The 113,970-nt window shown below is 68.9% G+C and carries 96 protein-coding genes, 1 tRNA gene and 5 pseudogenes; 62 read left to right on the forward strand and 40 right to left on the reverse strand.

All coding sequences use genetic code 11. The features are described 5' to 3' along the window. The first annotated feature begins 292 nt into the window (after positions 1-292). The 3 genes from BLTE_RS13050 (at position 293) to BLTE_RS13060 (ending at position 8,563) form a co-directional block, all read left to right on the forward strand. Complete coding sequence (locus BLTE_RS13050; protein ID WP_126401110.1) at positions 293-2,323, forward strand: AAA family ATPase; 2,031 nt, start codon at positions 293-295, stop codon at positions 2,321-2,323. 184 nt (positions 2,324-2,507) lie between these two features. Next, positions 2,508-5,165, forward strand: coding sequence for a PD-(D/E)XK nuclease family protein (locus tag BLTE_RS13055; RefSeq protein ID WP_126401111.1), 2,658 nt, complete (start codon positions 2,508-2,510; stop codon positions 5,163-5,165). After that, entirely contained in the window at positions 5,165-8,563 is a 3,399-nt protein-coding gene (locus BLTE_RS13060; RefSeq protein WP_126402202.1) for a UvrD-helicase domain-containing protein, read from the forward strand. Before BLTE_RS13055 ends, BLTE_RS13060 begins: the two co-directional genes overlap by 1 nt. Positions 8,564-9,123: 560 nt before the next feature. Here BLTE_RS13060 and BLTE_RS13065 read toward each other — a convergent pair. Then, a complete protein-coding gene (locus BLTE_RS13065; protein ID WP_126401112.1) occupies positions 9,124-10,317 on the reverse strand; it encodes a hypothetical protein in 1,194 nt (397 codons plus the stop codon). Between BLTE_RS13065 and BLTE_RS13070 the strand changes: the two genes are divergently transcribed. From BLTE_RS13070 to BLTE_RS13090, 5 genes are read left to right on the forward strand one after another with little or no spacing between them, the layout of a single operon-like run. After that, a complete protein-coding gene (locus BLTE_RS13070; RefSeq protein WP_126401113.1) occupies positions 10,270-11,925 on the forward strand; it encodes a hypothetical protein in 1,656 nt (551 codons plus the stop codon). The genes BLTE_RS13065 and BLTE_RS13070 overlap by 48 nt on opposite strands. Continuing rightward, positions 11,823-12,614, forward strand: coding sequence for a hypothetical protein (locus BLTE_RS13075; protein WP_126401114.1), 792 nt, complete (start codon positions 11,823-11,825; stop codon positions 12,612-12,614). Before BLTE_RS13070 ends, BLTE_RS13075 begins: the two co-directional genes overlap by 103 nt. After that, complete coding sequence (locus BLTE_RS13080) at positions 12,614-13,615, forward strand: OmpA/MotB family protein (protein ID WP_126401115.1); 1,002 nt, start codon at positions 12,614-12,616, stop codon at positions 13,613-13,615. Before BLTE_RS13075 ends, BLTE_RS13080 begins: the two co-directional genes overlap by 1 nt. Further along, positions 13,615-15,069 carry an EH signature domain-containing protein gene (locus BLTE_RS13085; protein WP_126401116.1) on the forward strand — a complete coding sequence of 485 codons (1,455 nt, stop codon included), beginning with the start codon at positions 13,615-13,617 and terminating at the stop codon, positions 15,067-15,069. Before BLTE_RS13080 ends, BLTE_RS13085 begins: the two co-directional genes overlap by 1 nt. Beyond that, the gene (locus tag BLTE_RS13090) at positions 15,066-17,954 is read left to right on the forward strand and encodes a DEAD/DEAH box helicase (RefSeq protein WP_126401117.1); all 2,889 of its coding nucleotides are present in this window, start codon (positions 15,066-15,068) and stop codon (positions 17,952-17,954) included. Before BLTE_RS13085 ends, BLTE_RS13090 begins: the two co-directional genes overlap by 4 nt. A 70-nt stretch (positions 17,955-18,024) precedes the next feature. Here BLTE_RS13090 and BLTE_RS13095 read toward each other — a convergent pair. Further along, positions 18,025-18,462: pseudogene (locus BLTE_RS13095) on the reverse strand (IS21 family transposase); the annotation flags it as partial. Between the two features lie 27 nt (positions 18,463-18,489). Here BLTE_RS13095 and BLTE_RS13100 point away from each other — a divergent pair. Continuing rightward, a pseudogene (locus tag BLTE_RS13100) lies at positions 18,490-19,611 on the forward strand (ISL3 family transposase); the annotation flags it as partial. A gap of 122 nt (positions 19,612-19,733) precedes the next feature. Here BLTE_RS13100 and BLTE_RS13105 read toward each other — a convergent pair. Next, positions 19,734-19,809 (reverse strand) — tRNA-Ile (locus BLTE_RS13105). 786 nt (positions 19,810-20,595) lie between these two features. On the opposite strand from BLTE_RS13105, the gene BLTE_RS13110 reads away from it, so the two are divergent. Further along, positions 20,596-20,952, forward strand: a complete 357-nt coding sequence (locus BLTE_RS13110; RefSeq protein WP_244599992.1) for a septal ring lytic transglycosylase RlpA family protein — start codon at positions 20,596-20,598, stop codon at positions 20,950-20,952. A 553-nt stretch (positions 20,953-21,505) separates the two neighbouring features. Here BLTE_RS13110 and mltG read toward each other — a convergent pair. The 6 genes from mltG to BLTE_RS13140 form a co-directional block, all read right to left on the reverse strand. Continuing rightward, entirely contained in the window at positions 21,506-23,089 is a 1,584-nt protein-coding gene (mltG, locus tag BLTE_RS18745; RefSeq protein WP_342211494.1) for an endolytic transglycosylase MltG, read from the reverse strand. A gap of 336 nt (positions 23,090-23,425) precedes the next feature. Then, the gene (gene fabF / locus BLTE_RS13120; RefSeq protein WP_126401119.1) at positions 23,426-24,688 is read right to left on the reverse strand and encodes a beta-ketoacyl-ACP synthase II; all 1,263 of its coding nucleotides are present in this window, start codon (positions 24,686-24,688) and stop codon (positions 23,426-23,428) included. A 64-nt stretch (positions 24,689-24,752) separates the two neighbouring features. After that, positions 24,753-24,989 (reverse strand): acyl carrier protein, encoded by a 237-nt coding sequence (locus BLTE_RS13125; RefSeq protein WP_126401120.1) that lies wholly within the window; start codon positions 24,987-24,989, stop codon positions 24,753-24,755. Positions 24,990-25,213: 224 nt separating this feature from the next. Continuing rightward, on the reverse strand, positions 25,214-25,951 hold the full coding sequence (gene fabG, locus BLTE_RS13130) for a 3-oxoacyl-[acyl-carrier-protein] reductase (RefSeq protein ID WP_126401121.1): 738 nt from the start codon (positions 25,949-25,951) through the stop codon (positions 25,214-25,216). Positions 25,952-25,959: 8 nt separating this feature from the next. After that, on the reverse strand, positions 25,960-26,907 hold the full coding sequence (gene fabD, locus BLTE_RS13135; RefSeq protein ID WP_126401122.1) for an ACP S-malonyltransferase: 948 nt from the start codon (positions 26,905-26,907) through the stop codon (positions 25,960-25,962). Positions 26,908-26,959: 52 nt separating this feature from the next. Next, positions 26,960-27,388 carry a hypothetical protein gene (locus BLTE_RS13140; protein WP_145988194.1) on the reverse strand — a complete coding sequence of 143 codons (429 nt, stop codon included), beginning with the start codon at positions 27,386-27,388 and terminating at the stop codon, positions 26,960-26,962. Between the two features lie 376 nt (positions 27,389-27,764). Here BLTE_RS13140 and rpsF point away from each other — a divergent pair, with 376 nt between their 5' ends. From rpsF to BLTE_RS13175, 7 genes are all read left to right on the forward strand, one after another. Then, positions 27,765-28,172 carry a 30S ribosomal protein S6 gene (gene rpsF, locus BLTE_RS13145; RefSeq protein ID WP_126401124.1) on the forward strand — a complete coding sequence of 136 codons (408 nt, stop codon included), beginning with the start codon at positions 27,765-27,767 and terminating at the stop codon, positions 28,170-28,172. Beyond that, complete coding sequence (gene rpsR, locus BLTE_RS13150; protein ID WP_126401125.1) at positions 28,169-28,408, forward strand: 30S ribosomal protein S18; 240 nt, start codon at positions 28,169-28,171, stop codon at positions 28,406-28,408. Before rpsF ends, rpsR begins: the two co-directional genes overlap by 4 nt. 158 nt (positions 28,409-28,566) lie before the next feature. Further along, a complete protein-coding gene (locus BLTE_RS13155) occupies positions 28,567-29,583 on the forward strand; it encodes a DUF2232 domain-containing protein (RefSeq protein WP_126401126.1) in 1,017 nt (338 codons plus the stop codon). 19 nt (positions 29,584-29,602) lie between these two features. Next, on the forward strand, positions 29,603-30,175 hold the full coding sequence (gene rplI, locus BLTE_RS13160; RefSeq protein ID WP_126401127.1) for a 50S ribosomal protein L9: 573 nt from the start codon (positions 29,603-29,605) through the stop codon (positions 30,173-30,175). Between the two features lie 979 nt (positions 30,176-31,154). Beyond that, positions 31,155-31,925, forward strand: coding sequence for a DUF2092 domain-containing protein (locus BLTE_RS13165; RefSeq protein WP_160140611.1), 771 nt, complete (start codon positions 31,155-31,157; stop codon positions 31,923-31,925). Position 31,926: 1 nt separating this feature from the next. Continuing rightward, complete coding sequence (locus BLTE_RS18240) at positions 31,927-32,658, forward strand: hypothetical protein (protein ID WP_126401129.1); 732 nt, start codon at positions 31,927-31,929, stop codon at positions 32,656-32,658. 529 nt (positions 32,659-33,187) lie between these two features. Next, the gene (locus tag BLTE_RS13175) at positions 33,188-35,890 is read left to right on the forward strand and encodes a bifunctional diguanylate cyclase/phosphodiesterase (protein ID WP_160140612.1); all 2,703 of its coding nucleotides are present in this window, start codon (positions 33,188-33,190) and stop codon (positions 35,888-35,890) included. 133 nt (positions 35,891-36,023) lie between these two features. Here BLTE_RS13175 and guaB read toward each other — a convergent pair whose 3' ends face one another. Together guaB and BLTE_RS13185 are read right to left on the reverse strand one after the other, a co-directional pair. Continuing rightward, positions 36,024-37,520, reverse strand: coding sequence for an IMP dehydrogenase (guaB, locus tag BLTE_RS13180; RefSeq protein WP_126401131.1), 1,497 nt, complete (start codon positions 37,518-37,520; stop codon positions 36,024-36,026). Between the two features lie 234 nt (positions 37,521-37,754). Next, positions 37,755-38,003 carry a hypothetical protein gene (locus BLTE_RS13185; RefSeq protein WP_126401132.1) on the reverse strand — a complete coding sequence of 83 codons (249 nt, stop codon included), beginning with the start codon at positions 38,001-38,003 and terminating at the stop codon, positions 37,755-37,757. 383 nt (positions 38,004-38,386) lie between these two features. On the opposite strand from BLTE_RS13185, the gene BLTE_RS13190 reads away from it, so the two are divergent. Further along, on the forward strand, positions 38,387-39,490 hold the full coding sequence (locus BLTE_RS13190) for a hypothetical protein (protein ID WP_126401133.1): 1,104 nt from the start codon (positions 38,387-38,389) through the stop codon (positions 39,488-39,490). 69 nt (positions 39,491-39,559) lie between these two features. Here the strand turns inward: BLTE_RS13190 and BLTE_RS13195 are convergent, their stop codons facing one another. Further along, a complete protein-coding gene (locus BLTE_RS13195) occupies positions 39,560-41,182 on the reverse strand; it encodes an ABC-F family ATP-binding cassette domain-containing protein (RefSeq protein ID WP_126401134.1) in 1,623 nt (540 codons plus the stop codon). Positions 41,183-41,409: 227 nt separating this feature from the next. Here BLTE_RS13195 and BLTE_RS13200 point away from each other — a divergent pair, with 227 nt between their 5' ends. Together BLTE_RS13200 and BLTE_RS13205 are read left to right on the forward strand one after the other, a co-directional pair. Then, a complete protein-coding gene (locus BLTE_RS13200; RefSeq protein WP_126401135.1) occupies positions 41,410-41,634 on the forward strand; it encodes a hypothetical protein in 225 nt (74 codons plus the stop codon). Then, positions 41,631-41,924 (forward strand): type II toxin-antitoxin system RelE/ParE family toxin, encoded by a 294-nt coding sequence (locus BLTE_RS13205; RefSeq protein WP_126401136.1) that lies wholly within the window; start codon positions 41,631-41,633, stop codon positions 41,922-41,924. Before BLTE_RS13200 ends, BLTE_RS13205 begins: the two co-directional genes overlap by 4 nt. Before the next feature lie 71 nt (positions 41,925-41,995). On the opposite strand, the gene BLTE_RS13210 is transcribed toward BLTE_RS13205, so the two are convergent. After that, positions 41,996-42,286, reverse strand: a complete 291-nt coding sequence (locus tag BLTE_RS13210; protein WP_126401137.1) for a ribbon-helix-helix domain-containing protein — start codon at positions 42,284-42,286, stop codon at positions 41,996-41,998. Between the two features lie 385 nt (positions 42,287-42,671). Continuing rightward, positions 42,672-43,175, reverse strand: coding sequence for a methyltransferase family protein (locus BLTE_RS13215; RefSeq protein WP_160140613.1), 504 nt, complete (start codon positions 43,173-43,175; stop codon positions 42,672-42,674). A gap of 651 nt (positions 43,176-43,826) precedes the next feature. On the opposite strand from BLTE_RS13215, the gene BLTE_RS13220 reads away from it, so the two are divergent. The 6 genes from BLTE_RS13220 to BLTE_RS13245 all read left to right on the forward strand — a co-directional run bounded on the left by BLTE_RS13220 (position 43,827) and on the right by BLTE_RS13245 (position 50,939). Beyond that, complete coding sequence (locus BLTE_RS13220) at positions 43,827-44,492, forward strand: L,D-transpeptidase (protein ID WP_165439199.1); 666 nt, start codon at positions 43,827-43,829, stop codon at positions 44,490-44,492. Between the two features lie 251 nt (positions 44,493-44,743). Continuing rightward, the gene (locus BLTE_RS13225; RefSeq protein WP_126401139.1) at positions 44,744-46,087 is read left to right on the forward strand and encodes an RsmB/NOP family class I SAM-dependent RNA methyltransferase; all 1,344 of its coding nucleotides are present in this window, start codon (positions 44,744-44,746) and stop codon (positions 46,085-46,087) included. Positions 46,088-46,244: 157 nt separating this feature from the next. Beyond that, a complete protein-coding gene (locus tag BLTE_RS13230; RefSeq protein ID WP_126401140.1) occupies positions 46,245-47,090 on the forward strand; it encodes a hypothetical protein in 846 nt (281 codons plus the stop codon). A gap of 384 nt (positions 47,091-47,474) precedes the next feature. Further along, positions 47,475-48,287 (forward strand): GNAT family N-acetyltransferase, encoded by an 813-nt coding sequence (locus BLTE_RS13235; protein ID WP_126401141.1) that lies wholly within the window; start codon positions 47,475-47,477, stop codon positions 48,285-48,287. A gap of 354 nt (positions 48,288-48,641) precedes the next feature. Next, positions 48,642-50,219: a glutamine-hydrolyzing GMP synthase gene (guaA, locus tag BLTE_RS13240; protein WP_197723236.1), complete on the forward strand. Its 1,578-nt coding sequence runs from the start codon at positions 48,642-48,644 to the stop codon at positions 50,217-50,219. A 15-nt stretch (positions 50,220-50,234) separates the two neighbouring features. Further along, complete coding sequence (locus BLTE_RS13245) at positions 50,235-50,939, forward strand: hypothetical protein (RefSeq protein ID WP_244599993.1); 705 nt, start codon at positions 50,235-50,237, stop codon at positions 50,937-50,939. Between the two features lie 13 nt (positions 50,940-50,952). On the opposite strand, the gene BLTE_RS13250 is transcribed toward BLTE_RS13245, so the two are convergent. Together BLTE_RS13250 and BLTE_RS13255 are read right to left on the reverse strand one after the other, a co-directional pair. Then, a complete protein-coding gene (locus tag BLTE_RS13250) occupies positions 50,953-51,378 on the reverse strand; it encodes a type II toxin-antitoxin system VapC family toxin (RefSeq protein WP_126401143.1) in 426 nt (141 codons plus the stop codon). Continuing rightward, positions 51,378-51,620 (reverse strand): type II toxin-antitoxin system Phd/YefM family antitoxin, encoded by a 243-nt coding sequence (locus BLTE_RS13255; protein WP_126401144.1) that lies wholly within the window; start codon positions 51,618-51,620, stop codon positions 51,378-51,380. Before BLTE_RS13255 ends, BLTE_RS13250 begins: the two co-directional genes overlap by 1 nt. A gap of 164 nt (positions 51,621-51,784) precedes the next feature. On the opposite strand from BLTE_RS13255, the gene BLTE_RS13260 reads away from it, so the two are divergent. The 18 genes and pseudogenes from BLTE_RS13260 to BLTE_RS13345 all read left to right on the forward strand — a co-directional run. Continuing rightward, entirely contained in the window at positions 51,785-53,050 is a 1,266-nt protein-coding gene (locus BLTE_RS13260; RefSeq protein ID WP_126401145.1) for a metallophosphoesterase family protein, read from the forward strand. Beyond that, a pseudogene (locus BLTE_RS18795) lies at positions 53,047-53,604 on the forward strand (AAA family ATPase); the annotation flags it as partial. The gene BLTE_RS13260 and the pseudogene BLTE_RS18795, both read left to right, overlap by 4 nt. A 3,269-nt stretch (positions 53,605-56,873) precedes the next feature. Then, positions 56,874-58,010: a hydrogenase small subunit gene (locus BLTE_RS13270; RefSeq protein WP_126401147.1), complete on the forward strand. Its 1,137-nt coding sequence runs from the start codon at positions 56,874-56,876 to the stop codon at positions 58,008-58,010. A 17-nt stretch (positions 58,011-58,027) separates the two neighbouring features. After that, positions 58,028-59,818, forward strand: coding sequence for a nickel-dependent hydrogenase large subunit (locus BLTE_RS13275; RefSeq protein WP_126401148.1), 1,791 nt, complete (start codon positions 58,028-58,030; stop codon positions 59,816-59,818). Positions 59,819-59,872: 54 nt separating this feature from the next. Next, entirely contained in the window at positions 59,873-60,658 is a 786-nt protein-coding gene (cybH, locus tag BLTE_RS13280) for a Ni/Fe-hydrogenase, b-type cytochrome subunit (RefSeq protein WP_126401149.1), read from the forward strand. Between the two features lie 3 nt (positions 60,659-60,661). After that, positions 60,662-61,237 (forward strand): HyaD/HybD family hydrogenase maturation endopeptidase, encoded by a 576-nt coding sequence (locus BLTE_RS13285; RefSeq protein ID WP_126401150.1) that lies wholly within the window; start codon positions 60,662-60,664, stop codon positions 61,235-61,237. A gap of 6 nt (positions 61,238-61,243) precedes the next feature. Then, positions 61,244-61,564, forward strand: coding sequence for a HypC/HybG/HupF family hydrogenase formation chaperone (gene hypC, locus BLTE_RS13290; RefSeq protein ID WP_126401151.1), 321 nt, complete (start codon positions 61,244-61,246; stop codon positions 61,562-61,564). Between the two features lie 102 nt (positions 61,565-61,666). Further along, positions 61,667-62,110, forward strand: coding sequence for a thioredoxin domain-containing protein (locus BLTE_RS13295; RefSeq protein WP_126401152.1), 444 nt, complete (start codon positions 61,667-61,669; stop codon positions 62,108-62,110). Beyond that, positions 62,107-62,961 (forward strand): hydrogenase expression/formation protein, encoded by an 855-nt coding sequence (locus BLTE_RS13300; protein ID WP_126401153.1) that lies wholly within the window; start codon positions 62,107-62,109, stop codon positions 62,959-62,961. Before BLTE_RS13295 ends, BLTE_RS13300 begins: the two co-directional genes overlap by 4 nt. Next, positions 62,958-63,428, forward strand: a complete 471-nt coding sequence (hybE, locus tag BLTE_RS13305) for a [NiFe]-hydrogenase assembly chaperone HybE (protein ID WP_126401154.1) — start codon at positions 62,958-62,960, stop codon at positions 63,426-63,428. The genes BLTE_RS13300 and hybE overlap by 4 nt, the downstream gene beginning before the upstream one ends. Further along, positions 63,425-64,492, forward strand: coding sequence for a nickel-dependent hydrogenase large subunit (locus BLTE_RS13310; protein WP_126401155.1), 1,068 nt, complete (start codon positions 63,425-63,427; stop codon positions 64,490-64,492). The genes hybE and BLTE_RS13310 overlap by 4 nt, the downstream gene beginning before the upstream one ends. Further along, on the forward strand, positions 64,485-64,826 hold the full coding sequence (gene hypA, locus BLTE_RS13315; protein WP_126401156.1) for a hydrogenase maturation nickel metallochaperone HypA: 342 nt from the start codon (positions 64,485-64,487) through the stop codon (positions 64,824-64,826). Before BLTE_RS13310 ends, hypA begins: the two co-directional genes overlap by 8 nt. Then, the gene (gene hypB, locus BLTE_RS13320) at positions 64,826-65,827 is read left to right on the forward strand and encodes a hydrogenase nickel incorporation protein HypB (protein WP_126401157.1); all 1,002 of its coding nucleotides are present in this window, start codon (positions 64,826-64,828) and stop codon (positions 65,825-65,827) included. Before hypA ends, hypB begins: the two co-directional genes overlap by 1 nt. Before the next feature lie 2 nt (positions 65,828-65,829). Beyond that, the gene (hypF, locus tag BLTE_RS13325; RefSeq protein ID WP_126401158.1) at positions 65,830-68,082 is read left to right on the forward strand and encodes a carbamoyltransferase HypF; all 2,253 of its coding nucleotides are present in this window, start codon (positions 65,830-65,832) and stop codon (positions 68,080-68,082) included. 10 nt (positions 68,083-68,092) lie between these two features. Further along, entirely contained in the window at positions 68,093-68,308 is a 216-nt protein-coding gene (locus tag BLTE_RS13330) for a HypC/HybG/HupF family hydrogenase formation chaperone (RefSeq protein ID WP_126401159.1), read from the forward strand. Beyond that, positions 68,305-69,447, forward strand: coding sequence for a hydrogenase formation protein HypD (hypD, locus tag BLTE_RS13335; RefSeq protein ID WP_126401160.1), 1,143 nt, complete (start codon positions 68,305-68,307; stop codon positions 69,445-69,447). Before BLTE_RS13330 ends, hypD begins: the two co-directional genes overlap by 4 nt. 14 nt (positions 69,448-69,461) lie before the next feature. Further along, entirely contained in the window at positions 69,462-70,508 is a 1,047-nt protein-coding gene (hypE, locus tag BLTE_RS13340) for a hydrogenase expression/formation protein HypE (protein WP_126402206.1), read from the forward strand. Positions 70,509-70,542: 34 nt separating this feature from the next. Next, positions 70,543-71,655: pseudogene (locus tag BLTE_RS13345) on the forward strand (sigma-54 interaction domain-containing protein); the annotation flags it as partial. A gap of 102 nt (positions 71,656-71,757) precedes the next feature. On the opposite strand, the gene BLTE_RS13350 reads toward BLTE_RS13345, so the two are convergent. The 5 genes and pseudogenes from BLTE_RS13350 to BLTE_RS13370 all read right to left on the reverse strand — a co-directional run. Next, entirely contained in the window at positions 71,758-72,465 is a 708-nt protein-coding gene (locus BLTE_RS13350) for an energy-coupling factor ABC transporter ATP-binding protein (RefSeq protein ID WP_126401161.1), read from the reverse strand. Continuing rightward, entirely contained in the window at positions 72,462-73,223 is a 762-nt protein-coding gene (gene cbiQ / locus BLTE_RS13355) for a cobalt ECF transporter T component CbiQ (RefSeq protein WP_160140614.1), read from the reverse strand. The genes BLTE_RS13350 and cbiQ overlap by 4 nt, the downstream gene beginning before the upstream one ends. Next, complete coding sequence (locus tag BLTE_RS13360) at positions 73,220-73,861, reverse strand: carboxypeptidase-like regulatory domain-containing protein (protein WP_126401163.1); 642 nt, start codon at positions 73,859-73,861, stop codon at positions 73,220-73,222. The genes cbiQ and BLTE_RS13360 overlap by 4 nt, the downstream gene beginning before the upstream one ends. After that, on the reverse strand, positions 73,858-74,484 hold the full coding sequence (gene cbiM, locus BLTE_RS13365) for a cobalt transporter CbiM (RefSeq protein WP_126401164.1): 627 nt from the start codon (positions 74,482-74,484) through the stop codon (positions 73,858-73,860). The genes BLTE_RS13360 and cbiM overlap by 4 nt, the downstream gene beginning before the upstream one ends. 123 nt (positions 74,485-74,607) lie before the next feature. Beyond that, positions 74,608-75,366: pseudogene (locus BLTE_RS13370) on the reverse strand (DUF4198 domain-containing protein); the annotation flags it as partial. A gap of 373 nt (positions 75,367-75,739) precedes the next feature. Here BLTE_RS13370 and nikR point away from each other — a divergent pair. Beyond that, positions 75,740-76,180 carry a nickel-responsive transcriptional regulator NikR gene (nikR, locus tag BLTE_RS13375; RefSeq protein WP_126401166.1) on the forward strand — a complete coding sequence of 147 codons (441 nt, stop codon included), beginning with the start codon at positions 75,740-75,742 and terminating at the stop codon, positions 76,178-76,180. Positions 76,181-76,255: 75 nt separating this feature from the next. Here the strand turns inward: nikR and BLTE_RS13380 are convergent, their stop codons facing one another. The 4 genes from BLTE_RS13380 to BLTE_RS13395 all read right to left on the reverse strand — a co-directional run bounded on the left by BLTE_RS13380 (position 76,256) and on the right by BLTE_RS13395 (position 81,171). Beyond that, on the reverse strand, positions 76,256-77,383 hold the full coding sequence (locus BLTE_RS13380; RefSeq protein ID WP_126401167.1) for an acyl-CoA dehydrogenase family protein: 1,128 nt from the start codon (positions 77,381-77,383) through the stop codon (positions 76,256-76,258). 15 nt (positions 77,384-77,398) lie between these two features. Beyond that, positions 77,399-78,589, reverse strand: coding sequence for an acetyl-CoA C-acyltransferase (locus BLTE_RS13385; RefSeq protein WP_126401168.1), 1,191 nt, complete (start codon positions 78,587-78,589; stop codon positions 77,399-77,401). A gap of 63 nt (positions 78,590-78,652) precedes the next feature. Then, entirely contained in the window at positions 78,653-79,420 is a 768-nt protein-coding gene (locus BLTE_RS13390) for an SDR family NAD(P)-dependent oxidoreductase (protein WP_126401169.1), read from the reverse strand. Positions 79,421-79,491: 71 nt separating this feature from the next. Then, the gene (locus BLTE_RS13395) at positions 79,492-81,171 is read right to left on the reverse strand and encodes an acyl-CoA synthetase (protein WP_126401170.1); all 1,680 of its coding nucleotides are present in this window, start codon (positions 81,169-81,171) and stop codon (positions 79,492-79,494) included. A 164-nt stretch (positions 81,172-81,335) separates the two neighbouring features. On the opposite strand from BLTE_RS13395, the gene BLTE_RS13400 reads away from it, so the two are divergent. From BLTE_RS13400 to BLTE_RS13420, 5 genes are all read left to right on the forward strand, one after another. After that, on the forward strand, positions 81,336-82,328 hold the full coding sequence (locus BLTE_RS13400; RefSeq protein WP_126401171.1) for an AraC family transcriptional regulator: 993 nt from the start codon (positions 81,336-81,338) through the stop codon (positions 82,326-82,328). Between the two features lie 136 nt (positions 82,329-82,464). Beyond that, positions 82,465-83,535 carry a sulfate ABC transporter substrate-binding protein gene (locus BLTE_RS13405; protein WP_126402208.1) on the forward strand — a complete coding sequence of 357 codons (1,071 nt, stop codon included), beginning with the start codon at positions 82,465-82,467 and terminating at the stop codon, positions 83,533-83,535. Further along, positions 83,532-84,389, forward strand: coding sequence for a sulfate ABC transporter permease subunit CysT (cysT, locus tag BLTE_RS13410; protein ID WP_126401172.1), 858 nt, complete (start codon positions 83,532-83,534; stop codon positions 84,387-84,389). Before BLTE_RS13405 ends, cysT begins: the two co-directional genes overlap by 4 nt. Next, positions 84,382-85,269 (forward strand): sulfate ABC transporter permease subunit CysW, encoded by an 888-nt coding sequence (cysW, locus tag BLTE_RS13415; protein ID WP_126401173.1) that lies wholly within the window; start codon positions 84,382-84,384, stop codon positions 85,267-85,269. The genes cysT and cysW overlap by 8 nt, the downstream gene beginning before the upstream one ends. A 10-nt stretch (positions 85,270-85,279) precedes the next feature. After that, on the forward strand, positions 85,280-86,317 hold the full coding sequence (locus BLTE_RS13420) for a sulfate/molybdate ABC transporter ATP-binding protein (protein ID WP_126401174.1): 1,038 nt from the start codon (positions 85,280-85,282) through the stop codon (positions 86,315-86,317). A gap of 8 nt (positions 86,318-86,325) precedes the next feature. Here BLTE_RS13420 and BLTE_RS13425 read toward each other — a convergent pair whose 3' ends face one another. The 3 genes from BLTE_RS13425 to fldA form a co-directional block, all read right to left on the reverse strand. After that, positions 86,326-86,886 carry a DUF2478 domain-containing protein gene (locus BLTE_RS13425; RefSeq protein WP_244599995.1) on the reverse strand — a complete coding sequence of 187 codons (561 nt, stop codon included), beginning with the start codon at positions 86,884-86,886 and terminating at the stop codon, positions 86,326-86,328. Positions 86,887-87,459: 573 nt separating this feature from the next. Further along, complete coding sequence (locus BLTE_RS13430) at positions 87,460-87,894, reverse strand: DUF2023 family protein (protein ID WP_126401175.1); 435 nt, start codon at positions 87,892-87,894, stop codon at positions 87,460-87,462. Next, positions 87,873-88,355 carry a flavodoxin FldA gene (gene fldA, locus BLTE_RS13435; protein WP_126401176.1) on the reverse strand — a complete coding sequence of 161 codons (483 nt, stop codon included), beginning with the start codon at positions 88,353-88,355 and terminating at the stop codon, positions 87,873-87,875. Before fldA ends, BLTE_RS13430 begins: the two co-directional genes overlap by 22 nt. A 466-nt stretch (positions 88,356-88,821) precedes the next feature. On the opposite strand from fldA, the gene BLTE_RS13440 reads away from it, so the two are divergent. The 3 genes from BLTE_RS13440 to BLTE_RS13450 all read left to right on the forward strand — a co-directional run bounded on the left by BLTE_RS13440 (position 88,822) and on the right by BLTE_RS13450 (position 90,293). Beyond that, positions 88,822-89,406 carry a Tll0287-like domain-containing protein gene (locus BLTE_RS13440; RefSeq protein WP_126401177.1) on the forward strand — a complete coding sequence of 195 codons (585 nt, stop codon included), beginning with the start codon at positions 88,822-88,824 and terminating at the stop codon, positions 89,404-89,406. Positions 89,407-89,547: 141 nt separating this feature from the next. Beyond that, the gene (locus BLTE_RS13445) at positions 89,548-89,739 is read left to right on the forward strand and encodes a YgaP family membrane protein (protein WP_126401178.1); all 192 of its coding nucleotides are present in this window, start codon (positions 89,548-89,550) and stop codon (positions 89,737-89,739) included. Between the two features lie 194 nt (positions 89,740-89,933). Beyond that, positions 89,934-90,293, forward strand: coding sequence for a carboxymuconolactone decarboxylase family protein (locus BLTE_RS13450; protein WP_126401179.1), 360 nt, complete (start codon positions 89,934-89,936; stop codon positions 90,291-90,293). A gap of 573 nt (positions 90,294-90,866) precedes the next feature. On the opposite strand, the gene BLTE_RS13455 is transcribed toward BLTE_RS13450, so the two are convergent. Then, positions 90,867-91,067, reverse strand: coding sequence for a YgaP family membrane protein (locus BLTE_RS13455; RefSeq protein WP_126401180.1), 201 nt, complete (start codon positions 91,065-91,067; stop codon positions 90,867-90,869). 368 nt (positions 91,068-91,435) lie between these two features. Here BLTE_RS13455 and BLTE_RS13460 point away from each other — a divergent pair, with 368 nt between their 5' ends. The 5 genes from BLTE_RS13460 to BLTE_RS13480 all read left to right on the forward strand — a co-directional run bounded on the left by BLTE_RS13460 (position 91,436) and on the right by BLTE_RS13480 (position 94,645). Then, entirely contained in the window at positions 91,436-91,951 is a 516-nt protein-coding gene (locus BLTE_RS13460; RefSeq protein ID WP_126401181.1) for a DUF134 domain-containing protein, read from the forward strand. Then, positions 91,948-92,481 carry a ubiquinol-cytochrome c reductase iron-sulfur subunit gene (gene petA, locus BLTE_RS13465; RefSeq protein ID WP_126401182.1) on the forward strand — a complete coding sequence of 178 codons (534 nt, stop codon included), beginning with the start codon at positions 91,948-91,950 and terminating at the stop codon, positions 92,479-92,481. Before BLTE_RS13460 ends, petA begins: the two co-directional genes overlap by 4 nt. A gap of 70 nt (positions 92,482-92,551) precedes the next feature. Continuing rightward, positions 92,552-92,914, forward strand: coding sequence for a NifB/NifX family molybdenum-iron cluster-binding protein (locus BLTE_RS13470; protein ID WP_126401183.1), 363 nt, complete (start codon positions 92,552-92,554; stop codon positions 92,912-92,914). Between the two features lie 240 nt (positions 92,915-93,154). Continuing rightward, positions 93,155-93,949: a TOBE domain-containing protein gene (locus tag BLTE_RS13475; RefSeq protein WP_126402210.1), complete on the forward strand. Its 795-nt coding sequence runs from the start codon at positions 93,155-93,157 to the stop codon at positions 93,947-93,949. 342 nt (positions 93,950-94,291) lie between these two features. After that, positions 94,292-94,645 carry a hypothetical protein gene (locus tag BLTE_RS13480; protein ID WP_126401184.1) on the forward strand — a complete coding sequence of 118 codons (354 nt, stop codon included), beginning with the start codon at positions 94,292-94,294 and terminating at the stop codon, positions 94,643-94,645. Between the two features lie 439 nt (positions 94,646-95,084). Here the strand turns inward: BLTE_RS13480 and BLTE_RS13485 are convergent, their stop codons facing one another. From BLTE_RS13485 to BLTE_RS13530, 10 genes are all read right to left on the reverse strand, one after another. After that, positions 95,085-97,262 carry a transglycosylase domain-containing protein gene (locus BLTE_RS13485; protein WP_126401185.1) on the reverse strand — a complete coding sequence of 726 codons (2,178 nt, stop codon included), beginning with the start codon at positions 97,260-97,262 and terminating at the stop codon, positions 95,085-95,087. 264 nt (positions 97,263-97,526) lie between these two features. Next, positions 97,527-97,895, reverse strand: a complete 369-nt coding sequence (locus BLTE_RS13490) for a GtrA family protein (RefSeq protein ID WP_126401186.1) — start codon at positions 97,893-97,895, stop codon at positions 97,527-97,529. Beyond that, positions 97,895-98,587, reverse strand: coding sequence for an HAD family hydrolase (locus BLTE_RS13495; RefSeq protein WP_126401187.1), 693 nt, complete (start codon positions 98,585-98,587; stop codon positions 97,895-97,897). Before BLTE_RS13495 ends, BLTE_RS13490 begins: the two co-directional genes overlap by 1 nt. Beyond that, a complete protein-coding gene (locus tag BLTE_RS13500; protein WP_126401188.1) occupies positions 98,584-99,570 on the reverse strand; it encodes a UbiA family prenyltransferase in 987 nt (328 codons plus the stop codon). The genes BLTE_RS13495 and BLTE_RS13500 overlap by 4 nt, the downstream gene beginning before the upstream one ends. 47 nt (positions 99,571-99,617) lie before the next feature. Further along, positions 99,618-101,240, reverse strand: coding sequence for a hypothetical protein (locus BLTE_RS13505; protein WP_126401189.1), 1,623 nt, complete (start codon positions 101,238-101,240; stop codon positions 99,618-99,620). Between the two features lie 436 nt (positions 101,241-101,676). Next, a complete protein-coding gene (locus BLTE_RS13510) occupies positions 101,677-102,432 on the reverse strand; it encodes an ABC transporter ATP-binding protein (RefSeq protein ID WP_126401190.1) in 756 nt (251 codons plus the stop codon). Then, positions 102,432-103,670: an ABC transporter permease gene (locus tag BLTE_RS13515; protein ID WP_126401191.1), complete on the reverse strand. Its 1,239-nt coding sequence runs from the start codon at positions 103,668-103,670 to the stop codon at positions 102,432-102,434. The genes BLTE_RS13510 and BLTE_RS13515 overlap by 1 nt, the downstream gene beginning before the upstream one ends. After that, on the reverse strand, positions 103,667-104,686 hold the full coding sequence (locus tag BLTE_RS13520) for an efflux RND transporter periplasmic adaptor subunit (RefSeq protein WP_126401192.1): 1,020 nt from the start codon (positions 104,684-104,686) through the stop codon (positions 103,667-103,669). The genes BLTE_RS13515 and BLTE_RS13520 overlap by 4 nt, the downstream gene beginning before the upstream one ends. Positions 104,687-104,815: 129 nt before the next feature. Continuing rightward, positions 104,816-105,694: a ChaN family lipoprotein gene (locus BLTE_RS13525; protein ID WP_126401193.1), complete on the reverse strand. Its 879-nt coding sequence runs from the start codon at positions 105,692-105,694 to the stop codon at positions 104,816-104,818. 440 nt (positions 105,695-106,134) lie between these two features. Next, a complete protein-coding gene (locus BLTE_RS13530; protein ID WP_126396738.1) occupies positions 106,135-107,103 on the reverse strand; it encodes an IS110 family RNA-guided transposase in 969 nt (322 codons plus the stop codon). A gap of 323 nt (positions 107,104-107,426) precedes the next feature. On the opposite strand from BLTE_RS13530, the gene BLTE_RS13535 reads away from it, so the two are divergent. After that, positions 107,427-108,101, forward strand: coding sequence for an NAD(P)-dependent oxidoreductase (locus BLTE_RS13535; protein ID WP_126401194.1), 675 nt, complete (start codon positions 107,427-107,429; stop codon positions 108,099-108,101). 203 nt (positions 108,102-108,304) lie between these two features. Next, positions 108,305-110,614 carry a TonB-dependent receptor family protein gene (locus BLTE_RS13540; RefSeq protein ID WP_126401195.1) on the forward strand — a complete coding sequence of 770 codons (2,310 nt, stop codon included), beginning with the start codon at positions 108,305-108,307 and terminating at the stop codon, positions 110,612-110,614. Positions 110,615-110,626: 12 nt separating this feature from the next. Here the strand turns inward: BLTE_RS13540 and BLTE_RS13545 are convergent, their stop codons facing one another. Then, entirely contained in the window at positions 110,627-111,643 is a 1,017-nt protein-coding gene (locus BLTE_RS13545) for an NAD-dependent epimerase (protein WP_126401196.1), read from the reverse strand. A 184-nt stretch (positions 111,644-111,827) separates the two neighbouring features. Here BLTE_RS13545 and BLTE_RS13550 point away from each other — a divergent pair, with 184 nt between their 5' ends. Beyond that, complete coding sequence (locus BLTE_RS13550) at positions 111,828-112,859, forward strand: MraY family glycosyltransferase (protein ID WP_126401197.1); 1,032 nt, start codon at positions 111,828-111,830, stop codon at positions 112,857-112,859. Then, entirely contained in the window at positions 112,856-113,797 is a 942-nt protein-coding gene (locus tag BLTE_RS13555) for an NAD-dependent epimerase/dehydratase family protein (protein WP_126401198.1), read from the forward strand. The genes BLTE_RS13550 and BLTE_RS13555 overlap by 4 nt, the downstream gene beginning before the upstream one ends. Positions 113,798-113,970 lie beyond the last annotated feature (173 nt).

The following is a 113,970-nucleotide window of genomic DNA, read 5'->3' on the forward strand; positions in this document are numbered from 1 at the left end:
GTTCAGCGATCAGCAGCATGCTGGCCAAAATTCCTTGGTTTCCGTCGTTTGACGGCTGGACCCGTCATCCCCAGTGCGATCCCACGGCTGTGCGGCACAGACAGCCGGGGAGCCACCCAAGCGATCGAGGTCGGTTGTCCCCGGTCCATCGCCGGCCCGGTCGTTTGGCGACGCAGAGGTCGCATCGCCTTTAGGGCGGCGATCGGGGCCGAGCGCCTTTCGCAGCGATTGAAGGTGCGTCCGCTTCTGACGCACTCGATTGCTATCACTCATTCAATCCTGGGAGACCAAGATGGACAATTTCGAACGCGACTTTATCCGGCGCCTGGCGGCCAGGGTGCTCAGCGACAAGACGGTTCCGTATGAGCCTCGCAAGGTCATCGCTTGGTTTCAGGAACACGAAAAGCTTCTCGGGAGAGACAGTCCGCGCATTGACCCCAAGATGGTGAAGGAGGCAGGCGCAAATGAAACAATGATGAGCTACTTGTCGCAGGATCTCATCGCGGCTTTGGGACAAAACACGACATATCGCTGTTCTGCCCCATCCCGCCTGGAGCGGCGGCTGAACTGGCTTGGCGAGAGACTCCGGTTGAGAACCATTGAGCGCGCTGTGCTGGGCGTGTTCGCCCGGTTCTACCTGCATGAGGCCGTTCATGCTCTCGTTCATGGGCTTGCGCCGTATTCTCCCGGTACAGCATCCGATGAAATTCCGCTCCCATTTCTCGCGAGGAGCGTCGATTACGATCCGAAGAAATTGAAACTTTGCCTCAACGACGGAGCTCCCCTTCTGCAACTCGGGCTCGTCGAGGATCGCGGAGGGCGTGACTACGCGCTGTCAAAGTCCGTCCAGGCTTTCCTGAGACAGCGAACCGAGGATCCTGAGCGGCTTGTCGCCTGTCTGGTTGGGCCGAAGCGGTGTTCATCGCTAACTCTCGAAGACTTCGCGCACATGCAAGAGGACTGCGGAATGGCAATCCGCATCTTGCGCGAGGCGATCGTGCGCCGCAGGCGTGGAGTGAACATCCTGTTCGTCGGTTCACCGGGGACAGGCAAGACGGAATTCGCCCACCTCGCGGCGGAAGCCGCCGGAGCCGTCGCGCAGTTCGTGGGGGAGCGGGACAAGGACGGCGATCCTGAACCGACGCGCGGCTCGCGGATTGCCGCCTTGGCGCTGATGGATGCCCTCGGTGGACGCACAGGCGGAATCGTCAGCGTCGTTGACGAGGCGGATGACATATTCTGTGGTGTCGACACCGGCGAAGGCTCATACCGCCGGGGTTCGAAGGTCTTCATGAATCGCCTCGTCGAATGCATATCGACGCCGACGATCTGGATCACCAACAATCCCGAACGGATTGGCGAACCCATCATCCGCCGGATGGCCTTCGTATTGAACTTCCCGAAGGCTGGCACGGCCATCCGGGCACGCATCGTCGCCAGGGCCGCCGCCCGCCATCGCGTGACGCTGACACCTGCGGAGATCCAGGGGCTGGCCCGCGCCGAGGTGGTTCCCTCGATTCTGGATAGCGCGTTGCGAACCGCCAAGCGGATCGGCGGCGGGGCTGCGACCGTCCATGTCGTCACCGAGGCTGCGCAGCGAGCGATTTCCGGTCCCCGGGCACCGGCGTTCGCGGCACCGATGGCGTTCGATCCCACACTGTCGGAGGCCGACCAGAACCTTGCGACGCTTGCCGACGCGGTGGCGAACAGCCCGACGCGCGCGATGTCGTTCTGCTTCTCGGGGCCGCCTGGCACCGGCAAGAGCGCCTACGCCCGCCATCTTGCCGAGCGGCTCGGGCTCGACGTGCTGGAAAAGCGATCGTCCGATCTGTTGTCGATGTATGTCGGCGGTTCGGAGAAGGCGATCGCGGCGGCGTTCGAGGAAGCTGCGGATACCGGGGCGTTCCTGATCCTCGATGAGGCGGACTCGCTGTTGCGGGATCGCGGCTTCGCTACGCGGTCGTGGGAGATCACCCAGGTCAACGAGATGCTGACCTGGATGGAGCGTCATCCGCAGCCCTTCGCCTGTACGACGAACGCGATTGACGCGTTCGATCCTGCGACCCTGCGGCGGTTTCTGTTCAAGGTGCGATTTCTGCCGATGACGTCGGCGCAGATTGCGGCTGCGTTTCGTCAGGCATTCGGTGTCGCACCGCCGCACTGGCTGCTGCGCATCGAGAACCTGACGCCCGGCGACTTCGCGGTCGTCATCCGCAAGGCTTCCGTTATGGGGCTCTCGGATCCGACACGGGCCGCCGATTGGTTGAAACAGGAATCGGATGCCAAGCCGGGCGCCCGCAGGCCGATCGGGTTTGCGGCGTGAACAAGGGGTTACAACCGGTCACAGTTCCAATGCGGGTCCGAAGTTCAAGTCAGCACCTGAATCGGAGGGTCGAGATTGTAACCGTCGGCGACAGTCGATCAGAACCGATTGTGCATGTTACAGGAAGAGCCACATTTCGGTCGATTCAGTTATTTCTAGACGAACCCTGAGCGGAACAGCAGCCATGTCCGTCGCAAGTCGATCCACCCTGGTCGTCCACGGCCGCCTCGCCATGCGGGAGCGTCGCTTGGCGGCGGCCCGCGCCGGGCAGCACGGTCTGCAGGTCATGTCCTTCGAGCAGGCCGCGGTACGGCTCGCGGGAGGCTTCGCCAGACCAATCGATCCCGAAAGCCTGCGCGTGGCGATCCAGACGGTCCTGCCGGAGACGCCGATGGGGGAACTGGAGGGCATCAAGTCGCTCCCCGGCATGATCGACGCGGCCGCCGACACGCTGCACAAGGCTTGGCGCGCCGGCATCGACCTTGCGGCGCGCGCGGCCGACCATCCGAGGCTTGACGCTATCGCTCGGTTGGAAACGGCGGTCCTCGGCCAGCTTCCACCTGGCATGCTGCGACCTGTCGACATCGTCGACGCCGCCATTCGCCGCATTGGCCACGCACCTGCCGTCTTGGGACCGATGGAGATCGTCGGCCTGACGGAACTCTCGCCCTGCTGGCGCCCACTCCTGAAGGCGCTCACGGCGCACATCCCCGTGCAGTGGACGGCCGGGCCGAGGACGGTGCCGGACTGGCTGCGAGATACGGGCGTCACTGTGGCGCGCGCGCCGGCGGAAACCCCGACGATCGTCGCCGTCAGCGCGGCGACGGCCTATCACGAAGCCATCGAGGCCATGCGATGGGTGCGATCGCTTCTGGCCTCCGGCCGGGCAGTCCCTTCGGACATCGCGATCGCAACCGCTTCGCCGGCCGACTATGACGATCATTTCCTGGCCCTGCGGGCGGACGCCAATATCGACCTGCACTTCGTCCACGGCGTCAAGGTCGTCAGCACCCGCGAGGGACAGGCGGCGGCCGCGCTGGCGGACATCCTGGTTCGTGGCCTGTCGCAGACCCGTCTCCGGCGCCTCGCCGCGCTATGTCGTGAAACGGCACCGTTCGAATCCCTGCCCGAAGGCTGGCTGCGCGTCCTGCCGACCGATGCCCCCTTGTCGACGCCGACTGCCTGGAACCGCCTGCTGGCGCGATTGGAGCCCGAGGACTGGCCGGACAGCACCGATCACACCCCCGCCTTGCGCGCGGCCGTCGACTTGCTTGCCAAGGGACCGGACGCCGCATCGGAAATCGGCGAAGCCTTTCTCAATGGCCGCGCGCTCGCCATCTGGCGCAAGGCACTTCTCGCCGGGCCAGCCACGTCGCTCGACGCCACCCTCGAATCCCTGAGGCAGGATGACGGACTTGAGGCCTGCGTGTCCGTCGCCTGGATGCCAGCCAGCGCGCTCGCGGCGTCTCCCCGCCGCTTCGTGCGCCTTGTTGGGATGAACTCCTCGCGCTGGCCGCGCGGGATTGTCGAAGACCGTCTCATCCCGGACCATATCATCCCGACCGCCGAGCTCGATCCGCTTCCGGTGAACCTCGCCGATCGCCGGGACTTCGAGACGATCCTGGCCACCACGTCCGGCGAAGTCGTTCTTTCGCGCGCGCGGCGCGGCAGCGACGGACGCCTGTTGGGGCGCAGCCCCCTCCTCGCCGATCGTCGCGAAGAAACCTATCTTCGCCGCCATGCGGTCCCCTTGCATGCCTTCAGCGAGACCGACCGCCTCATGGCCCGGCCGCAGGAGTTCAGCGCCGCTCCACAGGCGGTCAGCGCGCTCGGTTGCTGGCACAACTGGCAGCGCTCCGAGATCACGGCGCATGACGGACTCGTCCGGACCAATCATCCGCTCATTCTCGCAATCCTGACCCGCACCCAGTCCGCCAGCTCGCTCAAGCGCCTCCTGCGCAACCCATTGAGCTACGTCTGGGTCTATGCGTTCGGCTGGCGCGCGCCGCAAAGCAGCGCCGAGCGGTTGGTCCTCGAGGCACTGGACATGGGTGAACTGGTCCACTCGGTGCTTGAGCGCGCCTTGCGCGACCTGGAGGGTGCGGGCGGACTGGCGGCAGCCGACTCCGCCGCGATTGCCACTGCCGTGGATCGCGCCGCCGGGCTCGTCGCCGCCGAATGGGAAAGCGAGCGGGCGCCTCCGCCGACCGTCATCTGGCGGCGCACTCTGGACGAGGTCCGAGTGGCGGCGGAGCAGGCCCTGTCCTACGACGACGACCCGCTTCCGGACGCCCGCTCCTATGGCGAGGTGCCGTTCGGCGGGATCGATCCCAAGTCGGACGCGAGGGCGCCTTGGGATCCCGACGTGCCGGTCACAATCCCAGACACGGGTTTCAACATTGCCGGCTACATTGATCGGCTCGATGTCTCCGGCGACGGCAAGCGTGCGCTGGTTCGCGACTACAAGACCGGCCGCCCGCCTCGGACCGCAATCCGGCTGAACGGTGGACAGGAACTTCAGCGCTGCCTCTATGCGTTCGCGGTGAAGGCGTTGCTGGGCGATGACGTCGCGATCAGCGCTTCGCTGCTGTATCCTCGTGAACGGGTCGACCTCCAGCTCGAAGACCCCGAAGCGGCGCTCGCGGAGATTGCCGCTTTTCTCCGCGCGGCGAGGACCAGCCTCGCTGGCGGCGCGGCATTGCCAGGTCCCGACACCGGCGGTGGCTTTGACGATCTTGCCTTCGCCCTGCCGGCGAACGCCAGCGCCACTTACTGCAGACGCAAACTGCCGGCTGCCACCGAAATGCTCGGTGACGTCGCTCTGGTCTGGGAGGCCGAATGATGAGCTCCGGGGCCCGAGCCCTCAGGGATGATGACGCACGCCGAGAGGCGATCAGCGTCCATGATCGTTCGTTCCTGGTCGAAGCCGGTGCAGGCTCGGGAAAGACCGCCGTCATGGCCGGGCGCATTGCCCTCATGCTCGCCGAAGGCATCCCACCGCGCGCCATCGCCGCCGTCACCTTCACGGAGTTGGCGGCCAGCGAGCTTCTCTCGCGGGTTCGGGAATTTGTTGCCGACCTCTCGGCCGGCAAGATCGCGGCCGAACTGCGTATTGCGCTGCCCCATGGCCTGTCACAGGCGCAGCAGGACAATCTCAAGGTGGGCAGCGCGGCAATCGACGAAATCACCTGCTCGACCATCCACGGCTTCTGCCAACGCCTGATCAAACCCTATCCGGCGGAGGCCGACATCGATCCCGGCGCCGACGTCATGGACCGCGATCAGGCCGATCTCATCTTCAGGGAGATCGTCGATGGCTGGCTGAAGGAGCGCCTGTCGGGCGAAAGTGGCGGCATTCTCGCCGAAATGGTCTTGCAAGATCGCGACCGTGCCTTGACGCTCATCCGCACGATCGCCGAGAATCTCCGTCGCCATCGCGCCCTCGTTGCGCCCCCGGCATCTCCGATCGACGGCCATCTCACCGCCTTCCGCAAAGCGGTGGCGGATTTCGAGGCCTTCATCCGCAGAGCGGCGGCCAGCGAACCGGAAACAGCAGCGGTCGTCGAGCGGTTCACAGAGATGGCGATCGCGCTTGCCGGGTTGCCGGCCGCGACGACGCCCTCGGGGCTGATTGGGATTCTGATCTCACGTCCAAATCCGGAGCTTTGCATCGGTTCCGGCGCATTCGCCGCGTATCGCAAAAAGGGGAAGTGGCTCGAGGCGGCGAAGCATGCGGGCCTTTCCAAGGCCGATGGGGAGCGGCTGAACATCGCCGCCGAGAGCCACTACACTGCCTGCTGCAATGCCTGGACCTCGCTCCTTGAGGCGGCGGCCGGTCATGTTCTGGCGGCGCTGATCGAGGAAGCGCGTCCGATCCTGCGGCACTACCGAGAGTACAAGCGCGCGAGCGCACAGCTCGACTTCGACGATCTGATCTTCGCCGCGCGCGACCTTCTGCGCGACCATGACGATGTCCGGCGCGCGCTGGGGCGGCGCTTTGCGCATGTTCTCGTCGACGAGTTCCAGGACACCGATCCCCTCCAGACCGAGATCTTCTGGCGGCTGTGTGGCGATCCCGCCGCAGACGACGGCGACTGGACCACGTTCCGGATTCGACCGGGCGCGCTCTTCCTGGTTGGAGATCCCAAGCAGGCGATCTATCGCTTCCGCGGTGCCGACGTTGGCGCCTATGTGCAGGCCCGCGACGCCTTCCGCGCGCAGGATCCGGACAGTCTCCTATCGATTTCGACAAATTTCCGCTCCTGCGCCTCGATCCTCACATTCGTCAACGAGCGCTTCGAGACCGTGCTGTCGGCCAACGGGCAGCCCGGTTTCACCGCCCTTGATCCGTTCCACAATGACCCTCACGAGGGTCTCTGCGTTGCGGCCCTCGACGTCGCCGGCGCCGACGAGAATGGCAAGGCCAGCGCCGAGCAACAACGTGATGCCGAAGCCGATGCGGTGGCCGAACTGTGCGCGCGGCTGATCGGCAGCCATCGCATCCTCGACCGGCGCAGCGGCGCGCAGCGTCTGTGCCAAGCCGGTGACATCGCTTTGCTGGCGCCAACCGGCACCGAGCTGTGGCGCTATGAAGAAGCGTTGGAGTGCCGAGGCATCCCGGTGGCGACGCAGGCCGGGAAAGGCCTCTTCCAGCGCCAGGAAGTCCAGGACCTGATCGCGTTGACCAGGGTTCTCGCCGACCGACGGGATACGCTGGCGCTCGGCGCACTGCTGCGGGGCCCCCTGGTCGGCCTTAGCGAAGAGGAGCTCCTGGATATCGTCTGGGCGCTTCCGCGTTCCGAAGATGAGCCCGACCGCATCCCTCGTCTCGATCTCGGCGTCGATCCCGCCGCCATCGCTCACCCGCTCGCGCGCGAGACCTTCGAGAAGCTGCAGGCCCTCTACAGATGTGGCAACTCCACGACGCCATATGAGCTTCTCACACAGGCGGTCGACGTCATGCGAGTTCGGCCAATTCTGCTCGGTCGTCATCGCGGCCAGGCAGAACGCGCACTCGCCAATGTCGATCTCTACCTGAACTTTTCGACTGGCTACGCCGTGCGCGGTCTTCGCGCCTTCGCCGAGGCGATGACTGCGGCCTGGACCGACGAGGCGCGCGCCATCGAAGGTCGGCCCGATGCACAGGAGGAGGCCGTCGCGCTGTTCACGATGCACGCCGCCAAGGGCCTTGAATGGCCGATCGTCATACCCGTCAACACCATGACCAGCGTCATGCGCTCCGACAGCGCGGTGATCGACCGCCAGACCGGGACCTTCTATTGCCCGGTCCTGGGTGTCGCACCGGGGGGGTGTGACATCGTGCGTCAAGCGGAAAAAGAGGAACTGGATCGCGAGCGCGTCCGGCTGTGGTATGTCGCAGCGACGCGTGCCCGCGAACTTCTCGTCCTGCCCCGACTCGATGCGAAGCCGACCAAGTCAGCCTGGATCGGCCTCGTCGATCTTTCCCTCGCTGATCTTCCCAGCATTGACGTTTCCCATTTGCCGCTTGTCCAAGCGGCCGCTAGCGCCGATCCGGGCAACGTCCAGACACGCGACGTCTTTGCGGCCGAGGCCGCGGCAATTGCTGCCCGGCAGACGCACCTCACTTGGCTGGCGCCGAGTCGCGATGAGAGCGCCTCCGGCGCTGTGCTCCAGGAAGACGAGGTCACCATCTGGGCCGGCAGCGCCGATGATCAACCGCGAAATCCGGAGACGACGGTCGCCATTAAGGGTAGCCGCGAGCGTGGGTTGATCCTGCACAAGCTCATGGAAGAGGTCCTGAGCGGGGAAACCGATGAGGCCGCAACAGTCCTCACCGAACGCGCTCACGACCTCATCCGTGCGCTCGGCCGTTCCCCCGTTGCCGATCCGGCAACGGGGCTGGCGGCCGAAGAATTGGCCGGCTGCGTCGTCCGAACCTTGGCGCTGCCGGAGATCGCGGCGTTGCGCCCGGCGCTGCACGCCGAGTTTCCCGTTTACGCCGCCCACGCAGATGATGGCGAGGAAACGGCGACCGCCGGAATCGCGGACGCGCTGACCCTCACCGCCGATGGTCGTCCCGCCATTGTCGTCGATTGGAAGAGCGACGTGAATCCCGATCCTCAGACCCTCGATCACTATCGCGCGCAGATCCGTGCCTACCTCGACATGACCGGCGCCGAACGCGGACTGATCGTGCTGATGACGAGTGGAACTGTCATCCCTGTCCAGCGCATGAACGCGGCCTTCCGGCTACCCTGAGAACGAGGGAACTCACGCTCATGCTGTCACTTCCAAGGATTGATTTCGATAAGGACGAGCAGCGAACTTCACAACCCATCTGAAATCATACCAACGGCCCCAGTCGCTGACGCGTGGGGCCGTTGACACTCGCGGATTTTCTTTTGGAAAATCAGAGATTTCACGAAAATCCGCGACCGGGACCAACGGTCCGCGTTCGCGGCCGTTGGTATCACATGTCTTCAGCCGGATCGATTCCGGGTTCGTAGGAACGACATGACGGGTTGGCGTACGCGGGCCGCGTCGGTCACTGTCGGGCGCGCAAGGAGCGCCTCGTCGCTCCGCTCCTGAGACGCGAGAGTTGTGGCGTCATGCGCCACCCCATGGATGGTTCCAGAAAACCTGACAGGCCTCTGCAGTTCTTGATTCGATGCGCTCCATCTGAGACGGAGCACGGGGGTCGGCGGTGTGGAGGCGGAGTTGCTTCAAGCGCCCACCGGGAGCCATGCGGGCGTGATCGACGGTGAAGCCACGGGCTCGGCGGCAGCGTGCGTGAGGCGGCACCGGTGCCGGGTTCAGCCTCACTGCCGCTTCAGCCAGTCAATATCTCGGTCCTGCGACGACTTGTGGGAAACCAGGACGTCCCAGCATCGATCGCTGCGATCAAGACGGGCGTAGACCCGTCCCTGGCTGTCAACGCCGTTTCCCACCTTGCTCTGCTCGATCCAGCCGTCGACCCCCTGCACGGTTTTCCAGCGCTGGGGCATGGCTGTCTGGCAAGCCTGCAACTCGGCCAGGACGCGGTAGAGTGCCTGCCGATCCGCAAACTCGATCGCAATGGTGTCGAGACAGCCGCGGACGAGGCGTATGCGCGGCATAAGGACTTTGATGACGTCGGCGATCTCATCGAGGACGCGCCTGGACACACGGAACGCCGCCGGTGAAGCGTCAACACCAGCGGCGGATGTGGCTGACTCGAGTTGAGCCAATGCCGCACTGGCATTCGACTCCGCGATCTCGCGTTGGCGCCGCTCCGTCTCGATGCGTTCCCGCAAGGCGGCGACCTCTATTGAGCTGGCGCTGCGCTCGGCGAGCAGCAACCGCAAGCGGTCGGCCTCCTCCTCACTGCGGCGCGCCCGCTCGCGCGCGCTTGCCAGTTCTCCCGTCAGCAGACGCAACCTGAGATCCGTCGCGCTCTCGCGCGAGGCGAGCGTATTCCCGAACAGCGCGGCAAGACGTGCCTCCAGCGCGTCAGAACCTGACGGCGTGCCGATTCGTACGAACCAGTCGGCCACGAAGCCGTCCACCGGTTCGCCAAGATACCGCCCTGTCCGGATCACCTCGAATCCGGCCCTGTTCAACTGCGCGGCGGCTTTGTCCGCCTGGAAACTATGGCCCGCGAGCAGGATGTAGGCGGCGTCGGTTCCGGCGATCACGACATAGGATCGGACCGACTCCGAGCGGGCCGCCGGGATGGGCGACACGAGAGCGGCCTCGGGCGGGTGCGCTTCGCCGCTGATGTCGATGGCGGCTCCCGACGGCAGGAGCGGGAAAGCCAAGCCACGGTAGATTGCGGCTTGCCGTCCATCGATCAGTTGCGCTAGCCGACACTCTCGCGCTTCCAGCAGTTGCGAGCCATCGTAGACTGAAACCAGAGCCATGGTTGACCGATAAAATTGCAGTTCCAGGCACGCCGTGTCCGGAGGTGCGCTCAGGATATAGGAGAGGTGGAAAAATTGTTCGGAGACCTTGATCTTGCGGCCCTCGTCGCCCATCCCGTGACGATCGCGCTCGTCGTGCTGGGGCTCATCGGGTGGGCCGCGCTCTCGGGGCTCTCGCTGTGGCGAGGCACAGGGCGGCTGGTCCGCTCCCTTGAGCTGGCAACAGACGCAATCGAACGATCCCCAGATCGGCGCGACTTTGGGAGCGACTACGAATCAGTCGCGGAACAGCTGGAGGGCGATCCAGTCCTCAGCAGCCGCTGGAGCGAGTTCAGTCATTCTCTGATCGCGCGATACGAGCCTTTTCCGCACTATCGCTCGACCACCCGGGCAGCGGCATGGTTCGATATTGATTTGCTTCGTTCGTCTGCCATCGGGCTCGACCTTCGCTATCATGCGGCTTTGCCGAATCTGTTGGTCGGCGCCGGTCTGCTGTTCACCTTCGTTGGTCTTGCCTTCGCACTCAGCAGCGCGAGCGGTGTGGTGAATGGCGAGGCGGCGGAACGAACGAAAGCGCTGACCACCTTGCTTGGTACGGCATCTTTCAAGTTCATCACGTCGTTGGCCGGCCTTACTCTGTCGATAGCATATGCACTATTTAGAAAGCACTGCCTGAAGCAGGCTGAGCGAGCCCTGGATCGTTTCAATCGGGCCCTGGAATTGCGGGCTCCGCTAATTACACTCGCGGAGCTGCAGCAGGAGGCCAACAATATTCTACGCCAGCAGGCCGATCGCCTGGAGACCTTCTCGACGGACCTTGCGGTGAGCATCGGCCAAGCGTTCGACCAAACCTTCGATGCGCGTCTCGGCGAGCACATCCTGCCCCTCAGAGAAGCCATGGAACGGCTGGCCGAAGGCATGTCCACCCGGACCGAGGATGCGATGGGGCAGATGCTCGACGGCTTCCTGCAACGCCTTCAGGGCGGCGCGGGCGATCGGATGCAGGACGTGGCGGCGAGTCTCGAACGTCTGAGCGGCCGGCTCGACGGCCTGCAATCGGGCCTTGGCGAGGCGGCGGCTCGCATGGCCCAATCCGCCGACACCATGGCAGCCCGCATGGGTGAAGGGGCGGAGGCCGCGCTCTCGCGCATCACGGACCAGATGAGCGGGCTTGCCGAGACCTTGCGCTCGGTCGCGGACGAAACCCGTGGGGCGGGAGCCCAGGCCGGCCGCGAATTGGCGGAACGTTTGACGACGGCGGCAGGCGGATTCGAGGAGGCCGCGCGCGCCATGACAGGGGCGCTTGCGCAGGCTGCCGAAGACTCGCGTATTCGTATGGGACAGCAGACAGAGGAGAGTGCGGCGCGCCTTGCCCAGCAGGTGGAGGCAATGATGGGTGAGCTGAGAGGGCTCGCCGAGCAGAGCCGGACAGCCGGCACGGACGCCATTCAGGCGGTCGCGGAGCGCATCGGCCACGCAGCAGCGGGCTTTGAGGCAACGGCCGCAAAGGCGCCGAAGTCCTCGAACGCGCGGCGTCCGACACCGGCGGCGCGTTGGGCCGCGGCGCCGAGCAGGCCGTCGAGCGCATCGCTGAAGCGACCGAAGGCATGCGAGATGAGATGCGCGGTCTCATCCAGGAGTTCAAAGGTGCGGCGGTCAGCGCCGGCGAGGTGTTGGAGAAGAGCGGTACGGCAGGAGCCGCAGCCGTCGGCGCGAGCCTGAACGGAGCGGGCCAGGCGGTCGCGGCAGCGCTTACCAGCGCCTCCGAAGCCCTTACCGGCGCCGGGCAGGCGGCAGGCGCCGCCTTGCAGCGCGGGGGCGAGGCGGCAGGCGCCCGGCTCGACCAGGCTGGTTCGGGTTTCGGTGGCCGGGCCGAGACCCTGGCGCAACAGGTCGCAGCTCTGACGACGGCGACCAACGGCATCGTGCTGCGGCTGACCGAGTTCGAGCAGGCCGCGGACAAGGCGGCGCAACCCTTGACGGCCTCCGCGACCGACCTGCGTGCCGCTGGCCAAGCCGCCCGCGCGGCTGTCGAGCCTCTCGGCCAAGCCGCGCAGGCGGTGGGGCGCGCGGCGGATCAGATTGCAGGTGCCGGGCAGCGGCTTGAAAGCACGCAGGCCGCGGCCGGTCGTCTTGCCGAGAACCTTACGCAGGCAGTCGGCCGATTCGAGGGGGTGGATCGCGACCTCGCCCGTGTCCTTGGCGAATTGCAGGTCGGCCTCCAGGGCTTCACAGAGCAGGTCGCCAAGACTGTCAAGCAGACCGACGACAACCTCGGCAAAGCCGCAGGCCAGCTCGGAAACGCGGTGAAGGATCTCGAAGCGGTTCTCGAACCCTTGGCAGACGTTCTGCCCTCGCGGCCCCACGGCGGAGCGCCCGCCGGCAACGGTCCTGGCCTGGGGAGGCCCTGATGACGGCGGCCAACGACAACGCGGAGGAAGGCGGAGAGGGCTATTTCGCCTCGGTCAGCGATCTCATGGTTGGCATCCTCTTCGTCTTTCTCCTCATGCTCACCGTGTTCGCGCTCAATTTCCGGGATGACGAGGACAAGCAAAAGGTCGCACTTGCCGAGCTTGTGGCGGCGCGGGCCGAAGCCGAGGAGGCACGCCGTGCCGCCGACGCAGAGCGCCGCAAGGCGACAGCCGCTCAGCAGGAGGCCGCGCGGGAGAAGGAAGCCGCCGACGCGCAGCGCCTGAAGAACGAGGAGCTGCGCCGGCTCTTGCAGCGGGCCGTTGCGCGCATGACCGAGGAACTGGAAGGTCGACAAGCCGCCAGAAAGCGCCTGCTTTCGACCCTGGAGCGACGCCTGCGCGACGATGGCCTCACCGTCATCATCGATCCCGACTCCGGCATTCTGCGGCTGCCGGAGCAACTGTTGTTCGAGAAGGGGCAGTCGGAGCTCGGCGTCATCTCCGGCCGAGGTGTCGTTCCCGCAAAGCTCGCCGAAGCGCAAGGCAACCTTGCCAAGCTTGCCCGTGCGCTGGGAGACGTGTTGCCCTGCTTCAGCCGGAGCGATCGCACGGCCAGCTGCGGCGAGCAGGATCGTTCGACGCTGGAAGGCGTCCTGATCGAGGGGCATTCCGACCGGCAGGGCTACCGCATCGGCGGCCGTGTTCTTTCGGTTGAGGAATCGCGCGACCTCAACGACCGCCTCTCGGTCGAGCGGGCCCTGACCGTCTTCAAGGAATTGCGCCAGCGGAACGGTCTGGACGGGCTTCGCAATTCCAGCGGCTTCCCGTTGCTGGCCGTGTCGTCCTACGGCGATCGGCGTCCGATCGCGAGCGGCGACACGGAAGAGGAGTTTCGGCTCAATCGTCGCATCGATCTGCGCTTCCTCCTCTCCTCGCGCACGTCGGATGAGCTGCAGCGCCTCGTCGACGAGATCCGTCCAGCGCTCGGAGACGGATCGTGATGGCGGAATCTTCCACTCTCACGCCGACGCGAGAAGTGCTCGGGCGGCTGGCTGCTGCGGTGAAAGTGCTGCGCGCGACCAAACTTCCGGAGGCTGAGGCGAGCGCGCAGGCGCTGGTTGATCTGGGTGCAGCCGGGCGTGCGCCCAAGCCGCCGGAAAAGTCCATGCTCGACCAAGCTCGAAGCAGCATCCTCGCCGCCGCGCAATCGCGCGCGTACACCCAGGTGCCAGCCAAGTATCTGCGCGAAGCGCCGTGGCTGCTGTGGGCGGTCAAGCAGCCGCTGGCGGGCCTACCCGGTCTTCTCGACGCGGTCGTCGCGCTCGCGATGCGCCATGGCAGCGTGCGTCGCAAGCTCATCCAGGCTTGGCTCCTTGGCTTCGACGCAAATGCCCCGATGATCGAGGCGGCCGGCCATGCAATCCGCCGCCTCCTGGCGGAGACCCCAGACGCGCGCCTGGACGCGTGGCGCAATGTTGATCGCGCTCTCAACCTCTTTGACGCGCGTTTCGGCCCTCGCCGCGTAGCCGACGCTATCCTGACGGCTCAGCGGTCCGTTGCGGCCATCCTCCAAGAGGTCGGGCTCGACGACCCTGTCCAAGCCGGCGGCGGCTATGCCCGTGCCGTGCAGGGCGAGGTGTTGATGCAGTTCGCGACAACCCTGCCGAAGGCCCACCCGGATGAGATTGTCGCCCGCTGCCTCGCGTTCCTGGCGCCCGGAGGTAGGTTGCGGTTCGAAGAGCCGGGAGCACAGGGCGCCGTTGCGCGAGGTCTGTTGGCGCCGTGGCTGCGCGGAGGATCGCCACCTTCGGACGCGACGCGCGCCGAGATTCAAGCCTTCCTGCTCCGCGCCCTCGGCGATCCACGGCTGCGGCCGCAGCACTGGAGGGAGGCCGGAGACGAGGCAACCGCGTTGATGCGCCGCTGGCTCGCGCGTGCCTCGCTCAAGCTCTTCTTCGACCTGATCGACGATTACGCACTCGACGATCATTGGCGTTACCGTGAGGCGTTCTGGGCAGCATGCTTGAACAAGGGGCTGATCGAGGATGCATGGTTGGCCCTCGGCAAGCGCGTCTTTGCCTCTGCCCGCGCTCTCAAAGACCTGAACGGCGCTTATGCACGCCTTGAGGGTGCGAGCGGCGATCAATCCGTTCTGCTGATGCGCATCGGCAGCTACGTCTTCTGCGACTGGAGTCACAACGGAAAGCTGCGTGCTTGGCAGGCGGATTGGAAGAATGCGCCTCACCTCGGTGCCAGGAGCTACAGCCGTGATGACCTGACGGGCAAGGGTTTGCCATTTCCACCCAACGCACAGTTCGGCTCCCGGGGCGCACCCGATGGCGACGGACTGAGCCATATCGGCTCGAAGCGAAGCTACTGGCAGGGCAGCGCCGCGGAACTCATCGCCCGCCGCACCGGCGTTCGCCTCTCTCCCACGGATTGGATGCCGCGTTGACCTACCGCTTCAACTTCACACCCGAGGCGTCCGGCACCGTGCTTCGCATGCTCGACCCGGACAGCCGTCCCGTCGCTGTCGATCGCTGGGCCCTGGAGGCACCCGATGCGCTGCTGCCCGGCGTCGACCTTGTCGGGCAGCTCGAAGCTGCCGACAAGGCGTTGAAAGGTGATGACCTCGTCATCCTCGACCACCGCGCCGTCGCTGCGCTGTCACCCGCCGAAGCCGCGAGCCTTGGCTTGCCGAAGCTCGCGGATGTGTTGGCGCGCTTGGCCGGCCGGGGGCTCATGACGCAGCCCACCTTCCAGGTCGCGCTGGAATGGGCGACGCCGCTGGGCAAGCCGATCCTCGGATTGGAGCGCGTCGGGGCCTTTCTTCGCGGGAAGAACGCGGCGAGCCGCCTGCCCGAGGTACTGTTCGATATCGCGCAAGCTGTCGACGCAGTGAACGCCGCCGAGCGGGACGGGAAATTCCCGGCGATCGCCGCCTTACGGGACCTGCTGCCGGCCGGTGCGGACGCCGGACTCGCGCAGGCGTCCGGCCTCCTCGGCGAAATGACCATTGCGGTCGCCGATGCCTTCTCGCTCGACCTCAAGGGCCAGGGCAATGCGGCCGTGCTCGTGCCGATTCTCCACCGGGCGCGGGACGAGGAGGACACATTGCTCCTCCCGCCCGAGCAACAGGCGCTGTTCGGCGAAAAGCACTTCAACGGCTTCAGCGACGCACGCGCGGTCTATACGCTCGGGCGCAATTGGTACGTGGTGCTGCAGCCGCCGCTGCGGCGGGCACTCTCGGAAGTGCGCCAGGTGAACAGCGGTCCCCCCGCGTTGCGGCGCGCCTTTCTCGCCAATCCGCGAGCCTTCCTGCGGGAGGCCCTGGGCGACGACACCGACGAGGTCGTGCTCAATAGCGTGTTTCGCGAGACGCAGGCCTATGCAGATCGCGTCGTCGGCCTCGGGCTCTGGACGCCGCGGGTCGTGCCCTGGATAAAACTCGCGCCGACGGACTGGTTTGGGGAAGGAGATGCGCCGTCTCGCACTTCGCGAGCTGGGCAGAGCGAGCCGGTCGCCGGCATCGAACTCGGCGGCCGCCGCATCGCGCTCGACGCCGAGCAGACCGCGGCTCTTCGCTCTGACATCGAGGGCGCGATCACAGCTGGGCGCGGCACTGTTGCATGTTCGGTTGGCGAGGAGACGCTGACGGTCCCTGCGACGATTGCGACGCTCGCCGCCCTCGACGCGCTCGATCATGCACGCGCCTCCATCGCGACCGAGCCCCTGCCGAACGCCGAGGGAGAAGCGCCACGGGTGCTCCTCATCAAACCGAACGAAGATGCGCTCGACATCGAGTCCCTCGTCCAGTCCGCACGCCCGGCGCCGGCCTACGGCGCGCCGAAGAGCCTCGCCACGCCGCTGAAGGCCCACCAGGCAGAAGGTCTCCGCTGGCTCCAGCGGGCCTGGGCGGAGGGGCTGCCAGGGGTTCTGCTCGCCGACGACATGGGGCTCGGCAAGACGCTGCAGGGCTTGGCGTTTTTGGCTTGGCTGCGTGACGGTATGCGAGCGGGAATGATCGCGCCCGCGCCGCTCCTGATCGTCGCTCCGACAGGCCTTCTCCAGAACTGGCGCAAAGAGCATGATCTTCACCTCGTCGCCCCGGGTCTTGGCGCTTGCACGGAAGCCTTTGGCCGTGGGCTGAAGGCTCTCAAGACCACATCCGCCGACGGCGCTCCAGCGCTTGATGTCAACCGCCTCGCGGCCGCGGACTGGGTGCTCACCACGTACGAGACCTTGCGTGACCACCATCTGGACTTCGGTCGCGTGCGTTTCGCGGCGCTACTGTTCGACGAGGCGCAGAAGATCAAGACGCCGGGAATCCGCCTCACCGACGCCGCCAAGGCGATGAAGGCCGAGATCCAGGTCGCGCTGACCGGGACCCCCGTCGAGAACCGCTTGGCGGATCTCTGGTGCATCGTCGACACCGTCCAGCCTGGCTGGCTCGGCGACCTCAAGAGCTTCAGCGCGGAATACGAGCGCGACTTCGACGAGACCCGCCTGCGGACGTTGAAAGGCCAGCTCGAGCGCTCGTTGGGCGGCAGGCCGCCCTTGATGCTGCGCCGCATGAAGCAGGACCATCTGCCGGATCTACCACTGGCGGAGGAACGACTCCTGCCCCGGCCCATGCCCCCCGTTCAGCAGGAAGCCTACGATGCCGCGATCGAGGCCGCCCGCGCCGCGGACGAACCCGGCGCCGTGCTCAAAGCGCTGCAGGCCTTGCGCGCCGTCTCGCTTCACCCTTGCCCCTCCGAGCCGGCCGGCGACGGCGCCTTCATCGCCGCGTCCGCGCGCCTGCAGGCGGCAATCGAGACGCTCGATGCTGTGGCGAGCGCCGGCGAGCGTGCACTCGTCTTCCTCGGCGACCTCGATCTGCAGGCTCGCCTCGCCGGCATTCTCCAGCGCCGCTATGGCTTGGCCACCCCGCCACTCATCATCAACGGCAGTGTCGCGGGCCCCAAACGCCAAGCCTATGTCGATCGCTTTCAGGCGGCATCCGGCGGCTTCGATGTGATGATCCTCTCGCCCCAGGCCGGTGGCGTCGGCCTGACGTTGACGCGGGCCAACCACGTCATCCATCTCTCCCGCTGGTGGAACCCGGCCGTTGAGGACCAATGTACCGGTCGCGTTCACCGCATTGGCCAGGTGCGGCCGGTTTTGGTGCATATCCCGCTCGCCGTTCGCGCGGACGGCCGCCCCTCCTTCGACCAGAACCTCGCTGCGCTCCTGGAGCGCAAGCGCAAGCTGATGCATGACACGCTGATGCCGCCTGACGCGACGAAGGATACGGATCGCGAGATCCTGTTCCGAGACACCGTCGGCGCAGGGGCATGATGCGGCAACTTAGTTCTACAGTTGCGTCTGGCGACAACAATAGTGTGCGGGGGCAGCTTCGGCCTCGCGCCCGATATCGTCGATGCGATCCTAGACGGGAAGCAGGGGCCGGAGGTGACGCTCGCGCAGGTGTCGTAATGGTGATCGGACTGACCGGCGTGCGGCGCCGGGCCAGGATGTTGAGGATGACGTCGGCGCACGGCACGCCCTCGCGCAAGGCCTCGGCACAGGCCGCCTCCACCGCCGTCAGGCCGTCGCTCAGCACCGCGGTGAGGATGTCCACCAATCTGCCGGTCGCCGTCGGTGACGCCGGCCAGGCGGCGGCGGACCCGCTCCAGGGCGGCTGGCAGCACCCAGTCCTTGAACGGCGCCCCGTTGCGCAGCGCGCCGGGCTTCCTGGCCAGCACCGGCACGTAATGCCAGGATCGAACACCGTCCGCCCGCGGCCGAACACCCGGGCGTGCTCGGCGACGATGCGGCCGTCCTGGCGGATCTCGATGCGGTCGGCCCTCGGGTCGCCGCGGGGATCCTTGAAGCGTTCGCGCGCCGGACGGGCCGGCTCGAGACCCTGGTCCATCATCTCGGCCTCGCACTCGGCGGCAGGCCGGCCTCAGTCTTCGCGCGGCGGCTCCAGGTGCCGCTCAGCAACGACACCGTCCTACGGACCGTCCGACGACGGCGCGCCTGTCGTCGTGATCCGCCGCCGGTGCAGGTCGTCGGGATCGACGACTGGGCGTTCCGGAAGCGGCACCGCTACGGGACCATCGTCTGTGATCTCGCCCGGCACCAGGTGGTCGCTCTTCTGCCCGATCGGGAGATCGCCACCGTCGCGGCTTGGCTGAACGCCCATCCCGGCATTCAGATCGTCGGCCGTGATCGCGGCGGCGGCGGTTACGGCGAAGCAGTCGCGCGGGCACTGCCCGGCGCGGTCCAGGTGGCGGATCGGTGGCACCTGATGGAAAATGCCAGCGCGGCCTTCCTCGACGCCGTTCGGCGGTCGATGACCGCGATCCGCGGTGCGCTGGGCGTCACGACGATCGATCCGGGTCTCCTGACCGCGGCCGAGCGGCTGCAGTATGAAGGCTACCTGCGACGGGAGGATGCCGCGGCGGCGATCCGCGCTCTCGCGGCGGACGGCGTGCCGATCAAGGAGATCGTCCGGCGCACCGGCTGCAGCCGGCAGATCGTCCGGCGGGTGGTCCGGGGTGCTTCCACTGACGTCTTCCGTGTCCGGGAGAACTCGCTGGAGGCGTTCCTGCCGGCACTCGACGCGCAGTGGGCGGCCGGGTGCCGGAACGGTGCCGAGCTGTGGCGTCGGGTTCGAAGCCTCGGCTTCCAAGGCGCCCTGCGCGTCGTCACCGAGTGGGCCACACGCCGGCGCCGTGCCGATCAGCTGACGGAGACCGCGCTCCGGAAAGTCCCGTCGGCCCGCACGATCGCCCGGCTGATGACCGTTGCTCGCGACCATCTGACGAAGGCGGAAACGCTCATCGTGGCCACGATCGAAGCCGGCGTTCCGGCACTGGTCGAGGTCCACGCACGGCTCGCCGAGTTCCACCGGATGATCCGCCAACGAAGCTCGCGCGACCTCGACCGGTGGATCGCGACCGCTGCGTCGGGCCTGTTTGCCGCGTTCGCCCGCGGCATCCAAGCCGATATCAGCTGCGACGAGGCTCGATCAGACGAAGGCGACCTCCGTCAGGCTGCACGTACCAAGCCGCGGGGAGGCGTATCGGCGGCTCCACCGTTACTGATGCCGACGCCGAGAAGAGGGGTGCGTGGTGGGCCCGGCAGGACTCGAACCTGCAACCAAGCGGTTATGAGCCGCCGGCTCTGACCATTGAGCTACGGGCCCGGCAGGGCGGCGGGAATCTAGAGCATTTTCCGCGAAAGAGGGAACCGGTTTGATCCCGTCGCAGATCGTGTCCCCAGATCGTGGTCCTCAGGTGCGGTGGGGTGGGCGCTGTGGGGCCGGCGTGGTGCGGCCGGCATGGCATGGCCATGGCTCGCGTGACGCGGCCGGCGTGATGCGGCCGGCGCGGCGAGGCCGGTCCAAGGGGACTCCGGCGAGGCGAAGCCGCCAGAACCATCCCGCCAAAACGATCTCGCCAAAACGATCTCGCCAAGTCGCCCCCCAAGTCGCTCCCGCCAAGACGACCCCCCCAAGTCTTTTCAGCCAAGAAGAGACGACCGCGTAGATTCGGCGAAGATGATCCGGCGCGGCGTCGAGTCGTTCAAGCAACGCGGCGGCCGATCATCGGCCCCGGCCGGCGCGCCGAGCCGTTAACGGTTCGTTAACCGAAACCTGAGTCCCGACAGGCACTTCGGCCGCAATTGCGGGCCCGGAGCCGGGCGCGGCATTCCGGACTTGACTTCAAATAATCTCTTAAAAATCAGTTACTTCATAATTCAACCGAGAGACCGGAAAGCCGTTCTTCCGGCTTGTTCGGCATCAGTCGCGGTCGAGCCACGATTTCGCCCAATAGTCCGGGCAGAAGCCTTTCCCGATCGTCCGGGGGCTCTACTGAAGCGGATGGATCAACGGAGGTGCGCGCATAAACTCCATCGTTAACAGGGGGACGAAACATTGAATAACGTGTGGAAAGGCCGCAGCGGGCTTTATGCTGCAGCAATGGGCTGCATGCTTCTTGCAATGACGCCGAACTCCTCGCACGCGGACTCGCTGAAGTCGACGAAGTCCTATTCCGGCGTCGGCGTGGCCTCGTTCTACGGCCACAAGGACGGCTATCATGGCGCCCGGACCGCCAGTGGCGAGCGCTACGACCGCAATTCGCTGACCGCCGCCCACCGCACCCTGCCGTTCGGCACCCAGGTGCGGGTCACCAATCTCCGCAACGGCCGCAGCGTCGTCGTCCGCATCAACAATCGCGGCCCCTTCGTGCGCGGCCGCATCATCGATGTCTCCTACGCTGCCGCCCGCGAGCTGGGCTTCGTCGATCGCGGCGTCACCCAGGTGCGGGTCGAGCGGGACAGCTGAAGGCCTCGATGAGGGCCACTCTGGGGAGCGGTTCGAGGCCGCCGCTCCCGCCGCCGGGGCGCTCGCCGCGCCCGCCATTGCGCGCGCAGCGCGACAGAGGCGCAAGGTGCGCCGCCGGCCCGGAATCCGCTTTTGCGGAGACGGCTGCAAGGCCGCTTCAACGACATTTCGAACAGGGTCGCACGACGGGCCGGTCGCGGCGTGATCGCGACGGCTTGAGGGCGTGCTGCCGAGGGCCGCAAGACACGGCGCGGCGGGATGCAGACGACGCGCGCCGGGGCGTTCTGCCCCCCACCCCCGACCCCTCCCCACCATTCACTGCGTTCATGGGGGGAGGGGAGAAGAGGCGCCCCTTTTCTCCCCTCCCCCCGCGAGCTTTGCGAGCGGTGGGGAGGGGTCGGGGGTGGGGGGACTTCGAGGGGCGAAGCTCGAAACCGGAAACTGGCCGGACGCCGTCTCGGTCGGCCACCGGAAACCCGACCCGCCGGCGATGACAGCGCCTCGCCGCCGGGAGCCGTCGGGGCGGGGTTGCCCCGGCCCGGACACGTTCTGTTCAGTTCCGCGAGCGCGGCGGCAGCGTCGGGCGCTGGGTGGGGGCGGCAGGCGCCGCGGCCGGCGGCGGGGCCGTCTGGCCGCTCTGCTGGCGCTCGATCTCGCGCCAGCGGGCGACGTTGCGATTGTGCTCGTCCAGCGTCTCGGCGAACACGTGGCCGCCGGTGCCGTCGGCGACGAAGAACAGATCCCTTGTCTCGGCCGGATTGGCGGTGGCTTCCAGCGCGGCGCGGCCGGGATTGGCGATCGGCCCGGGCGGCAGCCCGTCGATGACATAGGTGTTGTAGGCGGTCGGCCGGTCGATGTCGGAGCGCAGGATCGGCCGGCCGAGCGAACCCTTGCCGCCGACCAGCCCGTAGATGATGGTCGGGTCCGACTGCAGCTTCATGCGCCGGCCGAGCCGGTTGAGGAACACCGAGGCGACGCGCGCCCGCTCGGTCGGCTTGCCGGTCTCCTTCTCGACGATGGACGCCAGCGTCACCAGATCCTCGGGCGAGCGCAGCGGCAGATTGGGGGCGCGTTTCGCCCAGATCTCGGCCACCACCCGGCGCTGGTCGGCGGCCATGCGCTGGAGGATCTGCTCGCGGGTGATGCCGCGATTGAAGCGGTAGGTCTCCGGCAGCAGGCTGCCCTCGCGCGGGATCTCGCGGATCGGCCCGACCAGCACGTCGTTCTCCAGCAGCCGCGCCACCGTCTGCTCCGAGGTCAGCCCCTCGGGAATGGTGATCTGGTGCAGCACCGACTTGCCGGTGACGATGATGCCGATGACGTCGTTGAGGCTGGCGCCGCGCGGAAACAGGTATTCGCCGGCCTTCAGGTCCTCGCGGGCCTGACGCAGCATCACCCCGGCCACGAACGCCCAGGCATTGCCCACCACGCCCTCGCGCTCGAGCTGCTCGCCGATGTCGCGGAAGCCGGAATTGCGCGACAGGTTGACGACCTTTTCGGCGGCGAGCGGCCCGGGCTTGCGCAGCAGCGTCTCGCTGTAGGACAGCGCGGCCATCAATGTGAAGCCGACCAGCACGGTCAGCGTCAGCAGCACATTGCCGGCCACCACCAGCGGGTTGCGGGCCCGGCGCGAGGGACGCGAGCGCGCCTTGGCCGGCTTGTCCTGCCGCTTGGCCTGTTTCCTGTCGGGCTGATCCTTGCTCGGCTGGTCCTTGGCAACCTTGGCGCCCTGGTCCACAGGCTTGGCGTCGGCTGCTGCCGGCGGCGTCCCGGCGGATTGGGCGGCGGCAGGCTGGGCGGTCGACGGCTGAGGCGCCGCCCACGGCGCGGCCTCGTAAAGGCTCGGCTCGAAGGGACCGGGCGCGGCCTGGGCCGCTTCGGCCTGCCCCTGTTCCGCCTGCGTCGCTTGGGCGTATGTCTCTTGGGCCGGCGCCTGTTCCGCGTGGGTCGCTTGGCCCGACTCTTGGGCCGGCGCAGGTTCGGGCGCCGGATGGTCGTGGCCGGCCGGGGTCGCCAGCGGGACGGCGCCGGGCGCGGCCTCGGCCGCATTGTCGGGCGGCGCGGCGCCGGTCACCGTCGTGAAGGGCTGGTCTGCCGCCGAGGCGTCCGCCGCCGGCCTGTCCTTGTCGTCCGCCATATCTGGTCCTTCGACGTCTGGTCCTTCGACGCGCGATCCACCCGAATCGTCCCGCGTCCCGAACCGTCCCTGTTCCGAATCCCGCGAAGCCCGGCCGGGCCGGAGCGCCAAGCTTCCGGAAGGGATCGGCGATCGGCGTCATCCGGCTTTCGGCCCATCCCAATGGGATGCCGGAAACGGTCTGCGAGCGGACGGGCCGAAGCCGGGTGCCGTCCCGGCTCCGGCCGCGCAGACACGCTGCGCGCCGGCCGGAGCCAGCGGCAGACTAGCGGCAAATATGGCGAAAGCGAGCGTGCCGCGCGCCCGCCGGTGCGGGCGCGGGACCCAGCGACGGCGTCAGGACGCCTTGCGGAACACCAGCGAGGCGTTGGTGCCGCCGAAGCCGAACGAATTGGACAGCACCACCTCGATCGGCCGCTGGCGGGCGGTGTGGGCTACCAGATCGATGGGGGTGTCCACCGACGGATTGTCGAGGTTGAGGGTGGGCGGCGCCACCTGGTCGCGCAGCGCCAGGATGGAGAAGATCGCCTCGACCGCGCCGGCCGCGCCGAGCAGGTGCCCGGTCGCCGACTTGGTGGAGGACATCGACACCCGCGCGGCGGCGTTGCCGAGCAGCCGCTGCACCGCGCCGAGCTCGATCTCGTCGCCCATCGGCGTCGAGGTGCCGTGGGCGTTGATGTAGTCGAGCTCGTCCGGCGAGATGCCGGCGCGCCGCAGCGCCGCCTGCATGCAGCGGAAGGCGCCGTCGCCGCTCTCGGAGGGGGCGGTGATGTGATAGGCGTCGCCCGACAGGCCGTAGCCAATCACCTCGGCGTAGATTTTGGCGCCGCGCGCCTTGGCGTGCTCATAGGCTTCGAGCACCACCACGCCGGCGCCCTCGCCCATCACGAAGCCGTCGCGGTCCCTGTCCCAGGGGCGCGAGGCGCGGGTGGGCTCGTCATTGAAGCTGGTCGACAGCGCCCGGCAGGCCGAGAAGCCGGCGATCGCCAGCCGGCTGAGCGGCGATTCGCTGCCGCCGGCCACCATCACCTCGGCATCGCCCAGCGCGACGAGGCGCGCCGCGTCGCCGATGGCGTGGGCGCCGGTCGAGCAGGCGGTGACCACCGCGTGATTCGGCCCCTTCAGCCCGTGCTCGATCGAGACGTAGCCGGAGGCGAGGTTGATCAGCCGGCCGGGGATGAAGAAGGGCGAGATGCGGCGGGGACCGCGTTCCTTGAGGATGATGCCGGCTTCGGCAATGCCCTCGATGCCGCCGATGCCGGAGCCGATCAGGACGCCGGTGGCGTTCTGATCGTCGGCAGTCTTCGGCGCCCAGCCGGCGTCATCGAGCGCCTGCCGGGCCGCGGCCATCGCGTAGACGATGAAGTCGTCGACCTTGCGGGCCTCCTTCGGCTCCATCCACTGGTCGGGATTGAAGGTGCCGTTCGACCCGTCGCCGCGGCGAATCGGGGTCGCGACCTTGCAGGGCAGATCGGAAACGTCGAACGTTTCGATTCGCGCTGCTCCGCTTTCGCCCTTCAGAACCCGGGACCACGTTTCCTCAACCCCGCAGGCCAGCGGGGAAACCATGCCGAGGCCGGTCACTACGACACGCCGCATCATACGTCTCCACCGGCCGGGGGATCACCCCGGCGCGGGCCCGCTCAGTGGGGCCGGGTTGCGGTCAGGCCGCGGTCTTGGACAGGAACTTGATGGCATCGCCGACGGTCAGGATGGTCTCGGCGGCATCATCGGGGATTTCCACGCCGAACTCTTCCTCGAACGCCATCACCAGCTCGACGGTGTCCAGGCTGTCGGCGCCGAGATCGTCCATAAAGCTGGCGTTCTCGGTCACCTTGTCGGGCTCGACGCCGAGATGTTCGACGACGATCTTTTTGACCCGTTCGGCAATGTCGCTCATGGATTCATCCTTGTAAGGTGTTGCGGAGGTCTCTGGTGTCAGCGCCGCACGTTAGGATCTCGATCGGTCTCGTCCAGCGGCTGTAACGGAGAGAAAAACCAGGACAAACTGCTCACGCCAGCGCGGCCGAAGCCCCCCATTGCTCGCGCGTCCCAGCCCAGCGGCGCCGCCGTTAGCATACTTCATCCGGCTTGGCCAGCAGCGGCAAATCCGAATTAACCTGTTCACACCATGGCCATGCCGCCATTGATGTGAAGCGTCTGCCCGGTGATGTAGCTGCCGGCGGCGGAGGCCAGATACACCGCTCCGGCGGCGATGTCGTCGGGGGTGCCGAGGCGGCCGGCCGGCACCCGCGCCAGCACCGCCTCGCGCTGCTTGTCGTTCAGCGCGTCGGTCATCGCCGTCTCGATGAAGCCCGGCGCGATGCAGTTGACGGTGATGCCGCGGCTCGCCACCTCGGCCGCCAGCGCCTTCGACATGCCGATCATGCCGGCCTTGGCGGCGGCATAATTGCCCTGGCCGGGATTGCCGGTGACGCCCACCACCGAGGTGATGCCGATGATGCGGCCGTAGCGGCGCTTCATCATGCCCTTCACCGCGGCGCGGCAGAGGCGGAAGCCGGCGGTCAGATTGACCGCAATCACCTGATCCCACTCCTCATCCTTCATGCGCATGAAGAGGTTGTCGCGGGTGATGCCGGCATTGTTGACGAGAATGTCGAGCTGGCCGAGCGCGGCCTCGGCGGCCGGCACCAGCGCCTCCACAGCGGCGGTGTCGGCGAGGTTGCAGGGCAGCACGTGGACGCGCCCGCCAAGCTCGGCCGCAAGCTCGCCCAGCACCTCGGCGCGCGTGCCGGAGACCGCCACGGTGGCGCCCTGCCGGTGCAGGGCGCGGGCGATGGCGGCGCCGATGCCGCCGGTTGCGCCGGTCACCAGCGCCGTCTTGCCCGTCAAATCGAACATCGGTCCTCTCACGCGCTGAAGCTGGCCTTGAACGCCGCGATATCCTCGGGCGTGCCGACCGAACTGGCGGACATCTCCTTGACGATCCGCTTGGCGAGGCCGGACAGTACCTTGCCGGCGCCCACCTCGACCAGCCGTGTCACCCCTTGGCCGGCCATGAATCCAACGGATTCGCGCCAGCGCACCGTGCCGGTCACCTGCTCGACCAGCCGGCGGCGGATCTCGGCCGGGTCGGTCACCGGCTGCGCCAGCACATTGGCCACCACCGGCACCACCGGCACCCGCACCTCGACCGAGGCCAGCGCCGCCGCCATGGCGTCGGCGGCCGGCGCCATCAGCGGGCAATGGAAGGGGGCGGACACCGGCAGCAGGATGGCGCGCGACGCCCCCTTGGCCTTGGCGATCTCGCAGGCGCGCTCCACCGCCGCCTTGTGGCCGGACACCACCACCTGGCCCGGCGCGTTGTCATTGGCGGCGGCGCACACCTCGCCCTGCGCCGCCTCGGCGGCGACCGCGGCGGCGGCCTCGAAATCCAGCCCCATCAGCGCCGCCATGGCGCCGGTGCCGACCGGGGTTGCCGCCTGCATCGAGCGGCCGCGCAGGCGCAGGAGCCGCGCGGTGTCGGCGACCGACAGCGCGCCGGCGGCGGCGAGCGCCGAATATTCGCCCAGCGAATGGCCGGCGACGAAGGCGGCGTGGCGGGCGAGGTCGAGCCCGGCCTCCTGCTGCAGCACCCGCATCGCCGCGAGCGAGACCGCCATCAGCGCCGGCTGGGCGTTCTCGGTCAGCGTCAGGGTGTCGGCGGGGCCGTCCCACATCACGGCGGTGAGCTTCTCGCCCAGCGCCGCGTCGACCTCGTCGAACACCGCGCGGGCGGCCGGAAACGCCTCGGCCAGCGCCTTGCCCATGCCGACAGCCTGGCTGCCCTGGCCCGGAAACACGAAAGCTGTGGTCATCTTGAACCGCCCCCCGCAAAGCGGCGCCATTGATACGCCGAAGCGGCGGGTGTCAAGGCGGGGAGCGCCGGATGGGGGGATGATCGAACTGCCGCAGCACCTCGGCGGGCAAGTTCACCTTGGTGCCGGGCTGTGGCGGCAGCATCCCCGTCGGCATGCCCGGCATGGTCCCGCACGGGTCGCACAGACGATATCCCCTGATGAGGTCCTCCCGGCACCGGTTGTCGACGATGAACACAGTCTGCGCCGAGAACCGGTCGCCCGGCGAAAGGAAGCCCTCGATGCGAAGGGTCTTGCCGTCCAGGATCCTGCCTTCGAGGGTCTTGACCGGCGGCAGGACGGCGCCGTCGTTGGTCTGGCCGGGGGCGTGGAACGCGCCGCGCGAGGCGCAGCCGACGATCGCGTAGGGGATGGGTTGCGACGCCGCGGCTGGGCCGACGGCGCCGATCACGGCCGGCGCGGCGAGGAACCATCCAAGCATCCAGGGACTGCGCATCGCCCGCCACCGCCGTTGCCACCGCCGCCATCGAGGTTCGCCGACCATGCTACGGCACGCTGCACGCGGCCTGGAACCGCAAAACCACAGGGGGTTCTGAAAGGGAGGATCCGAAAGGGGGATTTGGAGGAGGCTCGCCCGCCCCGCCGTTGCGCTCGGGCGGTTTCCGTGTATAAGCGCCAGCTTCCACCGGCATGGCCGGGGGCTGAACGGACAGCCGCGCACGGCGCTCGCGCCCCGCGGCAGGGTGGTCCCACCCGCCGTCCCGTGTCCCCGCTCTCCCGAGACACCGCAGCCTTTCCGGGCCGCGAGGGGCTTGGCGCCGTACCGGCGGACCATCGCAACGAAAGGCGTGACACATATGCCGTTGTACGAGCATATCTTCATGGCCCGCCAGGACTTGACGTCCCAGCAGGTCGACGACCTCACCACCCAGTTCAAGGGTGTGATCGAGGCCGGTGGCGGCACGGTTCCCAAGGTCGAGTATTGGGGCGTCAAGTCGCTGGCCTACCGCATCCGCAAGAACCGCAAGGCCCACTTCACCCTGTTCAACATCGACGCCCCGGCCAAGGCCGTCGCCGAGATGGAACGCCAGATGGGCCTGTCGGAAGACGTGGTGCGCTCGCTCACCATCCGCGTCGACGCGCTCGAAGAGACGCCGTCGGTGATGATGCTGAAGCGCGACCGCGACGAGCGCCGTGGCGACCGCCGCCGCGACCGTGACGGCTTCGGCGGCGACGACACCGAGGCTTCGGAGGACAACGCATGAGCACCTCGCCCGCCCGCCGTCCGTTCTTCCGCCGCCGCAAGACCTGCCCGTTCTCCGGCGCCAACGCCCCGAAGATCGACTACAAGGACGTGAAGCTGCTGCAGCGCTACGTCTCCGAGCGCGGCAAGATCGTGCCGAGCCGCATCACCGCGGTCTCCGCCAAGAAGCAGCGCGAACTCGCCCGCGCCATCAAGCGCGCGCGCTTCCTGGGGCTTCTGCCCTACGTGATCCGCTGAAGCGGGGGCCGGCGCCGCGGCGCCGGCCGTCCGACCGGACGCCGCCCCCTGCGGGCGGTTCTGCAGAGCGCACGCATCGGGGTCGCCGGAATGGGCCGGCGGCCTGTGGTTGGGGCGGTGCCCGCCTCTAACCGCTCCATCAAGAGCGGGACAGCTCGATGACCAACACCCTGTCCATCGGCCTTTCGGCCGGTCTCGCCTCGGCGCTGCTGTTCGCCTCGGTCTCCACCGGGTCGGCGTTCGCCATGGCGTTGTTCTACGCCGCGCCGCTGCCGATTCTCATCACCGGCCTCGGCTGGCGGCATTACGGCGCGCTGCTCGCCGCGGTCACCGCGGCGGCCGTGCTGGCCCTGGCGCTCAACCCCATCTTCCTGGTGGCGTTCCTCGCCGGCATCGGCGTGCCGGCGTGGCTGCTCGCCTATCTGGCGCTGCTGGCGCGGCCCAATGCCCGCGGCGAGCTGGAATGGTATCCGGTCGGCCGCCTGCTGTTCTGGGCGGCGATGATCGCGGCGGCCGGCGTCTCGGTCGGCGTGATCGGGCTCGGCACCAGCGAGACGGCCTACACCGCCGCGCTGCGCGGCATCGTCGAGCAGGTGCTGCGCCTGCAGACCGACACGCCCGCCGACAAGCCGCTGGCCCTGCCCGGCGTCGAGGATGTCGACGCCGCGGTGAAGCTGATGGTCGTCGTGCTGCCGCTGACCGCCGCCGTGCTGTCGATGCTCACCGTGCTGCTCAATCTGTGGGGCGCGGGGCGCGTGGTGCGGGCGTCGGGCCGGCTGGTGCGGCCGTGGCCGGACCTCACCGAGGTGCGCATGCCGGCCTTCGCCGCGACGGTGTTCGCGGCAGTGGCGCTGCTGAGCCTGCTCGGCGGCCTCGTCGGCATCCTGGCCGGGCTGTTCGCCGCCACGCTGGCGGTGGCCTATTCGCTCACCGGCCTGTCGCTGCTGCACGCCATCACCCGCGGCTATTCCGGGCGCGGCTTCATGCTCGCCACCTCCTATGTGGCGATCATGCTGTTCGGCTGGCCGCTGCTGTTCTTCGTGTTCGCCGGCCTTGCCGACGCCTTCCTCGACATTCGCCGGCGCCAGCCGGGCTCCAGGGGGCCGTCCGGTCCCAAGGGCCCGCTCGGACCGGGCAATCCGCCGCCCGCCCCGCCGGCCGCCAACGATCAATGAATCTCAAAGGAGCAACCCCATGGACGTGATCCTGCTCGAACGCGTCGCCAAACTCGGCCAGATGGGCGAGGTTGTGCACGTGAAGGACGGCTTTGCCCGCAACTACCTGCTGCCCAAGGGCAAGGCGCTGCGCGCCACCCAGGCCAACAAGGAGCGCTTCGCCCGCGAGCGCGTGCAGCTCGAAGCGCGCAACCTCGAGCTCAAGCGCGAGGCCGAGGCGGTCGGCGCCAAGGTCGACGGCCAGTCCTTCGTGGTGCTGCGGCAGGCCGGCGAGACCGGCCAGCTCTACGGCTCGGTGTCGACCCGCGACATCGCCGAGCTGATGACCAAGGGCGGCTTCAGCGTGGAGCGCCAGCAGATCGTGCTCAACGCGCCGATCAAGACGCTGGGCCTGCACAAGGTGCCGGTGGCGCTGCACCCCGAGGTCGAGGTGAGCGTCGTCGTCAATGTCGCCCGCAGCAATGAAGAGGCCGAGCGTCAGGCCCGCGGCGAGGATCTCAGCCGCCGCCGCGACGAGGACGAGGAAGAGGAGGCCGAGGAGGCCGCCGCCGCGGCCGAGGCGCCGTTCGAGGAGCCCGCCGAGGAGGCGTGATCCGGTTTCCGGTTGATCCCTTCGGGACACCGGGAGCACTCCGGCCAGACTCCGTGCCAAACACCAATCCGGCCCTCGCGGGCCGGATTTTTCTTTTCGGCGATCGGACCGCGGCTCGAAGGCCTGATCAGCCGGAAACCGCATGATCCGGTTTCCGGTCGCCCCCTTCGGGAGCTACGGTATTCATGGATTTGATTCTGTGCTGAGCCATCAATGGCTTAATGGACAGGCTGCGGATGTCTCATCGAGAACGCGGTGGATCGGCAGTCACCGGGGGCCGCAGGATTGAACTCGTCATGCCCGCGCTTGTCGCGGGCATCCACGTCTTGAAAACCTATTTGAAAACAAAGACGTGGATGGCCGGGACAAGCCCGGCCATGACGACGGCGGGCTTGTGCCAGACGCCGCAGGCGCAAGTCACGCCGAAAGAGATCGCGTTTCGGCTCGATCTCTCTCGGCCCAGGCGATTCAGATCCGTGAATCCCGTAGCCTTCGGGAGACCGGGAGCACTCCGGCCAGACTCCTTGCCAAACACCAATCCGGCCCTCGCGGGCCGGATTTTTCTTTTCGGCGAGACCGTTTCCGGTATGCGAAGAAGATCAACCGGAAACCGTATGACGCCACCCTGAGCCTGACCCCGCGCGAGTGCGGTTGAACCGGCCGAAGCGCCGGCTCCCGGCACCGTTTCCGCCCGCGCGGCGGGCTCAAGGAAACACCTTTCCCTGCGCCCGCGGGCACGAACATCCCTGCATTGCGGCCGTGCCGCCGCACGGCGGGTCGTACCGGCCGGCCGCGCCGGCTTGCTGGAACCTTGGCGGATCCTTGGCGGATCCCCGCGTCCGCTCTGCGATCGGCGCCGGTCGGACAACAGCGGGCGGCGTAACGAACTTCTTGACAATTTCGGCTATGACTATCCTCCGGCATCGACTCGACCGCCGCAAATCGAGAGACAGTCATGATTGTGCAATCGAGACCCCGAATGCTGGGGCTCCTGTTCGGGGCGATCGGATTGCTGGTCGCCGGGGCGCCGACGCCGGCCGCGGCCCAGCCGCCCGCCGGGGCGCGCGCCGACATCGTCGATCCCGCCGCGGTGGCGGCGTTCGAACGCATGAGCAGCTACGTCGCCGGCCTGAAGACGTTCGAGATCAAGGCCACCTATTCCTTCGACATCCTCGCGCGGAACCATCAGACGATCACCATCGACGGCGCCGGCCGCTACCTCGCCAAACGCCCCGACAGGCTGTTCGCCGATGTCGAGAACGATCTGTTCGGCCGCCAATACATCTATGACGGCAAGACGCTCACCGTCGTCTCCAAGGGCGAAAAGTACTTCGCCCAGGTCGCCGTGCCGGCGACGATCCGCGAGACCCTCGCCGAGGCCGCGGCGAAATTCGCCATCGAGATCCCGATGGCCGATCTGTTCGATCTCGGCACGCCGCACAGCCCGATCCACCGTCTGCAGAGCGCCTTCTCCGCGGGCCGGTCGGAGGTCGACGGCGTCGAGGCCGACCACTGGGCGTTCCGCACCGCCGACCGCGACTGGCAGGTCTGGATCCGCACCGGCGACCGGCCCGTGCCGCTCAAATTCACCCTGGTCGACCGCGCCCAGCCGACGCATCCCCGCTACAGCGTGACGCTGAGCTGGATCGAGCGAGCCGACATTCCGGATTCCGATTTCACCTTCGTCCCGTCCGCCGAGCAGCGGCGGATCGAGATCATGCGGATCGGCGCGGCCGAGAAGGGCAAATGAGATGACCGCATCGTTGTTCGAGAAGGGGCGCCGGTCACGGCGGCTCGCGCTGCTCGGTGCATCGGCGCTGGGCCTCGTGCTGGCGTGCGACGTCGCGGCGGCGCGCGGCTTCGGCGGCTTCCACGGCGGCGGCTTCGGCGGTTTCCATGGCGGCGGGTTCGGCGGCTTCCACGGCGAGGACTTCGGCGGCTTCCACGGCGCGCCGATGAACATCGCGCCGCACTACAACGCGCCGCGCGTTCCGCCCGATGGCTTCGACCGTCCGCCCCGGCCGTACGATCCCGGCGGACATGCCGGACCGCCGCCCGGGCCGCGTCCCGGACCTGAACCCGGACCCGGCCCCCGTCCGCCGGGACCGGGCCCCTATCCGCCCGGCCCCGGACCTCATCCGCCGGGACCCGGCCCTTATCCGCCCGGCCCTGGGCCTCATCCGCCGGGACCCGGCCCTTATCCGCCGGGGCCGCCGCCCCCGCCCCCGCCGCCCTATCCGGGGCCGGGATTCTGGCCGGCGCCCTATTATCCGGACTACAACCCCGGCGCCTGGGCGGCCGGCGCGGCCGGCCTCGCCGTGGGCGCGGCGCTGGCGGTCGGCACCATGTCGGCGACGCTGCCCGGCGGCTGCGAAACCGTCGTGGTCGGCGGCACCACCTACGAGCAGTGCGGCAGCACGTGGTTCCAGCCGCAATATCAGAGCAACCGCACCGTCTATGTGGTGGTGCCGCCGCCGCGCTGAGGCGCGCGGCGCCATCCATCGAGCGCCGGCATTGCCGTAGAGCAAGTCCGGGGAGCGCGCCTCCCCGGACCCGCGTCGGCGCGGCCGATTTGAGGTGCGGCCGGCTCGCCGCCCCTCTCTTCCAGCCGGGCCGATCCGCCGCGCGCCGCCGCGGACGGCGGCCGCCATCGGGCCTCATCGGCGCCTCTTGGTCATCCGCAGCGGACCTCTCGGGCGACATGTCGCGCCGGAATGCCCAACAGATGCGATGAAGAGTGCTGGACGTAACTGTAAACCGCCCCACAATTTAAAGGAATCCATCGCCGATTAAGCATTGATGTAGGCTGCACGGATTAGCGTATTCGCCGCAGGAACGGACACCGCTCTTGCGAATGAGAATACGATGACGCGAGACTTCGAGCGGCCGTCCGATCCCATCGGATCGTCGGACGCGGCAGCACAGCTTCCGTAACAGGCAGGGCCTTCGATGCGCTCGACATGTTCAACGGATGTCAAGGATTGCGGCGATGCCCGCGGTCCGGCGAGCGCTTTGCCGGACGATCTCGGGCTGCGGTCGGGCGTCTTCCGCACCCGCCGCTTCGCCTATGCCGGCGCCGCGATCCTGCTGCTGTCGATCATCGCCATCGGGGTTTCCGTCTGGCGCATGCGTGCCGACGAGCTGAGCAGCCAGATCGACAGCGCCAACAGGCTGGCGATCGTGCTCGGCGGGCACGTCGAGAAGTCGATCCAGGCAGTCGACCTGGCCCTGCGCAGCCTGCAGGAGCAGATCGGTCAACAGGGTCTCACCGGCACGCAGGACCTGCGTCAACTGGTCGAAACGCGCTGGTCGCCTCAGGCCCTGCGCGACTTTCGCGAGCGGCTGCCGCAGGCGACGACGATCTCAATCGCCGATGCCAATGGCAATGTCCTCGGATCGACCGATCCGAGGTCGAAAGGCATCAGCATCGCCGACCGGAGCTATTTCCAGGAGATCATGGCGCGCGCCGACGACGCCCTGGTCACGTCGCTGCCGCTTGCCGGCAAGGTGACCGGCGTGCCGGCGATGGCCTTCGCACGGCGGCTCACGGCGCCGGACGGCGCCTTCCTCGGGATCGTTCTGGCCGCTGTCGAGGTCGACTATTTCCGGAGGGTGTTTTCGGCTCTCGAGTCGATCGAGGACATTCGCGTCCTGTTCCTCAAACGTGATGGAACGATGCTGCTGCACTATCCGGATCCGATCGACCGGGCCGGCATGAAGGTTCCCGCAACATCGCCATGGTACGGAATCGTCGAAGCCGGCAGCGGCTCGTTCAGGGCGCAGGGCATCTTCGAGCCCGGCCGGCGCTGGGTCGTGGTGCATGTGCTGCGGGACTATCCGTTCGTCCTGAACGTCGCGATCACGGAAGACGTCGCGCTGGCCCGCTGGCATGACAGCGCCGTCATCACCTGCGCCGGCGGCGGAATTCTTCTGCTCTGCGCGTCGTTCTTCCTGTTCGCATGCCTGATGCAGATCCGCCGCCTCGAACGGTCGGATGCCCGCCTGCGCGAGAACGGCCTGAAGCTCCAGCAAAGCGCCGCCGAGCTTGCCGTCTCCAATGCGCGCTTCGATGCCGCCCTCGGCAACATCGTGCAAGGGCTGTGCATGATCGGCCAGGACTATCGCATCACCGTCGCCAATGACCGGTTCGCCGAACTCTACGGCCTGACGCCGGACGAGGTGACGGCCGGAACGCCGCTGAAGAGGCTCGAGGACGCCTGCGCGGCGCGCGGCACCCTGGTGAACGCATGGTCGCAGCACCAGCTGCGGCTGACGGCCGCCACCGTCACCGGCGTCCACCAGCTCGAGGACGGGCGGGTGATCTCGGTGCGCCTGCAGCCGATGGACGGCGGCGGCTGGATGACGACCCACGAGGACATCACCGCCCGCCACCGCAGCGAGCTGCAGGTGGCGCACATGGCGCGGCACGATCTGCTCACCGACCTCTGCAACCGCGCGACCTTCGCCGAAAAGATCGAGGAGGCCGGCGCGCGCCTGCGGCGGTGGGGCACGACGTTCGCCGTGCTGCTGCTCGATCTCGACCATTTCAAGCAGGTCAACGACACGCTCGGCCACCCGGCCGGCGACGCGCTGCTGTGCGAGGTGGCGCGCCGGCTGAACGCATGCCTGCGCGAAACCGACGCCCTGGCGCGCCTCGGCGGCGACGAGTTCGCCATCCTGCTGTCGGACACCTCCGACCAGCGCGGCGCGGCCATCGGCTTCTCCAACCGCATCCTCGAACAGCTCGGCGCGCCCTGCCGGATCGAGGGGCAGGAATTGGTCATCAGCGCCAGCATCGGCATCGCGCTCGCGCCCGAGCACGGCCTCGATCCGAACGAGCTGATCAAGAATGCCGACCTCGCGCTCGATCGCGCCAAGGCGGACGGCCGCAACGGCTTCGCGATCTTCGATGCCGGCATGCTGGTTCAGGCCACCGCCCGCCAGCAGATCGACGCCGAGCTGCGCCGGGCCATCGCCGAGGACGAGCTCGTCCTCTATTTCCAGCCGCAGATCGCGGCGCAGACCCGGCGGATGTCCGGGGCCGAGGCGCTGCTGCGCTGGCACCACCCCGGGCGCGGCATCATTCCCCCGAGCGAATTCATCCCGATCGCCGAAGAGACCGGGCTGATCATCCCGATCGGCGAGCGGGTGCTGCGCTGTGCCTGCGCGGCGGCGACCGGATGGCCGGCGGACACCAAGGTGGCGGTGAACCTGTCGCCGGTCCAGTTCCGCTCCGGCGCGCTGTTCGACACGATCGTGCGGGCGTTGTCCGAATCCGGCCTGCCGCCGCACCGGCTGGAAGTCGAGATCACCGAGAGCGTGCTGCTCGAAAGCGCGGCGAGCAATCTCGATCTGATCAAGCGGCTGCGCGAGCTCGGCATCTCGGTGGCGCTCGACGACTTCGGCACCGGCTACGCGTCGCTGAGCTACCTGATGAAGTTCCCGTTCGACACCCTCAAGATCGACAAGTACTTCACGATGAACCTGATGAAGCGCAAGGACTGCGAGGCCATCGTCGCATCGGTGATCGCGCTGGCCGGCGGCATCGGCATCACCACCGTCGCCGAAGGGGTCGAGACCGAGGAGCATTTCGCGTTCCTCAAGTCCGCCGGCATCGACTACTGCCAGGGCTATCTGTTCGGGCGGCCGATGCCGCCCTCCGAGCTCCGGTTCGATCCGGCAGCCCGCGCGAGCGCCAAGCGCGCGGCGGCGTGAGGCGGGCTGGGGCCGCTCCCTTTGCGATAACGTAACCGGCCTCGCCGAAAACCCCAGGTCTGCAAGAGACCGTCGAGAACGGGATTTTCGGCGGCGGACGATGGAACTCCGGCCTGACCGGCCGGAGTTCGGATCACACCTGCGTCGGGTAGTTCGGGCTTTCGCGGGTGATCGAGACGTTGTGGACGTGGCTTTCGCGCAGGCCCGCGCCGGTGATGCGCACGAACTCCGCTCTGTCCTGGAACTCGGGGATGGTCTTGGCGCCGACATAGCCCATGGCGGCGCGCAGGCCGCCTGCGAGCTGGTGCAGCACATTGGCCACCGGGCCCTTGTAGGCGACCTGCCCCTCAATGCCTTCCGGCACCAGCTTCAGCGTGTCGCCGACATCCTGCTGGAAGTAGCGGTCGGCCGAGCCGCGCGACATCGCCCCCACCGAGCCCATGCCGCGATAGCTCTTGTAGGAGCGGCCCTGATAGAGGAACACCTCGCCCGGCGTCTCGTCGGTGCCGGCGAGCAGCGAGCCGATCATCGCGCATTCGGCGCCGGCCGCGAGCGCCTTGGCGAGGTCGCCGGAATACTTGATGCCGCCATCGGCGATCACCGGCACGCCCTGGGCCGAGGCCGCCGACACCGCGTCCATGATGGCGGTGAGCTGCGGCACGCCGACGCCGGCGACGATGCGGGTGGTGCAGATCGAGCCCGGGCCGATGCCGACCTTGATGCCGTCCGCCCCGGCATCGATCAGCGCCTTGGCGCCGTCGGCGGTGGCGACGTTGCCGGCCACCACCTGTACCTTGTTCGACAGCCGCTTGATGCGGTCCACCGCCTCCAGCACCCGCACCGAATGGCCATGGGCGGTGTCGACCACCACGAGGTCGACGCCGGCCTCGATCAGCCGCTCCGAGCGCGAGAAGCCGGCTTCGCCCACGGTGGAGGCGGCGCCGACCCGCAGCCGGCCCTGCTCGTCCTTGCAGGCGTTGGGATTGGCGACCTGCTTCTCGATGTCCTTCACCGTGATCAGGCCGATGCAGCGATAGTCCTCGTCGACCACCAGCAGCTTCTCGATGCGGTGGGCGTGCAGCAGGCGCTTGGCCTCGGCCTGGCTCACGCCCTCGCGCACGGTGACCAGCTTCTCCCTGGTCATCAGCTCGGAGACCGGCTGCTCGGGATTGGTGGCGAAGCGCACGTCGCGGTTGGTGAGGATGCCGACCAGCCGGCCGGGCTGGCCGTTGGCGCCGCCCTGCACCACCGGAATGCCGGAAATGCCGTGGCGCTTCATGAGCTGCAGCGCCTCGGCCAGCGGCGCGTCGGGGTGGATGGTGATCGGGTTGACCACCATGCCGCTCTCGAAGCGCTTGACTTGGCGCACCTGCTCGGCCTGCACCTCGATGTCGAGATTGCGGTGGATGCAGCCGATGCCGCCGGCCTGGGCCATGGCGATGGCCATCTTCGACTCGGTCACGGTGTCCATGGCCGAGGCGATCAGCGGCAGATTGAGGGTGATCGAGCGGGTGATTCGCGAGCGGACGTCGGTCTCGCCCGGCATCACCTCGGAGCGGCCGGGCTTGAGCAGGACATCGTCGAAGGTGAGAGCCTCGGCGATCGATGCCGTGGACGAAAGGCGAGCCATGCCAACCCCCTGGAAAATGAAAACCATTCGGTTTCCGGCCGATCCCTTCGGGATGCCGGAACCGGTCTCGCCGAACCCCGCTTGTTCGAAAACGGGGTTTGCGGCGTTCGGAATTTGAGTTGGCGTCGGCTGGTAGCACGCCCGCGCTGCGATTCAAAGACGCGAAGCCCGGAGAGCGACGCGAAGCCCGGTCTGAAGACGCGAAGCCCGGCGAACCCGGTCTGCGGGCGCCCCCTATCGCCGCCAGTCCGGCGGCGGGCCGTGGCGTTCGATGGCGTCGACCAGCTCGCGGTGGCGGCGGTCCTCGCGCGTCATGTAGATCGACACGGCGGCGTGGATGGAGGGCACCAGCCACAGGCCGGGAAACAGCAGGCCGAGTACGCCGCACACCACCAGCAGCACCACATTGCCGAGCGCGGCGAAGGGCTGGCCGTTGAACAGCAGACCGAGCGGCGGCAGCAGGATGGCGAGAACATAGATCATGGTCGTCCCCTCCACGGGACGGCTGATGCGGTTTCCAGCCTGCAGGCCGGATTTCCACATTGCGGCCGCTGAAACTCCCTGCTTCGGACACGGAGTTCCGGCGAAGTCGGCACAGCCTGTCCGGCAGGGTCCGTCCCCGCCGGGCAACAGGTGCCGACGAACAGATGGGAAGTTGGCCGCCCCCGGTCAATCGCCCTGAAGCAATCGCCCCGGTGAAACGCCCCGGCGCCCCGCCGGCTGCGACCGTGAGTCGTCCACAGGACAGTCACGCCGCGGGCTGGAGGTATCCGCTTCGAGGCGTTAACGTTTCGGCAGTGATTTGCCGAGCGTGGGGAATGTCCGGGGGCATTATGATCGGGTCGTCGAACCGAGGCTTCGAAAGAATGCCCGAGCCGCCTGTGGCCGGCTCCGGGCCGAAGACGGAAGAGGACACGCCCCTCAAGCGCTCCTTCGGCCGTCGCCCCGCGCGCGGCAAGGCCACCTTCCTGGCCTCGCCGTCGTCGATCCGCCAACCGGTCGGAGGCGTGTTCGAGGATATGGTGGCTCCGGTGCACGAGCCGACGATCTCACCGCTCAAGGCTGCGCTGATCGTGGTCACCGCCTGCTGGGTGGGCGGCCTCGCCGGCTATCTCGGCTGGCGGCTGTCGCAGATGGAGCAGACGGCGCACCCGCCGCAGAGCCCGGCGGCAATCGTCCCGGCGAGCGCTCCGGCTGCGCGCCAGCCGGCGCCCCAGCTCGCGCCTGCCTCCCAGCCTGCCCCGGTCGCGCCGCCGCCCGCCGAGGCGACAGCGCCCGCCGCGCCCGTGCCGGCTACGCCAGCACCGGTTGTGGGCGCCCCGGTTTTGGAAGCCCCGGCGGCGAAGGTCCCCGCGCCGGCCCCCGCGGCCGAAGAACCGGCCGCGAGCCAGCCGGCGGCACCTGAGGTTGTTGAGCCCAAGGTTTCCGAGCCTGAAGCCGTCGCGCCGGCGGCTGCGGCGCCCACGGTCGTCGAGCCCAAGCTCGTCGAGCCTGCCGCCACCGAGCCAACTGCCACCGAGCCGACGGCATCCGAGCCGCAGGCTGCCGAGCCGACCGTGATCGTGCCGCAGGCTGCGGTGCCTCAGGCTGCCGAGCCCAAGGCTGATATCGAGCCCAAGGCCAGCGTTGAACCGAGGGCCGCGGAACCGCAGGCCGCCGAGCCTCAGGCGGTCACTCCCGTGACGGCCAAGCCTGTGACGGCCGAACCGCAGGCCGCCGAGCCCGCCGCCGCTCAGCCGCCGCAGGCGCCGGCCGCAGGCCAAAGCCCCGCGCTGATCCCGGTGATGCCGGCGCCGCCGCCCGGCGCGCCGACGCTGGAGCAGGCCCAGCCGGCCCCGGCGAAGGTGCGCCGCCGCCCGGCACAGCGGCGGACCGCGCCGCCGCCGGCCCAGGCCGAGCCCGCCACCCCGCAGGCGCCGCAGGGCCTGCTGCCCGGCGTCCGGCCCAAGACCGAGACCTTCTGGCGCTGAAACGGTTTTTCTGGCGCTGAGACGTGTCTCCGGCCTGATCAGCCGGAAACGATCTCGCCGGGAACCGCGTCAATGCCGCAGGCCCGGCGCCTCGTGGCCGGTGCGGGCGACATATTCGGTGTAGCCGCCGCCATATTGGTGCACGCCGTCGGGCGTCAGCTCCAGCACCCGGTTCGACAGCGCCGCCAGGAAGTGGCGGTCGTGCGAGACGAACAGCATGGTGCCCTCATAGTTGGCGAGTGCTGAGATCAGCATCTGCTTGGTCGCCATGTCGAGATGGTTGGTCGGCTCGTCGAGCACCAGGAAGTTCGGCGGATCGTAGAGCATCAGCGCCATCACGAGGCGCGCCTTCTCGCCGCCCGACAGCACCCGGCAGCGCTTCTCGACATCGTCGCCCGAGAAGCCGAAGCAGCCGGCGAGCGTGCGCAGCGAGCCCTGGCCGGCGTGCGGAAACGCGTCTTCCAGCGTCTCGAACACCGTGCGCTCGCCGCTCAGCAGATCCATCGCGTGCTGGGCGAAATAGCCCATCTTCACGCTGCCGCCGAGCGTCACCGTGCCCTGGTCCGGCTCGGTGGTGCCGGCCACCAGCTTCAGCAGCGTCGATTTTCCGGCGCCGTTGACGCCCATCACGCACCAGCGCTCGCGGCGGCGGACCATGAAGTCGAGACCCTCATAGATGCGCTTTGAGCCATAGCCCTTGTGGACGCCCTTGAGCGCCACCACGTCCTCGCCCGAGCGCGGCGCGGGCGGAAACTCGAACATCACGCTCTGACGGCGGCGCGGCGGCTCGACGCGTTCGATCTTCTCCAGCTTCTTCACCCGGCTCTGCACCTGGGCGGCGTGCGAGGCGCGCGCCTTGAAGCGCTCGATGAACTTGATCTCCTTGGCCAGCATCGCCTGCTGGCGCTCGAACTGCGCCTGCTGCTGCTTCTCGGCCAGCGCCCGCTGCTCCTCGTAGAACTCGTAGTTTCCGGAGTAGGTGGTGAGCGATCCGCCATCGATCTCGACGATCTTCGAGACGATGCGGTTCATGAAGGCGCGGTCGTGCGAGGTCATCATCAGCGCGCCCTCGAAGCCGCCCAGGAACTCCTCGAGCCAGATCAGGCTTTCGATGTCGAGGTGGTTCGAGGGCTCGTCGAGCAGCATCACGTCGGGCCGCATCAGCAGGATGCGCCCCAGCGCCACGCGCATCTTCCAGCCGCCGGAGAGCTTGCCGACATCGCCGTCCATCATCTCGTCGGAGAAGCCGAGCCCGGCCAGCACCTCGCGGGCGCGGCCCTCCAGCGCGTAGCCGTCGAGCTCCTCGAAGCGGTGCTGCACCTCGCCGTAGCGGGCGATGATGTCGTCCATGTCGTCGGCCTGGTCGGGGTCGGCCATGGCGTGCTCGAGCTCCTTGAGCTCCGCCGCCACCTCGCTCACCGGCCCCGCGCCGTTCATCACCTCGGCCACCGCGCTGTGGCCGCTCATCTCGCCGACGTCCTGGTTGAAGTAGCCGATGGTGAGGCCGCGATCGACCGACACATTGCCTTCGTCGGGGGCTTCCTCGCCGGTGATCATGCGGAACAGCGTGGTCTTGCCGGCGCCATTGGGGCCGACGAGGCCGATCTTCTCGCCCTTGAGCAGGACGGCCGAGGCCTCGATGAACAGGATCTGGTGGCCGTTCTGCTTGGAGATGTTTTCGAGACGGATCATGAACCTTCGGGGCTTCTTCGATGCCGGGCAAGAACTTCGGCAGGCACCGCCGGCGTATCGGCGGGCGCGAAGGTCCTTTCGCGGACGGGAAGGGGCGCGGCGTCACTGGCGCCGCGCGTGGATGGTGGCGCCGGCTTAAGCCATGCCGGGCGCCAGCGAAAGGGGCAGGGCGCAAGCCGGGTGGGACGTCCTTCACGCGGGCCGTCTTGTTCCCTATTCTTGATGGCATGACCAAGCTGCTCGAACAGGCCGTCGAGATCGCCCGCACGCTGCCACCTGACGTGCAGGATGAGATTGCGCGGCTGATGATGTCCCTTGCGCAATCGGCGGAGCCGGAAGAGATCGACCCCGAGCACCTGCCGGATGTGCTGAAGAGCCTTGCTCAAGCCAAGCGGCGTGAGTTTGCGACCGATGAAGAGGTTGAGGCCGCGTTCCGCGCTTTTGAGGAATGAAACTTCGCTACACCCCTGAGGCTGTTGCGGACCTTGTCCGCATCGCCGCTGATATTCGCATCCACAATCCCGCCGCAGCATTGCGAGTACGGGCTGCTATCCTTGACAGCATTCAGAATCTGATAGTGTTCCCTTGCGCCGGGCGGCGCCAGGATGCCGAAGGCGTGCGAAAACTCGTTACCCGGAAATACTTTTACCTCGTCTATTACACGGTCGATGACGCAGCCGAAGAAACCATCATCCTCAACATCAAGCACCCCGCGCAGCGGCGGAAGCATCAGGACGCGTGATGCAATGCGCGACCATGATCTGCAGAAGGTCTTCCCGCGCCGCCTGCGTCCAGGAAACCGGCAAGGAAACGTCAGGCGACATCGGGAGCGGTTTTCCGCGCCGCCTCGAGACGCGCCCGGGCTTCGCGGCGCAGCTCGGTCATGTCGACGGGGCCAGCATCGCCGCTGGCGAGACCATCGTCCCACAGCTTGCGCAGGCGGTTGATGTCGTCCTGGCGCAGTTGCCGCTTGGCCTGCCAGTCGCGGATCGCCTCCCGGACCACCTCGCTGGTGGTGGCATACTCGCCGCCATCGACCGCGGCGCGGATGGCCGACACCTGTTCGCCGGTGAGCGCGACGCTGATCTTCTCGATATTCGCCATGACGGTCCCGTAGCGAGCCCTTGCCCATTCGGAAATATCGGCCCCGTGGGAAATATTGCTACTTCTTGCTACCGAATGCCAGCAGGCATCGCCCGCGTCGGACGAAATGGCGCAGCGTCACCCGTCGTCCCGGACGGCGCAGGATGCGCAGCATCCGACGCCGAGCCGGGACCGTTTTCCGCTTCACGTCGTCCCGGACGGCGCAGGGTGCGCAGCATCCGGCGCCGAGCCGGGACCGATTTCAGAAAGGGGCGCCCTTTTCCGGATGACGGTCCCGGGTCGCGCGGCTGCCGCCGCTTGCCCGGGACGACAGACCACGAAGATGTACGCTCCCGGGTCTCGCTCACGCTCGCCCGGGACGACGACCCAACCCTTTCGGGCGCGCTCAGCCCTTTATCGGCGGCCAGCCATAGCGCGGCACCTCGGCCTTGTAGCGGCGATAGTCGTCGCCGAACTTGGCTTCGAGGTAGCGCTCCTCGCGCAGCACCACGCCGTAATGCAGCACCAGCGCCGCCGGCACCGCCATCACGATCAGCCAGTCCGAGGCCAACGCCAGCGCCAGCCCCACCAGCAGCAGGATCAGGCCGACATACATCGGGTTGCGCACGCGGCCATAGAGGCCGGTGGTCACCAGCGCCGTGCTCGGCCGCCAGGGCAGCGGCGTGGTGCCCGCCGCCTTGAAGCCGCGCTCGCCCGAGAGCGCCAGCGCCACGGCGGCGGCGATCAGCGGCGCCGCCAGGATCTGGCGGAGAAAGAAGCCGATGGCCGGCAGCACCGTGCTCGGCCAAACCATGTCGAGCATGAGCGCCAGCGCCAGCGCAACAGCCGCGATCACCGGCGGCGGGGCGATGACACCGGCGGTGTCCGGCGCGGTCGGCTGCTCGGCCATGGTCCCCTCCTCGCGTGTCCTTGCGTGCTGCCCCATCCTTATCACGCGGGCACTGTCGCGTCGTCCCGGCATGCCAAAGGTCGTCGTCCCGGACGGACGCGGAGCGTCCGAGCCGGGACCGTTTTCAGGACGGGGGCCCTTTTTCGGAGGACGGTCCCGGGTCTCGGCTCCGCCTCGCCCGGGACGACGAACCACGAAGACGGACGGATGGTCCCGGGTCTTCGCGCTGCGAAGCCCGGGACGACAGGAAAGAAGTCGTCGTCCCGGCCAAGCGGCGGCAGCTACGCGAGCCGGGACCGTTTTCAGGAAGGGGGCCCTTTCCGGAGGACGGTCCCGGGTCTCGGCTCCGCCTCGCCCGGGACGACGAACCACGAAGACGGACGGTCCCAAGTCTCGCCCACGTTCGCCCGCGACGACGCCCTTTGGAGCGCCCAGGACGACGCGCGTTCTTACGTCGCACCCGCCGAAAAATGGACGATTTGGTGTCGGCCGGCCGCGATCACGCGTCTGTGATCGAAAAAAGTCGCACACCCACGCATCCGCTCAAGCTCCTCGGCGTTGCCTCCCCAGAGGTTCGAGCCGTCCGGCCGCGTGCACCGACCCATGACGGGCACAAAGAACGACGGGCACCAAGAACCCAGGGAGACCGTCATGCGCCGTTTCGTTTTCGCCTGTGCCTTTGCCGCCACCCTGATCGGAACCGCCGGCATTGCCTCGGCCGGGCCGGTGAGCGTCGGCGAACCGATGTCGCTCGACCCCGCGGACTATCGCGAGGTGGCGTTCCTGTTCCCGTTCGAGCGCGGGCCCTCGACCTATTACCGCCAGCCGTCGCAGTCCGGTTACCAGGCCAATTATCAGGCCGAGCCGGCGGCGCGCAGCACCACCCGCACCATGGTCTCCTATGCCGGGCGCGAGGCGCCGGGAACCATCCTGATCTCGACCACCCAGCGCCGGCTCTATCTGGTGCAGCCCGGCGGGCGGGCGCTGATGTATTCGATCGGCGTCGGCCGCCAGGGCTTCCAGTGGGGCGGCACCCACAGCGTCAGCCGCAAGGAGGAATGGCCGGACTGGCGGCCGCCGTCGGAAATGCTGAAGCGCCGGCCCGATTTGCCGCGCTACATGGCCGGCGGCGAAGACAATCCGCTCGGCGCCCGCGCCATCTATCTCGGCTCGACGCTCTACCGCATCCACGGTTCCAACGAGCCGGAGACCATCGGTCAGGCCGTCTCCTCGGGCTGCTTCCGCATGCTCAATGCCGACGTGATCGACCTGTACAACCGCGTGCGGCTCGGCGCCAAGGTGGTGGTGATGCGCTGACCGGATCCCTTTTCCGGATGGACGGTCCCGGGTCTTCGCGCTGCGAAGTCCGGGACGACATGGGGAGAAGTCGTCGTCCCGGCCAAGCGGCACCAGCCGCGCGAGCCGGGACCGTTTTCAGGACGGGGACCCTTTCCGGATGACGGTCCCGGGTCTCGGCTCCGCCTCGCCCGGGATGACGAGCCAGGAAACCGGCGCCGCGCCCGCGATCTTTGCCTTGATCTTTCCCGCCCGCGCCGCGACAGAGGGGCATGACCCCTTCAGCCCGCCTGCAAGCCGCCATCGACATCCTCGCCGACCTCGACGCCCGCCGCCGCCCGGCGGCCGAGGCGCTGAAGGACTGGGGCGCCCATCATCGCTTCGCCGGCTCGGGCGACCGCGCCGCCATCGCCGGCCTCGTCTATGACGCGCTGCGCCGGCAGGCCTCGGCGACGTGGCTGCTCGATGCGGCGACACCGCGCGCGGTGATGCTGGGCACCCTGCGTCTCGCCCGCGGCCTCGATGCCGAGGCCATCGCCCGGCTGTTCGACGGCTCGGCCCACGCCCCTGCCCCGCTGACCGAGTCCGAGCGGGAACGCCTCGCCACCGCGAGCCTCGAAGGCGCCCCGGCCTGGGTGGCCGGCGACTATCCCGAATGGCTCGACGGCCGGCTGGCGGCGGCGTTCGGCGACGCCCGCATCGAGGAGGCGCGGGCGCTGGCGGCACGGGCGCCGCTCGACCTGCGCGTCAACCGGCTGAGGACCGGCCGCGCCGCCGCCAGGGCCGCGCTCGCCCACCTCCATGCCGCCGACACCCCTTGGTCGCCGGACGGGCTGCGCATCCTCGTGCCGGCCGAGGGCAAGAGCCCGGCGGTGCAGGCCGAGCCCGCTTTCCTCAAGGGGCAGATCGAGATCCAGGACGAGGGCTCGCAGCTTGCGGCGCTGCTCACCGGCGCCAAGGCCGGCGAACAGGTGCTCGACCTCTGCGCCGGCGGCGGCGGCAAGACGCTGGCGCTCGCCGCGCTGATGGCCAATCGCGGCCAGGTGTTCGCGTTCGATGCCGACAGCCGCCGGCTCGCGCCGATCTTCGCGCGGCTGGAGCGCGCTTCGACCCGCAACGTCCAGGTCCGCGCGCCGCGGGGCAAGCAGGACGTGCTGGCCGAGCTTGCCGGCCACATGGATCTGGTGGTGGTCGATGCCCCCTGCACCGGCACCGGCACGTGGCGCCGCAATCCCGACGCCAAGTGGCGGCTGCGCCCCGGCGCCGTCGAGCAGCGCGTGAAGGAGCAGGCCGAGCTGCTCGATCAGGCCGTCCGCTACGTCAAGCCGGGCGGACGCATCGCCTACGTCACCTGCTCGGTGCTGCCGGAGGAGAATGAGGGCCAGATCCGCCGCTTCATAGCTGCGACGCCGGGCTGGCGCGCCGTTGCGCCGGAGAGCGTCGCCGCAACGCTGGCCAAAAGCGCGGCAGCGACTGCAGGCGACGACGCAGCGTCGGCGAACGGCGCCGCAACGTTCGCGGAGGCGGTGCGCTGCAGTGATGTCGGCCTCACCATGACACCGCTGCGCACCGGCACGGACGGATTCTTCCTGTCTCTCATGACACGCAAGGATTGAAAATACGGCCAGATTGAGCCTTGCCGCAAAGCCGGCGGGATTTCGCCGGGCCCGGTCAAGATCCCGGCATGAAATCGTCCCTTCGGTGGGGAAGTAATCGGCCGTCCGGCCGCTGCGGCCGGGGTTTCGTGTTTTCCATCAACGGCCGAGGTCGCCCGTGAATTCCGCCCCCCGCGCTTTGGACCACACCACCGCGGACCCGCACGCCGCCGCGCCGCGCGGCCTGCTCTCCAGGATCGGGCGGGTGGTCACCGTCATGCAGGCGGTCAGCGCCGTGCTGGCGGTGCCGATCGGCGTCACCGGCGCCTATTCGGTCTACAACGCCAATCTGTCGACCGCTGCAACCTGCAAGACGCTGCGCGCCTCGCTCGTCGCCACCCTCGACCGCAATGTCGATCCCGACACTCGCCGCCGGTTGATGCGCCGCGATGTCGAGGCGTTCGCGCAGCAATGCGCCGCGGCCGATCCCGACGCGGTCGAGGTGTTCCGCGCCGAGCTGGCCAAGGCCGAGGCCGCGCCGGCTGCGGGCCCGGCGCAGGCGGTTACGCAGACAGCGGCGCCTCAGCCCGTCGTGGCTCAACCCGCTCCGCCGCAGGGCGCGGCGCAGCCGGCCGCCGGGCTCGCGGTGGTGCCGGTGCCGGTGCCGCGCCCGGCGACGCTGCACGCCGCTTTGCCGCGCCGCGAGGCGCCACGCCCGGAGGTGCCGCATGCGGAGTCGCCGCGGGTCGAGACGCCGCGGGCTGAGACGCCACACTTTGAGACTCGCCCGGAGACTCGCCCGGCGGTCGAGGCGCCCGTGCCGGCGGTCCCCGACCTCCCGCCGCCCAGCGCCGCGGCGCCGGTGAAACCGGAGCCGCCGATCGCCTCGCCGCAACCAAAAGGTGTGTGGGGGCCGCTGCGGCCGCCGGCCGATGTCGGTCCCGCCGCCCCGCCGTCGCCGCCGGCAGAGACCGAAGATCTTTCGCCGCAGACCGTGCTGCGGCTGGGAACCTTGCTGCGCTGACCGCCCCGGACGCGCGGCCGGCGCTTCACAGCGCCGCAACCGCGCCGGATGGAGCGGCCGCCCGGCGCGACGGCGGCACCGGGTTTTCCCTCATAAACCTCTGACTTGAGTCGATATTTCCCGTTACTGTAGCGGGATACCCTGACACAACCTGCGCCACGCCGGTAGCCTCGAACCGCCGGCTGCGGCACCGGCGCGATTTGCCGCGCCTGCTTCCCTTTCCAGCCCTATCCCGACTCGCCCGCCGCCGGTGCCAACCGGTAGCGCCTGTAACCTTGTCATAATGTCGCAGGGATCCGGCCGAATTGGTCGCATATGATTTCATTAACAACCGACCGCCGATAGAAAACACGGCGGCACTTTGGGGAATACGGGAGGACCAAGGTGTTCCAAATCGAAGCGATCGAGCGCGACGCGCTCATCTCCTTGCATCAAAGTGCAACCGACCTCGACCGCAAGGCGGCCGGGCTGTCGATCGAGACCATTGGCGGCACCACCGTATCGATCGCCGCCAAGCTGCCGCCCAGCGCCACCGCGGTGAACCGCGCCATCGGCCTCGGCCTCGACCGGCCGGCCGAGCCGGACCTGATCTCGGCCGTGGCCGACGCCTATGAGCGCGCGGGCGTCGCCAACTACATCGTCCACTGGCACCCCGACGCCGCGCCGACCCGGGCGGCCAACTGGATCGCCGGGCGCGGTCTGGTGCGGGCGCCGGGCTGGATGAAGTTCGTGCGCGGGCGCTCCGCCCCGCCGTTGCCCCGGCCCCACCACTTCGACGTGCGGCGGGTCGGTGCCGAGGACGGGCTGGCCTTCGCGCGCATCATCTGCAGCGCGCTGGGCCTCGGTCAGGCGGCCGAGGGCTGGCTGTCGCGCCTGCCCTCCGCCCCGGGCTGGCACGCCTTCATGAGCTTCGCCGACGACAAGCCGGCCGGCGCCGGCGCGGTGTTCATCTCCGGCGAGACCGCTTGGCTCGACTGGTGCGCCACCGCCCGCGACTTCCGCGGCAAGGGCAGCCATTCGGCGCTGCTGTCGGCGCGCATCACCGCCGCGCTCGACCTCGGCTGCCGGACCATCGCCACCTGCGCGCGGGACGACGAGCCGAGCATGGGCGACGACCATTCGTCCTATGCCAACATCGTTCGCGCCGGTTTCCGCGAGAGCTATGTGCGCGACAACTACACGCCGCAGCGAAGCTGAACCCGGGCGAAGGTGAGCCGCTGCGGCAGTGAGCCGGCGTTCGGCTGATCGGGCCGGGTCGCCCTTGTCCCGCTGCCGAAGCTCCCCGCCCGAGCGGGGATTTTCGGCGTGAGACCGCCTCCCACGACAATTCCTCCCGGTGCCGGTGCGGGCTGCGCGGCGCCGGGATCGTGCGTGTCCCTCCCCTGACACCCCGTGCCGGCCGCGCGGGGCTTGACCGCGCGAATGCGGCGCCGCAAGAACCGCCTGAGACCTGCTCCTCGCCGCGCGGCGGCGCGCCCTGCGCCCTCGCCGCGCCCGTCCGACAGCATCCCCTCAGGCGGCCGACAGTCAGCGGCCCGGAACCGACGGCACATGACCCAGGCGGCTTCTCTCCAAGATTCGCTCCACGACAAGATCCTCATCGTCGATTTCGGCTCCCAGGTGACCCAGCTCATCGCCCGCCGGGTACGGGAGGAAGGGGTCTATTGCGAGATCGTGCCGTTCCAGGCCGCCGAAGCCGCCTTTGCGGCGATGCGGCCGATCGGCGTCATCCTGTCGGGCGGCCCGGCCTCGGTGACCGAGATGGCCTCGCCGCGGGCGCCGCAGGCGATTTTTGACGCCGGCGTGCCGGTGCTCGGCATCTGCTATGGCGAGCAGACCATGGTGGCCCAGCTCGGCGGCACGGTGGAGGGCGGCCACCACCGCGAATTCGGCCGCGCCGAGGTGGAGGTGACCGCCGAATCCGCGCTGTTCGACGGCGTGTGGCGGATGGGCGAGAAGTATCCGGTGTGGATGAGCCATGGCGACCGCGTCACGGCCCTGCCGGAGGGCTTCTCGGTCATCGGCGTGTCGCCCAACGCGCCGTTCGCGGCCATCGCCGACGAGAAGCGCCGCTTCTTCGGCGTGCAGTTTCACCCGGAAGTTGTGCACACCCCGCACGGCGGCGCGCTGTTGCGCAATTTCGTCCGCAAGATTGCCGGCGCCAAGGGCGACTGGACCATGCGCGCCTTCAAGGATGAGGCGATCGCCCGCATCCGCGCGCAGGTTGGCAAGGAGCGGGTGATCTGCGGCCTCTCCGGCGGCGTCGACTCGGCGGTGGCCGCGGTGCTGCTGCACGAGGCGATCGGCGACCAGCTCACCTGCGTGTTCGTCGACCACGGCCTGCTGCGGGCCGGCGAGGCCAAGAAGGTGGTGGCGCTGTTCCGCCACGCCTACAACATCCCGCTGGTGCTGGTGGAGGCCGAGGCGCTGTTCCTCAAGGAGCTGGCCGGCGTCACCGATCCCGAGGTCAAGCGCAAGACCATCGGCAAGCTGTTCATCGACGTGTTCGAGGCGGAGGCGAAAAAGGTCGGCGGCGCCAGCTTCCTCGCCCAGGGCACGCTCTATCCCGACGTCATCGAGAGCGTGTCGTTCACCGGCGGGCCGTCGGTGACGATCAAGAGCCACCACAATGTCGGCGGCCTGCCCGAACGCATGAACATGAAGCTGGTCGAGCCCCTGCGCGAACTCTTCAAGGACGAGGTGCGCGCGCTCGGCCGCGAGCTCGGCCTGCCCGAGGTGTTCGTCGGACGCCACCCCTTCCCGGGGCCGGGCCTCGCCATCCGCTGCCCCGGCGAGATCACCAAGGACAAGCTCGATATCCTGCGCCTCGCTGACGAGATCTTCATCGAGGAGATCCGCCGCGCCGGGCTCTATGACGAGATCTGGCAGGCGTTCGCGGTGCTGCTGCCGGTGCGCACCGTGGGCGTGATGGGCGACGGGCGCACCTACGACAATGTGGTGGCGCTGCGCGCGGTAACCAGCGTCGACGGCATGACGGCGGACTTCTACGCCTTCGACATGAAGTTCCTCGCCCACGCCGCGACGCGGATCATCAACGAGGTCAAGGGCGTCAACCGCGTGGTCTATGACGTGACGTCGAAGCCGCCGGGGACGATCGAGTGGGAGTGAGCGAGGCGACGCCATTTGGCGCCGATCACCCTTATGAATGAGGAATTGCGGCAGATTCCGCAGCGAATTTTTAAGCTGGCAATCGCGTCTTTAACGCAAGCAAATACGCATGCGGTTTATGTAGATCCTCGCAATGACCACTGGGATGTATTGTCTATCTTAAATGCAGCCCACACAGGGGAGCTTTTCTTAAAAACAATAATAGCGCTTGAACACCCTCTTCTTATATTTAGAGAAATATTTAGCATTGACGACGGTTCTTCATCGGATATTGATCTTTCTAGCCTTTTACAGAAGGGCAAGACGCATGATTTTGAGAGACTTCCTCAGGTCCTTTGGGTTTCGACTGGAATTCGGTTGCCAAGTCCCTCTTGTTACGAGAGATTAAGGCGCGCTCGCAACGCTATCCAGCACTTCTGCGCTCCGAAAGATGTGGAGCTTGGAAGACTCTCCCTGGAGTTTATATATACAATCATAGATCCTTTAATATATCAACAATTAGGTATCTGTGCGATAAATTTTCACGAAGACCCGAGCGTTGGTTATGATTACATTGTGCAAAGACTTATAAGAGAGTCTTTTAAATTTTCGATGCCAGATGATTTTGGTATCACAGAGTTTGATTTGGCAGATGAGTTAGAATCTGTGGGGCAAGCTTATAGGTGTTGGTTCGCTGGCGAACTCGAACGTATCGGGAAGACAAACCTGCTCAAATTCTAGCGCGCCCCCCCACTCACCCCACCCCCTGCGTCGGCACGCCCAGGACCGGCCCGGCCGCGGCGAGGCGCTGGTCGAGCGTCACCACCGTCGCGCCGTGGTCGGAGGCAGTAGCGAGGTGCAGCGCGTCGCCGGCCCTGAGGCCCAGCGCGTGCTGGTCGACGAACTTCGCCGCCGTCCGGAAATGCCCGCCGGTCACCGGCAGCACGGTGAAGCTGTCCGCGGCCAGCCGGTTGAACATCGCCAGCGCCGCCGCCCGCTGATCGAGATTGATCTGTCCCGTCCGAAGCTTGATCGCCAAGGCGGAGGACATCTCGGTGATGGTCCAGTCGCTGATGACAAGCTGCGCCGGGTCCTGCTCTGCCAGCCAGCGCTGAACCCGCGCGGTCGCCGCTTCGTTGGACAGCGCCGCGACGATCAGCGAAGTGTCGAGATAGAGCATCAATAGCGCTCGCCATCCCGCATCATTCGCACCAGTTCGGCAGCGCTCTCGGCGGCCGGCGGCATGGTTGCGGTGAGCGCCTGGAGTGCCGCGAGATCGACCGGTTGGCGCCGCTTGGCCGCAGCCGTGAGCCGGGCCACCGGCTTGCCGCGCCTTGTGATGTCGATGGATTCGCCGGCCTCGACCCGGTCGACAAGCTCGCTCAGGTGCGCCTTGGCATCCGCCAGACTGATCGCGTCCATCCCCGCTCTCCTGACCATGCAGATGGTCATATAATCCACCGCACGCCATGATTCCAGGGGATGACGCATGGTGCGACACCCCCGGCTGGATTTTGTATTAGGTTTCGCTGCCGCACCCGCTCCGATCCGGAAACGGGATCCCGACCACAATGTCATAGCCTCGCATGCCGGCCGCGTCGTTCCAGTTCCTCCACGCCGCCGATCTGCATCTCGACAGCCCGCTGCGCGGTCTGGCGCGGCGCGGCGAGGTGGCGGGCGCGTTCGTCGAGGCGTCGCGCCGCGCGCTTGAGAATCTGGTGAATGCGGCGATCGCCGAGCGGGTCGCCTTCGTCATCATCGCCGGCGACCTCTATGACGGCGACTGGCGCGACTATGCCACCGGGCAGGTGTTCGCGCGGCAGATGGGGCGGCTGGCGCAGGCGGGAATCCGGGTGTTCCTGGTGCGTGGCAATCATGACGCCGAATCCGTCATCACCCGCCAGTTGCCGCTGCCCGACGCCGTCCACAGCTTCTCGGTGCGCGCGGTCGAGAGCATCGCGATCGAGGATCTGGGCGTGGTGCTGCACGGGCGCGGCTTCGCCGGCCGCCATGTCGCAGAGAACGTGGCGCGGACCTATCCGCCGGCCGCGCCCGGCCGCCTCAATATCGGCGTGCTGCACACCTCGCTGACCGGGCGCGACGGCCACGACGTCTACGCCCCCTGCTCGATCGAGGACCTGAAGCAGACCGGCTACGATTACTGGGCGCTCGGCCATGTGCACCAGCGCGAGGTGGTGGCGGAGGATCCGTTCATCGTCTTCCCCGGCAATCTGCAGGGCCGCCACGCCCGCGAGACCGGGCCGAAAGGTGCGACGCTGGTGCGCGTCGAGGGCGGGCGCATCCGCGCGGTCGAGGCGCGCACGCTGGATGCGGCGCGCTTCGATCACCGCACGCTCGACCTTGCCGACATCGAGGCGCCGGCCGACCTCGCCCGCGCGGCGCGCGCGGCCATCGCCACGGCCCGCGAGGCCGCGGACGGCCGGCCGCTGGCGCTGCGGCTGACGCTCGCCGGCGAGACCGCGCTACACGACCATCTGCACGCCCGGACCGAGCAGGTGAGCGAGGAGATGCAGGCGCTCGCCTGGGATGCCGGCAGCGATGTGCTGATCGAGAAGGTCTGCCTCGCCACCCGGCCGCGGCGGCGCGGGATGTCGCTGTCGGCGATCGCCGGCTTCGACGAGATCGTCGCCGAGGTCGCCGCCGACCCGGCGTTCCGCGCCGACATTCAGCGCACGCTGGCGGATCTGCGCAGCAAGACGCCGGCCGAGGCGCTCGACCTGCTCGGGCTGGGCGGCGCCGATGGCGAGGCGCTGGCCGAAGCGGCGATCGCCGCCGCCAGGGATGCGGCGATGACGGCGATCGCCGACGCCGAGCCGGAGCGCGAAGCATGAGGTTCAGCGCGCTGGGGCTCGACCGCTATGGCTGCTTCACCGGGCGGCGGCTCGATTTCGATCCGCGCGCGCGGCTCACCGTGATTGTCGGCGCCAACGAGGCCGGCAAGAGCACGGCGCTCGCCGCGGTGGCCGACGCGCTGTTCGGCATCGAGGAGCGTTCGCGCTTCAGCTTCCTGCACGACTACAAGAGCATGCGGCTGTCGGCGGAGGTGGCCGGCGGCGACGGGCGGACATTGGCGTTCGCGCGGCTCAAGCGGCGGGCGGCGACGCTGGTCGATCCGGCGAGCGATGCGCCGCTCGCCGACGACTGCCTCGCCCCCTTCCTCGGCGCGCACGACCGGCGGGCCTTTCTCGAAATCTACGGGCTCGACCAAGCCCGGCTGCGCGAGGGCGGGCGCAAGCTGCTGGCGGGCGGCGGCGACCTCGCCGACACGCTGCTTGCCGCGGCGCCCGGCCTCGGCCGCATCGCCGCGCTGCGCGACCGCCTGCGCGACGGCGCCGCCCAGATCTTCAATCCCGACCGGCGCAATGCCAACGCCGCGTTCTATCGCGCGCTCGACCGGCGCACCAAGGCACAGCGGCTGATCCGCGACACCGAGTTGCGGGTCGAGGACGCCCGCGCGCTGCGCGAGGGTGCCGACAGCGCGGCGAAGGCGCGCGCCGCGGCGGTGGCGGCGGAGATCGAGGCGGCGCTCGCGCTGTCGCGGGCGCAGACGCTGGTGCTGGCCGCGCGGGAGCTGCGCACCATCGATGGCGAGCTTGCCGCCCGCACCGCGCTCGGGCCGCTGCCGGAGGTGCCCGCCGGGTTCGTGGCGCGGGCCCGCAAGGCCCTCGCCGATCTCGCGCCGGCGCAGGAGGCGATGGCGCGGGCCGGCAGCGAAGAGGCGGCAGCGCGCGAGGCGCTGGCGGCGATCGCGGTCGACGACGCCATTCTCGCGCTGGCCGAGGCGGTCGAGGCGCTGGAGGACGAGCGGGCGGCGGTGGAGAAGGAGCTGAAGAGCCTGCCCAACCGCCGCACCGAGGCGACCGAGGCGCGCGCCAAACTCGAACGCATCGCCAAGGGCCTCGACCTACCGGACGTCGACGCGTTGCGGGCGCGGATGCCCGGCCCGCCGCTGTTCGCCCGCGCGGAACGGCTGGCCGGCCGCCTTGCCGCCGCCGCGACGCGCACCGAGACGCTGGAGGGCGAACGGGCGAAGCTCGCCCAGCAGCGGCGCAAGGCGGAGGAGGCACGCGCCGGGCTCGGCCATGTCGCCGACCCGACCCCGGTGCGCCGCCGGCTCGATGCGCTGGACGGCGCCGAGGAGCGCGAGCGGGCCCTGGTCACGCTCGACCGCAAGCTCGCCGCCGGCCAAGCGGCACTCACCGAGCGGACCGTGCGGCTCGGCCTTGCCATTGCCGGGCCCGACGCGCTCGCCACGCTGGCGCTGCCGGCGCCTGCCGCGGCCGAGGCGGCGCTGCGCGGCGTGCGCGCGTCGCAGGAGGCCCTGAGTCGGCAAAATGAAATCCTTAGCCAACTGTCGGAGCAGCTTGCGCTGACCGAGGCCCGGCACGCGGCGCTGACCGCCGGCCGGCCGGCGCCGACCGAGAGCGTGATCGCCGCCGCCCGCCGGAGCCGCGACGATCTGTGGGCGGCGCTGCGGCCGGTGGCGATGGGCGAACGGGCGGCCTCGGACACGGACCGCGACGCCGCGCTGCGGCTGGAGCCGGCGATCGCCGCCGCCGACCGGCTGGCTGACGAGCGCCAGACCGAGACGCAGCGGCTGGCGGAGCTGGCGCAGATCGAGCTCAAGATCGCCGAGACCAAGGCGCAGATCGAGGCGACGCGCCAGCGCGCGGCCGAGGCGACGGCGCAGGCCGAGGCGTCCGCCGCGGCATGGCAGGCGCTGTGGGCGGCGAGCGGCGTCACCCTGCCTGCGGACGAGACGGCACTTGCCGTGCTGCGCGAGGCCGCCGCCATCCTGACGGCGCGCGACGCGCTGGGCCAGGAGGCGGCAGCCTGCGAGGTACAGCGCGAGGCGGTGCGGTTCGAGCGTGCCGAGATCGACCGGCTGCGGCTCGACCTCGGCCTGCCGGCGCTTGGCGCCGCGCCCACGCGCATGGCCGATCTGCGCGAGGTGGTGGCCGACCTCGAACGCCGGTTCGGGCAGGCGCGTGCGCAGGACCACGCGTTCGCGCTGCTCGACCGGCAGGCGGCGGACATCGCCGAACGAACTGATGCTCTCTCGGCCGAGATCGCAGCGCTGTCGGCGGAGGCCGCCGACCTGTTCCCGCACCTGGCGATCCGCCCCGGCGCCTCGCACGCAGAGGCGCGCGCCGCGCTCGATCTGTGGCGCGAGACACCGGCCCTCGACGAGGCGCTCGGCACCGCCGAACACCGGATCGCCGGCATCGAGCGCGACGAGGCCGCCTTCGCGGCGCGGGTCGAGGAGCTTCTGCAACGGGCGGGCGAGACGCCGGCCGGCGAAGACATGTTCGCCGCCGCCCGCCGGCTGCGCGCCCGCCTCGATCAGGCGCGGCAGGCGCGCACCAAGGCGGACGCCGCCACCGACATGCTGGCGAAGCGCCAGGAGGCGATGGCGGCGGCAACCGCCGGCCTCGCCCGGGCGCAGGCGGCGATGGCGGCGATTTTCGCGGCAACCAATATCGATGACGCCGAAGTGCTGGGGCCGCTGCTCGACCGGCTGGATCAGGCCGCGGCTATCGACGCGCGCCTTGCCGAGGCGCGCGCCCGGCTCGCCGGCCAATGCGACGGACGCAGCGAGGACGATGTCCGCGCGGCAATCGCCGGCCAGGATGCGGAGATGCTGGCGCGCGCCGTCGCCGAGGCCAAGGCGGCGCACGATCTGGCCCGCGCCGCGCGCGACCGCGCGATCGAGGCCGACACCGAAGCCCGCACGGCGAAGGAGGCGATGGAGCAGCGCGAGGGTGCGGCGGCCGCAGCCCAGGAGGCGCAGGACGCGGTGGCCGAGATCGCCCAGGCGGTGGAGCGCTTCACCCGCGATCATGTGGCGGCGCGGCTGCTGTCGGCGGCGATGGACCGCTACCGCGCGCAGCATCAGAGCCCGATCGTCGAGCGGGCCTCGCGCCTGTTCGGGATGCTGACCTGCGGCCGCTGGAACGGCATCGGCATCGACTACGACCAGGATCCGCCCCACCTCGCGACGCTGCGCGACGGCCGGCTGCATGCCGTCGATGCGCTGTCGGAAGGTACCGCCGACCAGCTGTTCCTGGCGCTGCGCATCGCCGCGATCGAGGAGCACGCGCGCCGGGCCGCGCCGCTGCCGTTCATCGCTGACGACATCCTCGTCAGCTTCGACGAGGCCCGGACCGAGAGCGGACTGCAAGCGCTGGCCGAGCTTGGCGCGCTGACGCAGGTGATCGTCTTCACCCACCACGAGCACGTCGCCACGAGCGCCGAGCGGGTGCTGGCGGACGCAGCGTCAATCATCCGCCTTTGACGTCCGGCTGGGCCTCCGGTCTGGCAACACGAATTCCATCGCTGGCAGGCTTGTTTGCAGTCGCGGTCACGACCTACCTGCGGCCGGCAAACGGGCGCGCCGCGCACCCCTTTGTTTTCAAACGCGAACCTGCTATTTGATGCAACCGCAACCAGTCTGGCCCGGTTCTTGCGGTTCGGACAGGTGAGCGCGGCGCAACAAGCCAAAACGGCGGGCACGCTCGTCTCGTGGCCCGCCCCTGAAATCCGCATCCGCGGATGTCAGGGCAAGTCGGACCACAAGGTATTGAGTTTGTGGATGAAATTTTCCGACACCGGGGAGCCGGGTGTCGGATTTCATCCGCCAGGGGGGAACGGCCAATGCGCGCTCACACCGAGACGTTCTATGAGGTTATCCGCCGTCAGGGGATTTCACGGCGCTCGTTCGTGAAATTCTGCAGCCTGACGGCGGCGAGCCTCGGGCTGGGATCGACCGGCGCCGCCAGTCTGGCGCAGGCGCTGGAGACCAAGCCGCGCATCCCGGTGATCTGGATGCACGGGCTGGAATGCACCTGCTGCACCGAGAGCTTCATCCGCTCGGCGCATCCGCTGGCCAAGGACGTCATCCTGTCGATGATCTCGCTCGACTATGACGACACCATCATGGCCGCCGCCGGCCATCAGGCCGAGGCGATCCTTCAGGAGACCCGGCAGAAGCACAAGGGCGGCTACATCCTCGCCGTCGAGGGCAATCCGCCGCTCAACGAGGACGGCATGTTCTGCATCGACGGCGGCCGGCCGTTCGTCGAGCGCCTCAAGGAGATGGCGTCCGACTCGCTGGCGGTGATCGCCTGGGGCTCGTGCGCCTCGTGGGGCTGCGTGCAGGCCGCCAAGCCCAACCCGACACAGGCGGTGCCGATCGACAAGGTGATCCGCGACAAGCCGATCATCAAGGTGCCCGGCTGCCCGCCGATCGCCGAGGTGATGACCGGCGTCATCTCCTATGTGCTGATGTTCGGCACCCTGCCCGAGCTCGACCGCCAGGGGCGGCCGAAGATGTTCTATTCGCAGCGCATCCACGACAAGTGCTACCGCCGGCCGCATTTCGACGCCGGCCAGTTCGTCGAGGCGTGGGACGACGAGGGCGCCCGCAAGGGCTATTGCCTCTACAAGATGGGCTGCAAGGGACCGACCACCTACAACGCCTGCTCGACCACGCGGTGGAACGGCGGCGTGTCGTTCCCGATCCAATCGGGCCACGGCTGCATCGGCTGCTCGGAGGACGGGTTTTGGGATCAGGGCTCGTTCTATGACCGGCTGACCACCATCAACGCCTTCGGCGTCGAGGCCAATGCCGATCAGGTGGGCCTTGCCGCGGCGGGCGTGGTCGGTGCCGGCATCGCCATCCATGCCGGCGTCACCGCCGTGCGACGGCTCACCACCAAGGCCGGCCCGCCGAAGCCCCCCGGCGGTGACGGCAATGGCGCGACGGGCACATCCAACTCGACCGCCGGCTGACAGAAGGGGGCATCGCCATGGGCATCCAGACTCCGAACGGCTTCACCCTCGACAACTCCGGCAAGCGCGTCGTCGTCGATCCGGTCACCCGCATCGAGGGCCATCTGCGCGTCGAGGTGAATGTCGACGACCAGAACGTCATCCGCAACGCCGTCTCCACCGGCACGATGTGGCGCGGCATCGAGGTGATCCTCAAGGGCCGCGACCCGCGCGACGCCTGGGCCTTCACCCAGCGCATCTGCGGCGTGTGCACCGGCACCCACGCGCTGACCTCGGTGCGCGCGGTCGAGAACGCGCTCGGCATCGCGATCCCGGAGAACGCCAACACCATCCGCAACATCATGCAGCTGGCCCTGTATGTGCAGGACCATCTGGTGCACTTCTATCACCTGCACGCGCTCGACTGGGTCGATGTGGTGTCGGCGCTGAAGGCCGATCCCAAGGCGACGTCCGAACTGGCGCAGTCGATCTCGCCCTGGCCGATGTCCTCGCCCGGCTACTTCAAGGATCTACAGCTCCGGCTCGCCAAGTTCGTCGAGTCCGGCCAGCTCGGGCCGTTCAAGAACGGCTATTGGGGCCACCCCGCCTACAAGCTGCCGCCCGAAGCGAACCTGATGGCGGTGGCGCACTATCTGGAGGCGCTCGACTTCCAGAAGGAGATCGTCAAGATCCACACCGTCTTCGGCGGCAAGAACCCCCATCCGAACTGGCTGGTCGGCGGCATGCCGTGCTCGATCAATGTCGACGGCGACGGCGCGGTCGGCGCGATCAATATCGAGCGGCTCAATCTCGTCTCGTCGATCATCGACCGTGCGATCGCCTTCATCGACCAGGTCTATCTTCCCGACCTTGCGGCGATCGCCAGCTTCTACAAGGACTGGCTCCACGGTGGCGGACTGTCGTCGAAGGCGGTGATGTCGTACGGCGACATCCCGGAATACGCCAACGACTATTCCGACAAGAGCCTGCTGCTGCCGCGCGGCGTCATCGTCGACGGCAATCTGAAGGAGATCCACCCGGTCGATCTCCACGCGCCCGACCAGATCCAGGAATACGTCGTCCACTCCTGGTACAAGTACCCCGACGAGGCCAAGGGCCTGCATCCCTATGACGGCGTGACCGAGCCGAACTTCGTGCTCGGGCCGAACACCCAGGGAACCCGCACCCATATCGAGGCGATCGACGAGGCAGCGAAATATTCGTGGCTCAAGGCGCCGCGCTGGAAGGGCCATGCCGTCGAGGTCGGGCCGCTCGCGCGCTACATCATCGGCTATGCGCAAGGAAAGCCCGAGTTCAAGGAGCCGGCCGAGAAGCTGCTCACCGATCTCGGCCTGCCGGTCACCGCGCTGTTCTCGACGCTCGGCCGCACCGCGGCGCGCGGCCTGGAATGCCAGTGGGCGGCGCACAAGCTGCGCCATTTCCAGGACAAGCTGGTCGCCTCGATCAAGGCCGGCCGGCTCGACACCGCCAATGTCCAGAACTGGGATCCGGCGACGTGGCCGAAGGCGGCCAAGGGTGCGGGCTTCACCGAGGCGCCGCGCGGCGCGCTGGCGCACTGGATCCGGATCAAGGACACCAAGATCGACAATTACCAGTGCGTGGTGCCGACCACCTGGAACGGCAGCCCGCGCGACGCCAACGGCAATATCGGCGCCTTCGAGGCGGCGTTGCTCGGCACGCCGATGGCCGATCCCAACCAGCCGCTCGAAATCATCCGTACGCTGCATTCGTTCGATCCCTGCCTCGCCTGCTCCACCCACGTGATGAGCGAGGACGGGCAGGAGATGGCGACGGTCACCGTTCGCTGACGCGCGTCCGACGCGTCGTTGGAAACATGGTCATTGGTGTCGAGGGGGAAACCCATGACGCAAGTCAGCGAGCTTGAGGGTCTTACCGGCACGGGCGGGCGCGGCAGTGCCACGGTGGCGCGCGTCGGCACGCTGCAGGGCGCGATCGACAGCCATGGCGAACGCGCCGCCCGCCGCCAGACGGTCTATGTGTATCAGGCGCCGGTGCGGCTGTGGCACTGGGTGACGGCGCTCTGCCTCACGGTGCTGTGCGTCACCGGCTATCTGATCGGCGCGCCGCTGCCGACGCTGTCCGGCGAGGCGAGTAACCACTATCTGATGGGCTATATCCGCTTCGCCCATTTCGCCGCCGGCTACGTGCTGGCGGTCGGCTTCGTGTTTCGGCTCTATTGGGCCTTCGTCGGCAACCGCTATTCCCGCCAGATCTGGATGATCCCGGTGTGGCGGCGGCTGTGGTGGTGGGGCCTGTTCTATGAGCTGAAGTGGTATCTCTTCCTCGTGCGCGATCCGAAGAAATACATCGGCCACAACCCGCTCGGCCACGCGGCGATGTTCACTTACATGATCGTGCTGGCCTTCATGATCTGCACCGGCTTCGCGCTCTATTCGCAGGGCGCGGGCGCCGACAGCTGGCAGGCGGCGATGTTCGGATGGGTGTTCGACATCTGGCCGAACTCGCAGGAGGTCCACACCTGGCACCGTCTCGGCATGTGGTCGATCGTGATCTTCTTCCTGGTCCACGTCTATGCCGCGGTGCGCGAGGACATCCTGTCGCGCCAGAGCATGATCTCGTCGATCGTGTCGGGCGAGCGCGTGTTCCGCGACGACTTCCGGGATTGAGCCGTGAGCGAAGTCACTGCCGTCAAGACGCTGGTTCTCGGCATCGGCAACATCCTGTGGGGCGACGAGGCGTTCGGCGTGCGGGCGGTGGAAGCCTTCCACCGCCGCTACGCGGTGGGAGATGACGTCACGGTGCTCGATGGCGGCACGCAGGGGCTCTACCTCGTCGATGTCGTGCAGGAGGCGCACCAGCTTCTGGTGTTCGACGCCATCGACTATGGGCTCAAGCCCGGCACGCTGAAGATCGTGCGCGACGGCGACGTGCCGAAATTCACCGGCGCCAAGAAGATGAGCCTGCACCAGACCGGCTTCCAGGAGGTACTGAGCGCGGTCGACCTGCTCGGCCGCTATCCGCAGCGGCTCGCGCTGGTCGGCTGCCAGCCGCTCGACCTGGAGAATTGGGGCGGGCCGCTCACCGACCCGGTGCGCTCCGCCATCGGGCCGGCGCTGGAGGCCGCGCGCGACATCCTGCTCGGCTGGAACGTGCCGGTGCGGGCGCGCGAAGAGGGAGCCGCCTTCGACGGCCTCCTGGCGCACGACATCGACATCGCCGCCTTCGAACGCCGCACGGCATGGTGAGAGCACATGTGTATCGGACTTCCCATGCGGATCGTGCTGGGCGGCGAATTCACCGCCGCCTGCGAACGGCGCGGCGAGACGCAGGCGGTGTCGCTGGCGCTGGTCGGCCCGCAGCCGGTCGGCACCCATGTGCTGGTGCATCTCGGCGCGGCGGTGCGGGTGCTCGGCGCCGAGGAGGCGCAGCGCATCGACGACGCGCTGGACGGCGTTGCGGCAGCGCTGCAGGGGCGCGCCTTCGACCATCTGTTCGCCGACCTGATCGACCGCGAGCCGCAACTGCCAGACTTCCTTGCCGCAGGACGCGGTGGACATTCATCCGGCAAGTGATCATCCTGGGGTGGAAGAGAGCTTTCTACCGCGCGATGCTCACCGCCGATCCTGCACGGGCGCACCAAGACGCCCGCAGAATGACGTTTCGGGAGGACTGCCATGACGTCCACGCCCATTGCGGCGTTGACGATCCGCCATGGGCTGGCGGAGGTCGACAGCCGCAACATCGATGCGTTCCTGGCCGCGGGCGAACCGCCGCACGCGCTGCTGTTCTTCACCGGCGACCCGACCGTGCGCCTTGAGGCGGCCGACGTCGCGGTCGTGCTGCCCGAGCTGCTTGCCGCCTTTCGCGGCCGGCTGCGCGCGGCGGTGATCGCGCGCGGCAGCGAAGATGCGCTCAAGCTGCGCTTCCATGTCGCGGTGCTGCCGAGCCTCGTGCTGGTGCGCGGCAGCGAGACGCTCGGCGTGCTCGCCCGCATCCGCACTTGGCCCGATTATGTCGCGCGCGTCTCCGCCTGGCTCGATCCGGCAACGCCGGCCATGACGCCGGCGGCGGGCCCGCGCGTCGCCTTCACCTTTTCCGGGCAGGGGAGCCAGGCATGAAGGCCGCGGCACTCGCCGACCTCGCCGCCCCCGGCGGCACCGCGTCTGCGGCCGCCAATGGCGGCAAATTCACGCCGCTGCTGGCGGCAGCGAACGGCGAGGGCTTGGCCGAGCGCTCGCCGCGCGTCGCGGCGCTGCTGCCGCTGATGATCGCGGCGCTGGCGACGCAGGATGCGGACCGGCCGGGCCACCTGTTCGATCTCGACGGTCTCGACGCGGCCGAGCTTGAGCTGATCGACGGGGTGATCGGCGCCGGCGAGGTCTCGGCCACCGTCGCGCTGCCCGATGGCATCGTCGCCCAGATCCGCGAATCCGTGATGGCCGGCCTGTGGCGGGTGCGCTTCACCGGCGCCGACGGCCGGCTGGTTGCCGATTATCTCGAAGTCGGCGCGATCCCCGAGGCGGTGCGCCGCGCCGCTGCCATGACGCGGCGGACGGTCGCCACCGGCGCCCTGTCCGCGCCCTCCCCCACCGCGCTGGCGCTGCTGTCGGAGATTGCCCAGCACGTGGCCGAGTACGCCGCACGGCCGGAGGCTGCGGCGCGCCCGAGCCTGCCCGGCCACACCATCACGCTGTCGCTGCTGCCGGTCTCGGACGCCGACATGGCCTTCCTGCACCAGACGCTGGGCGACGGGCCGGTGCAGATCGTCTCGCGCGGCCACGGCAGTTGCCGGGTTCTGGCCACCGCCACCCGCCACGTCTGGTCGGTGCAGTATTTCAACGCCTCTAGCGACCTCGTGCTCGATTCGCTGGAGATCGGCGACGTGCCGCCGGCCGCCTGCGCCGCCACCGAGGATTTCCGCGATTCGGCCGAACGGCTGCGGCAGATCGAACAGGCCTATTTCACATGAGTGCGGCAACCATTGGCGAACGTCTCGCGTCGATCTATCGCGCCATCGCCGAAGGCGCGATGCGCGGCATGCCGATCTGCAATCCCGATCTCGAGGTGCAGGCGGTGGGATTCCGCGGCCATGCCGGCCACGCGATCGGCGTCGTCGTCACGCCCTGGTTCATGAATATCGTGCTGGCCGAGGTCGCGGGCGGACCGGCGCTGCCGCCGGCGCGCCTGGGCGACGTCCGCGCGGTCTCGCTTCCGGCCGGACGCATCGAGGTCACCGTCGGGGAACTGGACGGCTTCGGCCGGCTCGATGCCGCTTCGCTGTTCTCGCCGATGTTCGGCTTCGCCGATCCGGCGGCGACGTACCAGACGGCGGCTGCGGCCATGGCGGCGCTGTTCAAGCCGGACGGATACGATGTGCCGCCGCCGGCGCGCGACCGCCGGGCATTGCTGTTCGGCCGCGGGAGCAGCGCGCCATGACCCCGCTGCTCGACGGACACGTGCGGATCGCGGCGATTATCGCCGATGGCGCCGTCATCGACGCCACGGTCGCCTGCCACCGGCCGCGCGGCGTCGGCGCGGCGCTGACGCGCCGGCCGGCCGCCGAGATCCCGGCCATCGCCGGGCGGCTGTTCGCGCTGTGCAGCGTCTCGCAATCGGCCGCGGCGCGCGCAGCCTCGGCGGCGGCGGGCGCGGCGGTGGAGACCGATGATCCGGCCGAGACCCATGCCGCTTTGGCGGCCGAGCGCCTCGTCGAGCATCTGCGCGCCACCGTGCTAGGTCTCGGCGGCGCGGTGCCGCTGACGCCGCAGGAGGCCGCGGCCGTGCGCACCGTGCTGGCCAAGCCGCACCGGCCCGCGCGCGAGGCGCTCGAACGTCTCGGCCTCGGGCCGGACGCGGCGCCATTGCACATGCAGGCGGGGGCGAAGTCCCAAAGCTGGGCCGGCCGCCTGATGGCGTTCGCCGCCGCCCTCGATGCCGAGACCCCTGATGCGGTCGATGCGCTGACCGCCGATGACGACGCGGCGGTGGCTGCCGCTTTGCTGGAGACGGGCGAGGCGTTCGCGGCTGCGCCGCACCTGCCGGGCCGGCGGCCGGAAGCCGGGCCGCTGGCGCGCGCCACCGCCAGCCGGCGGATGGGCGCGGGCGGTGCGGCGCGTCTCGCCGCGCGCTTTGCCGAGATCGCCGAGATCGCGCGGAACGGCGCCCTCGCCGCCGGCCGCTCCTGGATTCGCGCCGAGCGGATGAGCCCCGGCGTCGGTTTTGCGGCCGTCGAGAGCCCGCGCGGTCGGCTTCACCATGTCGCCGAGATCGATCGGCAGGGGCGCATCATGCGCTATCTCATCCTCGCGCCGACCGAGTGGAACTTCGCGCCGGAGGGTCCGTTCGCCCAGGCGCTGCGGCGGCTGCGCACGGCTGAGGATGCGCCGGCCGCCCCCGCCATCGAGACGCTGGCCGCGCTGTTCGATCCCTGCGTCGCCTGCCGGGTTTCGGTCTCTCCCGCGCCGTCCGCCGAGACGGCCCAGGAGCTCGCCCATGCATGAAATGGCCCTCACCGAGAGCGTGGTCGCGCTGGTGGAGGAGGCCGCCCGCAGCGAGGGCTTTTCGCGCGCCAAGGCGATCGTGCTGGAGATCGGCATGCTCGGCCATGTCGAGCCCGAGGCGATGCAGTTCTGCTTCGATGCGGTCAGCCGCGGCACCATCGCCGAAGGAGCGCGGCTCGACATCATCCGCGTGGCCGGACAGGGCTGGTGCCTCGACTGCGGCAAAAGCGTGCCGCTCGCCGAGCGGTTCGGCGCCTGCCCCGAATGCGGGCGCCATCATGTGCAGATGACGGCGGGCGACGAACTGCGCGTCAAGGAGCTGGAGGTCGAGTGATGTGCAAGGTTTGCGGCTGCGGCACGGCATCCATCGAAGGCGCGGCGCCGGACGCGCACAGCCACGCGCACGCCCACACCCACGCGCATGGGCACACCCACGCGGACGGCACCCGCTACAGCCACGCGCACAGCCACAGCCATTCGCACGATCACGATCATGAGCATGGCCACGACCATGATCACGACCATCTGCACGATGACGGCCACGTGCACCACCATGATCACGCGGAGGGCACGCACGATTATGGTGCCGGCCTCGCCGGCGTGCACGTGCCGGGGATGAGCCAGGAGCGCATCGTCCGCATCGAGCGCGACATCCTGGCCAAGAACAACGCCTATGCGCGCGCCAACCGGGCGCGGCTTGCCGCCCACGGCATCTTCGCGCTCAATCTCGTCTCGAGCCCCGGCTCCGGCAAGACGACGCTCTTGGAGCGCATCATCGCCGACCTGTCGGGCCGGGTTCCGGTCGCGGTGATCGAGGGCGACCAGCAGACCGCCAATGACGCCGCGCGCATCCGCGCCACCGGCGCGCCGGCCATTCAGATCAACACCGGCAAGGGCTGCCACCTCGACGCCCACATGGTCGGCCATGCGCTGGACGACTTGGCGCTGGACGATCTGGCACTCGACGGCCCGCCGCTCCGGGCCGGCGGCGTGCTGTTCATCGAGAATGTCGGCAATCTGGTGTGCCCGGCGGCGTTCGATCTCGGCGAGGCGCACAAGGTGGTGGTGCTGTCGGTGACCGAGGGCGAGGACAAGCCGCTCAAATATCCCGACATGTTCGCCGCCGCCGACGTGATGCTGCTCAACAAGTCGGACCTGCTGCCGCATGTCGAGTTCGACGTCGCGGCCTGCATCGCCAATGCGCTCAAGGTCAATCCGCGGCTGAAGACGCTGGTGGTCTCGGCCCGCACCGGCGAGGGCCTTGCGGCGTTCCTCAGCTTCATCGAGGCCGGCGTCGCCATGGCGCGGGCCGGCGCAAACGCCGCGGCAGGCTGACCATGCTGGGCTCCCCGCACGATCCGATGGAGCCGGTGTCGCGCGAGGCGATCCGCCTGCGCGGCATCGTCCAGGGTGTCGGCATGCGGCCATTCGTGTTCGCGCTGGCCGAGCGCTTCAAGCTCGCCGGCTTCGTGCGCAACGACGCGAACGGCGTGTCGATCGAGGTCGAGGGCAGCGCGCTCGACGCCTTCGCCGCGGCGCTCAAGGCGGAGGCGCCGCCGCTTGCGCGCATCGACGCGCTGGAGCGCACGCCGATCCCGCCGCGCGGCGCGCAGGGCTTCGGCATCGCGCGCAGCGGCGAGGGAATGGCCGCCACCGGCATTCCGGCGGATGCCGCTGTCTGCAGCGCCTGCCTGGACGATCTGTTCGACCCCAGGAGCCGCTTCCATCTCTATCCGTTCGTCACCTGCACCCAGTGCGGGCCGCGCTACACCATCACCCGCCGCGTGCCGTACGACCGCGCCAACACCTCGATGACCGGCTTCGCGATGTGCCCGGCGTGCACGCACGCCTATCACGATCCGCACGACCGCCGCTTCCACGCCGAGACCCTCGCCTGCCCGGACTGCGGCCCGAAGCTCAGCCACGCCATCCCCGACATCGCCGCGGCGCTCAAGGCCGGGCGCATCGTCGCGCTGAAGGGCATCGGCGGCTTTCACCTGATGTGCGACGCGACGAACGAGGCCGCGGTTTCCGAGCTGCGCCGCCGCAAGGCGCGCGACGCCAAGCCGTTCGCGGTGATGGTGGCGAACGCACCCTCGCTCGATCTGTTCGCGCAGGTCGACGCACCCCACCGTGCCCTGGCCGCCGCGCCGGCACGGCCGATCGTGCTGATGCCCAGTCGCCCCGGCACGCTCGCGCCCTCGGTGGCGCCGCGCCTGTCGCAGGTCGGCCTCGTCCTGCCCTACGCGCCGGTGCACCATCTGCTGTTTCATGCGCTGGCCGGCCAGCCGGCGGACGGCGCGTGGCGCGGATCCCCGCAGCCCTTCGCGCTGGTTGCCACCAGCGCCAATCCCGGCGGCGAGCCGCTGGTGGTCGACGACGAGGACGCGCAGCGGCGGCTTGCCGCCATCGCCGACATCATCGTCACCCACGACCGGCCGATCCTGATGCGCGCCGACGATTCGGTGATGTCGATCATCGACGGCGCCCCGGCGTTCCTGCGGCGGGCGCGCGGCTTCGTGCCGGAGCCGATCGATCTCGGAACGGACGGGCCCTGCGTGCTCGGCGTCGGCTGCCACCTCAAGGCGACGGTGACGCTGACGCGCGGGCGCGAGGCGTTCGTCTCCCAGCATGTCGGCGACCTCGACAGCGCCGAGACGCTGCGCTTCCACCGCGAGACCATCGCCCACCTGATGGCGGTGCTCGACGTCCGGCCGGACCTCGTCGGCTGCGATCTCCACCCCGACTGCGCCTCGACGCGCTTCGCCGAGACGCTGGGGCTGCCCTTGGCGCGGGTGCAGCACCACGCCGCCCATATCGCGGCGATCGGCGCCGAACACGGCCGGCGCGGGCCGCTGCTCGGAGCCGCGCTCGACGGCTACGGCTATGGCGACGACGGCGGCAATTGGGGCGGCGAGCTGATGATGGTCGAAGGCCCGTCGTGGCGGCGCCTCGGCCATCTGGCGCCGCTGGCGCTGCCCGGCGGCGACCGCGCCGCGCGCGAGCCCTGGCGCATGGCGGTGGCGGCCCTCCACGCCACCGGCCGGCTCGACGAGGCGGTGTCGCGGTTCGCGCATATTCCGCTGGCGGCGGCGCTCGCCACCCGCGTCACGGTTGCGCCCACCACCACCAGCCTGGGGCGGCTGTTCGACGCGGTGGCCGGCCTGCTCGGCCTGCGCACCCACCAGGAGCACGAGGGGCAGGCGGCGATGGAGCTGGAGGCGCTGGTCGAGACACCGTGCGCTCTCGATGGTGGCTTCACGCTCGTGGGCGGCATCCTCGACTTCCGGCCGCTGCTCGCCGTGCTGGCGGAGAACAGCCGCGATGCCCGCGCCGGTGCCGAGCTGTTCCACGGCACGCTGATCGAAGGGCTCGCGGCCTGGATCGCCGAGGCGGCGGCGCGCCACGGCCACACCGCGATCGCGCTCGGCGGCGGCTGCCTCGTCAACCGCGTGCTGGCGGACGGGCTGGCCAGCGCGCTGCGCGCGCGCGGGCTCAAGCCGCTGCTGGCGCGCGCCGTGCCCTGCAATGATGGCGGCCTGTCGCTCGGCCAGGCGGCGGTGGCGCGCGCGGTCGTGGCGCCGGTTTAGGAGATCAGCCATGTGCCTTGCCGTTCCTGCCGAGGTGACCGAGCTCCTGGCCGACGACATGGCCAGAGTGAGCCTCGACGGCGTGACCAAGACGATCTCGGTGGCGCTGCTCGACGAGGTCGCTGTCGGCGACTACGTCATCCTGCATGTCGGCCACGCGCTGGCGCGCATCGATGCCGAGGAGGCCCGCCGCACCCTGGCGCTGCTCGCGGAGGTCGGCCGATGAAATATGTCGACGAATATCGCGACGGCGCGCTGGCGCGGGCGGTCGCTTCCGCCATCCGGGCCGAGGCCGATCCGGCGCGGACCTATCGCTTCATGGAGTTCTGCGGCGGCCATACCCACGCCATTGCCCGCTACGGGCTGGAAGACCTGCTGCCGGCCAATGTGCGGATGATCCACGGCCCCGGCTGCCCGGTGTGCGTGCTGCCCGTCAGCCGCGTCGATGCCGCCATCCGCCTCGCGTCGCAGCCGGGCGTCACGCTCGCCACCTATGGCGACCTGATGCGGGTGCCGGGCTCGAAGGGCATGAGCCTGCAGAAGGCCAAGGCCGTGGGCGCCGACATCCGCATGGTCTATTCGACGCTCGATGCGCTGCGGATCGCCGAGCAGGAGCCCGGCCGCGAGGTGGTGTTCTTCGCCATCGGCTTCGAGACCACCACGCCGCCGACCGCGGTGGCGCTGCGGATGGCCGAGACGAAGCGGCTCGGCAATTTCTCGGTCTTCTGCAACCATGTGATGACGCCGGCAGCGATGCGGGCGATCCTGACCACGCCCGACGGCGTGCCGCTCGACGGTTTCGTCGGGCCTGCGCACGTCTCCACCGTGATCGGCACTGCGCCCTACGCCTTCTGCGCAGCCGAGTTCGGCCGGCCGGTGGTGATCGCCGGCTTCGAGCCGCTCGACGTGATGCAGGCGGTCTTGATGCTGGTGCGGCAGGTGAATGCCGGCCGCTGCGCGGTCGAGAACCAGTATGCCCGCGCCGTCACGCCCGAGGGCAACCGCAAGGCCCAGGCCCTGGTCGCCGAACTGTTCGAGCTGCGCGATGCGTTCGAGTGGCGCGGGCTCGGCGTGCTGCCGAATAGCGCGCTGAAGCTGCGCCCGTCCTTCGCGCGCTTCGATGCCGAGGCGCGATTCGGGGTCGAGACCCTCACCGCCGCCGACAACCCGGCCTGCGACTGCGGCGCCATCCTGCGCGGCATGAAGCGGCCGCCCGACTGCCGCCTGTTCGGACGCACCTGCACGCCGGAGAATCCGATCGGCGCCTGCATGGTGTCGTCGGAAGGCGCCTGCGCCGCGCATTGGACCTATGGCCGCTTCCGCGAGCCGGTGCGCGCGGTGCCAATCGAGGGAGTGCTGCCATGACCTTCGCCGCACGCATGCTGACCCCGCGCTACGGCCGGCTCGACCTCAAGGCCGGCCGCGTCGAGATGACCCATGGTGCCGGCGGGCGGGCGATGGCCCAGCTCATCGGCGAAATCTTCCGGCCGGCGCTGGCCAACGAATTCCTGTCCCAGGGCAATGATCAGGCCATCGTGCCGCTGCCGGCCGGCGGGCGGCTGGCGATGACCACGGACGGCTATGTCGTCTCGCCGCTGTTCTTTCCGGGCGGCGACATCGGCTCGCTCGCGGTGCACGGCACCATCAACGACCTCGCCATGGCCGGCGCGACGCCGCTCTATCTCACCGCCAATTTCGTGATCGAGGAGGGCTTTGCGCTCGCCGACCTCGCCCGTATCGCCACCAGCATGGGCGCCGCCGCCCGCGAGGCCGGCGTGCCGGTGGTGGCCGGCGACACCAAGGTGGTCGAGCGCGGCAAGGCCGACGGGCTCTACATCTCGACCGCCGGTGTCGGCGTGGTGCCGTCGGGCCTCGATCTCTCCGGAGACCGGGCGCGGCCGGGCGATGCGATCCTCCTGTCCGGCGCGATCGGCGACCATGGCGTCGCCATCATGTCGAGCCGCGAGAATCTGACGTTCGAGACCGCGGTGCTGTCGGATTCCGCCGCACTCCATGGCCTCGTGGCCGCCATGGTGGCGGCGGCCGGCCCGCACCTCAAGCTGATGCGCGATCCCACCCGCGGCGGACTTGCGGCGACGCTGAACGAGATCGCCCGCCAGTCCAGCGTCGGCCTGCAGATCGAGGAGGCGGCGATCCCGGTGCGGCCGCAGGTGGCGGCGGCCTGCGAGCTTCTCGGCCTCGATCCGCTCAATGTCGCCAATGAGGGCAAGCTCGTCGCCGTGGTCGAGCCGCAGGCGGCCGAGCCGCTGCTGGCGGCGATGCGCGCCCATCCGCTCGGCCGCGACGCGGTGCGGATCGGCACCGTGACGCGGGACGATCAGCACTTCGTGCAGATGACCACGGCATTCGGCGGCAAGCGCATCGTCGACTGGCTGGCCGGCGAGCAGCTTCCGCGGATCTGCTGAGCGAGGCGCCGGCTTGATCGGCCGGACACCGTATGACAGCCTGAGTGACAGCGTGCCCGAGACCGCCCGGATGTTCCGCCAGACCAGATCCGCCGATGCCGCGCCCGAAGCCAGAGCGGCGGGCGGGCGCGTGCGCAGCGTCACGGAGACAAGGCGCGCCAGCACGCCGCTCCGCCTCGGCTTCGAGGCGATCGTGCACGCGCCGTCGAGCCCGATCACCGCCGCCATTGGCCTCGCCCGCCGCGCCACCGAATACGACATCTCGGTGCTGATCACCGGCGCCTCGGGCACCGGCAAGGAGTTGCTGGCACGGGCGATCCATCACGGCTCCAGCCGCGCCGGCCGGCCGTTCGTGGTCGAGAACTGCGGCGCCCTGCCCGACCAGCTTCTGGAGAGCGAGCTGTTCGGCTGCAAGAAGGGCGCCTTCACCGGCGCCTATCAGGACCGCATCGGCCTGTTCGAGGTTGCCGACGGCGGCACCATCTTTCTCGACGAGATCGGCGAGACCTCGCCGTCGTTCCAGGTGAAGCTGCTGCGCGTGCTGCAGGAGGGCGAGATCCGACCGCTCGGCGCCCAGCGCACCCGCAAGGTCAATGTGCGGGTGGTGTCGGCGACCAATCGCGACCTGGAGACCGAAGTCGCCGCCGGGCGGTTCCGCCGCGATCTCTATTACCGGCTCGCGGCGTTTCCGATCCACATCCCCTCGCTGGCCGACCGCGCCGTCGACATTCCGGCGATCGCCGAGCGCATCCTGAAGGACGTCAATCAGGCGTTCCACCGCGCGGTGCCGGGCTTCCTGCCCGAGACGCTCGATCTGATGATGGCCTATGACTGGCCGGGCAACGTTCGCGAGCTGCACAACGAGATCCAGCGCATGGTGGCGCTGTCGGACTCCGACCGGCCGCTGGCGCCCGATCTGCTGTCGGCACGCATCGTCTCGCCGCGCGCGCCGCGGCCGGACGCGGCCGGCACGACGCTGAAGGATCGCGTCGAGGCGCTGGAGAAGGTCGAGATCGCCGAGACGCTCGCCCACTGCAACGGCAATATCAGCCATGCGGCGGAACGGCTCGGCCTGTCGCGGGTCGGCCTGCGCGCCAAGATGCAGCGCTACCAGCTCCGCCGCAGCGATGCCGGCGACGAGGATTGAAACGGCTTTCGGGCGATCAGCGCGGCCTCTTCTTCCCTCTCCCACCCGGCCGCGCTTGCGCGCGCCCGGGCGCAGGCTCTTGTGGGAGAGGGTAAGAAGCGCCTATTCGCCGATCTCGTGAATGTGGACGTGATCGTGGGCGTGGGCGTGGCGGTGGAGGCTCGCCGGCACCAGCCGGCCGTTCTTCATCAGCACCGCGCGGTCGGTCAGCGCCTCCAGCAGCGCATAATCGTGCGAGACAACCACCATCGCCACGTCGAGCCCGCAGAGAATGTCGGTCAGCCGCGCAAGGTGCGCGCCGTCGAGCGCGTTGGTCGGCTCGTCGAGCAGCAGCGCCTCGGGCTCCATCGCCAGCACGGCGGCGAGGCTCGCGAGCCGCTTCTCGCCGCCCGACAGATGATGGGTGATGCGATGGGCGAGATGACTGAGCCCGAGGCGGCCCAGCGTCGCCTCGGCGCGGGCGACCGCTTCCTTCGGTGAGAGGCCGAGATTGAGCGGGCCGAAGGCCACGTCCTCGATCACCGTCGGCGAGAACAGCTGATCGTCCGGATCCTGGAACAGCAGGCCGGCGCGGGCGCGTACCTCGCGAAAGTCCCGCTCGGCGCGGCGCTCGGCGCCGAAGGCGACAAGCCGGCCGGATTTCGGCCGCTCCAGCCCGACCAGGGTGCGCAGCAAGGTGGTCTTGCCGGCGCCATTGGCACCGGCCAGCGCAAGGCGCTCGCCGGGCCGGAGCGTCAGCGACACGCGGTCGAGCACGACGCGGCCGGCGCGCTCCACGGTGACGGCATCGAGCTCGAACAGCGGCGTCATGCCAGACGGTCCAGCAGAAGAAGACAGAAAAGGCCGGTTGCCAGCCCGCCGGCGAACAGCGCATCGTGCCGCGTCAGGCGCGCATCGGCGACCAGCGCGAAGCGGCCGGCGAAGGCGCGGCAGCGCATCGCCTCGTCGACGCGCTCGGCGCGCTCGAACGCCCGCACCAGAAGCTGGCCGACGAAATAGGCCAGCGTACGCAGCGTGTGAAGGGAGGTGCGCGGCCGGAAGGCGCGGACCCGCAGCGCCTCATGGAGGCGGACTGCCTCCGCGCGGATGACGGCGACGTAGCGGGCGGAGAACAGGAAGAGATGCACGAGCTTGGCGGGCACCTTGAGGCGCCCCAGCGCGTGGCCGAGATGCACCGGCTCAAGCCCGCCGAGCAGCGTGAGGATCGCCAGCGCACACAGATTTACACGCAACAGCACCAGAACGGCGCGATCCAGGCCCGGCTGCGACAGTTCCACCGGGCCGAGCGCGATCGTCGGCCCCGGCGCGGTCAGCGGCAGCACGACCAGCAGGACGAGAAGGAAGCCTTCCATGTGGACGAGCCGGGCCACGACATCGCGCCCCGACAGGCCCGACAGCAGCGCGAGACCGAGGCCCAACGCCAGCGCCACCGCCAGCACCACCGGCGAGCCCAGCGCCAGGATCGTAGCGACGGCGGCCGCCGCCGACAGCACGCGCACGCGGCCATCCAGCCGGTCGAGCAGCGGGCGCGGCGGCGGCGCGGGGCCGCAGGCCAGCCCCTCGCTCACAGGGGCGTCCCGGCGCTGGTCCTGCGGCGGCGCGCGGCCGCCCACATGCCGGCGCCGGCAAGGCCGACGATCATGCCGACACCGCCCATGATGTCGTTGAAGCGCAGGCGCCCTTCGGCCTGGGCCTGGGCCTCGATCAGCGGCCGAAGCTGGCGGGCGAGCGCGCGATCGACCGCGGCCTCGACCTCGCGGTGAAGCGCCGCCGGATCGGGCGGCGGCACGCAGACCACGGCCGGCGCGGGGTCAGCCGCCTTTTCCGCAGCGGCCTTTTGCGGCACCGGCTGTTGGGGTGCCGTCGCGGGCGGCGATGCGGCGGCGCCGAAGCGGTCGGCTGAAACCGTCTCGCTCACCGAATGGCCGTCGCCGGTATCGACGCTGACCGTGTAGGCGCCGGGCGGGGCCGCGCGCCAGGCGAAGCCGCCGGCATCGTCGGTCACGGCGCGATGGACGACGGCGTTCGCGGCGTCGCGGATTGTCACGGCGACGCCCTGCGGACGGCCGCCGCCGATGAAGAACACATAGCCCGAGAGCGTATCGCCCTCGACCGTGACGAACAGCTTCAGCCGGTGCGCCTCGGCCGGACTGGCCGTCATCAGACACAGCAGCAAAGCGAGAAACGACAGGCGGCGTGCGGTCATGGACGGATCTCGGGCGGGCGCAGAGCCGGCAGCGTCTCGGGCTTCACGCGGGCGAGGAAGCCGACAACGAAGCCGGTGATGACGGCCTCGACCGCGGCCAGCGGCAGGTAGGTGATCAGGATGATCTTCAGCGCCGGCACATAGTCCGACGACGACAGCGCCAGCGCCGCCGACACGCCGCCGGCCGTGCCGAACACCGCCAGCGCAGCGACGCCGGCCGCCACCACACCGGCGCGGGCCGGCGAGGCACCGAGAAGCAGCGGGCGCGCCAGTAAGGCCAGCACCACGCCGGGCAGTGCCATGTTCAGCGTATCGACGCCGAGCGTGGACAGCCCACCGAAGCCGAACAGCACCGCCTGCAGCAACAGCCCGATGAAGACGGCGGCAAAGGCGCGCACGCCCAGCACCAGCCCCATCAGCCCGCCGAGCAGGACGTGCACGCTGGAGGGGCCCACCGGCACGGCGACGAGCGAGGCGACGAAGAACACCGCCGCCAGGATCGCCGTCTTGGGGATCTCGCGCTCGTCGAGCGCGCGCAGGCCGAGCGCGAGGCCGATGGCGGCGCCCGCGCCGCCGGCCGCGATCACCGGCAGCGACAGCACCCCGTCAGGTATGTGGGCCATGCCGGGCCTCGCTCAAGGGGCTTGCGGTCACTCGGCCGGCTTGGCCGGCGCCGAAGCTGCGGGTGCCGTCTCGGCCGGCGCGGGCGCCGCCGAAGCAGCGGGCGCCGCGGCCGGCGCGCCACCCATGTCGGTGGCCTTGACCCAGATCAGCCCGCCGAGCTCGGTCTTGGCCGGCTTGCCGTCCGGCGCCTTGGCGGCGGGGCCATCGACCAGCGCGGCAAAGCCCCACCAGCCGGCGCGCGGCATGGCATAGGCGAACACGCCATTCTGATCGGCGCGGATCACCTGGGTGATGAAGGCGTCGTTGGGCGCGGTGACCGAGCCGTCATTGACCCATTCGACCTCGATCTCGGCGAACGGCACCGGCTTGCCCTTGGCGCGGACGAGGCCGCGGAACAGATTGCCGGTCCACAGCCCGGTCGGGCGCGCGAGCGGCTCGATCTCCACCGGCAAGCCGACCTGCGCCGTCCAGCCCTCGCCCGAGGCGAAGCCATCGACGATGACCTTGGCGTAGTGGGTGATCCACTTCTTCTCGGCCGGCTCCCAATAGGGCTGCGGCTCGACGAAGAAGGTCACCGCGCCCGGCGCCTTGAGTTCGTGGTCGAGCGTCCAGGCGGTCTTGCCGTCGATCTTCGTTTCGCGCAGCGCCGGCAGCAGATCGACCGTCTTGCCCTCGGCCGCCACGCCGACGCGCTTCGGCTTGGCCATCTCCATGACCGGGCCGCGCTCCATCGGATGGGTGAAGACGAGATCGACCGTCACCTTGCCGCCATCGGGCAGCACGTCGGCGGACGGCAGGATTTCCTGGAAATGCGCCGAGGCCGGGACGACGGCCAGGACAGCAAACAACGCGGCGCAAACCGCGCCCGCACGAAACGACATGAGATTCCCCCCGCCCGACCGCGGACATCGCGAAATCCGGCCCGCGGCCGGTATGATCAAATCACAAACTCATCTTACCCAAAATCGACCTCGAGTCGACAGGGGGGATTGGTGATACGATTTCCGGCTACTCAAGCCGGAAATCGTATTCCGATCGCCGAAAGCCCCATTCCTGAACAAAAGGGCTTTCGGCGAGCCCGTTTCCGGTATCCCGAAGGGATCAACCGGAAACCGTATGACTCTGCGACATGACGCAACGGCGCATGATCCGGGCGCCCGGCATGGCGCGCCCGCCATCGCAAAACCCGCTCCCCCTGCTGCGCAAACCGGCTTATATGCGAACGGGCTCGGGACGGCGGCGACAGATCACATCATGCAGCGCATCACCATCACCATCGACGACGATCTGCTCGAGACCATCGACGCGCTCGCCGCCCACAAGGGCTATGCGACGCGCTCCGAGGCCATGCGCGATCTGATCCGCAGCGCCGCCGCCAGCGAGACCGCGACGCAGGGCGATGCGCCGTGCATCGGCGTGCTCGATTATGTCTATGATCACGAGACGCGCACGCTGGCCCAGCGGCTGGCTGCGACCTTCCACGCCCATCACGATCTGTCGGTCTCCAGCATGCACCTGCATCTCGATCGCGGCCGCTGCCTGGAGATCGCGGTGCTGGCCGGGCCGCTGTCGGAGATCCGGGCGCTGGCCGATGCCGTCACCGCCCAGCGCGGCGTGCGCCACGGCCATCTGCATGTGGTTCCGGAGGCGACGATCTCGCGCCACCACCATCACCCGCCGCACGAGCACGATTGAGCCCGTTTCAGGAAGAGCCCTGCGGGCTCGGGGAAATGATCAGGCCGGAAACCGTTTGACCGCCTCGGCCCGCCGTCACAGCCCGCGGGCGATGACGATGCGCTGCACATCGGACGTGCCCTCATAGATCTGGCACACCCGCACATCGCGATAGATGCGCTCGACCGGGAAGTCCTTCAGATAGCCATAGCCGCCGAGCGTCTGGATCGCCGCCGAGCACACCGCTTCCGCGGTCTCTGACGCGAACAATTTCGCCATCGACGCCTCGGTGAGGCAGGGCAGGCCGGCCTCGCGCAAGCTTGCCGCGTGCAGCACCATCTGCCGCGCCGCCGCGATGCGGGTCGCCATGTCGGCGAGGCGGAACGCCACCGCCTGATGTTCGATGATCGGCTTGCCGAAGGTGACGCGCTCCCTCGCATAGTCGCGCGCCGCCTCGAACGCCGCGCGCGCCATGCCGACCGCCTGCGACGCGATGCCGATGCGCCCGCCCTCAAGATTGGCCAGCGCGATCTTCAGCCCCTCGCCCTCGGCGCCGAGCCGGAGGTCGGCCGGGATGCGCATGTCGTTGAAGGCGAGCTGGCAGGTGTCGGAGGCGTGCTGGCCGAGCTTCTCCTCCACCCGCACCACCTCATAGCCCGGCGTGTCGGTCGGCACGATGAAGGCGGTGATGCCCTTCTTGCCGGCCGTGGGATCGGTGACGGCAAAGGCGATGATCAGCTGGCCGTTCTTGCCCGACGTGATGAACTGCTTGGAGCCCGACAGCACGTAATGGTCGCCGTCGCGTCGCGCCTTGCAGCGCAGCGCCGAGGCGTCGGATCCAGCCTGCGGCTCGGTCAGCGCGAAGCCGCCGATCCATTCGCCGCTGGCGAGCTTGGGCAGGAAGCGCTGCTTCTGTTCCTCGGTGCCGAATTTGAGGATCGGCATGCAGGCGACCGAGGTGTGCACGCTCATGATGGTCGAGCAGGCGCCGTCGCCGGCGGCGATCTCCTCCAGCGCCAGCGTGTAGGCCACCATGCCGGTGTCGGAGCCGCCATAGCTTTCCGGCACCAGCATGCCGAGAAAGCCGAGCTCGCCCATCTCCTTGAGTTCGGCTTTCGGGAACGCATGCGCGGCGTCGCGCGCCGCGGCGGTGGGGGCCAGCCGCTCGCGGGCGAAATCGCGGGCGGTATCGCGGATCTGGGTCTGGATGTCGGTGAGGATCATTGCGCGGTCACCGCATCAATTCAGGCGTTCGATGGCGACCGCGGTGGCTTCGCCGCCGCCGATGCAGATCGCAGCGACGCCGCGTTTCATGTCGTATTTCTCCAGTGCCGCGAGCAGCGTCACCAGGATGCGCGCGCCCGACGCGCCGATCGGGTGGCCGAGGGCGCAGGCGCCGCCATGGACGTTGACCTTGTCGTGCGGCAGGCCGAGATCGTGCATCGCGGCGAGCGCCACCACCGCGAACGCCTCGTTAATCTCGAAGAGGTCGACATCGGCGAGGTCCCAGCCGGTGCGCTCGGACAGCCTGCGCATGGCGCCGACCGGCGCGGTCGGGAACAGGTTCGGCGCATGCGCGAACGTGGCGTGGCCGACAATGGCGGCAAGCGGCGTCAAGCCGCGCTTCTCGGCTTCCGAGCGGCGCATCAGCACCAGCGCGGCGGCGCCGTCCGAGATCGACGATGAGTTCGCCGCCGTCACCGTACCGCCATCGCGGAAGGCGGGCTTCAGCGTCGGGATCTTGTCGAGCTTGGCCTTCAGCGGCTGCTCGTCGGTGGTGATGGTGACTTCCGCCTTGCCGGCCTTCACCGTCACCGGCACCACCTCGCGGGCGAACGTGCCGTCCTTGATGGCGGTCTGGGCGCGGGTGAGCGAGGCGATGGCGAAATTGTCCTGCACCTCGCGGGTGAACTGGTAAGCCTGGGCGCAGTCCTCGGCGAAGGTGCCCATCAGCCGGCCCCTGTCGTAGGCGTCCTCCAGGCCGTCGAGGAACATGTGGTCGAGCACGCGGCCATGGCCCATGCGATAGCCCGAGCGGGCGCGGTCGAGCAGATAGGGCGCGTTGGTCATGCTCTCCATGCCGCCGGCCACCGCCACCGACGCGCTGCCGGCGAGGATGAGATCGTTGGCGAGCATCGCCGCCTTCATGCCAGAGCCGCACATCTTGTTGAGGGTGGTGGCGCCGGTGCCGAGCGGCAGGCCGGCGCCGAGCGCCGCCTGCCGCGCCGGAGCCTGGCCCTGTCCGGCCGGCAGCACGCAGCCGAACAGCACCTCCTCGACATCGTCGGGCTTCACGCCTGCGCGCGCCACCGCCGCCTTGATGGCGGCCGCGCCGAGCTGGGACGCGGAGGCGTCCTTCAGCTCGCCCTGGAAGCCGCCCATCGGCGTGCGCGCGGAACCGACGATGACGACGGGGTCGTGAGCGGTCATGGCAGTCCTCCCGAGACTTGGGCCTAAGAGACTTGGACTCTCTTTTTTGTCAGTTGGCAGTGTTCAGCGCGCGGCCATGCGCAGCGCGCCGTCGATGCGGATCACCTCGCCGTTCAGCATGGTGTTCTCGCAGATGTGGCACACCAGCGCGGCGAACTCGGCCGGGCGGCCCATGCGCGGCGGGAACGGCACGCTCTTGCCCAGCGCGTCCTGCACCTCCTGCGGCATGCCGGCCATCATCGGCGTCTCGAAGATGCCGGGTGCGATCGTCACCACGCGGATGCCGTGGCGGGCAAGCTCGCGCGCCACCGGCAGCGTGAGGCCGGCGACGCCGGCCTTGGAGGCGGCATAGGCGGCCTGACCGATCTGGCCCTCATAGGCCGCAATCGACGCAGTGCTGATGATGATGCCGCGCTCGCCCTCGCCGTCGGGCGCCTCCTTGACGATCGCCTCGGCGGCAAGCCGGATCATGTTGAAGGTGCCGATGAGATTGATGGAAATGGTGCGGGCGAAGCTCTCCAGCTTGTGCGGCCCGTCGCGGCCGACCACCTTCTCGCTCGGCGCCACGCCGGCGCAGCTCACGAGGCCGTGCAGGTGGCCGAAGGTGCCCTGCGCCAGCTTCACCGCCGCCTCGCCGTCCTCAGGCTTGGTCACGTCGGCGGCGAGAAAGCGGAAGGGCGCCCCCAGCTCGGCGGCCAGTGCCGCGCCGGCCGCCTGATTGAGGTCGAGGCCCACCACCTTGGCGCCCGCGGCAACCAGCGCGCGGGCGGTGGCCGCACCGAGCCCGGAGCCGGCGCCGGTGACGAGAAAGACGCGATCCCTGATGTCCATGATTCCGAGTTCGATTCCGATTTCGATTTGACGTTGCTTCGTCCGGGTCCGATGGGTCCGCTGACGCCCGGTCAGGCGGCCGCGTCCCGGTCGGGCGCGGTTTCGCGCTTGCGCAGCACGAAGCGCTGCAGCTTGCCGCTCGGCGTCTTGGGCAACTGCTCCAGGAACTCGATCTCGCGCGGATAGGCGTGGGCCGAGAGGCGCTTCTTGACGTACTGGCGCAGGTCCTCGGCAAGCTGCTCGTTGCCCTGGATGCCCTTGGCCAGCACCACATAGGCCTTGACGATCTCGGTGCGCTCGGGATCGGGCTTGCCGATCACCGCCGCCTCGATCACCGCCGGGTGCTCGATCAGCGCGCTCTCGACATCGAACGGACCGATGCGGTAGCCCGACGAGGTGATGACGTCGTCGGCACGGCCGACGAAGCTGATCGAGCCGTCGGGCTCCAGCTCCACCGTGTCGCCGGTGCGGTAGTAGCCGCCGCCGATCGCCGGGGTCTCCTGCTGCCAATAGCCGGAGAACCACATCAGCGGCGAATTGTTCAGATCGACCGCGAGCACGCCCGGCAGGTTGGGCCCGAGCTCGCGGCTTTCGTCATCCAGTACCGCGACGCGGAAGCCGGGCATCGGCATGCCGGCCGAGCCGGGATGGACCGTGTGGCGCAGGCGATGGTGGTTGTTGACCACCATGCCGAGCTCGGTCTGGCCGTAATGATCGTGGATCGGCGCCGCAAGATGCTCGGCGAACCAGCGGATCACCTCGGGGTTCAGCGGCTCGCCGGCGCTGGAGACGGCGCGAAGCTGGCCCTTGACGCCGGCGGCGGCCTCCGGCCCGGCGGCGATCAGCAGCCGGTAGGCGGTCGGCGCGCCGGCCAGATTGGTGATGCCGTGGCGCTTGATGATCGAATAGGTGCTCTCCGCTGTGAACGGCCCCTCATAGAAGGTGGTGGCGTGGCCGAGCAGCAGCGGGCCGGTGACGGCGTAATAGAGGCCATAGGCCCAGCCGGGATCGGCGATGTTCCAGAACTTGTCCTCGGGCCGCAGGTCCACCGCGTCGCGCAGGTAGGAATAGAACGCCGGCAGGGCCTTGAGCGGCACCGGCACGCCCTTGGGCAGGCCGGTGGTGCCCGAGGTCGACATCATCAGAAAGAGGTCGTCGGCCTTGCGCGGCACCGGCGCGAAGGTTGCGGACGCCGCCGCGGTCTCGGCGCGGAAGTCGAGGTCGCCGGGGCGCACGCTCTCGCCGGGGCGGGTGACCACCGCCACCGCCGGACAGCCGGCGACATCGTCGAGCTTGGCGCGGTTGGCGTTGTCGGTGACCACGAGCTTCGCCGAGCTCATCTTCAGCCGGTGCTCGATCGCCTTGGGGCCGAAGGCGGTGAACAGCGGCTGATAGACCGCGCCCGCCCGCCATGTGCCGAGGATGGTGGCGAGCAGTTCGGGCGTGCGCGGCAGCATGCCGGCCACCACGTCGCCGGGCTTCACGCCCTGGGCCGCGAGCAGGTTGGCGACGCGCGCCGACTGGTCCTTCATCTCGGCGAAGGTGAAGCTGGCGCGGCGGCCGTCCTGGCCCTCCCACTCCAGGGCGATACCACCCCCGGCGGCGTGGCGGTCGCAGCACTCGACGCAGACATTGAGGCCGGTCTCGAGGCTGCCCTCGAACAGGCGGTCGAAATCCGCCAGCCGGAACCGGGCGACGGCGTCGGCATAGTCGGCCACCCCGGTGGCCGCACGATCAGTGGCGTTGCTCATGGTGCTTCCCTCCTCGCCCTTTTTGGTTGGTGTTCGCCGGGCGTCGGATTTCGGTTCGACGGTTTCGTCTGGCCCGATTAGGCCGCAAAGCCGTGTGGCAAACCAGGACCAAATCGTCCTAAGTTCGTGATCGGTTTTGCCATGTCGCCGGGAGGGGCCGAACCGTGGAGCCGCGGACGATCTCACCTCTGTTCGTGGACGAGGCGGTGGACTGCCTGCGCCGGGCGGGCATCGCCCCGGGGCCGGTGCTGGCCGCGGCCGGCCTGCCCGAGACGGTGCGCGAGCCGCTGTCGGCCGAGCGCTACGGCGCGCTGTGGCTGGCGGTGTCGGCGGCGATGGACGACGAGTTCTTCGGCCTCGGCGGGCGGCCGATGCGGCCGGGCTCGTTCACCCTGCTCTGCCACGCCGTGCTGCATGCCGGCACGCTGGAGCAGGCGCTGAAGCGGGCGCTGCGCTTTCTCAAGGTGACGCTGGAGGATCCGAGCGGCGAGCTGGTGGTGGACGGCCCCCTCGCCCGGATCGTGCTGACCGACACGGGGGCGCCGCGCTCGGCCTTCGCCTACCGCACCTTCTGGATCGTGCTGCACGGCGTCGCCTGCTGGCTGGTGGGCCGGCGCATTCCGCTGCACAGCGTCGATTTCGTCTGCGGCCCGCCGCTCTATGCCGCCGACTACCGGCTGTTCTTCGGCGCGCCGGTGCGCTTCAGCCAGCCGGAAAGCGCGCTGACGTTCGATGCCGCCTATCTGAAGCTGCCCGCCACGCGCACCGAGCGGGCGCTGAAGGAGTTCCTGCGCCGGGCGCCGGCCAACATATTGGTGCGCTACCGCCACGATGCCGGCCTCGCCGCCACCATCCGCGCCCGGCTGCGGGCGCTGCCGCCGACCGCGTGGCCGGACTTCGAGACGCTGGCGAAGCAGATGAAGATGCCGGCCTCGACGCTGCGCCGGCAGTTGCGCGCCGAGGGCCAGACCTACCGCACCATCAAGGACGAGATCCGCCGGGCGCTCGCCATCCGCTGGCTGGCGGCCAACGACAAACCGGTGGGCGACATCGCCGCCGAGCTGGGCTTCACCGAGCCCAGCGCCTTTCACCGCGCCTTCCGCAAATGGATGGCCAAGAGCCCCGGCGCCTTCCGCCGCGAAGCGCTGGAAATCTGAAGTCCTCTCCGAAAGCGTGGAGGCCGCGTCTGCGAATGCCGCTGTCGTGCCCTAGACTCTGGTGTGAGGGCGAATCGTCCGTCGTCCGATCCGCGTCCATCCGGCCGGCTCATGCCCGAACTCGGAGGCCGTCATGATGCACCCGCGCCGATCGCCCCAAAGGCCAAGCCCGCTGCGCCTCGCGCTGGCGTGCGGCCTCACACTGGCGGCCACGCTGCTGGCGGCAATCCCCGCCGGCCACGCCCAGCGTGCGCCGGAGGTTGCGATCACCAACGTGTCGTACGATCCGACGCGCGAGCTCTACAAGGCGATCAACGAGGCGTTCGCGAAGGACTGGCTGGCGCGGACCGGCCAGAGGGTGACCATCCGCACCTCGCACGGCGGCTCGGGGCGGCAGGCGCGGACGGTGATCGACGGGCTGCAGGCGGACGTGGTGACGCTGGCGCTGGCCGGCGACATCGACGCGATCGCGCAGCGCGCCAAGCTGCTGCCGGCCGACTGGCAGGCCCGCCTGCCCAACAATTCCTCGCCCTACACCTCGACCATCGTGTTCGTGGTGCGCAAGGGCAACCCGAAGGGCATCCGGGATTGGGACGATCTCGCCCGGCCGGGCGTGGCGGTGATCACCCCCAACCCCAAGACCTCGGGCGGGGCGCGCTGGAACTACCTCGCCGCCTGGGCGTTCGAACTCGACCGCACCAAGGATCCCGCCAAGGCGAAGGCCTTCGTCGAGGCGATCTACCTGAACGTTCCGGTGCTCGACACCGGCGCGCGCGGCTCGACCACCACGTTTGTGCAGCGCGGGATCGGCGACGTGTTCATCTCCTGGGAGAACGAGGCCCATCTCGCGCTCGCCGAGTTCGGGGCCGACAGGTTTGACATCGTCTATCCGTCGCTGTCGATCCTGGCCGAGCCGCCGGTGGCGCTGGTCGATGCGGTGGTCGACCGGCGCGGCACGCGCGAGGTGGCCGAGGCCTATCTCGAATTCCTCTACTCGGCCCAGGCCCAGCGCATCATCGCCGCCAACTTCTACCGGCCGTCGAAGCCTGAAGCCGCCGATCCGGACGACCTCAAGCGGTTTCCCGACCTCAGGCTGGTGACGATCGACGCAGTGTTCGGCGGCTGGGCCAAGGCGCAAGCCGAGCACTTCGCCGATGGCGGCGTGTTCGACCGCATCTACCGGCCCGGAGGTCCGTTCGCGCGATGAGCCTTGCCGCCCACGCCACCCCCTTCCGGTTCCGGCAGCCCTCGGCGCTGCCGGGTTTCGGCATCACCTTCGGCTTCGCGGTCACCTATCTGTCGCTGATCGTGCTGATCCCGCTCGGCGTGCTGGTGGTGCAAGCGAGCGGGCTCGGCCTTGAGGGCCTGTGGCAGACCGCGACCTCGCCGCGGGTGCTGGCCGCGCTCCGCCTGTCGTTCGGCGTGTCGTTCGCGGCGGCCGCGGTCAATGCGGTGGCGGGCCTCGTCGTCGCCTGGGTGCTGACGCGCTATGCGTTTCCCGGCCGGCGTCTGTTGGATGCCATCGTCGATTTGCCGTTTGCGCTGCCCACCGCGGTCGCCGGCATCGCGCTGACGGCGATCTATGCGCCGAACGGCTGGATCGGCGCGCTGCTCGCCCCGCTCGGCGTCAAGGTGGCCTATACGCCGCTCGGCATCTTCGTGGCGCTGGTGTTCATCAGCCTGCCATTCGTGGTGCGCACGGTGCAGCCGGTGCTGGCCGATCTCGACCGCGAGATCGAGGAGGCGTCCGCCACGCTCGGCGCCTCGCGGGCGCAGACCGTGGCGCGCGTCATCCTGCCTGCGCTGGCGCCGGCGGTGCTGACCGGCTTCGCGCTGGCGTTCGGCCGCGCGGTCGGCGAATACGGCTCGGTGATCTTCATTGCCGGCAACATGCCGTTCGTGTCCGAGATCGCGCCGCTCCTGATCGTCATCCAGCTTGAGGAGTTCAACTATGCCGGGGCGACGGCGATCGCCACCATCATGCTGGCGATCTCCTTCGTCTCGCTGCTGGCGATCAACCTGATCCAGGCGTGGAGCCGGCGGAGGTTCGGCCATGTCTGAGACCTCGTTGCACGGTTTGGTGGCGCCACCGGCGAAGCCCGCCACGGTGACCGATGAGGCGCCCCTCACCCGCTGGGTGCTGATCGGCGCGGCGGTGACGTTCCTCGCGCTGTTCCTGGTGCTGCCGCTGATCGCCATCTTCGCCGAGGCGCTGCGCCGCGGCGTCGGCGCCTATTTCGCCAGCTTCGCCGATCCCGACACCCAGGACGCGATCCGCCTGACGCTGCTGGTCGCGGCCATCGCCGTGCCGCTGAACGTGGTGTTCGGGGTTGCCGCCGCCTGGGCGGTCGCCAAGTTCGACTTCATCGGCAAGAGCCTCGTCGTCACCTTCATCGACTTGCCGTTCTCGGTGTCGCCGGTGGTGTCGGGCCTCGTCTTCGTGCTGCTGTTCGGCGCGCACGGCGTGTTCGGCAGCTTCCTGCAGGCCCACGACATCCGCATCATCTTCGCCGTGCCCGGCATCGTGCTGGCGACGATCTTCGTCACCTTCCCGTTCGTGGCGCGCGAGCTGATCCCGCTGATGCAGGAGCAGGGCACGGCCGAGGAGGAGGCGGCGCTGACGCTCGGCGCCTCAGGCTTGCGCATGTTTCTCACCGTCACCCTGCCGAACGTGAAATGGGCGCTGCTCTATGGGGTGCTGCTCGCCAACGCCCGGGCGATGGGCGAGTTCGGCGCGGTGTCGGTGGTGTCGGGCCACATTCGCGGTCTCACCAACACCATGCCGCTGCAGGTGGAGATCCTCTATAATGAGTATGCTTTCGTCGGCGCCTTCGCGGTTGCCTCGCTTCTGGCCGGGCTCGCCCTCGTCACCCTCGTCGCCAAGGCCCTGCTCGAATGGCGCTACGGCGACGCTCTCGCGCGAACGCACCGGCACGGGTAGACTCGGCAACGTGGAGATCAGGGCCGAGGGAATCACCAAGCGGTTCGGCGAGGCGACCGTGCTGGCGGACGTCGACGTGCACGTGCACGCGGGCGAGCTGGTGGCGCTGCTCGGCCCGTCCGGCTCCGGCAAGACGACGCTGCTGCGCATCTTCGCCGGCCTGGAGCAGCCCAGCGCCGGGCGCATCCTGCTCGGCGGCGAGGACGCGACGCAGGTGCCGGTGCAGGCGCGCGGCGTCGGCTTCATGTTCCAGCACTATGCGCTGTTCCGCCACCTCACCGTGGCCGAGAACATCGCCTATGGCCTGAGGGTGCGCCCGCGCGCGTCGCGCCCGTCGAACGCGGCGATCCGGGCGCGGGTGACGGAACTGCTCGACCTCGTGCAGCTTCCGGGGCTGGAGCGGCGCTATCCCGCCCAGCTCTCGGGCGGCCAGCGCCAGCGCGTGGCGCTCGCCCGGGCGCTCGCGGTCGATCCCAAGGTGCTGCTGCTCGACGAGCCGTTCGGCGCGCTCGACGCCCAGGTACGGCGCGACCTGCGGCGCTGGCTGCGCGACATCCACGAGCGGACCGGCCACACCACGCTGTTCGTCACCCACGACCAGGACGAGGCGCTGGAGATCGCCGACCGCGTCGCCATTCTCGACCAGGGCCGGCTGGAGCAGATCGGCACGCCCGACGAGGTCTACGACCACCCGGCCACGGCGTTCGTCGCCGGCTTCATCGGCGAGGCGGCGCGGCTGCCGGTGACTGCGGCGGGCGGCGTGCTGCGGCTCGGCCCGCACGCGCTGGCGCTGAACGGCACGCGGCTGGCGGATGGGCCGGCCTCGCTGTTCGTGCGGCCGCGCGATCTGGTGCTGGCCGCGGGCCGAGCGAACGCTTTGCCGGCAAACGTCGTGGCGGTGCGCCGGGCGGGACCGGCGCGGCGGGCGGAACTGCACCTCGCCGAGGGCCTGCCGACCGTCGAGATGGAACTGCCGGCCGATGCCACGCTCGGCAAGGGCGATGTCGTCGAGGTCGCGCTCACCCGGCTCAGGGTGTTCGGCGGCTGAACCCGCGCTCAGGCCGCGGTGCGCCGCAGCGCCGCAACGTCGTCCCACCACGCTTCGAGTGCCGCGAGATCAGGCGGCACCCACACCGCAAGCTCGGCGGCGAACACCCGCCAGGCGTCGGCGGCCTTCGGCGACACGACGCAGGCGATCGGCAGGCCTGCGGCCGCCGCGGCGTGGAAGGCCGACATCATGCCGCGCCGCGCCACCTCCTGGCCGCCGAACTTGTTCAGGACCACGAGATCGACGCCGCCAGCGATCGCCCGCTCCACCGCGGCACAGGCGCGCGCCAGGGCGCCGGTGTCGAGATTGCACGATTGCGAGCCCGGACCGAGCTCCTGGCGGATGGGGATCACCTCGCCGGTCGAGACGTCGAGCAGGATGCTCCTGGCGTCGCTCTGCGCACCGGCCGGCAGATCCGCGACCGCCGCCGCGACGATGCCGCCGACCCGCACGCCGCGCGCCTTGCGGGCGAGCGCGAAGGCCCGCAGCACCTCCGCCGCCGAGCGATCCCCGCCGCACATCGCGGCGATGGGCGCAGAGACCGGGCCGTCGCTGGGCATGTCGCGCATCTTCCGTTCTGCTCCCGGATGATTTTTTCCGCCGGAAACAGTGTCGCCAAAATTCTCCGCTCGGGAAGAGGGAACGCAAATTGCCAAGCGAACTTCCGGCCTTGCAGGCCGGAAGCGGCGTCATTCCGTTTCCCGTATATCCCTTCAGGATACCGGAAACGCTCTCGCCGAAAAATCTTGATCCGATGAGGAATTTTCGGCGCCGGGTGTTGTGCGCGCCCCCCACCCCCGACCCCTCCCCACCGCTCGCGAAGCTCGCGGGGGGAGGGGAGAAAAGGGGCGCCTCTTCTCCCCTCCCCCCATGAACGCAGTGAATGGTGGGGAGGGGTCGGGGGTGGGGGGCAGCGAGGCTGAAACCCGGAAATTGGCCGGAAGCGGTCTCGGCTTTCCGCCAGAAACCCAGCATGCCGACGATGAAAGCGCCTCGCCGCCGGGAGCCGTTGGGGCGGGGTTGGCCCGGACACCTCCGTTCAGAGCGTGATCCGATCTGACTGCATCAGATCGGACGCTCCAAGTTTCTGGTTTGTCGCATTTTCTTTCGCGCAACCGGTATCCACTTGTGCGGAAAAGGCTTTAGTGCATCAGCACGGGCTCGGGCTCGGCCGCGGGTTCGGCCGGCTTTGCCGCCTTGGCAGGCTTGGAGGCGCACATGCCCGCGGTGGCGACGGCCCGCGTCAGATAGCGCTCGCACTGCTGCTCGCGGTCATAGCCCAGCAGGATGCCGAGCATGAAATCATGCTCCGCCGACAGGTGGCACAGCGGCCCCACCATGAAGCGCTGCACCGCATTCACCGCCGCCGGCCGGCCGAACACCACATTCACCCGCTCGTGGCAGGCCTCGTGGACGTGATGGGCGACGCCCGAGGCGGCGAGCCGCGCGATGACCGTCGCCGCGGCGTCCGCCGTCAGCGACATCATCGCCAGCGGCCGCAGGCCCTTCGACAGTTCGTAGAGGTGATGTTGGAAGACCTGCAAGGTGGCGCAGGTCAGGCCAGCCGGCTGATCCATTCGGTGATCCTCTTTTCGGTCTTGGAAGACTGGCCGTCCTGGTCCAGCGCGAGGCCGACGAACCTGCCGTCGCGCTCGGCCTTCGAGGCGGTGTAGTCGTAGCCGGCGGTCTCGGTGAAGCCGACCACGACGGCGCCCTGCTCGACGACGTAATCGTAGAGAATGCCCATGGCATCGACGAAGCTGTCGGGATAGCCGGCTTGGTCGCCGGTGCCGAACAGCGCCACCTTCCTGCCGGCAAGCTTGGCGCCGGTGAGCTTGCCGATATTGGACTCCCAATCCGCCTGCAGATCGCCCGCGCCATAGGTCGGCGCGCCGAGAATGAGCAGGCTGCAATTCTCGAAATCGGCGACGCTGGCCGTCTTGATGTCGATCGCGCGGCCCTGGATGTGCTTGGCGATACGCGCGGCGACGGCCTTGGTCGCGCCGCCGTCGGAGCCGAAAATGACGTTCACGCTCATGTCTGGTGTCTGATGTCTTCAACTGGATTTCAGGAACAGGCGGCAGTTCGGAAACAGACGGTGCTTCAGGAAAAGACGGCGTGCGGACCGCGCGCGCCGCCTCACCTGAAGCCGTCGCAGGCAGGTGCGACGGTAGCGTTGATGCGATTGAGTGGCAATTTCAAAAACGCGGCGTTCCGCGGAATTTTTCAGCATTTCTGTCTTTCAGGATAATAATTCTAAAGTACATCGGCCATCCCGGCTCGTTGCTGCAGGGCGGCGGAGCGCCTCATCTTCTTCGTCGGCGCGGCGGGCTGCACCGATTGCTGCCGGCTCCTTTCATCCGGCCGGATACAGCGTGCCGCCGCCGCAGCACCGGCGCCGCGCTACCAGCGGTGGCCGGGATCTGTTAGGAGGGCGGCGGTTTCAATTTCCGGGGACCCGGCGTCCCAAGCCGGCTCCGCCAACACCTGTCACGGGAGTCCACATGTCGCAGAAGGCTGCTTTCGTGTTCGTGGCGGCGGTTGCCGCCGGTGCGCTCGCTCTGTCGTCCAACCGCCAGCCGGACCAGACGCGGCCCAACCTCGCGACCGAGGCGGCCGGCCTGACGAAGACCTACGGCGCCGGGCTGCTCGGCGCGCTGAAGGGCGCGATGGAGGGGATCGGGCCGGTCGGCGCGGTGGGGTTCTGTCACGACGAGGCGCCGGGAATCGCCGCCGACCTGTCGCAGCGCAGCGGCTGGACGGTGCGGCGCACCAGCCTCAAGCCGCGCAATCCGGCGGCCGCGCCCGACGCCTATGAGCGCAAGGTGATGGAGGCGTTCAACGCCAAAATCGCGGCCGGCGCGCCGGCGGCGTCGCTCAAGCAGGCCGAGATCGTCGAGCAGGATGGCAAGCGGGTGTTCCGCTACATGCAGGCGATCCCTACCGCCGAGCTTTGCCTCGCCTGCCACGGCAGCGAGCTCAAGCCCGAGGTCGCGGCCAAGATCAAGGAGCTCTATCCCGACGATCAGGCGACCGGCTTCAAGCCCGGCGACATGCGTGGCGCCTTCACGCTCAGCAAAACGCTGTGACGCGGAACCCAGCCGGCAGGGCTTGGCGTTGCGTTCGCGTCAGGCCGCTGCGCGGCCGTCCGGCAGTGTGACTTCATCACAGACCGCGGCGGCGCGCGGCGTTAGGGTCACATCGTCTTCCATGATGTCAGCGAGGATCCCATGACGGCGAATGTTGGAACCATCGATCGCGTGCTGCGGGCTCTGGTCGGTATCGGCCTCATCTATTTTGCCGTCACCACCGGCACGATCTGGGCGTGGATCGGCGTGGTGCCGCTGCTGACCGCCATCGTCGGCATTTGCCCGGCCTATTCGATGCTGGGCATCAAGACCTGCCCGGCGCCGCGGTCCTGACCGGCGAGAGTCCGCGGATCCAAAGGATTTCGCGGATCCGCCCCAGACAACACGACTGCGGCCACACGGCCGCCGTCGAGAGCGTTCCTCGTGTTCCGCAGGCCGGATGGCGTTCCCCGCGCCGCCGGCAAATCCCGACTTCCATGGGCCGAGACCGCCTCGGCCCATGGAAGCTCCTTTGATTGGCTGTGATCATGCATAAGAACTGGACGGCGATGACGGGCGAACTGTCGGTCGCACTCAAGGAAGTGCGGGGCGGCGCGCCGGATGTGATGAAGGGCTTCTCGGCCATCGCGCAGGCCGCGCTCAAGGCCAACGCCCTCGACACCAAGACCAAGGAACTCATCGCGCTCGCCATCGCAGTGGCGACCCGCTGCGATGCCTGCATCGCCTTTCACGCCGAAGCCGCCGTCAAGCTCGGCGCCTCGCGCGACGAGGTGATGGAGACCATGGGCATGGCCATCTATATGGGCGCCGGCCCCAGCGTGATGTACGCCGCCCAGGCGGTGGAAGCCTACGATCAGTTCGCCAAGAAGGCCGCCGGCACGCCGTGACCATATCGGCCCCGAACGCTGACGCGCGGGGCCGTTGCGCGAACCGAACGAACCCGAAGCGAAAAACCAGAAACGTGACTGTTCATACGGTTTCCGGTTGATCCCTTCGGGATACCGGAAACGGTCTCGCCGAAAAATCCTTGATCCGGAAGGGATTTTTCGGCGAACAGCATACGGTTCTCCGGCTTGATCAGCCGGAAACCGTATCACGCCTCAAGGGCCGGATCCGCGGATCCGGCCCTTTTCCTATGGATTCCCATATCCCGAAGAGATCGACCGGAAGCCGTATCCGAACCCGCGGACCCAAACCCGTGCACCCAGGCGCGATGGCCGGACCGGCCCCGTCATCGCCGGGCTTGGCCCGGCGATCCCGACACCTTGATCCTCCCGCCGGCCGCCCTCTTGCCCGGCAGCGCGTCGGTCCGATCGAGATCGCCGGGCCAAGCCCGGCGATGACCGCGGTGAGAGCGCGCGAGCATGGCGTGTCAGCCTGCGTGGATCAGCGGCTGTCGGCCCGGTCGCTGGCGACGAGATTCGACGCAGACGTGCTCCGCGCGGATTGGCGGGCGCCGCTCAGAACGCCGCGCCCGGCGCCACGCCGAACCGCTTCAGCACGATGGCGAGCGGGCAGAAGCCGGTGAAGGACGATTGCAGCAGATTGAAGCCGACGAAGGCGGTGAGCAGCAGCCACCACGGGCTGACAAGCTGGGACAAAGCGAGGCTCAGCAGGATCATCGTGCCTGCGAACGCCATCACAAATCGATCGAGCGTCATATGTCTTGCCTTTCGTGACTGCCGGTTTGGCGGATGCCGCGGTTGCGGGCGCCGCGCGCGTGGTGGCCGTGTCTGTACCGTGCGTGCCGTCTTCGGATTCGCGCGCGTGAGCCACACCACCTCGAAACGACAAAGCCCGCGGAAGCCCGCCGGTTCATATGCCAACATTAGAATATTTTGATCGACGGTCAATCGCCCGCCGGCATCCGCGTGCGATCGCTCCGGCGCGGCCGTCTCTCCTGCGAGGGATGACGCAGCGTTGCGGGCGGGGCCGGGGCGCCATGCGCATACCAGCCTTGTGGAGGCTGGCGCGTCACCTATATTGAACGTGCGTTCATAATTCCGATTGAGCGAAGGAGGCCCCGAAGGTGCCCCGTCCGCGCAAGATGCGCGTCATCCGCGAACAGGCGTCCACCCAGTTCTTCAAGCCGCAGGGCATCCCGCTGCGCGAGCTGCAGGACGTCGTGCTGACCGAGGACGGGATGGAGGCGCTGCGGCTCGCCGACGCCGAGGGGTTGGAGCACGCCGCGGCGGCCGAGCTGATGGGCGTGTCGCGGCCGACCTTCTCGCGCCTCTTGGCCGAGGCCCGCACCACGGTGGCGACCGCCCTCGCCCGCGGCTGGGCGCTCCGCATCGAGGGCGGCGCGGTGCGCCGGCCCGAGGCGGACGAGGCCGCGTCCGCCGGTTGCCCGATGCGGGGCCTGCGCCGTCGGCGCGGCCATTGCAGCCGCTGGCGGACGCCGGAGGAGACCGCCCCGGCCGCCGCCGCAGGCGCCGAAGACGCCGGGAGCGCTCTTGCCCGATCGGGTTCTGCCGAGTTGGGCGGCCCGGGAGATGCCCGGCCGCCCGCTGTCTCTGAGCCAACGGAAGGATCCCCCAGATGACGTCTCATGAGGTTGCCCAATCCACCCGGCGCGACATCCTGCAGCTCGGCACGGCGGCGGTGGCCGCGGCCGGCGTCGCCGCCGTCGCGTGGCCGTTCATCGATCAGATGAACCCGGATGCCGCCACCATCGCCTCCGGCGGGCCGATCGAGCTCGATCTGGCGCCGATCGCCCAAGGCCAGATCGTGCGCATCTTCTGGCGCGGCAAGCCGATCTTCGTGCGCCACCGCACGCCCGACGAGATCGCCGCGGCGGAGAAAGTCGACGTGGCGGCGCTGATGGACCCGCAGCCCGATTCCGCCCGGGTGAAGCCCGGCATGGCGCAGTGGCTGGTGGTCTATGCCAGCTGCACCCATCTCGGCTGCATCCCGCTCGGCCATCAGGGCGATTGGAACGGCTGGTTCTGCCCGTGCCACGGCTCGCAGTACGACACCTCCGGCCGCGTGCGCAAAGGCCCGGCGCCGACCAATCTGCCGATCCCGCCCTACAGCTTCGCCGGCGACGCCAAGCTCGTCGTCGGCGTGGCCTGAACGCCGGGCCCGAAGGGCGGCGCGGCCGCCCTTGCCCACTCCAACCTCTCCGCACCTCAAGGACACCTGCATGCGTATCGCCGTCGCCAGCCAGAACTTTCGCACCGTGACCCCGCACGCCGGCAAGAGCCGGCGCTTCCTGGTGTTCGAGGCCGAGGCCGGGTCGCCGCCGCGCGAGGTCGAGCGGCTGGACCTGCCGAAGGACATGTCGATCCACGAATACCGGGGCACCGACCCGCATCCGCTCTATTCGATGCAGGCGGTGATCGCCGCCAGCGCCGGCCCGGGCTTCGTGGCGCGGCTGGCCTCGGTGGGCGTGGCGGCGATCGCCACCAGCGAGACCGACCCGGTGGCCGCGGTCGAGAAGTTCCTCGCCGGCACCCTGCCGCAGCCGGCCGAGCACGAGGACGACTGCGACTGTAACTGTCATTGAGGCGGTTTCCGGTATCCCGAAGGGATCGACCGGAAACCCTATGAGGCCGGGCGGCGGGGCGACATCGTCTCCGCCGATCACGATGTGATGACCACCGGACGGCCGGATTTGCCCGCGCTGGCCAATTCCGGTCTGATGGACCTATAGAAATTCGGCTGACAGCGAATCCGCGCCAACGGCGGGATTGGCGGTCGGCCGGATTTCATGTCTCATCGGATCGTGCGCGAAGGCCAGCCGGCAATGACGGACTCCAAGATCGATGCCCTGCTGGCGCTGCGCAGCGAAGGGCGGCTGCTGGTCGGGCGCGACCGCATCCTGCTGCTCGAAGCGGTGGCCGAGCACGGCAGCATCACCAAGGCAGCCGAGGCGGTCGGCTTCAGCTACAAGACCGCCTGGGACGCGGTGACCGCCATCAACAATCTGCTGCCGACCCCGGCCTTCGTCACCAAGGCCGGCGGGCGCAAGGGCGGCGGCGCCGAGATCACCGAGGAGGGCCGCCGGCTGATCGTGGCGTTCCGCCGGCTGGAGGAGAAGCTCGGGCAGATCTCGGCCACCATCGCCGAGGAGGGCCTGCGCAATCTCGACGACCTCTTGCTGTGGGGCCTGGCGGTGAAGGTGAGCGCCCGCAACGCGCTGCGCTGCGAGGTCAGCGAGGTGCGCAAGGGACCGGTGTCGGTCGTCGTCAAGCTCAAGGTCTCGGCCGCCAACTCCATCACCGCGGTGGTGACCAATGGCGCCGCCGCCGAGCTGCGGCTCGAACCGGGCCGGCAGGCCATGGCGCTGGTGAAATCGTCCTCGGTGATGCTGGCGCCGGCCGGCGCGGCGCCGGCGCTGTCGGTGCGCAACCGCATCCAGGGCACGGTGGCCCGCCGCATCGACAGCGACATCGGCGCCGAGGTCGACATCGACATCGGCGAGGGCAAGACCATCGTGTCGGTGGTGACGCGCGAGGGCGCCGACACCGCCGGCGCCCGGGTCGGCGAGCCGATCTGCGCGCTGTTCAAGGCCACCCACGTCATCCTCGCCGCGGGGTGACGGGGTTCCCGGTCGGACGGCTCAGCCTCTTCTTGAGATTTCGCGAGGCGGGGTGCGTTTTTTGAGAGGGAAGTCCTGCTGAATTTTGTTTCAATTTTAAATTTTAAAATCTTTCAGAACAGTCTAGAGTTTTAAAGTTAGGACGTTCTGGAGGCCCGCTATGGTCAAGCTCGCGCTTCTCCGGCGCGCAGCGCAGCGGATTCGTCGGACGAGCGCTTCAGGAAGCAACAAGTTTGGTTGGAACGAAACTATTGTGCGGCGCAGAAATTTCGTTAGTGAGCCTGCCGAAACGTCAGGCGGGGAGGTGATCAGATGGGGAGGGGGATTGCCGGGGTGTTGTGCTTGGCGCTGGCCATAGGCGGGTGCGACGCCCGTCGGGATGTCGTCGCCGCGGAGAGCTTGACGGCGGCCCAGCAGAGCGTGGTTTTCGGCGCGGTTCGCCGCGCGTTACGGGATCCAGAGTCGGCTCGATTCGGCCCGCTGAATGCCGCCGCTCTCGCAGGGGGCGATGTCGCGGTTTGCGGCTCGGTCAACGCTCGGAACGGGTTCGGCGGGTACACCGGCCCCATGCCGTTTGCGGGGCGGTTCCTGCGGGGCGAATTCGCCCTGATCGACATCGCGTCGGATCGACAGTCAGCAATCGCGATGCTGGGCGTATGCCAGGCAGCCGGCGTACCGGTGCTGGCCACCGACTAGGCGGCGCGTCGAGCAGCACGCCCTAAACGCAAAAGCCCCGCGCGATGGCGGAACTTTTCATTTTCGCTTTATCTAACTCGTCGCTCCAGCCTGTCGAGCCTGGCGACGCATGCCGCCAGGACGTCGAGCAGCGCCCCCGGATCCTCTTTAAATCGTAGAGGCTCTTTTCTTGCTCGCTTGAAGTCCGTCCGATTCTTCCTCTCCCCTTGCGGGAGAGGGTGGCGAGGCCGGGCAAAGCGAGGTCGCGCCGGGCGAGAGGTAAACCCTTGCTTGCCTTTGAAAATTCACCCCTCACCCGCCTCGCGCTCTGACGATCGCTCGGCACCCTCTCCCGCAAGAGGCTGCGCCCGGGCGCGCGCAAGCGCGGCCCAGGTGGGAGAGGGGAAGAACGCGACTCCCAGCCAGAGGGGGCCGGAATGATTGGGCGGCTCAGCGCCCGCTATCGGCCGCGGCCGAACAGCCGGTCGAGGAACCAGGAATCGAGGCTCGGCTGATCGTCGCCGCGGCCGGCGGGCGGCACCGTCCGGCCGGTGTCGCGGTCGAACGGCGTGCGCAGCTCGGGCTCGGACCAGCGGAAATTCGGATCGCGCAGGCCGCCGGGCAGGTCGGTGGGGGCGAAGTCGCGGTGGGCCTCGCGCATCAGCCGGCCCCAAATTTCGGCCGGCAGGCCGCCGCCGATCACCTTCTTCATCGACGAGGAATCGTCGTTGCCGAGCCACACCCCGGCCACCAGCCGGCCGGTGAAGCCGATGAACCAGGCATCCTTGAAGTCCTGGGTGGTGCCGGTCTTGCCGGCCGCCTGCCAGCCCGGGATCTGCGCCTTCCGGCCGGAGCCGGAGAGGATCACCTCCTCCAGCATGGCGTTCATCATCGCCACATGGGCCGGCGCCACCACCCGGCCACGCGGATCGGCGCGGCGGACATAGAGCGTCTTGCCGGTGGCCGAGCGCACCTGCTCGACGATCACCGGGCGCGCCGGCAGGCCGCCATTGGCGAAGGGCGCATAGGCCGAGACCAGTTCGACCAGCGTCACCTCGGAGGTGCCCAGCGCGATCGAGGCGTTGGGCTCGATCCTGGAGGTGATGCCCAGCCGGTGGGCGGTGTCGGCCACCGCCTTGGGGCCGACCTCCAGCGCCAGCCGCACCGCCACCGTGTTGATGGAATGGGCGAGCGCGGTGGTGAGGCTCACCGGCCCGCGATACTCGTGGGTGTAGTTTTCCGGCTTCCAGCCCTTGATCTGGATGGGCGCATCGTCGCGGATCGAATCGGGGGTAAGGCCGCGCTCCAGCGCCGTCAGATAGACGAAGGGCTTGAACGCCGAGCCCGGCTGGCGGCGGGCGGTGACGGCGCGATTGTACTGGCTGTCGGCGTAATTGCGGCCGCCGACCAGCGCGCGCACCGCGCCGTCCGGGCTCATCGCCACCACCGCGCCCTGGCCGATGTCGAGCCTGGCGCCGTCGCGGGCCAGCGCCTCGGTCAGCGCCCGCTCGGCCAGTCGCTGCATCACCGGGTCGATGGTGGTGACCACCGACACGTCGTCCTCGACATGGCCGACCAGATCGTCGAGCACGTCCATCACATAATCGGCGACATAGCCGATCGAACCGCCATCCTGGCGCTGCACCACCTCGGCCGGGCGGGCCAGCGCCACCGCCGCGCTCTGGCGGGTGATGAACCCCTCCTCGGCCATCGCCGCCAGCACCAGCGACGCCCGCTTGCGAGCGGCGCTGAGGTGGCGGGTCGGCGCAAGGCGGGCCGGCGATTTCACGAGGCCGGCCAGCATCGCCGACTCGGCCAGCGTGAGCTGGCGCGCCGGCTTGCCGAAATAGCGCTGGGCTGCCGCCTCCACGCCATAGGCGCCGGCGCCGAAATAGACGCGGTTGAGATAGAGTTCGAGAATCTGGTCCTTGGTGAATCTGTGCTCCAGCCACAGCGCCAACACCACCTCCTGCAGCTTGCGCGACATGGTGCGCTCCTGCGTCAGGAACAGGTTCTTGGCGAGCTGCTGGCTGATGGTCGAGCCGCCCTGGGAGACGCCGCGGCGCAGCACATTGGCCAGCGCGGCGCGGGCGATGCCGGCGGGATCGATGCCCCAATGGGCGCGGAAGCGGCGGTCCTCGATGGCGATGAAGGCCTGCGGCAGATAGGGCGGCAGCGCCTTCAGCGGCACCGCGGCGCCGCCCATCTCGCCGCGGGTGGCGAGCGGCTTGCCGTCGATGCCGGTGATCTGGATAGTCGGCGGGCGCTTGGGCACGTCCAGCGACTGGATCGGCGGCAGATGCGCCGCCTGCCACACCAGCAGCGCGAGCCCAGCCACCCCGGTCCAGATGGCGATGACGACGCCCCAATAGACCATGCGGCCGAGAAAGCCGAGAAATCCCCGGCGCTTCCTGCGCGGCGCCTTGCGCTCGACCGGCGCGGCCGCCCGGGCCGGAGCAGCCGGCGTCTTGCTTGCCGTGGACGATTTGCCGGCCGTGGAGGGTTTGCGGGGCCGCTTGGCGCCGGCTGGGCCGCCCGGCCGGTCGGCGGGGTCGAGGCGCAAATCGAGCGTGCCGCGCGGCCGGCTCTCACCGCCCGGCGCGCGGCGCTCGCCCCGCGTGCGCTCCTTCACCGCCATGCCGGACCCGTCCCGTCGCGCCGACGCGGCGCCCCCGGCCTGCAGGATGCGAGCGGCTTGGTTAAGGGCCGGTTAGAGCAGTCTCCGCAGGCCCGGTTCCCAGGTTTGGCGGGACGGCCCTGGATTCCCGCTCATCGGCGACGAACCGGCCTCGACGAGTCGACGATGCCGATGGCGGCGATAGCCGCCGTCTTTTTCCGCGCGAATTTCATGAAATCACCGACGCCACGGGCGCCGACAAGACCGCGCACCGCAAATGCCACGTCACCGAAATACAACGCCCACATTGAGCGCAAAGTTGAAGAAGAATGCCACGCCGATGCCCACGAGCTTCGCAAGCGTCGGCTCCAGACCGAGCATGGAAACACCGCACAGCGTGACCGTTGCGTTGATGGCGAGGCCGGACACCGCGCCGAGGAGGAAGGCAAGACCTCGCCGCCAAGTCGGCCGCAGGCGGAAGACGAAAGTGCTGGTCGAGACATAGTTCACCCACGCCGCCGCCAACCAGCTTGCAACAGCCGCGATCAGCAGGGGCACGCCCGCCGTCACGAGACCATGGAACCCAAACAGGTCGACGACAGCGGCGAGCCCGCCGGTGACGACATACCGGGAAAGCTTGGCGGCGATCGGCATCAGGATTCGTAGACAGCGCGGAAGACGTCGTCGGCGAAGGTGGCGAAGCATGCCCGGCCGGCGACTGGAGAGGCAGACCGGATCAATGCCCGCGCGCCGGCGCGACGGGCCGCTTCGCCGTCCCGGTCGTCGCGATCCCCGATCAGGAGCGTGGCCGCCGGGGATACGCCCGCCGCGGCCATGACCACCTGCAACCCCCGCGGACTGGGCTTCAGAACCCCCACCTGCTCGTCCGTCGCCGAGACGACGAACTCCGCGGCCAGGTTCAGCACGCGGAGCTTGTCGTGCGCAGGGTAGTCGGAGAGGATGCCCAGGCGTTTTCCGTGCCGCCGCAAGGCGTCGAAGAGCTCGCCGACCATGGGGGCGCGGCACGCGCCCAGATGGGCCAGCGGACGACGCTCCATCCACTCGCCCACGAGGTCGCGCACGGCCGTGGGGTCGCGTCCGAGGTCGCGCGCGGTCTGCGCAACCAGCCTGTCCTCGAACTGCTCCACCCCGTCCTCGCTGAACGCCTCGCGCAGCCGGCGATACAGACGCACGGTTCGCACCGTGGTGAGCGACCGTGTCGCAAGGGCGTGGCCGATGAGCTCAAGCAGCATGCGTCGACGCAGGCGCCCCTGGTCGTAAAGGGTGCCGTCGACGTCGAAGACGACCAGTTGAATCTCGCCCCAGTCGATCGCGTATTTGTTCATTTTAGCTCGATATAATGCTGCTCGGCAAAGTAGGACAAGCCCGGCAGATCGACGAAACTCGTGAATGCGAACATCAGACCGAGCAAGCCGACGACCGCGACGAGGCCCGTCTCGCGGAAGAGCTTCTCCGGCTTCTGGGCGGTTGAGTCGGGCCGCGTCGACATCACGAAATAGAGCGTGAAGAGCACCACGATCACCGGCAGAAGCAGTATATATTCGATACGATACTTGACGAGGAAGATCGCCAGGAAGGACACCGACAGCAGCGAATAGGCCAAGCAGCAGGCGGCGAGCGTCGTCTCCGTGTAATGTGCGAAGCTCGCACGATAGCGCGCGAGACATTCGATGCCGTGCGACGCGACGATCTGCCGATATTCCGACAGGCGCTTGGCGGCCATGAGGAACGCCCCGCCCAGCCAATACGCCAGGATCACCGATCCGGGCGGCAGGGTGGTGGGGTCGACAATCGCCCAGCCGATGGCCAGCCGCAGCGGGTTGTTGATCGACTCCGAAATGACGTCGAGATAGGCCTTGTCCTTGCTGCGGAAGGGTTTGACATTGTAGACGACCCCCTGGGCAGCAAAGACAATTGCGATCAAGAACATGAGCTTGCTGACAAGAAGCGCGAACAGCAACCCGGACGCGACGAGCAACATCCAGAGTCCTGCGACAATTCTGCCATCCATCTCGCGACGGACGGCCGGACGCAAGGACTTTGTCGGGTGATGCCGGTCGAACTCTCGATCGAGATACTCGTTTATCACATAATTTGCCGAGGCGATGCAGATCGCCGTCAGCAATCCAAGCACCAGCGATTGGGCAAAATGATCCGTGTGCACCCCGCGCAACATATAGGCCAGCACGATCCCCGGAACGATGAAGATGTGCTTTGCGCTGTGATCGAGTCGCGCAATACGGATATAATCGTATAAGTTTGAAGACTCGTTCTTCTTTCCTTGCAACAACACCTGCGTCTCGGACATGGACGTGCCCCTGCCAATATCAGATTGATATGGAGTCTATCTTTCTGCTATTTCAGAACGTAGACATCATACGTCTCGCCTGTCCGCGCTGGGCCGAGGCGCGCAAGCGTTTCCGTGCTCTCCTGGAACGTACGAATGTCTTCCGCGGAGCCTCGGAACGTCCAATTGTATCCCTCGTGATAGACGCGGCCGGGAACGATCTGGTCGAGGCGCTGGGACAGCAGAATGACGACGGGCACGCCAAGCGACGCCTTGAGGGCCTGCGCCTGGCGAAGCAGATCGCCGAGGTCGCGGTGCAGGATGCCGGCGCGAGAGAATTTCACGACGCTCCCGAGCGCATCGCTGCGGGTCAGATACGTTCGGTTGCCGATGTAGTACGGCAACGGCTCGACCAGATAGTCGGGATCGGAAAGGATCACCGCGTCGCCGAGGGCCACGTTCGACTTGATAAGCTGCGCGACATCGGCGCTTCGACTGTTGACCGGCAGGATCCCGGCGAGGTCGCCGACGCTTCTTGCGACGCCTCGGAACGACTGCAGGCCGACAAGGAGCAGGCACCCGGACAGGGCCGCGATGGTCAGCGATCGGGCAATGGCCGGCCGCGCCGCGTCCGACAGCGCCCGGCGGATGTCCGGCCAGGCGATCCAGTACAGCGCGACCACGAAGAAGAACCAGACGCCGGCATGGCGATAGGAGCCGCCGGCGCCGAGGGCGAAGAAGACCGAGAGCCCTATCAGCCCGGTCAGGGCGCCCAGGAACGCGCTGCGGCGGGGAAGGAGACCCAACGTCGCGCCATAAAGCAGCACGGAGACGAGGATGCTTTGGCCCGGCAGCCCCTCCGCGAGGAGGGGCGGCAGCCCCAGCGCGCCGAAGCCGGTGCCTCCGGGATTGAGAACCGCCAGGAGTGCGGCCCGCGGCAGGTCGAGGGATGCGGGGTCCACCGCGGCGGCATCGTTGTAGGTGGGCCAAACCGTCAGGCCGCACAGAACGATCCCGGCGAGCGCGATCCCGGCATTGATCAGCACGTTCCGCAAGGCAGGCGACCAGCGCAGGCCGGTCTCCTGCAGAATGTCCGCCGCCCAAAAGACCAGGAAGGCTCCGACCAGCATCGCCGCGATGACGTTCGTGTTGGCCAGCACGAACAGGAGCACACCGATGACGATGCTCTTGTCGCGATATCTCGCGTACACTGCGGCAATGACGAGCAGAATGAGCGCGGAAATTCCATAGTTCCGTGCCGTCACTGAGAATTCGCTTAGATAAAACCCGGAAAACACGAGAAAAATCAGCACAAGCGGCGGGAACGGCGACCTGAAAAGCAAGATCGCGACAGAAATTGCCGCAACGAGCAGGGAGAGAACCGGCAGCACCTCGACTCTGCCAAACACGTCGTAGGCGCTGCGCAGCATCAGGTACCAGACAGCCGGATGCCCTTCGCCCCGGAGATTGGAGAGCATTTCGACCGCGTTCTGGCCACTGAGCGCGATCGACAGCGCCCGGACCTCGTCGCGCCACATCACATGGCCGAACGCAAGTGCGCCGACGGCACACACCCACACCAGCAACACCACCAACGCAGCCCGCGACGAGAGGCGTTCCAAGAGCATCGACCGCAGCATTTCAGCCTTCCTCTTCGCCGCCACGCGAACAACACGCATATTGAAATGCACTCGCGCTCTCTGATCGGCACAACACATGCCCATCATCAATCATTCGTATCGATCTATTTTGATGCGCTATAGTATTTTATTGTTTCGAAAATATTGCAGTCGCGCGCTCGCGCAATTTCATAATTATGTTATGCAATACCAATAGACGACCGCACGATCGCCGCTTCAGCGCAAATCTCGTCGGTTTCTACATGACATCCTGAGCCGCTCAGGATCTGTCGATTTCGGTTATTCACGAAATGTAAGAAACTAATGTGTCAATCGGCCCGGAAATCGGCTTCCGGGCGGCGCGCCGTCGCCGGCGGCGAGCTTGCGGCGTGTCATGCCAAGGGCCGCCGGTCCAGAGCCTTTTCCGCACAAGTGGATACCGGTTTTGCGGAAGAGAATGCGTCAAATCAGAAACTTAGAGCGTCCGATCTGATGCAGCCAGATCGGATCACGCTCCAGGGGCAGCGTGGCCCGCCTCGACGCCGGATTGGCGCGTGCGCTCGTCGGCGGTGATGCGGCCGTCGATAATCTGGATGCGGCGGTCCATGCGCGCGGCCATGTCCAGCGAGTGGGTCACCGCCACCACCGTCTTGCCGCGCTCGTCGACCAGCGCCCGCAGGATCGCGAACACCTGCTCGCTCGATCTGGTGTCGAGCGAGCCGGTCGGCTCGTCGGCGAGGATCACCGGCGGATCGTTGGCGAGCGCGCGCCCGACCGCGACGCGCTGGCGCTGGCCGCCGGACATCTGGTCGGGCCGTTTGCCGGCATGCTCGGCGAGGCCGAGGGAGGCGAGGATCTCGTCGGCGCGGGCGCGCATCTCCGCCTCGGACAGCCGGCCCAGCGCGCGCATCGGCAGCATCACGTTCTCGCGCGCCGTGAACTCCGGCAGCAGGAAGTGGAACTGGAACACGAAGCCGAGGCCGGTGAGCCGGATGCGGGCGCGCTCGTCCTCGTCGATCCTGGCGGTCGGCCGCCCCAGCACCCGCACCTCGCCGGTGGTCGGCAGGTCGAGCAGGCCCATAAGATAAAGCAGCGACGACTTGCCCGAGCCGGACGGGCCGGTGATGGCGACGAACTCGCGCGGCCGGATGGCGAGGTTGATGTCGCGCACCAGCGTCACCGGCACCGCCTCGTCCAGCACGCGGCTGACATTCACCGCCTCGATCAGCGGCGCCTCGGCGGCAGCGGCAGCCGTCGCCGCCATCACGCCGCGCCCCGGATGATCTCGACCGGGTGGACGCGCGCGGCCTTCCGCGCCGGGAAATAGCCGGCGATGCCGGAGGAGACCAGCGCCACGCCGGTGGCGATGAGATAATGGTTCACCGAATAGAGCAGCGGGATGCGCGTCATGTCGGTGAAGGCGGTGAACTCGAACTCGAACGAGCCGAGGAACAGGCACAGGGCGTAGCCCAGAACGCAGCCGATCGCCGCGCCGACCGTGCCGATGGTCAGCGCCTCGACGACGAAGATGCGGCGCACCGTCACCTCGCGAAAGCCCAGCGACTTCATGATCGCGATGTCGCGCGCCTTCTCGTGGGTGATGGTGGAGATGATGTTGTAGGTGCCGAAGCTCGCCACCAGCAGGATGGCGCCGACCACCGTGGTCATGATGATGTTGCGCACCTGGAACGCCGACAGCAGCTCCTCCTGCGCCTCCATCCACGCCACCGCCTGATAGTTGGTCTCGCGGATGATGCGGTCGGCGACGTCCTTGGCGATCATCGGATCGTCGAGCCGGATGCGGATGTCGTTGATGATGCCGGTCTGTGCCTGCAGGATCTGCGCGGTCTTGATCAGCGTGTAGGCGGTGGTCTCGTCGGCGGTGCGGATGCCGATGTGCGAGATGCCGACCACCTCCGCCGTCATCTGGCCGCCGGTGGTGGTGGTGAGCGAGATGGTGGAGCCGACGCGCGCGCCGATCTTGGTGGCGAGGCGCGATCCCAGAATGATGGCGTTGGTGGCGCGGTAGAGCGACAGCAGCGAGCCCTGGCGCATCTTGGTGGCAAGCGTCGAGATCTTCGGCTCGCGCATCGGATCGATGCCGTTGATGGTCACCGACACGTCGCGCCCGGCATAGCGGATGATGGCGCGGGTGATGACGCCGGGGCCAATCTCGCCCGGAACCCAGCTCTCCAGCGCCGCCATGGTGGCCAGCGGATTCTTGATGCCGAGCCGGCGGGTCTCGGGCGTCAGGCCGTGGATGGCGGCGGCGTCATAGGCGCGCTCGGCCGGCTGCACCGGCGGCGCCGGCCGCTCGTCGGAAATGGCGATGTGCGGCATGGCGTCGACCAGCTTGTTGATGAAGTCGACCTGCGAGCCCTGCATCAGGGCCGCCATCATGATCGAGAAGCCGACCCCGGTGGCGACGCCGAAGATCGCCACCAGCGTCTGGCGCGCCCGCGCCCGCACATGGGTGAAGGCGATGTCGAGCACGAGGCTCATTTCGTCCCCTCGGCTGGCTTCTCGATCGCCCGCACCCGCCCGCCGGCAAAGCGCGAGGGCACCGGCGACACCACGCGCTCGCCCACAGCAACGCCCGACAGGATCTCGACGGCGCGGGTGCCCTTGATGCCGGTCTCGACCTTGCGGCGCACCGCCACGCCGTTCTCGACCACGAACACCGCGCCGCCCGTCACCGCCTCGGCCGGCACCAGCAGCGCGTTCGCCTTCTCCTGCGCCACGATGTTGGCCTCGACGCTCATGCCGATCTGGAGCGGCGTGTCGTCGGGCAGGCCGACATAGACGCGGAAGGTCTTGGCCACCGGGTCGCCGGCCGGGGTGATGTCGTCGACCTTGCCTTCAAGCGTGCGCTCCGGAAAGGCGTCGGCGCGGATCAGCGTCACCTGCCCGCGCTGCACCCGTGGAATGTCCTCCTCATTGACCTCGGCGACGAGGCGCAGCGGGTGCGGCTGACCGACGCGGTAGAGCACGGCGCTGGTATCGACCACCTCGCCGACCTCGCCATCCTCGCGCAGCACGGTGCCGTCCATCGGCGACACCAGCCGATAATTCTCGATGCGCTCGCCCTGGGCGGCGATCAGCGCTTCGATCTGGCGCAGCTCGGTCTGGGCGCGCTCGAAGGACTGGGGCGCGGCGACGCCGCGGGCGGACAGCTCGACCAGCCGGTCGAGGTCGCGCTTGGCCTGCTCGCGCCGCGCCTCCAGCTCGCGCTGGGTGTGGCGGGCCTCGCGGTCGTCGAGGCGGGCCAGCACCTGCCCGGCCTTGACCTCCTTCCCCTCGCAGCGGCAGCGCTCGATGATGCGGCCGCGCACGATGGGGCCGACCTTGGCCCATTTCACCGGCTCGACCGAGCCGGTGGCGTAGACGATCTCGGCCGCCGTGCCGCGCGATGGCGTCACCACCGTCACCTCGGGGCCGCGGCCGACCCGCCACCACCATAGTCCGGCGGCGAGCGCGCCGATAACCAGGAGCACGAGCAGGGGACGGAGACGAATCATGACAGCGCTCGAACCTGGTGGACGCGACGCGGCCGCGGCAACGCGGCAGTTCAATCCGGTCCTCAAGCCGTAGGCCGGAAACCGTAAAGGAGATGGGTGCTCAGGAGGTGTTTGGCAAAACGAGGCCGCTCAACTGGTGGGGCGATCGGGCGCGTCGAGCCGGAACACGGCATCGGCGAGGCCCGCCGCGGCCGCGGGGTCGATCGTCTCCGCGATCGCCGGCAGCAGCACGCAGGTGCGCCCGATGCCGAGATCGTGAAGCTGGGCGGGCACGCCGAAGCCATGTTCGAGATGGCCGCGCCCGATGATGCCGGCGACCAAAGGCGGCGGGTCGAGGCGGGCGCGATGATCGGCAATGGCGCAGGCGAAGGCGCGGTCCCAGCACTGCTGCGCCCGCACGATGCGCGCGAAGGCTGGATCGTCGGCGCCGGCCGCGGCCGTCCGCCCGCCCATGGCGCCGCCGCCGGTCGCGGCGAACAGATAGCGGCGATAGGCCGGGCTGGCCGGCGCGGGCGGCGTGATGCCCTCGCGCGCGGCGTCCGGCACCGCCTCCCAGCCGTCGCACCCGACCGCGCTCACCAGCCCCCGCCGGCAGTTGAGCGCGATCATCGGCACCATTTGCTGGCGGCAGAACTCGAACAGCGGCAGATAGAGCGCCGGATCGAAGCCCCAGATCGCCGGCCAGTCGACGGCGGCGAGAAACCCATCGGTGTCGTAGAGACCGGCCACCCAGCGGTCGAGCACCGGCTGCACGTCGCGCGGGAACATCTCGAAGCCGACCGCGAGATTTGGCCGCAGCACGTGCAGCGCCGCCACCGCGTGCAGTTGCCAGCGATGGATCTCGGCGACGTCATGGCTCTCGCCGAGCAACACGACGTCCTGTTCCGCCGCGCGCCGCAGCACCGGCGCCCATGGCTCGAAGGTGCCGCCGGCCGGCACGTACCAGGTGGCGCGCGGGTGGGGGCGCGGGTCGGTGTCGGCGTTGGTGTCTGGCGATGCTTCGGTCATGGGGCTCGGTCGCGGCGATGGCGCTGCGACCATAGAGGATCGGCGCCCGCCCGTCGCGGCTGGGCCCCCTTCCCTCGCGTGGCTGCGCCACGCTCGCCGGGGGCGACCGGTGGACTGTCGCCCAGGAGCACACATCACCGCCGGTCGTTCCCGGCCGAGCCGCGAAGCGGCGAGGGGAAGGGAACCCACAAGCTTCGCCACCTGACGCACGGGGCTCGATCCAGTGGCGCCGTGAGGGGCTGGGTGCTCAGCCAAGCTATTCCGCCACGCTGTTCGCCAATGGCCCGTTCCCAGTGTCCCGTTCCAAATGTCCCGTTCCTTGGGCCCCCTTCCCTCGCGTGGCTGCGCCACGCTCGCCGGGGGCGACCGGTGGAGAGTGTCGCCCCGGGCGAAGGAGGGGTGTCATCCCGGGCAAGCGGCGTCAGCCGCGCGAGCAACTGTCATGCGGTTTTGGGGTCTCGCCAGGGTTTGTTGTCTCGAATCATGGCGTTGAGGATGGTCAGGAGCTTTCGAGCGATGGCGATGAGGGCGACCTTGGCGGGTTTTCCGCGGGCTTTGAGGTCGGCGTAGAGCTGTTTGGCCCACGGGTTCCAGTGGATGGCGGCGAAGGCGGCGAGATAGCAGGCGCGCTTGAGCGCGCGGCGTCCGGCCTCGATATGGGCCGGCCGCCGCGCTTTGCCGCTGTCGTTGCGATAGGGTGCGCAGCCGCCGATGGCACCGGCTTGGCGGGGGGTGAACCGGCCGAGTTCGGGAGCTTCTGCGAGCAGGACGCGGGCCGTCTTGTTGGCGATCCCCGGCACCGAGGTGATGATCTTGGCCTTGGCGTCCATCGCCGGATCGGCGGCGATCAACGCCTCGATGGCCTGTTCGGCCGCGGCGACGGTCTCGCGCAGGGCGGCGATTTCGGCATCGAGCCGGGCGGTGATGGCCGCCAGGGTGGGGTGGGCCTTGCGGTTCTCGAGGCGGCGGATGTCGGCCTCGGCGCGGGTGATTTCGCGCACCCAGGCGGTCAGGTCGCTCTGCGCTTGCGAGGGCTCCGGGAACGGCCGGCAGGGGTGATGCAGCATGAAGGCGCGGATGATGCGGGCGTCGAGCGGATCGCTCTTGGCGCGCTGGCCGCAGGCCTTGGCGAACTGGCGGCAGCGCCAGCTGTCGACCTGCAGCACGGTGAGGCCGGCCTCGCGCAGCACCGCGACCGCCAGGCGTTCATAGCCGCCGGTTGGCTCCAGGCCGGCGGTGGTGAGCCCGGCCTTCACCAGGCGCCTGGCCAAGCGCTGGAGAGCCGCGGGGGTGTTATCGACGCGCTCGACCTTGGTGTCGTCGAAGGCGATGTCGAGCCAGTCCTTGGAGACATCGATGCCCACAAGGTGGGTGGCAAACGGCGTCGGGTGTGGCAGCATGACAAGCATCCCAGGCTTGGAAGCGGGGTCAAAAGCCCCGTGCAACTGTTCGGGTTGGCTTGGGACGGACGGCCGCTTCTGCTCGCGACGGCCTCGAAGGCTCACCCGGGATACGGCGTGCCGCCCGCACCGGCTCGGGGTGGCCACCCCGAGCCGGTGCACCCATCAAAGCACAGTTCGCCGTTCCAAACCGGGATCGTCATCCGAACGGCCGCGTTTTGTTTGTTCAAATTCGAAGTTGACAGTCGTTCGCATGTTGTTGTGGCCGGCACCGGCCGCCCTGTGCTAGCCGCAAGCTGAACAGGCCTGGGGCGCAGACTGGGGAGCAGCAGATGACGACAGGGGCAAAGCGGCTTTTGGTGTTCGGCGCGGCGGGGCGGACCGGGCGCGCGCTGGTCGATCTCGCGGCCGCCGCGGGTTTCACGGTCACCGCGTGCGGCCGCACCGGCGGCACCGAGACCGAGCTTCCGGCCGGCGCCGAACGCGCCAGCGCCGACGTGCTGGCGCCCGCCGAGATCCGGGCGGTGCTGGCCGCGGCCCGCCCCGACATGGTGGTAAGCACCATCGGCGGCCGCATGGATCTGCGCATCGACGACGAGGGCGTGCGCAACATCGCCGACGCCTGCCTCGCAACCGGTGTCACGCGCCTCATCGCCGTCACCTCGCTCGGCTGCGGCGGCTCGGCCCAATACGCCTCCGAGCGGCTGATGGCGGCGATCGGCGAGGTGCTGGCCGCCAAGACCCGGGCGGAAGCGCACATCACCGGCCTGCCGCTCGGCTGGACCATCGTGCGGCCGGCCGGCCTGCTCGACGAGCCGGCGACCGGGCGCGGCGCGCTGTTCGACGACGAGCGCGTGCATGGCCGCATCGCCTGCCGTGACCTCGCGGCGCTGCTGCTCCGGCTCTGCGACGACGACGCAAGCGTCGGGCGGATTCTGTCGGCGGTGGACGAGGCGACGCTCAACGGCCCGGACGATCCGGTGCGCTACCAGCCGGCCACAGCCTGACATCCGCAAAGGACCGAACCCCGGGCGCCGCGGTCAACGCGCTGATCTATCAGGTTTTTCCTGGAGTCGGCCGCCATATTTCCAAGTTGACTCGCGCCCGTCCGATTCGTAACCAACACGCGACTGCCTCTCTTGCGATCATGCCCAAAGGGACGGCAGACCGCCACCAGAGGGACCGGGCGGGCAATCAGGGAGGATCGGACATGGCCGGCCGCAGCGACGATCGTCCCCCCGCCGCCCGCTTCTCCCGCCCGTCTCGCGCGAGCCGGCGCGCCGGCATCGCCGCGGCGCTTCCCGTTGCTGCGATCCCCTTGGCGGCGATCCCCTTGGCGGCGCTGCTGATCGCGCCCAACGCCGCCCAGGCGCAGTCCGCCGCGGCCGGCAGCGCGGTGACGCTCGACGAGGTGGTGGTGGAAGGCACGGCCGGACAGGGCGCCGAGGGTGCCGCCGCCAATGGCACGCCTGCAGGCCGTTCCTCGGCCGCCGCGCCGGAGGCCGAGGCGCGCCGCCGGCTCGAAGCCACCCCCGGCGCCACCGCCGTGGTCGGCGCCGAGCAGCTCGTCGGCAAGGCCGACGTGACCATCGCCGATGCGCTCAACTCGGTGCCCGGAATCATCGCCTCGGCGTTCCTCGGCGGCAACGACCAGCCGAAGATCCATATTCGCGGCTCGGGCCTGCAGACCAACCCGACCGAGCGCGGCCTGCTGATGCTGCAGGACGGCCTGCCGATCAACCGCGCCGACGGCTCCTATGTCGTCGGCCTGATCGATGCCCGGCTCGCCGACTTCATCGAGGTGTTCCGCGGCTACACCGGCAACCGGCTCGGCGCCCAGACGCTGGGCGGCGCGCTGAACTTCGTCTCGCCCACCGGCTCGCAGAGACCGGGCGTCGCGATCGACGCCGAGGCCGGCAGCTTCGGCTATGCCATGACCAGCGCCAGCGCCGGCACGCGCCAGGGCAATCTCGATGCCTTCGGGCAGGTGAGCTATTCCACCCGCGACGGCTATCGCGACTGGAACGATTCCCAGCGCACCAATGTCGCCTTCAATGCCGGCGCCAAGCTCGGCGACACCGTCTCGACCCGCGCCTTCTTCGCCTATACCGATCTCGGCTTCCAGGTGCCGGGGCCGCTGTCGCGCCAGCTGTTCGAGACCGACCCCACCCAGGCCGCGCCCGGCCTGGTTCCCGGCATCAATGCCGGCCCCAATTCGGTGCGCGACCTGCCGCGCCGCGACACCGCGCAGACCCGCGGCGGCTCGCGCACCACCGCCACCTTCGGCGACAGCCTGTTCGACGTGGCTTTCGGCTACGCCTGGACCGACGACACCTTCCGCTTCCCGATCGGCACCGGCTATCGCGACACCACCGGCGGCGATTTCACCACCACGATGCGCTACGCCTACCAGCCGGACAAGAGCGCCGCCCTGCCGCTGTTCGAGGCCAACGCGCTCTATGTGGTGGGCGCGGCGGGGCGCAATTATTTCATCAACAATCAGGGCGCCCAGAGCCTGCAATACGGCAGCAACGATCTCGACGCGGCCTCGCTGTCGGTGGGCGCCGGCTTCAACGTCCCGGTCGGCGGGCTCACATTTTCGCCGGCCATCGCCTATCAGCGGGCGACGCGCGACAGCGACGACACCTACGACCTCTCGACCCGGCCGCGGCTGGTCTACAATCAAAACACCGGCCAGTGGATCTGGTCGACCCGGCCCGCCACCGACACCAGCTTCTCGCGCGCCTACGACGCCTGGACGCCGAGCTTCGGCGTCTCCTGGCACCCGGCCGCCGGCCAGACGATGTTCGCCACGGTGAGCCGCAGCTTCGAGGCGCCGACCTTCGACGACCTCTTGGAGCCCACCGGCGGCAGCCCCAATGCCAGCCCGATCGGCTTCCTCACGCCCGACCTGAAGGCGCAGACCGCCACCACCGCCGAGATAGGCTGGCGCGGAACCGCCGGCCGACTCGATTGGGACGTCGTCACCTATTATTCCTGGCTCCACAACGAGCTGATCCGCACCACCGACGGCAGCACCGCCAGCACCATCAATGCCGACCGGACCAGCCATCTCGGCATCGAGCTCGGCGGCCGGCTGCAGATCACCGACCGGCTCAGCGCGCGGCTCGCCTACACCTTCCAGAACTTCCAGTTCGACGACGACCCGCTCTATGGCGACAACGAGATCGCCGGCGCGCCGCGCCATTACGTGATCGCGGCGCTGCGCTACGCCATCACCGCGCCGTGGTGGGTGGAGGGCGAGGTGCAGTGGACGCCCCAGGCGATCCCGATCGACAACGCCAACACCTTCTATTCCGACCCGTACGCGGTGGTGAACGTGCGCACCAACTATGCGGTCTCGCCCGGCTTCTCGATCTATGGCGAGGTGCGCAACCTGTTCGATGTCGACTATGCCGGCGCCACGCTGGTGCTGGGCCAGGTGACCCAGCCGTTCCAGGCGGTGTTCCTGCCGGGCGACGGGCGGTCGTTCTACGCCGGCACGCGGGTGCGGTTCTGAGGCGAAACCGCCTCACACCCGGTGATAGGCGCGGTACCAGTCGACGAAGCGCGCGACCCCGGTCTCGATCGGCGTCGCGGGCTTGAAGCCGACATCGCGGGTCAGCGCCTCGACATCGGCCGAGGTCTCGGGCACGTCGCCGGGCTGGATCGGCGCCAGCTCGCGGATCGCCTTGCGGCCCAGCGCCGCCTCCAGCACGTCGACGAGGTGAAGAAGCTCCTCGGGATGGTTGTTGCCGATATTGTAGACGCGGTAGGGCGCGTTCGAGATCGACGGGTCGGGGTTGGTGTTCGACCACGCCGGATCGGGCGCAGGGACGCGGTCGGCCACCCGCACCACGCCCTCGACGATGTCGTCGATATAGGTGAAGTCGCGGCGCATCCTGCCGTAGTTGAACAGCTGGATCGGCCGGCCGGCCAGGATCGCCTCGGTGAAGATCCACATCGCCATGTCCGGCCGCCCCCACGGGCCGTAGACGGTGAAGAAGCGCAGGCCCGTGGTCGGCAGCCGGTAGAGGTGGCTGTAGGTGTGGGCCATCAGCTCGTTGGCCTTCTTGGTGGCGGCGTAGAGGCTGACCGGGTGGTCGACCGAATCCGACACCGAGAACGGCGTCTTGCCGTTGGCGCCGTAGACCGAGGACGACGAGGCATAGACCAGATGCCCCACCCCGGCGTGCCGGCAGCCCTCCAGCACATTGAGGAAGCCGATCAGGTTCGCCTCGGCATAGGCGTGTGGATTGGTGAGCGAGTAGCGCACGCCGGCCTGGGCGGCGAGGTGGATCACCGTGCCGGGGCGGGTCTCGGCGAACAGTTGCTCGGTGCCGGCGCGGTCGGCGAGGTCGAGCTTCACGAATGAGAAGGCGTTGTGCGGGGCAAGCTCGGCGAGCCGCGCCTCCTTGAGGCGGGGATCGTAATACGCGTTGAGGTTGTCGACGCCGATCACCCGCTGGCCCTGCGCCAGGAGCCGCCGGGCGACGTGGAAGCCGATGAAGCCGGCTGCGCCGGTGAGAAGCACGGGATCCGAAGCCATCGCCAAACGCCGATCCTGTCCAAAGCCGATCTTGTCCGCGCCGGGGCCGCGGCGCCCGCCCGGGCTTAGCCTCCGCCGCCGGCCGGTGCAACCGCCTGATCGCAGCCGCCTGATCGATTGACGGCCGCCAGCCGGGCGCTTACCTCGCGTCGGGACCGAAACCGGAAAGGGGCGGGGACAGAGGATGGATGCCGGGCTCGACCGCAGCACGCTGGTGATCGCGGCGCCGATCCTGGGCGGCCTCGCCGCCCTGGTCTGCGCCCTGGGCATCCGGGCGTTGCACCCGCTGCTGGTGCGCTATGCGCTGGCCCGCCCCAATGCCCGCTCCAGCCACACCACCCCGACGCCGCAGGGCGCAGGCCTGGCGGTGGTCGGCGCGGTGGTGGGCCTCGGGCTCATTGCGGCGGCGGTGCTGGGCCTGCCCCTCGACACGCTGCTGGTGCTGTTCGGCGCCGGCCTGCTGCTGGCGGCGGTCGGCGCGGTCGATGACATCCGCCCGCTGCCGGCGCTGCCGCGGCTGGCCGGCCAGATCCTCGCGGTCGGCGCGGTGGTCGGCATGCTGCCGGAGGAGGCGCGCATCGTGCCCGAGCTGCCGGCGCTGATCGAACGCGCCCTCCTGGTGCTGGCCGGGGTGTGGTTCGTCAATCTGACGAACTTCATGGACGGGCTCGACTGGATGACGGTGTCGCAGTTCGTGCCGCTCACCGCCGCCATCGTGCTGTTCGGCGTGCTCGCCGGCACGGTGGATGCCGCAACCACCATCGTCGCGGCGCTGCTTTGCGGGGCGCTGATCGGCTTCGCGCCGTTCAACCGGCCGGTCGCCGCGGTGTTCCTGGGCGATGTCGGCAGCCTGCCGATCGGGCTGTTCGCCGGCTGGTGCCTGCTGCAGCTCGCCGCCTCCGGCGCGCTGGCCGCCGCCATCCTGCTGCCGCTCTACTATCTCGCCGACGCGACGCTGACGCTGTTTCTGCGGCTGTCGCGCGGCGAGCGGGTGTGGGAGGCCCACCGCAGCCATTTCTACCAGCGCGCCACCGCCAACGACCTCAGCGTGAGCGCGATCACCAATGTGGTGTTCGCGCTCAATGTGGTGCTGGCGGTGCTGGCCGCCCTCACCCTCGCCGTCCCGGTGCCGCCGTTCCAGGCCGGCCTCGTCGGCGTCGGCGCGCTGGCGGTGGCCGCCGTGCTGCGCCTGTTCGCCACCGGCCTGCCGAAATGAGCGCCGCCCTTGGAGCGAACGCGCCCGGCCGCGTGCTGGTGACCGGTTCAGCCGGCTTCATCGGCCGCGCGCTGGTGCCGGCGCTCGCCGCCGCCGGCTGGCAGGTGCGCGCCGCGGCGCGCGATCCGTCCCGCGTCGCCGCCGGTCCCAATGTCGAGGCCGTCGCCCTGCCGGATCTTGGCGCCCCGGTCGACTGGCGGCCACTGGTTGCCGACGTGACCCACATCGTCCACCTCGCCGGCATCGCCCACGCCATGGGCGCGATCCCCGAGGACCGCTACGCGGCGGTGAACGGGCGCGCCACCGCAGCACTGGCGGAAGCGGCTGCGGCGGTGGGGGCGAAGCTGGTGTTCGTCTCCTCGGTGCGCGCCCAGTCGGCGGCCGTGGCGCCGGGCGTGCTGACCGAGGCCGACCCGCCGCGGCCGACCGACGCCTACGGCCGCTCCAAGCTCGCGGCGGAGGACGCGGTGCGAACGGCCGGCGGCCGGTTCGTCATCCTGCGGCCGGTGCTGGTCTATGGGCCGGGAGTCGCCGGCAATATGGGGGCGCTGCTGAAGCTCGCCGCCACGCCCTGGCCGCTGCCGTTCGGGGCGTTCGCCAACCGCCGCTCGCTCCTGGCGCTCGGCACGCTGGTCGCCGCCACCCTCTGGGCGCTCGAAGCGCAAGCGGCCGAGGGGCAAACCTTCCTGGTCGCCGACCGCACGCCGATTGCGCTTTGCGACCTCATCGCCGCGCTGCGGCGCGGGCTCGGCCGCAGCCCGAATCTCGTTGCGGTGCCGCCGTCGCTGCTGCTGGGGGCGCTGCGGCTCGCCGGCAAGGGCGACGCCGCCGACCGGCTGGGCGGCGAGCTGGTGGTCTCGACCGACCGGCTGGCTGAGGCCGGCTTTTGCTGGCCGGCCGATGGCGAACGCGCGCTTTCCGCCCTGATGAAGACTTGATTCGGTTTCCGGTCGATCCCTTTGGGATACCGGACACCTGAAGCGACCGGCCGGAAATGTCGCGAGGCGGGATGCAGACGACGTGCGCCGGTCCGTACCCGCGCACCCCCCACCCCCGACCCCTCCCCACCGCTCGCGAAGCTCGCGGGGGGAGGGGAGAAAAGGGTGCGCCT

Source organism: Blastochloris tepida, from assembly GCF_003966715.1.
GTDB classification, from domain to species: Bacteria; Pseudomonadota; Alphaproteobacteria; order Rhizobiales; family Xanthobacteraceae; genus Blastochloris; species Blastochloris tepida.

What these genes read in the sequence shown, in the direction of transcription:
- BLTE_RS13050 (WP_126401110.1), top strand. Translation starts at nt 293, where the DNA reads ATGGACAATTTCGAACGCGACTTTATCCGGCGCCTGGCGGCCAGGGTG.
- BLTE_RS13055 (WP_126401111.1), top strand. Translation starts at nt 2,508, where the DNA reads ATGTCCGTCGCAAGTCGATCCACCCTGGTCGTCCACGGCCGCCTCGCC.
- BLTE_RS13060 (WP_126402202.1), top strand. Translation starts at nt 5,165, where the DNA reads ATGAGCTCCGGGGCCCGAGCCCTCAGGGATGATGACGCACGCCGAGAG.
- BLTE_RS13065 (WP_126401112.1), bottom strand. Translation starts at nt 10,317, where the DNA reads ATGGGCGACGAGGGCCGCAAGATCAAGGTCTCCGAACAATTTTTCCAC.
- BLTE_RS13075 (WP_126401114.1), top strand. Translation starts at nt 11,823, where the DNA reads ATGCGCGGTCTCATCCAGGAGTTCAAAGGTGCGGCGGTCAGCGCCGGC.
- BLTE_RS13080 (WP_126401115.1), top strand. Translation starts at nt 12,614, where the DNA reads ATGACGGCGGCCAACGACAACGCGGAGGAAGGCGGAGAGGGCTATTTC.
- BLTE_RS13085 (WP_126401116.1), top strand. Translation starts at nt 13,615, where the DNA reads ATGGCGGAATCTTCCACTCTCACGCCGACGCGAGAAGTGCTCGGGCGG.
- BLTE_RS13110 (WP_244599992.1), top strand. Translation starts at nt 20,596, where the DNA reads ATGCTTCTTGCAATGACGCCGAACTCCTCGCACGCGGACTCGCTGAAG.
- mltG (WP_342211494.1), bottom strand. Translation starts at nt 23,089, where the DNA reads ATGGCGGACGACAAGGACAGGCCGGCGGCGGACGCCTCGGCGGCAGAC.
- fabF (WP_126401119.1), bottom strand. Translation starts at nt 24,688, where the DNA reads ATGCGGCGTGTCGTAGTGACCGGCCTCGGCATGGTTTCCCCGCTGGCC.
- BLTE_RS13125 (WP_126401120.1), bottom strand. Translation starts at nt 24,989, where the DNA reads ATGAGCGACATTGCCGAACGGGTCAAAAAGATCGTCGTCGAACATCTC.
- fabG (WP_126401121.1), bottom strand. Translation starts at nt 25,951, where the DNA reads ATGTTCGATTTGACGGGCAAGACGGCGCTGGTGACCGGCGCAACCGGC.
- fabD (WP_126401122.1), bottom strand. Translation starts at nt 26,907, where the DNA reads ATGACCACAGCTTTCGTGTTTCCGGGCCAGGGCAGCCAGGCTGTCGGC.
- BLTE_RS13140 (WP_145988194.1), bottom strand. Translation starts at nt 27,388, where the DNA reads ATGCTTGGATGGTTCCTCGCCGCGCCGGCCGTGATCGGCGCCGTCGGC.
- rpsF (WP_126401124.1), top strand. Translation starts at nt 27,765, where the DNA reads ATGCCGTTGTACGAGCATATCTTCATGGCCCGCCAGGACTTGACGTCC.
- rpsR (WP_126401125.1), top strand. Translation starts at nt 28,169, where the DNA reads ATGAGCACCTCGCCCGCCCGCCGTCCGTTCTTCCGCCGCCGCAAGACC.
- BLTE_RS13155 (WP_126401126.1), top strand. Translation starts at nt 28,567, where the DNA reads ATGACCAACACCCTGTCCATCGGCCTTTCGGCCGGTCTCGCCTCGGCG.
- rplI (WP_126401127.1), top strand. Translation starts at nt 29,603, where the DNA reads ATGGACGTGATCCTGCTCGAACGCGTCGCCAAACTCGGCCAGATGGGC.
- BLTE_RS13165 (WP_160140611.1), top strand. Translation starts at nt 31,155, where the DNA reads ATGCTGGGGCTCCTGTTCGGGGCGATCGGATTGCTGGTCGCCGGGGCG.
- BLTE_RS18240 (WP_126401129.1), top strand. Translation starts at nt 31,927, where the DNA reads ATGACCGCATCGTTGTTCGAGAAGGGGCGCCGGTCACGGCGGCTCGCG.
- guaB (WP_126401131.1), bottom strand. Translation starts at nt 37,520, where the DNA reads ATGGCTCGCCTTTCGTCCACGGCATCGATCGCCGAGGCTCTCACCTTC.
- BLTE_RS13185 (WP_126401132.1), bottom strand. Translation starts at nt 38,003, where the DNA reads ATGATCTATGTTCTCGCCATCCTGCTGCCGCCGCTCGGTCTGCTGTTC.
- BLTE_RS13190 (WP_126401133.1), top strand. Translation starts at nt 38,387, where the DNA reads ATGCCCGAGCCGCCTGTGGCCGGCTCCGGGCCGAAGACGGAAGAGGAC.
- BLTE_RS13195 (WP_126401134.1), bottom strand. Translation starts at nt 41,182, where the DNA reads ATGATCCGTCTCGAAAACATCTCCAAGCAGAACGGCCACCAGATCCTG.
- BLTE_RS13200 (WP_126401135.1), top strand. Translation starts at nt 41,410, where the DNA reads ATGACCAAGCTGCTCGAACAGGCCGTCGAGATCGCCCGCACGCTGCCA.
- BLTE_RS13205 (WP_126401136.1), top strand. Translation starts at nt 41,631, where the DNA reads ATGAAACTTCGCTACACCCCTGAGGCTGTTGCGGACCTTGTCCGCATC.
- BLTE_RS13210 (WP_126401137.1), bottom strand. Translation starts at nt 42,286, where the DNA reads ATGGCGAATATCGAGAAGATCAGCGTCGCGCTCACCGGCGAACAGGTG.
- BLTE_RS13215 (WP_160140613.1), bottom strand. Translation starts at nt 43,175, where the DNA reads ATGGCCGAGCAGCCGACCGCGCCGGACACCGCCGGTGTCATCGCCCCG.
- BLTE_RS13220 (WP_165439199.1), top strand. Translation starts at nt 43,827, where the DNA reads ATGCGCCGTTTCGTTTTCGCCTGTGCCTTTGCCGCCACCCTGATCGGA.
- BLTE_RS13225 (WP_126401139.1), top strand. Translation starts at nt 44,744, where the DNA reads ATGACCCCTTCAGCCCGCCTGCAAGCCGCCATCGACATCCTCGCCGAC.
- guaA (WP_197723236.1), top strand. Translation starts at nt 48,642, where the DNA reads ATGACCCAGGCGGCTTCTCTCCAAGATTCGCTCCACGACAAGATCCTC.
- BLTE_RS13250 (WP_126401143.1), bottom strand. Translation starts at nt 51,378, where the DNA reads ATGCTCTATCTCGACACTTCGCTGATCGTCGCGGCGCTGTCCAACGAA.
- BLTE_RS13255 (WP_126401144.1), bottom strand. Translation starts at nt 51,620, where the DNA reads ATGGACGCGATCAGTCTGGCGGATGCCAAGGCGCACCTGAGCGAGCTT.
- BLTE_RS13260 (WP_126401145.1), top strand. Translation starts at nt 51,785, where the DNA reads ATGCCGGCCGCGTCGTTCCAGTTCCTCCACGCCGCCGATCTGCATCTC.
- BLTE_RS13270 (WP_126401147.1), top strand. Translation starts at nt 56,874, where the DNA reads ATGCGCGCTCACACCGAGACGTTCTATGAGGTTATCCGCCGTCAGGGG.
- BLTE_RS13275 (WP_126401148.1), top strand. Translation starts at nt 58,028, where the DNA reads ATGGGCATCCAGACTCCGAACGGCTTCACCCTCGACAACTCCGGCAAG.
- cybH (WP_126401149.1), top strand. Translation starts at nt 59,873, where the DNA reads ATGACGCAAGTCAGCGAGCTTGAGGGTCTTACCGGCACGGGCGGGCGC.
- hypC (WP_126401151.1), top strand. Translation starts at nt 61,244, where the DNA reads ATGTGTATCGGACTTCCCATGCGGATCGTGCTGGGCGGCGAATTCACC.
- BLTE_RS13295 (WP_126401152.1), top strand. Translation starts at nt 61,667, where the DNA reads ATGACGTCCACGCCCATTGCGGCGTTGACGATCCGCCATGGGCTGGCG.
- BLTE_RS13300 (WP_126401153.1), top strand. Translation starts at nt 62,107, where the DNA reads ATGAAGGCCGCGGCACTCGCCGACCTCGCCGCCCCCGGCGGCACCGCG.
- hybE (WP_126401154.1), top strand. Translation starts at nt 62,958, where the DNA reads ATGAGTGCGGCAACCATTGGCGAACGTCTCGCGTCGATCTATCGCGCC.
- BLTE_RS13310 (WP_126401155.1), top strand. Translation starts at nt 63,425, where the DNA reads ATGACCCCGCTGCTCGACGGACACGTGCGGATCGCGGCGATTATCGCC.
- hypA (WP_126401156.1), top strand. Translation starts at nt 64,485, where the DNA reads ATGCATGAAATGGCCCTCACCGAGAGCGTGGTCGCGCTGGTGGAGGAG.
- hypB (WP_126401157.1), top strand. Translation starts at nt 64,826, where the DNA reads ATGTGCAAGGTTTGCGGCTGCGGCACGGCATCCATCGAAGGCGCGGCG.
- hypF (WP_126401158.1), top strand. Translation starts at nt 65,830, where the DNA reads ATGCTGGGCTCCCCGCACGATCCGATGGAGCCGGTGTCGCGCGAGGCG.
- BLTE_RS13330 (WP_126401159.1), top strand. Translation starts at nt 68,093, where the DNA reads ATGTGCCTTGCCGTTCCTGCCGAGGTGACCGAGCTCCTGGCCGACGAC.
- hypD (WP_126401160.1), top strand. Translation starts at nt 68,305, where the DNA reads ATGAAATATGTCGACGAATATCGCGACGGCGCGCTGGCGCGGGCGGTC.
- hypE (WP_126402206.1), top strand. Translation starts at nt 69,462, where the DNA reads ATGCTGACCCCGCGCTACGGCCGGCTCGACCTCAAGGCCGGCCGCGTC.
- BLTE_RS13350 (WP_126401161.1), bottom strand. Translation starts at nt 72,465, where the DNA reads ATGACGCCGCTGTTCGAGCTCGATGCCGTCACCGTGGAGCGCGCCGGC.
- BLTE_RS13360 (WP_126401163.1), bottom strand. Translation starts at nt 73,861, where the DNA reads ATGACCGCACGCCGCCTGTCGTTTCTCGCTTTGCTGCTGTGTCTGATG.
- cbiM (WP_126401164.1), bottom strand. Translation starts at nt 74,484, where the DNA reads ATGGCCCACATACCTGACGGGGTGCTGTCGCTGCCGGTGATCGCGGCC.
- nikR (WP_126401166.1), top strand. Translation starts at nt 75,740, where the DNA reads ATGCAGCGCATCACCATCACCATCGACGACGATCTGCTCGAGACCATC.
- BLTE_RS13380 (WP_126401167.1), bottom strand. Translation starts at nt 77,383, where the DNA reads ATGATCCTCACCGACATCCAGACCCAGATCCGCGATACCGCCCGCGAT.
- BLTE_RS13385 (WP_126401168.1), bottom strand. Translation starts at nt 78,589, where the DNA reads ATGACCGCTCACGACCCCGTCGTCATCGTCGGTTCCGCGCGCACGCCG.
- BLTE_RS13390 (WP_126401169.1), bottom strand. Translation starts at nt 79,420, where the DNA reads ATGGACATCAGGGATCGCGTCTTTCTCGTCACCGGCGCCGGCTCCGGG.
- BLTE_RS13395 (WP_126401170.1), bottom strand. Translation starts at nt 81,171, where the DNA reads ATGAGCAACGCCACTGATCGTGCGGCCACCGGGGTGGCCGACTATGCC.
- BLTE_RS13405 (WP_126402208.1), top strand. Translation starts at nt 82,465, where the DNA reads ATGCACCCGCGCCGATCGCCCCAAAGGCCAAGCCCGCTGCGCCTCGCG.
- cysT (WP_126401172.1), top strand. Translation starts at nt 83,532, where the DNA reads ATGAGCCTTGCCGCCCACGCCACCCCCTTCCGGTTCCGGCAGCCCTCG.
- cysW (WP_126401173.1), top strand. Translation starts at nt 84,382, where the DNA reads ATGTCTGAGACCTCGTTGCACGGTTTGGTGGCGCCACCGGCGAAGCCC.
- BLTE_RS13425 (WP_244599995.1), bottom strand. Translation starts at nt 86,886, where the DNA reads ATGCGCGACATGCCCAGCGACGGCCCGGTCTCTGCGCCCATCGCCGCG.
- BLTE_RS13430 (WP_126401175.1), bottom strand. Translation starts at nt 87,894, where the DNA reads ATGGATCAGCCGGCTGGCCTGACCTGCGCCACCTTGCAGGTCTTCCAA.
- fldA (WP_126401176.1), bottom strand. Translation starts at nt 88,355, where the DNA reads ATGAGCGTGAACGTCATTTTCGGCTCCGACGGCGGCGCGACCAAGGCC.
- BLTE_RS13440 (WP_126401177.1), top strand. Translation starts at nt 88,822, where the DNA reads ATGTCGCAGAAGGCTGCTTTCGTGTTCGTGGCGGCGGTTGCCGCCGGT.
- BLTE_RS13445 (WP_126401178.1), top strand. Translation starts at nt 89,548, where the DNA reads ATGACGGCGAATGTTGGAACCATCGATCGCGTGCTGCGGGCTCTGGTC.
- BLTE_RS13450 (WP_126401179.1), top strand. Translation starts at nt 89,934, where the DNA reads ATGCATAAGAACTGGACGGCGATGACGGGCGAACTGTCGGTCGCACTC.
- BLTE_RS13455 (WP_126401180.1), bottom strand. Translation starts at nt 91,067, where the DNA reads ATGACGCTCGATCGATTTGTGATGGCGTTCGCAGGCACGATGATCCTG.
- petA (WP_126401182.1), top strand. Translation starts at nt 91,948, where the DNA reads ATGACGTCTCATGAGGTTGCCCAATCCACCCGGCGCGACATCCTGCAG.
- BLTE_RS13470 (WP_126401183.1), top strand. Translation starts at nt 92,552, where the DNA reads ATGCGTATCGCCGTCGCCAGCCAGAACTTTCGCACCGTGACCCCGCAC.
- BLTE_RS13475 (WP_126402210.1), top strand. Translation starts at nt 93,155, where the DNA reads ATGACGGACTCCAAGATCGATGCCCTGCTGGCGCTGCGCAGCGAAGGG.
- BLTE_RS13485 (WP_126401185.1), bottom strand. Translation starts at nt 97,262, where the DNA reads ATGGCGGTGAAGGAGCGCACGCGGGGCGAGCGCCGCGCGCCGGGCGGT.
- BLTE_RS13490 (WP_126401186.1), bottom strand. Translation starts at nt 97,895, where the DNA reads ATGCCGATCGCCGCCAAGCTTTCCCGGTATGTCGTCACCGGCGGGCTC.
- BLTE_RS13495 (WP_126401187.1), bottom strand. Translation starts at nt 98,587, where the DNA reads ATGAACAAATACGCGATCGACTGGGGCGAGATTCAACTGGTCGTCTTC.
- BLTE_RS13500 (WP_126401188.1), bottom strand. Translation starts at nt 99,570, where the DNA reads ATGTCCGAGACGCAGGTGTTGTTGCAAGGAAAGAAGAACGAGTCTTCA.
- BLTE_RS13510 (WP_126401190.1), bottom strand. Translation starts at nt 102,432, where the DNA reads ATGGCGGCGACGGCTGCCGCTGCCGCCGAGGCGCCGCTGATCGAGGCG.
- BLTE_RS13515 (WP_126401191.1), bottom strand. Translation starts at nt 103,670, where the DNA reads ATGAGCCTCGTGCTCGACATCGCCTTCACCCATGTGCGGGCGCGGGCG.
- BLTE_RS13520 (WP_126401192.1), bottom strand. Translation starts at nt 104,686, where the DNA reads ATGATTCGTCTCCGTCCCCTGCTCGTGCTCCTGGTTATCGGCGCGCTC.
- BLTE_RS13525 (WP_126401193.1), bottom strand. Translation starts at nt 105,694, where the DNA reads ATGACCGAAGCATCGCCAGACACCAACGCCGACACCGACCCGCGCCCC.
- BLTE_RS13530 (WP_126396738.1), bottom strand. Translation starts at nt 107,103, where the DNA reads ATGCTTGTCATGCTGCCACACCCGACGCCGTTTGCCACCCACCTTGTG.
- BLTE_RS13535 (WP_126401194.1), top strand. Translation starts at nt 107,427, where the DNA reads ATGACGACAGGGGCAAAGCGGCTTTTGGTGTTCGGCGCGGCGGGGCGG.
- BLTE_RS13540 (WP_126401195.1), top strand. Translation starts at nt 108,305, where the DNA reads ATGGCCGGCCGCAGCGACGATCGTCCCCCCGCCGCCCGCTTCTCCCGC.
- BLTE_RS13545 (WP_126401196.1), bottom strand. Translation starts at nt 111,643, where the DNA reads ATGGCTTCGGATCCCGTGCTTCTCACCGGCGCAGCCGGCTTCATCGGC.
- BLTE_RS13550 (WP_126401197.1), top strand. Translation starts at nt 111,828, where the DNA reads ATGGATGCCGGGCTCGACCGCAGCACGCTGGTGATCGCGGCGCCGATC.
- BLTE_RS13555 (WP_126401198.1), top strand. Translation starts at nt 112,856, where the DNA reads ATGAGCGCCGCCCTTGGAGCGAACGCGCCCGGCCGCGTGCTGGTGACC.